This window comes from Arthrobacter sp. 05T45, from assembly GCF_056395875.1.
Window position 1 is genome coordinate 56,581 of record NZ_JBFTKI010000003.1, and the last position, 111,997, is coordinate 168,577.

Below are 111,997 nucleotides of genomic sequence, written 5' to 3' on the forward strand. Positions count from 1 at the left end.
CTTCATCATCAGCACAGGCTTCTTCATCACCCCGGTGGTGATGGGCGGGCCCGGCGACATGATGATCGCCAACCAGATCGACTACTACGCCCGACAGCTCACGGACTTCTCCGGGGCCGCTGCGCTGGCCGTCATCCTGACGGTCATGGTCAGCATCCTCGTGGCCGTCTACCAGCGCGTCCTCAAGGCAGGAGGCCAACATGAAGACAACTAATCCACAGCACCGGCTGCTGGCGCTTCTTTCCATCCCGGCCTTCCTGTTCCTCGTCATTCCGACGGCGATTGTGGTGCCGGTCGCGCTGAACGACAGCCGCTACATCACCTTCCCGCCGGAGGGAATCTCCTTCGCCGCCGTGGCCGGATTCTTCGCCGACCGGGCCTGGACCTCCGCCCTGACGGCCAGCCTGCAGTCGGCGGCGATCGCCGTCGTGATCGGCGTGCTGCTGGGCGCCACCGCGGCGATCGGCCTGCACGGGCGCAAGTTTCCCGGCCAGCCCGCCGTGGTGGGTCTGATCCTCGCGCCGATGATCGTGCCGACCGTGGTGCTGGCGCTGGCGTTCTACCAGTTCTTCATCTCGATCGGCATGGTGGGCAGCATCGTCCCCATCGGCCTTGCGCACGCCGTGATCGCGACCCCCTATGTGTACCTGACCACCCGCGCCAGCCTCGCCGGGCTCAACCCGGCCCTGGTCCGGTCGGCGCAGAGCCTCGGGGCCGGACCGCTCTCCGTCCTGCGGCACGTGTATCTGCCCATCATCCTGCCCGGCCTGATCTCCGGGGCGCTCTTCGCGTTCTCGGTCTCCATCGATGAGACGGTGATGTCCCTGTTCATGCAGTCCCCGGGGGCCACCACGTTGCCGGTGAAGATGTTCACGGATATCCAGTTCAACCTGACCCCGAAGATCGCGGTGTCCTCCGCCCTGCTGGTCAGCGTCGCCACCATCGGGCTGCTGCTCCAGGTCTTGTTTGTCCTCAAGCGCCGCTCTTCAACCCGGATGCTGCCGCTGGCCGTGTCCGCACAAACGTAAGGAAAGTCGATGACCGCATCAGTGATTTCCGCGGGGCCCATTCCCGGCACGGGCAGGGCCGCCCAGGGCGCCATTGAGCTCCGCCAGGTCAGCAAGCACTACGGCGACGTCGTTGCCGTGGACGAACTGGACCTGACGGTCCAGCCGGGGGAGTTCGTGACCCTCCTGGGCCCCAGCGGCTCCGGCAAGACGACCACCATGATGATGGTGGCGGGGTTTGAAGAACACACCGCCGGAGCCATCCTCATTGACGGCAAACCCGTGGACATGCTGCCGCCCCGGGACCGCAATCTCGGTGTCGTGTTTCAGAACTACGCCCTGTTCCCGCACATGAGCGCGCTGGAAAACGTGGAGTTTGCGCTGCGCATGAGGAAGGTGCCGCGCGCGGAACGCCGCCAGCGCGCCGAGGAAGCTCTCGACCGTGTGGGACTGGGCAAGATGGGCGGGCGCAAGCCGCGCCAGCTCTCGGGCGGACAGCAGCAGCGGGTGGCGCTGGCCCGGGCACTGGTCTTCAACCCGGCGGCCCTGCTGCTGGATGAGCCGATGGCAGCCCTGGACAAGCGCCTTCGCGAGCAGATGCAGGAGGAGATCAAGACCCTGCAGAAGGGCCTGGGCATCTCCGTGCTGTTCGTGACACACGACCAGGACGAGGCCATGGCCATGTCGGACCGGATCGTGGTGATGCGGGACGGGCAGATCGTGCAGTCCGGCCCGCCGGAGGAGGTGTACAACCACCCCATGACCGACTGGGTGGCCAGCTTCCTGGGCGACACCAACCTCATCCCGTGCACCATCGTGGAGCGCAACGGCGAGGAAGCCGTGGTGGACCTCGGCGGACTGGGTATGGCAAAGGTCCGGGACCGCGGGGCAAGCGGTGAGAACTACGCCGTCTCCATCCGCCCGGAGCACCTCAAATTCAGGACACGGGCCGCGGCGGGCAACGGATGCGCCGCGACCCTGCTGTCCTCCACGAATCTTGGCGCCACGGTCCGCCACCGCCTCACTGCCGGCGGCCACGACCTCCAGCTCCGTGAGCTGAGCTCCGACAGTGTCGCCCGGATCCGGCCGGATGAGGAGCTGTGGGTGGGCTGGGACGCGGACAAGGCCCAGCTGCTGGTCCTGGAGTCCTGACCGCCGGATGCTGTGACGGCCGGGCCGGTTCCGGCACCCCTCCGCGGGACATGCCCTCCTCGGGCGCCCAGGGATGGACATATGCCCACTATGTCCATCCCTGGGCCGCGCCGGGGGACAAGTCCATTCCTGAGAGAGGGACATGTCCACTGCTGAGCGCCGGCAGGGGGCATGCCCTCGGCCGGACACGTTGACTCTGGCCGGCAGTACTCAGCCGAACTCTTTGATGAAGTCCAGGGCGGTTTGGGCGACCTCAGGCCAGCCGTGATCGATCGTGAGAGAGTGGCCGCGGTCCGGCAGCTCCTTGATTGCCGTGTGCGCCGAATTTCTTTTTTGACGCTTGTAGGACGCATTGGCGATGGCCCACGGCACGGTGTGGTCTTTCTCCCCGGAGATGATCAGCAACGGCCCCCGATCCGGATTCTTCGTGTCGACCTTGGCCTCGGTGAACGGGTTGAGGTTTGCGGTTGCAGCCTGGAACAGAGGCACGCCAGAGGCCGCGACATGAAAGGTGTCAAACAATTGACGGGCTTCGTCCTCGTCCAGGGCATTGGCCCAGCCGAAACGGAATTCGTCAAAAGTCAAAGACACTGCACGCTTTGCGTTGGCGGGATTCGCGATCACAGGCGCTGCTGACTTTAAGGCGGAGGCCGGCAGCGGCAGGACTCCCCGGAACGGTGCGGGATCGATCGCCACCGTGACTGCGGCGGCTCCGGTTCCGGCGATCCTCTGGGCGATGAGTCCGCCGAAGGAATGCCCCACGACAGCGGGCTTGATGGTGAGCTGGCCAATGGCGTCGAGGTAGTGGTCCGTGACTTGCCTGACCATCTTCTTGGCAAAGACCTCCGGGTCGCGTCTGGCCTCATCGACGCTTTCGGGATCATCGGGCCACGTGGGGGCGAGCGTGGTGTAGCCGTTCTCCTCATACAGGGCCCGCCACCGGTCCCAACTGCTGGACAGGAGCCACAGTCCGTGGACGAAGACGACGGGTTTGAGGCCGGAAGCGTTCGCCCGGTCCACCTGCTGTTGCTCGAGGTTCGTCATATCAGCCATGGCGCTCATCCGTTCGCGTGTGCATCGCGGGTCGTCGGTGGGGGACGCGGGGACGTCCTCCCGCAGGCACGAGTATGCCTGCGGGGCATGGCGAAGGCAATGCCTTTGCTGAATACCGGCACGGGCTGCGGGCCACGTGGCACCCGGGGTACGCCTTGCCGGTCAGCGACGCGGAGTGCAGCCATGGTTTGCGGTCCGCCACGCGCACCGGGCCCCAAACCCGTGGCTTGTCAGGACCGGCCCTACAATGGTCTCGATGATGCCAGGACATATAGCAGCTGCTGACGGAAAGAACGTGCTGAGCATCAGTGCGGGCATCATCACATCCGTCTGGCAGCCGGGCACGTTTGTTGATGTCGACGATGCCAGGGACGCGATGCTGGCCGTAGCGCAGATCAGCGGCGGAATACCGATGCCGATGCTCTCCGAAATGACGGACGTGGAGATCAGCGCGGCCGCCAGGTACGAGTTCGCGCAGACAACAGGGGTTCTGGCGATTGCCGTGCTTGGATCGAGCACAGTGGATCGTGTGATCGCGGCGGCCATGAGCCGGCACACCCGCTACCCCCACGAATTCTTCACGTCCCGGGACGAGGCCATGGCCTGGCTGAACAACTTCACCTCCAGCGGCCAGTCCGGTGGATACACGGACGGCATATCCGCCCTGGCGTGACAGTGCCGGCCTGCCCCGGTTAGGCCTTGTCCACCGTAAAAGCCGCCCCGGCCTCCTTGACTTGCTGGTTGGTCGCGGCCCAGCTGGCCAGCAGCCGCAGCGCATCTTCCGACGCGGAGCCGGGCTCGGCGTTGTAGACCAGCAGGGACAGCCCGGCGTCGGCGGAGACGTCCATTGCCTCGTACATCAGGTGGAGATCCCCGACCACCGGGTGGTGCAAGTGCTTGAGCCCGGTGTAGTGCTGGCGCACGTTATGCGCCGCCCACAAGGTGCGGAATTCCTCGCTCCGCGTCGATAGTTCCCCGACCAGGTCGGTCAGCCCGCGGTCGTAGGGGTCCCGGCCGGCCTCGGTGCGCAGGATCGCGACGGTGTCGCTCGCCGCACGGCCCCAGTCCGGGTAGAAGCTGCGCGATCGTGCGTCCAGGAAGATGAACCGGGCATGGTTGGCCGGGCGGGCCGGACCCGCGTACATGTCCGAATACAGGGCATGGCCCAGCGGGTTGGCCGCAAGGATGTCCATGCGTCCGTTCCGCACAAAGGCGGGCGCGTTGGCGATGGCGTTCAGCGTCAGCTGAACGCTGCGCCGGACGGACTCCGCGGGACGGGGACGACGGCGGGTCCGGCTGCCCGGGGCCGCTGCCCGGGCCAGATCGAAGAGGTGGGCCCGTTCGGCGTCGTCGAGTTGCAGGGCCCTGGCCACAGCGTCCAGCACCCCCTCCGAAACGCCGGACAGGTTTCCCCGCTCCAGCCTCGTGTAGTACTCGACGCTGACGCCGGCCAGCATGGCGACTTCCCCGCGGCGGAGTCCGGGGACCCGGCGTTTCGCGCCGTAGATCGGCAATCCCGACTCTTCGGGGGTGATCTTGGCCCGGCGCGAGGCAAGGAACTCGCGGGTCGCCTCTCGATTATCCATGCCATCAACGTTAGGCCTTTGGGCTCTCTGAGGGAGGCCCTGCCAGTACCCCTATCAGCAGGGACTCCCTCACGGCTGCGTTACCGGGTTTGATGGATGGTGTTCCGTTGAACAACCCCCAACGATCAACAAGCAGGAGATTCATTGCCTACCGTCAACGCTTACGCATCACCGTCCGCGACCGAGCCGCTCGCCCTCACCACCATCGAGCGCCGCGACGTTGGACCGCACGATGTCCTGATCGAGATCAAGTACGCCGGGATCTGCCATTCCGATATCCACACTGTCCGCGGCGACTGGGGCCCGCAGACCTATCCGCTGGTTCCCGGCCATGAAATTGCCGGCATTGTCACCGAGGTGGGCACGGCCGTGACCAAGCACGCCGTCGGTGACCGGGTCGGCGTCGGCTGCATGGTCAACTCCTGCGGCGAGTGCGTCAACTGCCAGGCCGGCGAGGAGCAATACTGCCTCGCCGGGAACACCGGCACCTATGGCGCCGTCGACCGTGACGGCACCATCACCCAGGGCGGCTACTCCACCCACGTCGTTGTGACCGAAGATTTCGTGGTCACCATTCCCGAGGGCATCGAGCTCGACGTCGCCGCGCCGCTGCTGTGCGCCGGCATCACCACCTACTCGCCGCTGAACCACTGGGGCGCGGGTCCCGGCAAGAAGGTCGCGATCGTCGGACTCGGCGGACTCGGCCACATGGCGGTCAAGATCGCCCACGCCATGGGCGCCGAGGTCACGGTCCTGTCGCAGTCGCTGAAGAAGCAGGAAGACGGGCTGAAGCTGGGCGCGGACCATTACTACGCCACGAGCGACGAGAACACTTTCACGGACCTTGCCGGCACTTTTGACCTGATCATCAACACGGTCAGTGCCGCGATCGACATCAGCTCCTACCTGCAGCTGCTGACCCTCGACGGCGCACTGGTCAACGTCGGCGCCCCCGCGGAACCGCTCCCGGTGAACGCGTTCGCCCTGATCATGGGCCGCCGTTCCTTCGCCGGCTCGATGATCGGCGGCATCCGGGAAACCCAGGAAATGCTCAACTTCTGCGCCGAGCACGGCCTGGGCGCCGAAATCGAGGTCATCCCGGCCGCGAAGATCAACGACGCCTACGAGCGCGTCCTGGCCTCCGACGTCCGCTACCGCTTCGTGATCGACACCGCGACCCTGAACTAGGACGCAGCAGCGCACGAAGAACCCCGGGAGTGGGCGGACGCGGCCTCCGGTCGCGCCCGCCACCCGACAAAAACACCCTGTGAGGAAATGACAGTGGAAATCCAAGCCAGGAAGCCAAGCGTCAAGGGACCGGCGCAGATGTTCACCGGCGACGTCTGGTTTGACGTCGTCGCGGCCCCGCAGCCCGAACCGTCCCGCATGCGCGTCAACGCGGTGCACTTTGCCCCGTGCGCCCGCACGGCCTGGCACTCGCACGCCGTCGGACAGACCCTGCACGTCACCGAAGGTGTCGGCCTGGTCCAGGCCCGCGGCGGCGAAGTGACCGAAATCCGCCCCGGCGACACGATCTACACGCCGCCGGGCGAATGGCACTGGCACGGGGCCGCGCCGGACCATTTCATGACCCACCTCGCGATGTGGGAAGCGCCAGCAGAGGGCGCGGAGTCCGAGTGGGGTGACCTCGTGACCGACGAGGAATACAACGGTGCCAAGTAGCACGACCGCCAGGCAGTTAGCGCGGCTGCGCTAAAACATCCGGCGCTGCCGGTGCGGGGCCAGCCCGGGGGACTGGCCCCGCACCGGCACGCCGGGCACCGTGTGGGCTATTGCCCGGGGGCCCGGTACGACGGCGTCTTCTTGGCTGCCGCGTCGAGATCCTCTGCTGACATGAGCGGTTTCATGTGCAGGTTCACGGCGCCGGTGGAATTGATCATCAGTGACAGGGCGACGGCGTCGGCCTGGTCGGGGATATCGAAGACTCCGACGACGTCGGTCTCCCCGAAAGCGTAGTAGAAGCTTTCCAGCGAGCCGTCCACCGATTTGAGGGCTTCGACAACGGCATCACGCCGTTTGGTGCCGCCCTCACGCATGAGTCCCTTGATTCCGTCGCCGACGTAGTTCGCTTCGAACAGATATTTGCTCATCGTTTTTCCTATCCTGTGTTCGCCCGGGACATCGGCATCCGAACGTGTGCCCGCTCCCAACGATGGAAGGTCCGAGGCTGGCCCCAGAGTGGGGGTCTGCCCACATGCTAGGCCTTCCACTTCACCCTTACAACGGTTCATTTGCGGCCACAACCGGGCTCCGGGCGGTCCGGCACTACCGCCGGCCGGAGGACAGGAACATAATCGGCGTATCAACCCGTACGGACAATGGAGGCGATCGACGTGTCTGTTTATACGCTCGGAATCTGGCTGGTGCATCCCGGCCGCGAGAACGATTTTGTGCAGGCCTGGCGGGATCTGGCCAGGAAGACGAAGGAAGACTTTCCCAACGCCAAAGCCGTGCTGATGCACGATCGCGACGTCAAGAACAGATTCATCAGCACCGGCCCGTGGGAGTCCCTGGAACAGATTGAACAGTGGCGGGATTCTGCCCTGTTCAAGCAGGGCCTCGAGGCAATGAAGGACATGCTGGAGCATTTCGAGGCGCGCACCCTGGACGAGGCCGCGAGCATCGGGTGGGATGCGACCGATATGTGAATTTACCGGGAACCGGGTCGCCGCCGGCAGCGCGGCGCGCGTTCCCGCCGGCTAAGCGGCCTGCAGCGCCTCGAATACGGCGGCCAACAGGACATCGTTCCGGCCCCAGACGGGGTCGAAGATTTCCACGTACCAGGCATCCGCCAGGACCAGGGCCAAGGTCTCGTTGGTCTCGGCTGCCCAGTCCCTGAGCTGGCCCTCCCCAACGGGCCCCTCGCTGCTGCCGAGCAAGGTCGCGACGTCGTCGTCCTGTACGGTCACCGGGATGGAGACGCTGCTCGCCTCGCCGGGGTCGTGGACGACCGTCACCAGGCCGGTCCGTGCGGACAGGGCCAGGAGTGCCGTCGCCGCCTCCGGGCCGCAGAAGGCCGTCACGTAGGCGCGCTGCGCGAGGCCCCCGGCCTGAACGCCCGGCTGCGATTCCTTGGTGAAGAGCCCGTTGCGGTTTAGCCGGGCGAGCTCTCCGGCGATGGCCGCGGTCTCCTCGTCGAACCCGGGCGCGAAGACTCCCGGCTGGTATTGGCTGTTGCCGTCCAGCCAACGGGCGGTCAGTTCGCCGGCCGCCGGGATCGTGGAGGCCTGCCGCCAGACTTCGCGGTCCGCGAGAAGCCGGCCGAAGCTGTCCCGTTCCGTCGTGAACCTGGCCTCTGACATTTAGGCCTCCTGTGCTGTGGGGTGCGGGGTGGACTGCGCCGTGAGATGTGGGGTGGGGTGCGGGGTGGACTGCGCCGTGAGATGTGGGGTGGGGTGCGTCTGCGGGGCGTGGTGCTGCAGGAGGACGGACAACCGTTCGCAGCTGATCCGCAACGCGTCCAGTTCACGCCGGCTGTAGTCCTCGATGATCGCACGGATCCGCTCGGTGAGGTGCTCGTCGTCGACCTCGAACTCATGGTTCAGCGTGACCACGGAGAGCCCGTCCGCCGGCAGGATCGCCCAGTCGCCGCCGAGCTCCCGGAACGGGGGCTCGAGGTCCAGCTGGTGGAACTGGGCGCGGTGGCTGGCGGTGTCAAAGACGCGCCAGCAGTGGCTTGAACTGAGTGAGCCGTTGGACACCACGGACGTGCGCAGCTCGTGGCCGGCGTCGTCGCCGCTGACGCGCTCGGAGTACACCGTCAGGCCCTCGAGGTAGGGCCAGTGTGAGGCGTCGCGCAGCATGCTGAAGACAAGGTCCGCCGGGGCGTTGATGCCGAGCCGGTGCGTGGTCCGGTGCGTTTGCTGGTGCGTGCTCACTGACAAGTTCACCCCTCCTGTGTCGTGCTGTCACCTTGCAGGTCTTCTATGCAGGCTAGGCCAGTTGCGGCCTGCCGTGAACAATTCCGTCCCGTCGCGTCACGCAGGGCAATCTTCGGTAACACAGGGCGTCCGCAGGCAGCGTCCGCGGACGCCGGATGAACGGGTATTACCGCCTGTATCCCTTGGTTTCACCCGGTTTCACGGCGCTTTGACCGGCTCTCCCGGGCCCCGGATAGTTGCTGGCACCAGCACCATTTCAGTCCACTCTCAAGGGGAGAACATGTCCAGTCTTTCGTTTAAATCAGGCGCCGCGGTCGCGTTGGCGGCCACCACTGTCCTGGGTCTGGCGGCCTGCTCCGATCCCGGCGCCGCCGCTGCCGGCGGCCCGTCGGCAGCGGCGTCGTCGTCCACCGGGGTGAAGCAGTTCAACCTCTCGCCGCAGCAGGACCGCGTCAAGGCCACGGTGGATGCCGCGGCCGCCGCACTCGTCCCGGAAGCCATTAAGAAGGACGGGAAGCTGACCGTGGCGGTGAGCCCGTTTGCTGCGCCGCTGGCCGTTTACGCCACCGACAACAAGACCCCGGTGGGCAACGAGGTGGATATCGCCGTCGCTCTGGCCGAGTCCCTGGGCCTGGAGGCAGACATTGTCCCGACGGCCTGGGCCGACTGGCCGCTCGGCGTCGATTCCGGCAAGTACGAGGCTGTGCTCTCCAATGTCACCGTCACGGAGGAGCGCAAGCTCAAGTTCGACTTCGCCAGCTACCGTGAGGACAAGCTCGGCTTCTACGCCAAGGCGGACAGCAGCGTTACCAAGGTCGAATCGGCCCCGGACGTCGCCGGCAAGCGCGTGATCGTCGGTTCCGGCACCAACCAGGAGGCAATCCTGCTGCGCTGGGATGAGGAGAACAAGAAAAACGGCCTCAAGCCCGTGGAGTTCCAGTATTACGACGACGACTCCGCCTCCCAGCTCGCCATCCAGTCCGGACGGGCGGACCTCACGTTCGGCCCCAACGCCACGGCGGCCTACAAGGCGGCATCCGACGCCAAGACAAAGCTCGTGGGCCTGGTCGACGGCGGCTGGCCGCTGAAGGCCAGCATCGCCGTCACCACCAAGAAGGACAACGGGTTTGCCGCAGCGGCCCAGGCCGGACTGAACCATCTGATCCAGGACGGAAGCTACGCCAAGATCCTGGACCGCTGGGGGTTGTCCGCGGAAGCCGTCGCGAAGTCGGAGCTGAACCCGGCGGGCCTGCCGAAGAAGTAGCCCGCCCTAAATCCAACGCGGGGTCACATCGCGCCCATCCCGGAGAGGATTATGGGCGCGATGTGACCCCGCGTTGGTTGTCTGAACGGTGCCGAAAGCCAACGAATCCCCGCCGGGAACGTCTCCGGCGGGGATTCGTTGTGCCTGCGTGGTGACCCAGCGGAGATCGTCTAGGCCTGTGCCGTGACCGAACCTGAATCGATGCCGGCCTCGACGCTGGCACCTGTGCGCACCGGGGTGGCCAGGCCGAGGTTCTCCCGCAGCGTGCTGCCCGCGTACTCGGTGGGGTACACGCCGCGCTCCTGCAGTTCCGGCACGAGGTGGTTGACGATGTCGTCGAGGCCGGACGGGATGAGCCACGGCGAGATGTTGAAGCCGTCGACGGCACCGGTCCGGGCATACTCGCTGAGCCGGTCCGCGACCTCGGTGTACGAGCCGGTGAAGGTGGAGTCGCCCCGGCTGGTCTTGGCCGAGACGAATTGGCGGATGGACAGGCCCTTCTCCGTGGCCTCGGCCCGCCACTGGTCGGCCAGCTGGCGTGCCTTGGCGCCGTGGAAGCCGCTGCCTCGCGTTTCGGAGGTTTCCTCCACCACGGGGTCGATGTCCGGCAGCGGGCCGTCGGGGTCGTAGCCCTGCAGTTCCCGGCCCCAGAACTGTTCGACGTACGCGATGGCCTGCTGCGGGCCGATCTGCAGACTGCGGACCCAGGCCTTCTTTTCGAGGGCCTCCCGCGGCGTGGCGGCGAGGATGAACTCGCTGGCTGGCATGATCTTCACGTCCTGGGCGCCGCGGCCGGCCCGGAGGGTGCGCTCCACGATGTCGCGGCGGAACTCCAGGGCGTCATCGAGCTGCGGGTGCGCGGAAAAGATGACGTCCGCCTGCCGGGCGGCGAAGTCCCTGCCCTCGGGCGAATCCCCGGCCTGGAACAGCACCGGCCGGTACTGGGCGCTGCGCGGCAACCGCGGGGTGACGTCGACGGTGTAGTGCCGGCCGGTGTGGCGCACCCGCCGGACCGCGCCCTCCGCCGACCACCGCTCGGCGGAGGCTGAGCCCGCGACGGCGCCGTCGTCCCACGCGTCCCAGATCCGCTTGGCGGTTTCCACGAAGGCCTCGGCGTGGGTGTACCGGTCGGCGTGGTCCAGGTAACCGCCGCGCCGGAAGTTGGCGCCGGTCCAGGCGTTGTCCGTGGTGACGATGTTCCAGGCGGCGCGGCCACCGGACAGCAGATCCAGCGTGGAGAGCCGGTGCGCCAGGTCTGCGGGGTCGTTGTACGTGGTGTTCTGGGTTGCGACCAGCCCGATGTTGGTGGTCACCGCGGCCAAGGCGGCGAGGGCGGTCTGCGCGTCGGGACGGCCGGCGACGTCGAGCGCGTGCGGGCGGCCAAGATGCTCGCGCAGCCGCAGGCCTTCGCCGAGGAAGAACGCCGCGAACAGGCCGCGCTCGGCGGTTTGGGCGATGCGCCGGAATGATTCGAAGTCGGTCTGGGAGCCGGACTCGGCCGCCTTCCAGACGGTTCCGGAGTTGACGCCCTGGAAGAACACGCCCAGCTGGAGCTGACCAGAGGGGATGAACCCGGACGCGGTGAATTCAGCGGCGGGGTGGGTGCTGTGGCTCATGGTGGGCTCCTTAGTTTTCCGCGCCGGGGGCGCTGCATGCAGCGGCGTAGCGGCTGGCTGGCCGTGCCAGCCCCAGCTGATCGCGGAATGTGGCGTCCGGGCTGGTGGGGGCGAGGACCCCGCGCCGGCGCAGTTCGGGCAGCACCAGCCGCGTCAGTTCCTCAAGATCCGTGTCCAGCACGGCGGGGTGCAGGCGGACCCCTTCGGCCCAGGCCAGCACCTCGGTGAGCAGATCGGCAAGCCCGGCCGCCGAGCCGATGAACTGTGCGCGCGGGCTCTGCCACGGGGTGTGGCCGTTCAGCCCGGCCAGCCGCTGGGCGGCGGCCTGGCCGCGGGAGTCCAGCACGACGTCGAGCTCGGCGATCAGCGCAGGACCGTTGCCGCCGGCGGCGAGGCCTGCACGCGTCGCCGCGAGCTCGGCGGCCAGGAGCCCGGGCGTCGGGGCCGAGACCAGGAGCGCGTCGGCTGCCCCGGCCGCGACGGCCTCCGCGGTGAGGAGCCCGGCCGGGGCCAGTACGGGCAGCTGGCCCTGCGGCGGCCGCGGAATGATCGACGGACCCTTGACGGAATAGCTGCCGTTCTCGACGTCGATGTAGTGCAGCTTGTCGACGTCGAGGTAGCGCCCGGTGGGGACGTCGCGGATCACGGCGTTGTCCTCCCAGGAGTCCCAGAGCCTGCGGCCGACCTCGATCGCATCGGCGGCCTCGCGGGAGAGCCGGTCCCCGCGCAGGGTGTCGCGTCCGACGGCGGCGGCATCGGCCGCGCTTGATGAAGCGGATACCAGCCAGCCGGCCCGTCCGCCGGAGACGTAGTCGAGGCTGGCGAGCTGGGTGGAGATGTGGAACGGCTCGGTGTAGGCGGTGTCCACTTCCGGAATCAGTGCGAGGGAGCGGGTCACGGGGCCGGCGAACGCGGCGCGCTGCAGGGCGTTGAGCCGGGCCGCGGCGTCCGGGTGCCCGGGGGCCGGCAGGCCGGGGTCGGAAAACGTCGCCGCGTGGAATCCGGCGGACTCGGCGGCGAGCACGGCGCCGCGGAGGTGTTCCGGGCCCAGCACGGACGCGGGTGCTGTGCGGGAAACCCGCCACGCGGCCGGGTGGCTGCCGGCGCCGTCGAGCTCCAGCAGGAGCAGGCCGAGTTCGCGGGGCCCGTTCTTGGCGGGATGGGTGCTCATGATGCGTCCTGTCGTTCGTAGGGGATCTGTTCGCCGGCCTCGATGGCCACCGGCAGGCGGTTCTCGGCCGGCGGCAGCGGGCACGTGGCGAGGTCTGTGTAGGCGCACGGCAGGTTCACCGCCCGGTTGAAGTCGAGCCAGACCGTGCCGTGGGCGCCCGGAGCCGCCACGGTGAGCGAGCGGTTGGCCGCGTAGGTGCTCTTGCCCGAGGTCGCGTCAGTGAAGAGGACAGACAGCGTGCCCGGCGTGTGGCCGTTGAATGCGGTGAGGCTCAGGTCCTTGCCGCGGAGCCGGAAGTGGATTTCCCCCGGGGCCTCGTAGACGTGGTGGATTCCTTCGACCGCCGCGCCCACGGTGGTGGGCCGCGGTTCGGCGAACGGGACGAATATTCCTGAAATGGCATATTCAGGGGTGGGGGCGTAGGCGGGCGTCCCGCGGTAGCCGGTGAGCAGGGGGTTCAGGGGATGCCGCGGCCGCACGACATAGCGGCCGCCGCGCTTGGCGAGCTCGATCACGGTATGGCCGGCGCCGGCATCCTCCACCCGCAGGTTCAGGCCGTCGCGCTCGGGAATCGGGCCGAGGAACACGGTAGCTCCGGTCCCGTCCGCGTTCAGTTCCTGCCCGTCGCGAAGGACGCGTTCGCCTGCCCCCAAAGCCAGGCGGACTGCGCCGTCCTCGACGCTCCACGTGCCCGGGGCGCCGTCCAGCCGGGCGGGTGAGGACTCGAGCCAGTGCAGGTGGGTGACGGCGAGGAAGCCGTGGAGGCTGGCGCGGTGGCGTTCGTGCGCGGCATGCCAGTCCGCCCAGGCGGCTTGGAATTCATTGTCGGGACGGCGGTCGGGACGAATGTCAGGACGGCCGTCGGTGTCAGTGGGCGTGGACATGGGAGCTCCTGTGGTGGGTGTGGTCGGCCGTGTCGCGGGCGGCGGCGTCGGTCTCAGTAGTGCCGGCGGATGCAGGCCGGCCGGCGTACGGGTCGCCGTCGGCCCAGAGCGTGGTGGGCGCTGCGGCGCGGACGGCCGGAATGATTTCCAGGGCGAAGCGCTCGAGGATTTCCAGCTGCCGGGCGAAGGGCAGTGTGGTGGGCAGCGAGATGGACTGCAGGTCGTGGCCGTAGAGCGCGTGGTAGCTGAGGATCTTGTCGATCACCTGCTCCGGGCTGCCCACCAGGGCCGGACCGTCGGCGACGGCGTGGTCCATGTCCCGGTAGGGGGAGTTGTTGCCGGGAACGTTCCGGCCGGTCGTGAAGGCCTCGTAGACCGGGCCGAACTGCCGCTTGGCCTCCTGCGTGGTGTCCGCGATGAACACCCCGCCCGCGCCCGATCCGGAGCCCAGGTACTGGTGCCGTGGATCGTGGCCGTGGCGTGCGTATTCCTCGCGGTAGTGGTCAATGAGCACCTTGTAGTTTTCCCGCGGCTGGATCGCGTTGGCAGTGAACAGCGGATCGCCCCACTGCGCCGCCAGCGCCGCCGAGGCCAGGCTGGTGGCGGAGCCGTGCCAGACCCGCGGCGCCCCGGCGAAGGGCCGCGGCGTCGTGGTGGTGGGCTCCGTCAGTGCGGCGCGGAACCTCCCGGACCACGTGACGTTTTCCTCGGTCCACAGCCGGCGGAGCAGGGCATATTTCTCCGCGAGGAGCTCCCACTGGTCCGCCAGGTCCAGGCCGAACAGCGGGTACTGCAGCACCTCATTGCCCTTGCCGATCACCAGTTCCAGCCGGCCGCGGCTGAGCTGGTCGATCGTGGCGTAGTCCTCGGCGACCCGCACCGGGTCCAGCACGGACAGCACCGTCACGCCGCTTTGCAGCCGGATCCTGGTGGTGACGGCGGCGATGGCGGCGAGCACGGTGGTGGGGGAGGAGGAGATGAACTCACCCGCGTGGCGTTCCCCGACGGAGAAGCTGTCGTAGCCGAGGCCCTCCGCCCGGCGCGCGGTCTCCACCACCTGGTTGAGCCGGTCCGCGGTGGAGACGATCTCGCCGGTGACCGGGTTCTTCAGGTGCGGGATGATGTCGAGGACCTGGAACCTCACTGTGTTTTCCCTGTCTGGGTTTTCCCTGCAGGGCCGGCGCCGAAGTTGCCCTCAGTGACGGTCGTGGACTCGGGAAGGGCTTCCTCGGAGAGTCCCCAGCGGTCCAGGACCTTGGCGTAGGAGCCGTCCTTGATGGCGGAGTTCAGGGCGTCCGTGATGGCCGGGGCCAGGCCGTTGCCCTTGAGCGTGGTGGCCGCGACCAGGGTCTCGGACGGCCAGCCGGCGTTGACCTTGCCCACCACCTTGAGGTCGTCGCGGGTGTTTTCCCGGTACGTGACGGACGGGTAGGGCGCGAGGTTCAGGTCGGTGCGGCCGGAGGACAGCGCCAGGATGGTGTCGGCGTCGGAGGAGTAGTACTGCAGCACCGCGGGCGCCTTGCCCTTGGCCTCGAGCTCTTTGTTCCAGGCGATCAGGATCTTCTCCTGGTTGGTGCCCGAGCCCACCGAGATCTTCAGCCCGGAGATGTCATCGGAGCCCTTGATGTTGTAACCGGAGCTCTTCTTCGCCTCGAAGCCCATGTACGCGGCGCGGTAGCTGGAGAAGTCGAAGAGCTTCACGCGGGCGGCGTTGATGCCCACATTGGAGAACACGGCCTCGAAGTCGCCGGACTGGGTCTTCAACGGCCAGTTCTCCCAGGAGGTCACCTGGACGTCCAGGTCCAGGCCCAGCTTGTCCGCGACCAGCTGGGCCAGGTCCACCTCCACGCCGATCGGGGTCTTGTCGTCCGTGGCGTGGAAGGACAGCGGAATCGCGCCCGCCGTCGTCGCGACGGTCAGCTTGCCGTCCTTGCCGATCAGCGCGGGGACCTTCGCGGCCAGGGATGCGTCCCTCTCGGCCCGGATCCGCTGCTGGTCCGGCGAGGTGTTGTAGACGACGCCGTTGCGCGCCGCCGTCGTCGCCGGCTGCCCGCCGGACGCGGCAGACGCGCCGGGATCCGCGCAGCCACTCAGGGCCACGGTGCCGGACAGGGTGCCGATGAGGACGACGGCGGGAAGCGCCGCACGCGTCCGCCGGGGACCAGTACGGGGGCGGGCGGTGCGGAGGGCGGAGCTGATTGCCATGGGGTTCCTTAGATGTTGAAAGCGGGTTCGATGACTTTGGAGAAGAAACTCCGGGTGCGAACTTCGCGCGGGTTGGTGAAAATTTCCTGGGGTGTGCCTTGCTCCACGATCTGGCCCTGGTCCATGAACACCACCGTGTCGGCGACGTCGCGGGCGAAGCCCATCTCATGCGTGACGATGATCAGCGTGGTGCCGGACTTGGCCAGCCCGCGGATGACGTCCAGGACCTCGTTGACCAGTTCCGGGTCCAGGGCCGACGTGGGCTCGTCGAAGAGCAGGATCTTCGGGTCCAGGGCAAGCGCCCGGGCGATCGCGACGCGCTGCTGCTGGCCGCCGGACAGCTGGCGCGGGTAGGCGCCGGCACGGTCCTTCAGGCCCACGCGGTCCAGCAGTTCCAGCCCGCGGTCGCGGGCCTCGGCCTTGGAGAGCCGGGGTTTTCCGGCCCGCGGCGCGACGATCGGTGCCTCGGTGACGTTTTCCAGCGCGGTCAGGTGCGGGAAGAGGTTGAAGTTCTGGAACACCATGCCGATCTCGGTGCGCTGCTTCAGGATGTCCTTTTCGCGCAACTCGTGGAGCCGGCGCCCGCGGACCTCGTAGCCCACCAGCGTGCCGTCGATCGCGATGAACCCGGCGTCGACCTTTTCGAGGTGGTTGATGGTGCGCAGGAGGGTGGATTTGCCGGATCCGGACGGTCCGACGATCACGGCGACACCCCCGGGCTCGACCGTCAGCGTGATGCCCTTGAGGACTTCCGCGGCGCCGAAGGACTTGCGGACCTTCGTGATCTCGACGAGGCCGCGGGTGGTTACGGCGTCCGTGGCAGCGGCCGCGGACGGGGTCTGGGTGGTCGTACGGAGTGCGGTGCTCATCGGGTGCCACTTTCCTGGTTCGATTCCCGGGCGGCGGGCGTATGGATGGCGAGGAATCTGCGGGCCTTCTGCAGCGGGGTCAGGGGCAGCGTGCGGACCGCGCCCTTGGAGTAGTGCCGCTCGATGTAGTACTGGAAGACGCTCAGGACCGAGGTGATGACGATGTACCAGAGCGTGGCCACGAGCAGCAGCGGCAGGACCTGCTGGGTGCGGTTGTAAATGACCTGGACGGTGTAGAACAGCTCGGAATAGGCCAGGACGTAGACGATCGAGGTGCCCTTGACGAGGCCGATCACCTCGTTGAAGGCGGTGGGCAGGATGGCCCGCATGGCCTGGGGCAGGACGATCCTGGTGGAACGCCGCCAGGCCGGGATGCCCAGGGCGGTTGCGGCCTCGAGCTGGCCCTGGTCCACGGACAGGATGCCGCCGCGGATGATCTCGGCGGAGTAGGCGGCCTGGTTCAGGGTCAGGCCGAGGACTGCCGCGGCGAACTGGCTGATCAGGGTGGTGGTCTGCGCCTCAAAGAAGCGCACGTCCGTGAAGGGGAGCCCCAGGCTGATTTTCTCGTAGAGGTAGCCCAGGTTGTACCAGAGCAGCATCTGCACCAGCAGCGGCGTAGACCGGAAAATCCAGGAGAACGTCCAGGAGACGGAGACCAGCAGGGGCGACGCGGACAGCCGCATCAGCGCCAGGATGAACCCCAGGATGAAGCCGAGCGCCCCGGAGATCGCCGTCAGTTTCAGGGTCTCCAGCAGGCCGTTCACGATCGACTGCGCGGTGAACCACTGCGCCACCACGCCCCACTCCCAGCGCGGGTTGGTGGCCAGCGACCAGGCAATGCCGGCCACGCCCACGGCGACGACGGCGGTGCCCACCCAGCGCCACGGATGGCGGGCCGGGACCAGCCGGTAGTCGGCGTAGTCGGTTGCGGCCTTGCGGCCCACCGAACCGGAGCCGACAGTTCCGGCCGGTGCGCGCTCGCCGGCGGGTACGGGTCCTGCGGGCCGGACCTCCGCGGTCTCGGGTGCGGATTCGATGCCGGCGGACGCCGGCTCCGGGGCGGACTGTGCCACCGGGGTTGCTGTTGAACTCATGCGCCACCTCGCTTCTTCCAGTTGCTGTGGGGGTAGTTGGCTGCCAATCTAGGGCCGTGCGAAAACGCGCGGCAAGGCGGCAGGTTGCATACGTTCACGCAGGTTCGCACGGCGTCACACGACGAATTCTTGCCTCGATTTACGTCGCGTTACGCGGGGTGAACGGCCGTGACCGGCGCCTCGACCGGCTCCATTTCGGGTGCCTAGCATGAGGGCTCCGCACCCGAGCCAGGAGACCGTCATGCCAGTGAATGCCCCATCCGTGGTCCTCATCGGCGGCGGCCCGCGCGCGGCCGGGCTGCTGGAACGCCTCGCCGCCAACCGGCCGGAGCTGCTCGACGGCGCCCTGCAGATCCACGTCGTGGAACCGCACACCCCGGGTGCCGGCAGGATCTGGCGTTACGAGCAGCATCCCGGGCTGATGCTCAACTCCGCGGCGGCGGACGTCACGATGTTCACGGATGCCTCCGTCCAATGCGAGGGACCCGCAGTCGACGGCCCCGGCCTGGCAAAGTGGGCCGCCGGGGTCCTGGACGGGTCCATCGCGGATGTTCCGGAGCTGCCGGCGGAACTCCGGCGCCAGCTGGCCGCCCTCACCGGTGCCAGCTTCCCCACCCGGCAGCTGCAGAGTGTCTACCTGGAATGGTTCTTCCGCCGCTCCGTCGCCGCCCTCGGACCGGACACCACCGTCACCGTGCACCGGGACACGGCGTCCGCCGTCGAGCCGGTGCAGCATGAAGCCGACCAGGGTCCGGAACGCTACCGCGTCCGGCTGGCCGGCGGCGCGGTACTGCACGCCGACGTCGTGATCGCCTCCCTGGGGCACACGGATTCGCTGCCCAATGAGGAGTCTGCGGCGTGGGCCGGTTTTGCCGCCCGGCACGGCGCGTTCCACGCGGCGCCCAGCTACACCACCGACGTCGACTACTCACCCCTCGCCGCCGGCCAGGACGTGATTGTCTCCGGCATGGGCCTGGCCTTCGTGGACCTGCTGGTCCTGCTCATGGAGGGCCGCGGCGGCAGATTCGAGGAGCTGCCAGGCGGCGGCCTGCGCTACGTGCCCTCCGGTGCCGAGCCGCGGCTGTGGGCCGGCTCCCGCCGCGGCGTGCCCTACCACTCCAAGATCACGTCCGCCCTGCGCGGCGACGCAGCGGGCGAGCCGGCGTTCTTCACGGCCGACGCCGTCACGGCGCTGCTGGATGCGCCTGGCGAGGTGGACTTCCGCGCCCAGCTGTGGCCCCTGATCGCCAAGGACGCCGGTTACGCGTACTACCGCGAGCTGTTCACCGGCTACCCGGAACGGGTCCGGATCGGCTGGCGGGAATTCGCCGAACGGTTCGCCGCTGCGGACTGGTACAGCCAAGAGCGCCGGCGGCTCGTCGCCGGGTCCGTCCCGGACGCAGGGCTCCACCTGGACCTCGAACGGCTGGACCATCCCTTCGCCGGCCGCGTTTTCGCCGGCCACGCAGACTTCCAGTCGGCGGTGGCAGCGTACATTGGCCGCGACCTTGAGCTGCGCACCGGGCCGGACCATTCGGAAACCCTGGCCCTGTTCACTTCCTTGCTGAAGTCCTACATGGACCTGGGCCGGCTGGTGCCGTCCGAGCGGCTGAACGCGCGGTCGCAGCGGGAGGTCCAGGGCTGGTGGCACGGCTTCTTCAGCTTCGTGGATTCCGGGCCGCCGCCGCGCAGGCTGCGGGAGATGCTGGCGATCCACCGGGCCGGTCTGCTGCAGTTCATTGGCCCGGGTCTGGAGATCGAGGCCGCGGAGTACTCGGGCCGGTTCGTCGCCCGCTCGGCCCAATCCGGGATCAGCGTGTCAGCGCCGGCCCTGATCGAGGCCCGGCTCCCGGCGCCGTCGGTGGCCCGCTCCGCGAACCCGCTGCTGCGCCAGCTGCACGCCTCCGGGCTCGGCACTGAACAGCAGCTCCTCACTGCCGACGGCACGCACGCGACCGGACGGCTCCTGGTGTCCGCCCACAACGAGCTCATCAGTCCGGTGGGGGAGCGGCGCGAACGGCTGTTCGGCGTCGGGCCCGGTACTTCCGGCTGGGGCGCCGGCGCCTTCGCCCGGCCCGGCACCAACGCCGCGCCGTTTCGCGAAAACGATGCCCTGGCCCGGCGAGTCCTGAACCTGCTGGCGTACCCCAACAACGGCCCGGCCGACAGCGGCCTGGCGAACAACGATCAAACGGACGCCGGCCGGGCGGTGCCGCAGGCCGCCGCCGGCGGAAAGGACCCGTCATGACCCCGTCCCCACTACACACCCCGCCCGTGGACACCCCGCCCGTGGACACCGCCGCGCTGACGGTCCTCAATCTCCCCATGAGCGATCCCAGGGTCCGTCCGCTCCTGGACGAGCTCGCGGTCGAATACGACACCCGCTACGGCAGCCTCTTTGGCCGCGGGGCCGCCGCGGAGGAACTCAACCGTTACCCGGCCGAGGAATTCGCCGCGCCGGGCGGGGCCCTGCTGATTGTGCGCGAGAACGGCGAATCCGTGGCCGGCGGCGCGTTCCGCCGGCACGGCCCGCAGACCGCCGAGTTCAAGCGGATCTGGACGCATTCAGCGCACCGCCGCCGCGGACTGGCCCGGTTTGTCCTTGCCGAGCTGGAGGCGCTGGCCGGCCGTCGCGGCTACCGGAAGGTCTACCTGACAACCGGCCCGCGCCAGCCGGAGGCGAAAAACCTCTACCTGAGCACCGGTTACGAGGCACAGTTCGATCTCTCCGCCGACCCGGAAACCATCGGGCCGCTGGCATTCACCAAGGACCTGCCCGCCGCAAACCCCGCCGCGAACCCCGCCGCGCTGCTTGGTCGGTGTGGGCCGGGAACCGGCGCTTCGGGCTAGAGTTCACACAGGGGGTCTGCCCTAAAACAACGTTTTCACGAGCCGCCGCGGACCCGGCGGAGAAACAGCCGGGAGTCATCAGTGCGGCCTGGATCCAAGCCCACCATCCGCGATGTCGCGCAGACGGCCGGGGTCTCCCTGACCACCGTCTCCTATGTGCTCTCCGGCCGCTCCGGCGGTACCACCCGGATCAGCGAAGCCACCCAGGACCGGGTGCACGCCGCGGTCCGCGAACTTGGCTATGTGGCCAACAGTGCCGCCCGGGGAATGCGCCGGGGCCGGACGGAGCTGGTGGCCGTGGCCGTCCCGGACCTCGAGCAGCCCCGGGACAGGGCCATCGCCACGGTGCTGGCCAGGATCCTGCCGGAGCACGGCTACCAGCCGGTCATCCTGTTGGGCGGGCACTGGCGGCAGTTCATGCTCTCCGGCGGAGCCGACGGCGTGATCCACACCAGCGCGCCGAAGATGGACGATGATTCCGGCGCCATGGCAGAGCCCGCCGGCCGCGGCACGCCCCACGTGTTCATCACGGACGACGCCGGGCCCGGCAGCCTTGCTGTCCAGGGCGGACACGAGGTGGTCCCCGCCGGCACGGACACCCCCGAGATCCTGGCCGGGCGCGCCGTCACTCTGCTGCTGGCACAGTTGCGGGGTTAGGACCCTTAGGCTTTCAGCGCGGCATCCGGTGCTGTGTTCTGCGGTGCCGCGTTCTGCGTTGCGGTTTCCTGGGTTGCGGCCTCCCGGAGGGGACGCCGGGCCAGCCACGCGGCCACGATCGCGCCGGAGACGTTGTGCCACAGGGAGAAGACCGCAGACGGCAGCGCCGCCAGCGCGCCGAAGTGCGCGGTGGCGAGGGTGGCGGCCAGACCGGAATTCTGCATCCCGACCTCGAAGGCGAGGGCCCTGCGCGCCTTGTCATCCAGGCGCCCCAGCTTGCCGGCCAGGTAGCCCAGACCCAGGCCGAAGCCGTTGTGCAGCACCACGGCGAGGAAAACGATGCCGCCCGCGGCGACGATCTTGCTGGCGCTGCCGGCCACGACAATCGCGACGATCAGGGAAATCACGACGGCCGAGGCCCACGGCAGCGCGGGCAGGACCTTGGCCACAAGCTTCTTGAGGAAGAGGCGGGCCAGCAGTCCGGCGATGACCGGCAGGAGGACGGTCTTGACGATGTCCTGGACCATGCCCCCGGCGTCGATGTTCAGGTACGAGCCGGCCAGGAACAGCACCAGCAGCGGCGTCACGATCGGCGCGATCAGGGTGGACACGGAGGCGACGGCCACGGACAGGGCGACGTCGCCCTTGGCGAGGAACGCCATCACGTTGGAGGCGGTGCCCGACGGCGCGCAGCCCACCAGGATCAGGCCCACCGCAAGCTCCGGCTCGAGGTGGAGGCCGACGGCGATCAGCCAGCCGGCCCCCGGCATGATGACGTAGTGCGCCACAATTCCCAGGGCCACGGCCCAGGGCCGCTTGGCCACCGACGCGAAATCGGGCGGCGTCAGCGTCAGGCCCATGCAGAACATGATGATGCCCAGCAGGAAGGGCACGCTGGGGGCGAGGGGTTTGAACGCGCCGGGGAGCAGGAAGCCGGCGAGTCCGGCCACCACCACAAGGACCGGGAAGACCGTCACCGCGATGCGGGCAATCTTTGCCTCGGCGGCGAGGGCGGGATTGGCCGGGACGTCGGCGGCAGTGCCCGCGTCCCGGGCGGTATTCGAAGTTTTAGTTGCCTCAAGCATCCAAGAATGGTGCCACCGGCGTCCACGGGGTGGCCACTTCGTGACCACCTGTCGGACAAATATGTCAGATTTTTATGCCGCCGTGCGGCCGTGCGGGCGGGAATCCGACGGGTAGGGTTCATTGCGTGGGTGAGCCCGAAAAGGCGAACTCCCCACCCCGGCGCGACGCAGCGCCCCACCTTCCCTGATTTCTGCACATTCTTTGACATCTGGAGGCCGTTCGGCCTCCTTGACCACGAACGGAGCCAGCGATGGCCACCAGTATCGACGCGCAGGCCCCGGCCGCCACGCCCGCGCAACTGCAATCGGTCCGAGGCGCCTTGACGTCCCCGCGACGGCTCAAGACCGAGGTTTTGGGCGGCCTCGTGGTGGCACTGGCTCTGATTCCTGAGGCGATCGCCTTCTCGATCATCGCCGGCGTGGACCCGAGGATCGGGCTCTTCGCATCCTTCACGATGGCAGTGACCATCGCCTTCGTCGGCGGCCGTCCGGCGATGATTTCTGCGGCCACCGGCGCCGTCGCCCTGGTGATCGCCCCACTGGTGAAGTCCCACGGACTGGATTACCTTGTGGCGGCGGTGATTCTGGCCGGCATTTTCCAGATCGTGCTGGGCCTCTCCGGCGTGGCGAAACTGATGCGGTTCATCCCCCGCCCGGTCATGGTGGGGTTTGTGAACGCCCTGGCCATCCTGATCTTTCTATCGCAGGTGCCCGAGCTGATCGGAGTGCCCTGGCTGGTCTACCCGCTCACCGCGCTGGGCCTGCTGATCGTCTTCGGCCTGCCCAGGCTCACCAAAGCCGTCCCCGCACCCCTCGTGGCCATTGTGGCCCTGACGCTCATCACGGTGACGGCCGCCGTCGTCGTTCCCACTGTGGGGGACAAGGGTGCACTGCCGGACTCGCTGCCCTCTTTGTCACTGCCCAACGTGCCGAACACGTTCGAAACGTTGCAGGTCATCTTCCCGTTCGCGCTGGCCATGGCCTTCGTGGGCCTGCTCGAATCCCTCATGACCGCGAAGCTCGTGGATGACATCACGGACACGCGTTCAGCCAAGACCCGCGAGGCCTGGGGGCAGGGCGTCGCGAACATTGTCACCGGCTGCTTCGGCGGGATGGGCGGCTGCGCAATGATCGGCCAGACCATGATCAACGTCAAAGCCTCCGGCGCCCGGACCCGGATCTCCACCCTTCTGGCCGGCGTCTTCCTGCTCATCCTCGTGGTGGCACTCGGAGACATTGTGTCCCTCATCCCGATGGCCGCGCTCGTGGCCGTCATGATTTTCGTATCAGTTGCCACCTTTGACTGGCACAGCATCCGGCCCGCCACCCTCAAGGCCCTGCCCAAGAGCGAAACCGCCGTCATGGCGGCGACGGTGGTGGTCACCGTTGCCACGCACAACCTGGCAATCGGCGTCGGCGTGGGCGTACTCGTCGCGATGGTCCTGTTCGCCAGGCGGGTGGCCCACTTCGTCACAGTCGAGCGCACCGTGACGGAACACGACGGCGGCCGGGCCACGTATCGTGTGGACGGCGAGCTGTTCTTCGCCTCCGCGAATGACCTCTACACACAGTTCGAGTACGCACTGGACCCCGAACGCGTCGTCATCGACATGCGCGACTCCCACCTGTGGGACACCTCCACGATCGCCGCTTTGGATGCCATCACGGAGAAGTACCGGCAGCACGGCAAGAGCGTCGACGTCGTGGGCCTGAACCAGGCCAGCGCCCTGATGCGCGAACGCCTGGCCGGCAAGCTCGGCGCGGGGAACTGACCGGGCGGCGCGACCGGTCGGGCCGATATTAGGTCACACGTTTGGGTCTTTTTGTTTGCCTTGGTGCGGCCTAGCGTGGATTTACGGCGCCGCCCGTCCGGGTGGCCGGAGCATGGAGGAAATCCAATGACGACGCACGTAGCCGACTGCAGCGTGAGCAATTGCTCCTTCAATGACCACTCCCACTGCAACGCGGCCGCCATTACCGTCGGCGGCGCCGCAGATCATGCCTCCTGCGCGACCTTCATAGACATCGGGGTGCACGGCGGGCTCCCCAAGGTGCTGGCCGACGTCGGCGCCTGCCAGCGTTCCGAGTGCACCCACAACGACCATCTGATGTGCAAGGCGCCCGAAGTTCATGTGGGTCCGGGCGTCGACAACGCCGACTGCCTCACCTACGCCCACACGTAGCCGCACCCGCCGTCCGCGTCCATCGAACATCCGCCCCGCTGGCGCTGAAATTCCCCACCTTTGGTCGCCGCACCCGGCGTGTCGGGCCGAACCGCCGGTGAGGCCCGGCGTCGCTGGTTCAAAGGTGGGGAGAATCGGTGGTGGCAGAGGGCATCCGCAGATGCAGGCAGGCGCGCGCTAGCCCTGGGTGAGCCGGTACCGTTCGATCTGCTTCAGCCGCCGCAGGAGGCTGTCGCGCCGGGGGTGCGGGACGGCGTCGGCCGGCTCGGCGGTGAGCTCGATGTGTTCGGTGCCGTACTGCCACAGCAGCAGGTCATCGAGCAGCCGGTCCGGCCCGGGGGAGTAGCGGTGGTCCAGGGCCTTGCGGACCTCGGTGATCCGGTTGGCGCTAAGCAGCCCGGCGAGCTGCATGGTCTGGTTGAGGCCGTGGGCGGCCATGAGCTCCGCGGCCCAGCCCCAGTCGTCGTCGACCTTCCGGTCCACGTGCGGCAGCAGGGTCCGCCAGACGTCGCGGATCCGGTTGGGCGTCAGCTGCGCGGCACCCTCACCGTCCATGTCCCAGTAGCCGCGGACCTCCTCGTAGCGTTCGTGCAGGTCCGAGAACGCGCTCTCCACGGTCTCCAGCATGGCGGCCGTCGCGGTGAACTGGCGGTCGAAGTGCGGGGTCCAGGCCCGCGGGTCCTCGGCCTTGAACCGGATGTCGTGCTCGATCTCGCTCCAGGCGTGGGCGAAGACTGTGCGGATCTGGCACTCGAAGAAGTAGCTGCCGTTCGGCGGGACGTCCGGGTTGAAGGCCAGCTGGTAGTCCTTGACGGCCTCGTTCTGGATGGTCCGCAGGATCAGGTGCCGGCTCGAGTAGCCGTATGTGCCGGACTCGATCGAGCCGATGTCCTTTTCCCGGTCCCCCCGGCAGTCAAAGAGCTGGCGCTGGCGCTTGATCAGATTCGCCACCACCGCGTTTTCCGCCGGCAGCTTCGTGATCACACGGATTCCCACCATGTCATTCAGGGTCCGGAACGGGTCCGGGAACTTCAGCACAGGTGGCCCGCCCGGCTCCAGCGGTTCCTCAATGCGGGAAATCTTCTCGCGGAATGATTCAACGGTCTTGGTGCGTCCGGTGACGAACAACGGCGTGACTTCGGTGTCCTTGAGCATGGTCCGCAGCGTGAGCAGGACCTCCCGGGTGACCAGCTTCAGGGCAGGCCGGACCCGCTCGTACAACTCCACGTTCTCCTGCACGGAATCGCGCAGGCTCACGTCCAAACGGTCCCAGTTGCTCGCCATGGATCCAGCTTACGGCGCACCAACGACACCGGCCCGCAGGCTGGCAACGCCGGGCACGCCCGCAGGCAAGGGCAGCGCAGCAGGCATGGGAGGGGTCCGGCATGGGAGGGGCCCGGCCTGCGCTGGGCCGCTTGGTGCCCAAGGTAGGCTCAGCATATGGCTGAAATGCGGCGGCGGACTATGATCGCGGCCGCAGCGGCGGTGACTCTGGGGGCAGTCTCCGCCGCCTGTTCACCGGGCCCCAAGGAGGACGCTGTGAAGAGGCACAAGTACCAATATGGCGAGGACCCCAGCCAGTGGGGTGAGCTCTTCCTCCCGGATGTTGCCGCGCCCAAGGGTGTGGTGGTGGTGATCCATGGCGGGTACTGGCGTTCGCAGTACGGCGCAGAACTGGGGGAGCCCCTTGCCAAGGACCTCGCCGCGCACGGCATGGCGGCCTGGAACCTGGAGTACCGGCGGGCCGGCAACGGCGGAGGCTGGCCCAACACGTTCGCCGACGTCCTGGCCGGCATCGACAAGCTCGGTGAACTGGCCGACGAGCACGGGCTGGGACTGGACCGCGTGGTGGCCCTGGGCCACTCGGCAGGCGGCCACCTCGCCGTCTGGGCGGCGGGACGCCGCCGGCTCGCGGGGCTTGGTGCCCCGGACGCGGACCGCCAGCTGACGCGTCGGGGCGACGACGACGGCGCGGTGCAGCTCACCGGCGTCGTCAGCCAGTCGGGGGTACTTAACCTCGCGGCCGCCGAGCGGCTCAACCTCAGCAACGGCGCCGTCAGCAACTTCCTGGGCGGCTCATCGGAGAAATATCCCAAACGGCATAAATTTGCCGACCCCATGAGTGCGGTACCGCTGGGCGTGCCCGTATATGCCGTTCACGGCACGGAGGACGATACCGTGCCGGTGAGCCAGTCCGAGACCTACGCCGGCGCAGCCAAGGCCGCCGGCGCGCCGGTCCAGCTGCTCAAGGTCCCGGGCGACCACTTCGCGCTCATCGACCCAAAGGCACCCGCATACCGGAAATGCCGTGAACTCGTGCAGCAGCTGCTGGTCTGAAGTCCGCCCGGCGGCCGGGATGGGGGCCCCGGTGTCCCCGATGGCATCCCCTGGCCGGCGAAAGCGAATAGACTGGAGCGCAGGTGCGCCGGGAAGTCTGGTCGGCATAGTTCCGTCGACCCCATTTTGAGGACCCCATGAGCGCCCTGCCCCCTTCGCCGACACCCTCTTCACCAACACCGCCTCCTCCTTCGCCGCCCCGCCTCACCATTTTCGGCCGGGGCAGCTATGCCGAGGCCCTGCGGATCGGCGAGATCCTCCGCAAGGAAACCGTGGGCGGCGCCCTGCTGGTCGCCGCGGCGATGGTGGCCCTTATCTGGGCCAACTCACCGGCCTCGGAGAGTTACTTCGCACTGCGCGACTTCACCATCGGCTACGCGCCCTGGCATCTGGACCTGAGCCTGGGCGCCTGGGCCGCCGACGGACTGCTGGCCATCTTCTTCTTCCTGGTGGGGCTCGAACTCAAGCGCGAGTTTGTCGCCGGCGACCTGCGCGAGCCGAGCAAGTCCGTGGTTCCGGTGGCCGCCGCCGTTGGCGGTGTGGCCGTTCCGGCACTCATCTACGCGGCCATCAACCTCTCCGGTCCCGAAACGCTGCACGGCTGGGCCATTCCCACCGCCACCGACATCGCCTTCGCCGTCGCGGTGCTGGCGCTCATCGGTTCCCACCTGCCCAGTGCGCTGCGGATCTTCCTGCTGACCCTCGCCGTCGTCGACGACCTCCTGGCCATCGCCATCATCGCGATCTTCTACACCAGCGATCTCCACCCCGAGCCGTTCCTGCTGGCCCTGCTCCCGCTGGGCCTCTACACGTTCCTGGCGCACAAATACCGGCGGTTCTTCGGCACGCACGCAGCCGCAGCCTGGGTGATCCTGCTGCCGCTCGGCTTCGCGACGTGGGCCCTCGTGCACGCATCAGGCATCCACGCCACCGTGGCCGGGGTCCTGCTCGGATTTGCCATTCCCGTCAAACGTTCGAAGGCCAGCGGCGGCCCTGAAGCCGGCCCGGGCCTGGCGGAGATTTTCGAACACCGGTTCCGTCCCATCTCGGCCGGGATCGCCGTCCCGGTCTTCGCGTTCTTTTCCGCCGGGGTGGCCATAGGCGGCTGGCTGGGCCTCGGTGCCGCCCTGACGGACCCCGTGGCGGTGGGCATCATCGTGGCGCTGGTTGCCGGAAAGCCGGCGGGCATCCTCGGCACCACATGGCTCATCACCAAAGTCACGCGGGCCCGCCTGGACGGGTCCTTCAAGTGGATTGACGTCTTCGGCGTCGCCATCCTCGCCGGCATCGGATTCACCGTCTCGCTGCTGCTTGCCGAGTTGAGCTTCGGCCAGGGCACTGCGCATGAAGACCACGCGAAGGTAGGGATCCTCGCGGCCTCACTGCTCGCCGCGCTCCTTGCCACCACGGTGCTCCGGACACGCAACCACCAGTACCGGCGTGCGGAGGAGGCGGAACAGGTCGACTCGGACCACGACGGCATCCCGGACGTCTACCAGCAGGACCGCCCCGCAGGCTAGGTTGGCAGGCCAGGCCGACGGGCTATATTTAGGGGTGTGGCGGGAGGGGCCGTCCGGAGGGTCAATGATACCCCAAGGGGTATCATGATTGAGCTGGAATACGCGCGCCGGGCCATCTGGCGCCCGCGAAAGGAACAGGCATGAAGAGCATTTCCGTCAAGGACCTGGCCGCCCTGGGCGATGCCACCGAAATCGTCGATGTCCGCGAGGAAGACGAATACGTCGCCGTCCGCGTTCCCGGCGCCCGGAGCATCCCGCTCTCACGGTTCGTCCAGTCCCTCGCCGAGGTCCCGGCCAGCGGCACCGTCTACGTCATGTGCGCCGCCGGGGGCCGCAGTGCCCAGGCCGCCACCTACCTGGAGGACCAGGGATACGACGCCGTCAACGTAACCGGCGGGATCATGAAGTGGCAGGACGAGGGACACCCCGTCAACCGGGGCTGACCTTCAAGGGCTGACCGCACCGGAGGGACCATGGAAGTCATCGTCATCGAGACCCCGCAGCTCGGGGACCGCAGCTACCTGGTCCACGACGGCTCGGTGGCGCTGGCGATCGACCCGCAGCGCGACACGGACCGCATCGAGGCGGCCGCCCGTGACGCCGGGGTAGCCATCACGCACGTGGCCGAAACGCACATGCACAATGACTACATCACCGGCGGGCTGATCCTGGCCCGCGCCCACGGCGCCAGCTATCTCGTCAACGCCGCGGACGCCGTCGGGTTCGAGCGCACTCCCATCACGGACGGCCAAACGGTCCGCGTGGGCTCGCTTACGGTCAAGGCGGTCGCCACGCCGGGGCACACGCATACCCACCTGTCGTTCATCGTGGACGACGGCGGGAAGCAGGCCGTCTTCTCGGGCGGCAGCCTCCTGTATGGCTCGGTGGGCCGCACGGACCTTGTCGCCGAGGCGGACACGGTTGGCTTGACCCACGACCAGTACGCCTCGGTCCGTCGACTCGCCGCCGAGGCCGGCCCTGACGCGGAGCTGTTCCCGACCCACGGATTCGGCTCGTTCTGCTCCTCCGGACCCGCCAGCGGTGCCCGGTCCTCCACCATCGGTGAGCAGCTTGCCGCCAACCACGCCCTGACGGACCCCGATGAGGACCACTTCGTCCGCCAGCTCATCGCCAACCTCACGGACCACCCCTCCTACTACGCGCACATGAGCCCGGCCAATGTCCGGGGCCCGGGCCCTGCCGAGCTGGCCGTTCCGGCATCGCTCGATGCCGCCGAACTCACCCGGCGCCTGGACGGCGGCGAGTGGGTGGTGGACCTGCGCCGGCGCGTGGCGTTCGCCAACAGCCACCTCAAGGGCAGCGTCAGTTTTGAGTATGGCTCCGGCTCCAGTTTCACCACCTATCTCGGCTGGGTGCTGCCGTGGCGCGAACCGCTCACCCTGGTGGGCTCGCGGGAAGACGTTGAGAACGCCATCCGCGACCTCTCCCGGATCGGCATCGAATCCCCCGACGCCGCGCTCGGTTCCGAGCCGCACGCCCTCGCCCCGCAGGCCGGCCTCGCCTCCTACCCGCGCGTGGGCTGGGACGGCATGCTCGCCGGCCGGGCGCCTGAGGACACTGTCCTGGACGTGCGCCGGGCCGACGAATTCGCTGCCGCCCGCGTGGTGGGCGCGGTCAACGTGCCGCTGCACGAACTGTTGCTGCGCCTCGGCGACATTCCCGCCGGGAAACTTTGGGTGCACTGCGGCTCCGGGTACCGTGCCGGGGTCGCCGCCAGCCTCCTGCAACGGGCAGGCCGGGACGTGGTCCACATCGACGCCAGGTTTGCCCATGCCGCGTCCGTGGGGATCGCGCTGGACACCACCGCGGCCTGAGCGCCGGCAGTGACGCCGGGCAGTGACGCCGGCAGGGCGGAAGCGGGTGGGGGCGCAACACACGGCACCGGAGCGCATTCTCTGGCAGAGTATGGTCATGCTCACAGTTATTGGCGAGGGGCTGGTTGATGTTGTCCAGCGGTCCTCCGGCGTCCAGGCCCATGTTGGCGGCAGCCCCCTCAACGTGGCGGTGGGGCTGGCGCGGCTGGACCATCCGGTCCAGTTCATCGGCCGCTACGGCCGCGATGCGTATGGCGAGGCCCTGGCCGCGCACCTGAAGTCGAGCTCCGTGCTGCTTCCGCTGGGACCCGACGAGCTGCCCACCAGTGTGGCCTCCGCCCTGATCGACGACGCCGGCGCCGCCACGTACACCTTCGACCTCGCCTGGGAGCTTCCCGGCGTCGCGGCGCGCCTGCCGTTCCTGCTTCAGGGAACCACGCTGCTGCACACCGGTTCGATCGCCACCATGCTGGCGCCGGGCGCCGCCGACGTGTTTGCCGCCGTCGAGCGCGCCCACCCGTCCGCCACCATCAGCTTCGACCCCAATTGCCGTCCCAGCATCATCCCGGACGTGGACTACGCCCGCGGGCAGGCCGAAAAGTTTGTGCGCCTCGCCGACGTTGTGAAGGCCTCCGACGAGGACCTCGAATGGCTCTACCCGGGCGTGGACCCGCTGGACTCGGCCCGCCGCTGGCAGGCGTTGGGCGGTTCCGAAGGGCCGGCAATGGTGGTGGTGACCCGCGGCAGCAAGGGCCCCTGGGGCATCAACGCCGCCGGTGAGGCGCAGTTCCCGGCCCCTGAGATCAACGTCGCGGACACAGTCGGCGCCGGGGATTCCTTCATGGCCGCGCTCCTGTCCGGCGTTGTGGATCTGGGCCTGGACGGGGCACAAAACCGCAAGGGCCTGCGCGAACTCTCCGCCGAAAGCCTCGGCGATGTCCTCGCCCATGCCTCCCGGGCAGCGGCGGTCACCGTGTCCCGCGCCGGCGCGAACCCGCCTACGCGCGCGGAACTGGCACGGATGGAAATGGGGGCCCAGCCCCTGCAGTGAGTGAAAGGCAGCCATGACACGGCACGATGTTCCGGTGTTCCCCGTCCGCAGTGAATCCTACGCGGAGGGCCAGACGCTCCCGGCCGCCCAGCGCAGCGGCAAAATGCGCGCCGGCGGCCGGGACGAATCCCCGCAGCTGAGCTGGAGCGGCGCCCCGGCCGGCACCAAGGGCTACGCGGTGACGATGTTCGACCCCGACGCCCCGGGGCGCGGCGGCTTCTGGCACTGGGCCGTGCTGGACGTCCCCGCCGACGTCACCTCGTTGCCGGCAGGAGCGGCCGCCGAGGGCGGCAGGCTCCTTCCCGCGGGCGCCATCCAGTTGAAGAACGACGCCGGATTCCATGGCTACCTGGGCGCCGCACCGCCTCCCGGACACGGGCCGCACCGGTACGTCATCACCGTCCACGCGCTCGACATCGCACCGTCCGGACTCAACGAGCACACCGCTCCGGGCAGCCTGGAGGCGAAGCTGTCGCAGCACACCCTGGGCCGGGGCACGCTGACCGGCATCTTCGAACGTCACTGAGCCCGCCGCCGCCCGCCGAGGCTGTCGCCCCTGTCGCCCCTGTCGCCGAGTTCGCCGGAACCTCCCCAGTTCGCCGTGATTGTCCGGCGAACCCGACGCGGTCCGGCGAACTCGGCGAATGCGGCCGCGAGGGCCTGCCGCCCCGGCGCACGTAGACTGGCACTATGCGGCTGGTAGCAAGTGACATTGACGGAACGATCCTCGGCCATGACGGCAAAATCAGCGACCGGACCGTCCGCGCGTTCCACGCCTGCCGCGACGCCGGGCTGGAACTGGTGTTCGTCACCGGACGGCCGCCGCGCTGGCTCCACCCCCTGCAGGACCAGTTGGGGCATACCGGAACGGTCATCTGCTCCAACGGCGCCGTCGTGTGGGACCTCGAGGCCGACTGCCTGCTCTCGGCGCGGACACTGGACCTCGACGCCATGTTCGAGGCCCGCCGCATCATCAAGCGGCTGCGTCCGTCCGCGCTGTTTGCCGCCGAAACCCTGACCGGCTTCCATCTGGAACCGGGCTTTATCGAAAACGGCTCGAGCGAACTGCTCGCGGAATTCACCCCGGCCCCGCTTCACACCACCCTCACGGAGGCGGACGCCGTGGCGAAGTTCCTGGCCATTGTCCGCGAAGGCACCGCCGACGAGTTCCTCGCCGAGGTGACGCCCGCCGTCGCCCATCTGGCCGCCGCGACGCACTCGGCGCCGAACATGGCCCTCCTCGAGCTGTCCCTGCCAGGCGTGAACAAGGCCGTGGCCCTGGCTGAATATGCGTCGTCCCTCGGCATCGGCGCCGCGGACGTGGTGGCATTCGGGGACATGCCCAACGACATCGAGATGCTTCGCTGGGCCGGGCACGGCTACGCGATGGCCAGCGGCCATCCGGAAGCGATCCGGGCCGCCGGCCGGCAGGCCCCGCACTTCGACGACGACGGCGTCGCCCAGATCCTCGAGTCAAAGCTCGCCGAACTCGGCGTCCGGCTGCCCTAAAACCCCGGTCCCGCACCCGCTCCCCACGCCCGCCCCGGCCCAGGTCCCCGCACCGGTCGCCCGGTTCCCGGCGGACACCGGATTCCCAGTTCGCGGTCAACTGGCGTTCACCTTGGCCTCCTAGGCTGGAAGCTCGCGACGAAACGTTTGACCGAGAATGGGGACATCATGGCCAGGCACCGCATCAACAACACGGACGAACAACCCCTGCACCCGGTGGAACCGGACCGGCACTGGAGGCAGCTGCGCCAGGGCGACCGCGTCAGCGTCCGGCTCGCCCCGGGCCTTGAGACCGGCGGGCTTGTGGACGCCGTGACGGCGGACCACAGCGTCGTCTGGGTCGACCTCGACGGCGGCCGCGGCCGCACGCTGCTGCACTGCAGCGACGGCGTCGAAATCCGCCAGCAGGCTCCTGACACCCCGTCCCACTGAGGCCCACTGAGGCCCGCTGACCCGGCCCGCCAGTACCGGCCCTCAAGCCCCGGTCGAATCCCGGTCCCGGCAGACCAAGGTACGCTTCAGGAGTGACTGACCTGCACCCCTACTTTGCCCCTCGCGGGGATCGCGACGGCGGCCCGGAGGGCGCCGCCACCCCGGCCCCGGGCAGTTCCCGGGCGCCGCTGGCGCTGGCCCACCGGGGCTTCTCACTGGACGGGCTGGAGAACTCGATGGCCGCGTTCCGCGCCGCCGTCGACCTCGGGTTCCGGCATCTGGAGACGGACGTGCACACCACGGCCGACGGCGTGTTGGTGCTCTTCCACGACAAGACCCTGGACCGGATCACGGAGGGCCGAGGCCAAATCGCTGACCTTCCCGCCTCAACCGTGGCCCGGGCCAGGATCGGCGGGACCGAACCGATCCCGCGGTTCGATGAGTTGATCGCTGCCTTCCCGGACGTCCGGCTCAATATCGACGTCAAGGACTGGAACTCCGTGGGCACCCTGGCCTCGGCGATCGAACGCCACGGACTGCACGACCGCGTGCTGGTGGCCAGTTTCTCGGACCGGCGGCGCCGGGCAGTGCTGAAGCAGCTGAGCCGTCCCGCCGCGAGCTCGGCCGGCATCGTGTCCAACGCCGTGTTCGTCCTGCTGGGCCCCGTGCTGCCGACGCCGCTGATGTCCGCCGTGGTGCGCCGGGCACTGCGCGGAGTCCACGCCCTGCAGGTCCCCGTCCGCTACGGCGCCGTGCCTGTGGTGACGCCGGGCTTCATCCGGCGGGCACACCGGCACGGGCTGCAGGTCCACGTCTGGACAATCAACGAGCCCGCGGAAATGCACCGGTTGCTTGACCTTGGCGTCGACGGGATTGTCACGGACCGCGCGGACCTGCTCAAATCGGTCCTCCAGGAGCGCGGGACCTGGTCCTGAAGGGTCGCTCCGCTCAGGCGGAGAGTTCCATCATGAGTGGCGGCAATTCGTCGGTGAGCTCCCGGGCGAGATAGCCCAGGCCGCCCAGCCGGCTGGCAAGGCGGTCTCCGGCCGCAGCATGCAGATGCGTTCCCCAGCAGGCGGCCTGCGCGTTGCCCGTTCCCCTGGCGCGGAGGCCGGTGATGGCGCCGGAGAGGACATCCCCGCTGCCCGAGGTGCCCAGCCCGCTGTGCCCTGTGGTGATCTCCCAGAGGCCGGCCCCGGACGTGGCAGCCCTGCCGGTGCTGCGGGGTTCTGCGATGGCCCCCTGACACGTGACCACGGCCCCGTATTTGTCGGCAACCTCAGGGAGCTGGCGGTGCAGGTCCTCGACCTCCCGCCCGAGCAGGATGCCCGCCTCCGTGACGTTCGGGGTCAGGATCAGCCGGCCGGCCCACGGCGCCAGTTCGGCTTCGAGCTCCGGGACGCTGGCCAGGGCAAAAGCATCCAGGACAATGCACGGCGGGCTGCCCGGGGTGGCCTGAAGGAGTTCGCGCAGCAGCGCCGTGGTCTGGTCCTTGTCGTCCAGGCCCGGCCCCACCAGGACGGCGTCGGCGGTTTCCAGCTCGGCGGCCAGGGACCCGGCGGCGGAACCGACCACGGTCCCGGCCGTCGTTTCCGGCAAGCCAAGGACGCCGGCTTCGGGCAGGGCGATGGCGAGCGGCACCGCCACGGACTCCGCCACGGCCAGGGTCAGCCGGCCAGCGCCCGCGCGGAGGGCGGCGACGCCGGCGAGCAACGCCGCTCCGGGCGTCTTGCGCGCGCCGCCGATCACCAGCACGGAGCCCCGGTCATCCTTTCCGGAGCCGCCGTCGGGGAGCGGCCAGGCCCGCAGCAAAGCAGGGGTGACGGCCTCGGCCTGGGGGCGGCGTTTCGCTTGCCGGGAGTTAGCGGGGGTGGACATCGGCGTCTCCCGAGTGCTGGGTTACCGGGACACCTTCGCTCGTGAGGTGGTCGGCCATATTGAACCCCTCCAGCTGCCATTCCCCCCGGCCGCCGGGCCGGATGAAGCGGCTGACGGAGGCGTTGAGGATGGTGGACGCGGCCGCGATGTCCAGCAGCTGCTCCTCCGAGAGCCCCTCCAGGATGTAGCGGATGAGCAGGATCACGGCATCGTGGCAGACCAACAGGACGCCCCCGCCCGGATGCCTGGTGTCGAGGTCGGCGAGCAGCGAGCGAAGCCGCAGCACGACGTCCGCCCAGGACTCGCCGCCCGGGGGCCGGTAGTAGAACTTGCCGAGCCACCGCCGCCGGCCGGCCTCCTCCGGGAGGCGGGCTTCCACCCCGGCCGAAGTGAGCATGTCCAGGATGCCGAGCTCACGGTCGCGCAACCGCTCATCGATCAGGATAGATGTTTGCCAGCCGCCGGTCTGGACGGCGAGTTCCGCGGTCTGGCGTGCGCGCAGGTAGGGCGAGGACCAGACTGGCGTGCGCCGGCCGTCCGGGTAGTCCGCGAGGAGTCTGCCCAGGGCCAGCGCCTGCTCCCGTCCCGTGTCCGACAATCCGACGTCCGCGTCCCGGGCCGGGACGTCAATGACATGCGCGCCGGCCTGCTGAGCCAGCGTGGCGGCAACGTTGCCCTGGCTTTCACCGTGCCGCACGAGCAGTAACTCGCTCACGCCCGGAACGCCGTGTCCATAGTGGCTCACCGTTCCCCCTATCCGTTGCTTTCCAACGTCGTCCTCTGCCGGGCGGGCCCGGGCTGGAATATGTGTGGCAGAAAGGTTACTCCCGGTGGCGCGGATTTGTCCCCTGCACCGGCGATCGAGCAACACCGGGGCCGCCGGGCTGGCAGGATAGAGCCATGCGCATCCTCATCGCCCCGGACAAGTTCAAGGGTTCCCTCACCGCCGTCGAAGCCGCCGCGGCCATTGCCGAGGGCGCCCTCCGCGTCTACCCCGAGGCCGACGCCATCCAGTTCCCGGTGGCCGACGGCGGCGAAGGAACCCTCGAGGCGGCCGTCGCGGCCGGCTACGAGGAACGGCTCAACGCGGTCGTCGGCCCGATCCTGGCCCCGATCGGTGCCGCGTGGGCCATCCGGGCGGATGCTTTCGGCGGCGCCACCGCGGTGATTGAAACGGCGCAGGCCTCAGGGCTGGCGCACATGGAGCCCACACCGGCCAACGCCCTGCGCGCCCACAGCTACGGCTGCGGCCAGCTGATCGCCGCCGCACTGGACGCCGGTGCCACGGAAATCGTGCTGGGCGTAGGCGGTTCGGCCATGAGCGACGGCGGCAGCGGGGCCCTCCGCGCCCTCGGACTCAAGCCGTTGGACGCCGCCGGCAACGTGGTGCCCCTCGGCGGCGGGTCGCTTGCCGACGTCGCGTCCGTGGACATCAGCGGCCTGGACCCGCGGCTGGCCGGGGTGAAGTTCAGGATCGCCGTCGACGTCCAAAACCCGCTGTTCGGCAGCGACGGCGCGGCACACGTGTTCGGCCCGCAAAAAGGCGCCGACGCCGATGCGGTGGAACTGCTCGACGCCGGCCTGCGCAACTGGGCTTCGGTCCTGCGCCAGAGGACCGGCCGGGACGTCAACGTGCCCGGCGCCGGGGCGGCCGGCGGGTTCCCGGCGTCGTTCCTGGCCTTCAGCACGGCCGCCCTGGAAGGCGGCTTCGAGCTGGTGGCCGGCCTCACCGGGCTGGACGCGAAACTCGCGGTGGCTGATTTGGTCATCACCGGGGAAGGCTCCATGGACAGCCAATCGCTGACAGGCAAGGCGCCGATCGCCCTCGCCGATGCCGCCCAGGCCCTTGGCATTCCGGTGGTCGTGGTGGCCGGCCGGATCCTCGTCACCCCGGAGGACCTTGCCCGTCACGGCGTGGTGGCCGCGGCGCAGCTGCTGGACGTCGCCGGCAGCCCCCAGGACGCAGTAGCAAACGCCGCAAAGTACCTTACCTGGGTCACCAGCCAGGTCCTCGAAGGCGCCTGACGCCCCTGCTGGCCGGCTGCGCCGGCCAGCTTGCCGCCTAGGCGCCGGTCTCGTAGTGCGGTTCGGCCACGGGTTTGGACTCGGGGGAGCCCTTCTCGCGAAGGTAGACCGAGGCGCCTACCAGGACCGCGACGGCGAGGAACTCGCTTTGCCAGTTCTGGAAGGATTCGAACCAGAATCGGCTCGTCGCCAGATAGCCCAGCACCGTCACGGTGGGCTGGCCGTGCGCCTGCTGGTCACTGTTGTAGTCCTCCGCGCCGCCAACCGCGTGCAGGGCGATCGACGCCAGGAACAGCAGGAGGAACATGATCGAAAGCGAGTGTTCGTAGAGCTTGAGGACCCAGCCGCCGCGCCGCACCGGCCACGGCGTGGACTCCTTGAGCTTTGCCTGCCGGGGATCCTCGTCTTGCGGGGCGGTCCGGCCCACCGGCTTGGACTCGGAGGACCCTTTCTGGAACAGGAAGACGGTGAGGATGACGTACATGCCCATCTGCAGGAATTCCGACTCCCAGTTCTCGAAAGTCGCCTCCAGGAAGTTCCCGGTGCCAAGGTACTGCAGGACGGTCACGGCAGGTTCGCCGTGGGCAAGCTGCTCGTCGCTGTAGGTGCTTGCCCCGCTCAGGACCATGCCGCCGAAAAACACGACGAACAGCCCGATGTTGGCCAGAAGCAGTCCATGTTCCTTGACCCACTTGCCCATGGTTCCCGTGCCTGCGGTGTGGCGCTCATGTGAAACGTTTGTCATAGCGACTCCTCTTTGCGGGCCCGTCGACGGATCCAGGCAGGGACAAGTACCAGCAGCAGCACCAGCACGGCGAGCAGCCCGACGCCGGCGATCACGCCCGCCGTCCGGCCTACGGTGACATCGAAGATCAATGAGGTGGTGCCCACGCTCAGCAGCCCCACCCCGGTCAACGAAAACCTGACGATGATGTCCGCGCTGCTCACGAGGGCCTGCTTCAGCCCTTGCCGGAACAGCCGGCGGTGCACGCTCACGGGCAGCAGGATCGTGGCCGTGGTCAGGGCGGCCAGGACGACGTTGGCGAGATACAGGCGGGTCTGGTAGTCATCGAGCGTCTCGAAGCGCGACTGGAACGGCAGCGTCAGGAGGAAGCCGGCGAGAATCTGGACGCCGGTCTGCAGTACGCGCAGTTCCTGCAGCAGTTCGACCCAGTTGCGGTCCATCCGCTCCGCAACGGACTCGTCCCTGCCGTCGTTCTTCGGCACTACTGGGCCAGTCATCGGTACTCCTCGGCAAAATCCTGAAACCAAGGCCGCCACAACATGCGGCCCCACCCTCAACCTAGGCTTGAGAGTTGCCAAAAACAAGTTGGTACTAAGCTTGCTGACGATATTGTGGTTAGGGTAGAAACTGATTACTTCGCTGGGATGGATTCAGCGGGCCCAGGCCCCATGGGACCGATGAACATCCTGGAAACCGACACGTTGTTAGGCGGACTATGAGCGACTCAAGCGAACGGCAGGATCAGCCCAAGCAGCCCGAACAGCCGCGCGATCCGCGCGCCGGCTACCATTCCGGCCCGTTCCCGGAACAGGTCCAGAAGCAGCCCGGCCTCACCGCGCCCATGGAGCCCAAGCCGGACCACGGCGAGGAAAGCTACCGCGGCAGCGGTGCCCTGAGCGGCAAGGCCGCCCTGATTACCGGCGGCGACTCCGGGATCGGCAGGGCGGTGGCAATCGCCTTCGCCCGTGAGGGGGCCGACGTCGCCATCTCCTACCTGCCGGAGGAAGAAGACGACGCGCAGGACACCGCCGAGTGGATCCGAAAGGCCGGCCGCAAGGCCCTGCTGCTCCCCGGCGACGGCCGCAGCGAGGACTTCGCGGCGGACATCGTGAAGGCGACGCTGGCCGAATTCGGGCGCCTCGACGTCCTGGTGCTCAACGCGGCCTACCAGAAGAACCGCGAGAGCTTCGAATCACTGCCCACCGAAGAGTTTGATCGAGTTTTCAAAACCAATCTGTACTCCCTGCTCTGGACGGCCCGTGCCGCGGTCCCGCATCTGGAAGCGGGTGCGTCGATCATCACCACCGCGTCAATCCAGGCCTTCAACCCGTCCCCGGGGCTCATCGACTACGCCATGACCAAGGCGGCCCAGGTGGCTTTCACCAAAGCCCTGGCCCAGGAGCTCGGACCCAAGGGGATCAGGGTCAACGCCGTGGCCCCGGGTCCCATCTGGACACCGCTGATTCCGGCCACCGAATGGCCCGACAAGCTCCCGTCCTTCGGCCAGGACACGCCCCTGCAGCGGGCGGGGCAGCCGGCGGAGCTCGCGGCCGCCTATGTCCTTCTCGCCTCCGACCACGGTTCCTACATTTCCGGAGCCGTGCTTCCGGTCACCGGAGGCAAGGGTCTCTGAACCCGCTCCGGACCCGTCCACTGCCAGCTAGTCCCATTTCCAGCATCAGTTTCCAGCACCAGGAGGAATGACATGACTGAAAACCAGCAGGATCCCAAGACCGTCACCGAGGAAGCGGGCGGCTACGGCACGCCGACCGCCGAGCAGGAGATGGGCGGCGATGGGAAGAAATTTGCCCAGCCCCGCGAGGAGGAGGCCTTCGACGCCGCCGGGCTGAACCAGGACAGCCCCGACGGCGAGACGTATCCGGCCGGCGCGCCGGACCTGAGCCAGTTCGGTGCAGAAGACCAAGACAGTGCAGGAGAACCCGGAGCAGGACGCTTCGGAGGAGCGGAGGAACAAATGAGTTCAGAAAACGCCAGCGCAACCCCCGGCTTCGACCCGGACGCCTCGGAGAATTCCGAGGCGGCAGTGCCGTCGTCGGAAGCGGAGATGGACGGTGCCAACACGGAAGAGCCCGACGCCGGGCGGCCCTTCTCCTCTGAGTCCGGACAGGACGCGGCGGGGCTGCCGGACGGCTCCGGGACGGACCTGCCGGAGAACAAGTCGCCGAAGGACCGCGACGATGACAAGGACGCCTTCGACGCCGGCTAGTCCCGGGCCCGTCGCGCCCCGCCGCCACCGGCGCTGCCGGCCGTGACAGCGAAAAGGCCGGACTCCTGCCCCTGGGCGGAGTCCGGCCTTTCTCGTCGGGCGGGATTGCCCGCTCGCCGCGCGCTTCCGGGCGGCGTTCTTTAGCGGCGCTTCTTGGGGGAGCGCTTGACGGCTGCCTTGACCGCGGCCGTCGAAGCCGCGGCCGGCGTGGGATCTTCGGTTTCCGGTTCGGCCACCGTGCCGCGCACCTTCGCGATCGCCTTCATGCCGTGGTAGATCACCAGGGCGGCGGCCGAGCCGAGCGCAATCCCGGTGAACTTCAAGTCGCCGATGGTCCAGGTGTAGTCGGCAATCCCGACAATAAGGGCGACGGCGGCCGTGGTCAGGTTGATCGAGTTGGAGAAGTTCACCTTGTTCTGGACCCAGATTTTCACGCCCAGCACGCCGATCATGCCGTACAGCATCGTGGCCGCGCCGCCCAGGACGCCGGCGGGGACGGTGGCGATAAGCTCGCCAAACTTCGGCGAGAAGCTCAGGATCACCGCGAAGCCGCCGGCCACCCAGTACGCCGCCGTCGAATACACCTTGGTGGCGGCCATGACGCCGATGTTCTCGGCGTAGGTGGTCGTCCCGGACCCGCCGCCAAGACCGGCAAGTACGGTGGCGGCGCCGTCGGCCAGCAGCGCGCGGCCGGAGACGCCGTCGAGGTTCTGCCCCGTCATGGCGGACACGGATTTCACGTGGCCGATGTTCTCTGCCACCAGCACCAGTACGACCGGCACGAAGAGGCCCACGACGCCCAGGTGGAATTCGGGGGTCTGGAAATGCGGCAGGCCCACCCACCCAGCACTGTCCACCTTGGAGAAGTCCACCTCGCCCCGGATCATCGCAACAAGGTAGCCCACCAGGACACCCACCAGGATGCTCAGCCGGCCCAGCATGCCGCGGAACAGCACGCTGACCACGATGATGACGGCCAGGGTGATGAAGGCGGTGACGGGGGCCTGGTCGAAGTTGGCCTTCGCCGCGGGTGCCAGGTTCAGGCCGATCAGCGCCACGATCGCGCCGGTCACGATCGGCGGCATGACCCGGTTGATCCAGCCGGCGCCGAACTTCTGCACTACGGCGCCGACGACGGCGAGGGTCGCGCCCGCCAGGACCACGCCGCCGAGTGCCCCGGGGACGCCGAACTGCTGCTGGGAAGCCATGATCGGCGCGATGAACGCGAAGCTGGAACCGAGGTAGCTGGGCACCCGTCCCTGCGTGATGACCAGGAACAGGAGCGTGCCAATGCCGGAGAAGAACAGGGTGGTGGCTGGCGGCATGCCCGTGATGATCGGGACCAGGAAGGTGGCACCGAACATGGCCACAACATGCTGCATCCCGATCCCTACCGTCAGGGGCCAGGTGAGCCGCTCATCCGGCCTGACGACCTCACCGGGGCGGACGGACTTGCCGTTGCCGTGGAGCTTCCATTTGGTGCCGAGCATGCTCATGCCGGGAGCCTTTCAGAGAATGTGGGGCGGGCGGGAAGGAATCTTCCCGAGCAACTTTACCGCGCAGCATTTACCGGCCGTCCCGTCGGGCCGGTGTGCCCGAGGTCACAGGGCGCAGCGGGAAGCAGGCGCCGTCCGTTGAAGTTGCAACTATTGACAGCAGGAGACGCCGGCCGCCCAAGAGTGCGCCGGCCCAGCGAAAGGGATGCCCATGACACTCGCCCACGATGAAGCAGTAATCGAGGCAGCCGCCGTCGACGCCATCTTTGCCGAAGCCCGCACGGCGAACGCCTTCACCGGCGACGTTACCGACGAGCAGGCCCGCGCGATTTACGAACTGACGAAGTTCGGCCCCACGGCGTTCAACTCCCAGCCGCTGCGCGTTACGTACGTGCGCTCCGACGAAGCCCGCGCCACGCTTGTTGATGCGCTGGCCGCCGGAAACCGCGCCAAGACGGCATCAGCGCCGCTCGTCGCGGTCCTGAGCTACGACACCGCGTGGCAGGAGCAGTGGGACGCGTTCCTTCCCGGCTACAACGCCCCCAAGGCCATGTATGACGCCGCGCCGGATCTCGCCGCGGCCACGGGCAACAACAACGCCCACCTGCAGGCCGGCTACTTCATCCTCGCGGTCCGCACCCTGGGCCTCGCGGCAGGTCCCATGACCGGTGCCGACTTCGCCAAGATCGACGCCGCGTTCTTCCCCGACGGGAGCCAGAAGAGCTTCCTGGTGGTCAACATCGGCCAGCCCGGGGCAGACGCCTGGGGCGAAGCTAAGCCGAAATTCGCCTACGAGGACGTCGTCCGCACCGTCTAACAACCCCCGGCACCGTTCTCTCCGGCACTGTCCTCCCGCGGAGGTGCCTCCGGCACCATGGGGGACAGGCCGGAGGCACGCGGGATGCGATTCTGCGGTTCAGCGCAAGGCCCACATCCAAGGCCACTTCCCATTTTAGTCCGCGCCGTCGCCGCCGGCACTGTGAGTTTGCGGCGCCTGCCCGGCCCCGGAGGCGCCGCGGCGTGGCACACTTTTCCCATGCGGAACCTGATCGCGGTGGCCTTCGTGGAACCAGTAGCCGAAGGGCTCGAGTTTCCCCGGGATGACTGGCCGCTGCATCTCACCCTGGTCAAGTTCGACGTGGTCAAGGCCGGCGTCGTGAAGTCCGACGTCGTCGAACCCGGCCAGGAAGCCCGCGCCGAACCCGCGCCGGGCACGCCGCCGGCCGCGGGCGATCCGCTCGCCGGCCACATCGCCGCCCTCATGGCGGACCCGGTGGCCGCTGCCCTGGGCTGCCGGATCAGCGTGGGCGGCGAAGCCGGGTTCGGGCGCGCAGGGTCAATCCCGGTCAACCTGATTGAACCCAGCGACGAGCTGCAGGTCCTCCACAACAAGCTGGTCCGGATCGTGGATCAGCTGCCCGGCCGGATCTCCACGCCTGCCTACACCCTGGAGGGGTACCGGCCGCACGTCTCGCACCACGGCGACAAACGGCTCCGGCAGGGCGACACGTTCGCGCTTGACCGAATAGCGCTCGTGGACATGGCGCCCGACGGCGGGCACGCCACGCGCCGGATCCTGAAGTTGTGGACCGCCGGCCAGGCGTAGGCGAGGCGCCAGAACGGCGTCTTTGGGAGGGCCCGGCGTCATATCCGCGACGCCGGCGCTGGATTCCTGCGGGCCGGGTGCCATACTTGGGTCAACTTCGGCAGCTATTCGAGGGTTATTCGAAGACGAAGTGAGTATTTCGGGCAAGTCACAGCGGACCGGGGGGACCACTAAATGATGCTTGACGCCGCGACACTGCGGGTTGCCTTGGCGCTTGTCGACCTCACACTGCTCATGCTTTTCTACTTCATTACGTTCCGGCGCACCCGGTCGCACTACAGCGGCTGGTGGTGCATGGCGCTCCTGCTGTTCCTGGTCGGCAACGCCGCGTACCTGCTGGACGGTACGGCGCAGCAGGGGTGGGCCATCCCTGCCGGCAACGTCCTGCTGGTCGCCGGTGCCGCCAGCATCTGGGCCGGCGGACGATCCCTCCGCGCCCCCTCCCTCCGGCCTTGGCAGCTCGCGGCCGGTCCTGCCGCCACCGCCGTCGCTTCCTTCCTCGACCACCCGGCCACCAACGTCTGGGCGGGAGGCCCGGTGTACCTGGGATTCATGGCCGTGTTGATCGGCCTGGCATCCCGGGAGCTGTTCCTGCTCGAGCGCGACTACTCGCGCGTCCACCGTCCACTCGCCGTGGGCGCCGGCATCCTGGCCGTGTTCTACCTGGGCCGCCTGGTCGCTTTCCTAGCGAACGGACCGGACGGTGCCGTCTTCACGTCGGTGTTCGGCTCCGTCCCCATGACCGTCTTCTCGACGATCACACTCGTGGTTGCTTCCTTCACCATGGCCGAGCTGAGCTACGAACAGCAGACCCAGGATCTCCGGGCACGGGCCACCGTGGACGGCCTCACGGGCCTGCTCAACCGTTCTGCGTTCCTGGACCTCGCCGAAAACGAACTGCGCCGTCTGCGCCGGACCGGCACCACGGCATCGATCATCCTTGCGGACCTGGACCACTTCAAGGCCATCAACGATCAGTTCGGCCACTCGGCCGGGGACTCCGCTCTGCAGGCCTTTGCCAGGGCCTGCTCCGGCACCGTCCGCTCCACCGACCTCGTGGGCCGTTACGGCGGCGAGGAATTCATCCTCCTGCTGCCTGGCGTCACGCCGGACCGGGCACGGGAAATCGCTGCCGACATCAGCGTCCGGCTCCATCAATCCGGCTCCGCAGTCATTCCCCGGCTGCCCACCGTGAGCTACGGCATCGCGTCCACCGGCGCCGGACCGGGCGGCCTCGACGCCGCAGTGATCTCGGCCGACGCGGCCCTCTACCAGGCAAAGACGCTTGGCAGGGACCGCGCCGAGTTGGCCACCGGCGGCTGAACTACGAGATAACCCCGTCCACCAGCGCCTTCGCCTCGGCCTGGACCTGCTTGAGGTGCTCGGCACCCTTGAAGGACTCGGCGTAGATCTTGTAGACGTCTTCCGTGCCGGAGGGCCGGGCCGCGAACCAGGCGTTTTCGGTAACGACCTTGAGGCCGCCAATCGCGGCGCCATTGCCCGGCGCTTCGGTCAGTTTGGCCGTGATCGTTTCGCCGGCCAGTTCGGTCGCGGTGACGTCCGACGGCGAGAGCTTGCCCAGCGCCGCCTTCTGCTCCCGGGTGGCGGCCGCGTCGATCCGGGCGTAGACGGGGTCGCCGAACTGGTCGGTGAGGCCCTTGTACAGCTGCGACGGTGATTTGCCCGTCACCGCCGTGATCTCCGAGGCCAGCAGAGCCAGCAGGATGCCATCCTTGTCGGTGGTCCAGACGCTCCCGTCCATCTTGTTAAAGGAGGCACCGGCGGATTCCTCGCCGCCGAAGGCGCCCTCTCCGGACAGCAGCCCGGGGACGAACCACTTGAAGCCCACGGGCACTTCGACAAGTTTGCGGCCCAGGCTCTCGGCCACGCGGTCGATGATGGATGAGGAAACCAGGGTCTTGCCGATCACGGACTGCGGGTTCCAGCCGGTCCGGTGCCGGTACAGATAATCGATGGCGACGGCGAGGTAGTGGTTCGGGTTCATCAGCCCGCCGTCCGGGGTGACGATCCCGTGGCGGTCGGCATCGGCGTCGTTGCCTGTGGCGACGTCGAACTTGGCGCCGTCGGACATGCGGTTGATCAGGGACGCCATCGCCGACGGCGAGGAGCAATCCATCCGGATCTTCTCGTCCCAGTCCAGCGTCATGAAAGCCCACTGGGGGTCAACGGTGGGGTTGACCACGGTGAGGTTCAGGTGGTGGCGCTCACCGATCTCGCCCCAGTAGTCCACCGACGCTCCGCCCATCGGGTCGGCGCCGATCCGGACGCCCGCCTCGCGGATCGCGTTGAGATCCAGTACGGAGGGGAGGTCGTCGACGTAGCTGCTCAGGAAGTCGAACTTGCCGGTGGTCCCGGCGGCCAGGGCCTCGGCCACCGGAATCCGCTTGACGCCGCGCAGGCCGTTTTCCAGCAGCTCGTTGGCGCGGTTGGCGATCCAGCCGGTGGCGTCGGTGTCCGCGGGGCCGCCGTGCGGAGGGTTGTACTTGAATCCGCCGTCGCCCGGGGGGTTGTGGCTGGGGGTCACCACGATGCCGTCGGCCTGCGGCGCGCCAGGGGCGGCATTGCGGTTGTGCGTCAGGATGGCGTGGCTCAGGGCAGGGGTGGGCGTGTAGCCGTGGCGGGCGTCGATGAGGACGTGCACGCCGTTGGCGGCCAGCACCTCAAGGGCGGAGTTTTGTGCGGGCTCGCTCAGGCCATGGGTGTCCTTGGCCATGTAGAGGGGGCCGGTGATGCCCTGGCCTGCCCGGTATTCCACGATCGCCTGCGTGATGGCGAGGATGTGGGGTTCGTTGAAGGACGCCTTCAGGCTCGATCCCCGATGCCCGGAGGTGCCGAAGGCCACCCGCTGGCCCGGGTCCGAAAGGTCCGGCGAAATGTCGTAGTACGCATCCAAAAGCGCAGTGAGGTCAACAAGGTCTTGGGGTTGGGCAACTGTGCCCGCGCGGCTAGCCATGGCACCAGCATGCCAGACGAGGGCGGGGTGCAACACGGTTTCGCGCCAAACCCGCTCCTGTGACGAAAGAAAACCCGCCAATAGGCCCGGTCCCAAGCCAACCGTGCGGCGGTACTCTGGATCCAGAGACTTCTTGAGGGGACAAGCCATGACTGAACAGCCAAAACAAGGCAAAGACGAGACCCCGGAGGGCTACCAGCCGACCCTGCGCCTCCCGGACCAGCAACCCGACGTTCCGCCGGGGCAGGCACCACCCGCCGGCCAGGACCAGGGACCGTCGGCGACGCAGCAGTTCGCGCAACCCGAATCCCCGCAGCAACCCTACCCGGGCCAGCAGCCCCACACAGGCCAGCAGCCTCACACAGGCCAGCAGCCCGACACGGGCGAGCAGCCCCACGTCGGACAGCAGCCCTACACCGGCCAGGCGGCACCTGACCGCGGCCAGTACTCAAGCCCGTACCCCCCGATCTACGGCCAGCCGGCCGCCCCGTATGGCCAGCCGTCGCCGTATGCCCAGCCGGGCAGCCCCAACGCCTACGGCCAGCCCGCGTACTACGGCGCGCCCCCGTCGCCCAAGAGTCTGAGCATCGCCAGCATGTGCTGCGGCATCGCGGCACTGGTGGGATTCGGATTCTTCCTGCTCCCGCAGCTGGCCGCCGTGATACTGGGGCACCTGGCCCTGCGGCGCGAACCGGCCGGCCGGGGCATGGCGATCGCCGGTCTGGTGATGGGTTACGTGGGCATCGCCGTGACCATCCTGGTCCTGGTCATTTTCGGACTGGTCATCGGCACCGCGCGCAACAGCGGGTACGGAGCCTAGGTCTGCCCTGTGGCGCCGGAGCCGCGCCTGGTCAGGTTGTCAGCGCAGCCACCAGGGGCTTCGCGTTGGCCTCAAGCCAAGCGCGCCGGCGGTTGATCTGGCCGCCCACGCCGTCCTGCCACATCCGCGCCCAGCCGCCGCCCAGGGCGGCGGCGCTGTGCCGCATCCGCTCGTAGCTGAGCGTCGCGGCGTCGATCCCGGCGCCGGGCACCCGGCGTCGTTCATCCTCGCTCCAGCCGTAGGCATCGGCGAAGATGCGCAGCCGGCGGAACGGATTCTGGTCTTCCCAGCCCGGCCACCTATCTGACGGGTCGCGGAGCGGCACCCAGTGCATGGCGGTGTTGAGCGAATCGTGAAGTGCCGTGGCGGGTCCGGCGAGGTCGAAATCCACCAGTCCCGCGGCCAGGCCGCCCCGGACCACCACATTCTGGGGTGTCACGTCCAGGTGGCAGATGAGTCCGGCGGCGTCGGTGGGGTTTGGCCGGACCGGCCGGGGCGGAAACGCGTGGGCCCGCGGCACGAAGCCGGCGGACGCGGTGTGCAGACGCCGCACCATGCGGGCCACGGAGGCCAGCAGGTCTTCGGACTGCACCCAGGATTCCGGCGGCGACCCGGCGCAGTATCCCGGCACGAAGCTCAGGGCGTCCCGGCCCTGCGGGTCGCGGCCGAGGAAGCGGGGGGAGCCTTCAAAGCCGGCGTCGTCCAGCCAGTCTAGGTACTCGGCGACGGCGAGGGATTGCGGCTGGTGCGGGCGGCGGATAGTTCCGCCAACCCGCACCACGCCGTCGGTGACATCGCCTGCCGGCATGACTTCGACGTCGGACGCCTCGCCGGGGGCGGGGGTGTAGACGCGCGAAGCAACCGGAACGCGATGGGCGGTGCTCATCGGGTCAGCGTACGCCGCCCATGAGCTTCTTGATCGCCGGCGAGGCGACCGCCAGGCCCACAGCCAGCAGCATTGCGGTTCCGCCGATGCCGATGAAGTAGGGCAGCTCGTCCTGCGGGTTGTACAGGCCGGACAGGATGCCGGCCAGGGTGGTGCCCAGGGACACCGAGAGGAAGAACAGTGCCACCATCTGGGTGTGGAAGGCCTTGGGCGCCAGCTTGGTGGTCACAGACAGGCCGATGGGGGAAAGGAACAGCTCTGCAAGCGTGAACAGAAGCAGGATTCCAACCAGAGCCAGCAGAGGGGTCTTGCCACCGCCGGCCAGCGGGATGAACGCCAGGAAAGCAAGGCCCATCACGAACAGGCCGATCGAGAACTTCAGGGCCGAACCGGGCTGCTTGCGGCCGAGCCGGGTCCAGAGGGCGGCCATGATGCCGGCGAAGATGATGATGAACACCGGGTTGATGGACTGGACCCAGGCGGCAGGCATTTCCCAGCCGAACAGGTTCCGGTCCAGCTTCTCCTCCGAGTACACGGCGATGAAGGTGAACTGCTGCTGGAACAGGGCCCAGAACGCCGCGGAGGCGATGTACAGCGGGATAAACGCTGCGACCCGTCCGCGCTCGGTGGGGGTGACCTTCTTGCTGCTGAAGATCAGCGCGAAGTACAGCACCGACGCGCCGATTGCGGCGTAGGCCATGGACATGGCCAGGTTTTCGGCGTTCACCGTGCCGGTCACGAGCAGCACGGCGATGATCACGGCGATGCCGGCGAAGACGAGGCCGTAGCGGGTGCGCTGGGCGGCCGGGAGCGGGTTCGGTACCCGGTGTGCTTCTTCGGGCAGCTTCTTGCGGCCCAGCGAGTAGATGACAAGGCCAATGGCCATGCCGACGGCGGCGGCGCCGAAGCCCCAGTGGAAGCCCTGGCTTTCCTGCAGCCAGCCGGTGACCAGCGGGCCGATCAGCGCACCGGCGTTGATGCCCATGTAGAAGATGGAGAACCCGGCGTCGCGGCGTTCGTCCTTCTCCCCATACAGGCTGCCGACGAGGGCGGTGGCATTGGCCTTCAGGCCGCCGGAGCCGACGCCCACCAGCACCAGTCCGGCGATCAGGCCGGGTATGCCGGGCACGAGTGCCAGCCCGATGTGGCCGGCCATGATCAGGACGGCCGCGCCGAACAGCACCCGCTCGGACCCGAAGAGCCGGTCCGCGAGCCAGGCGCCGAGGATTGTGGAGAGGTAGACGCCGCCGCCGTAGGCGCCGACGAGGCCGGCCGCCAAAGCTTGTGGAATCTCAAGGCCACCCTGGGCAGCCGTGAAGTACATGTAGTAAAGGAGGATCCCCTGCATTCCGTAGAAGGAGAAGCGCTCCCACATCTCTACGGAGAAAAGGCTGGCCAGCATCTTTGGGTGGCCAAAAAACGAGGTGTCGCCCGGTGTCTTGGTGGGGGGACGTAACGAGGGATCGCCCGGCGTTATAGCGGGGGGATTGGATAAATGAGTTGTGCTCATTTACTTAATGGTGACATTGTGACGCGCGATTGTCACATTCGAGCAGGCTCGAGGCAAGCAACCCGGATGGTGTTTTGCCTCTCTTTCGCCTCTCTTTCCGCCGGTTTCGCGGGGCGTTCCGGGCTGGGCGGCTGTGTCCTAGACGGGCTCGTCGGCGGGCTCCTGGGCGGGCTCGCCGGCGTCGAACATAATGATCTGCCGGATGGCGAGGCCGTCCGCCAGCTGGTCCATGGCCCGGTTGATATCGGCCAGGGCGATGCGGTCCGAGATCAGCTCCTCGACGGGCAGTTTCCCGTCCCGCCACAACTGGGCGTATCTCGGGATGTCCCGCGACGGGACGGCGGAGCCCAGGTAGCTGCCCACGATCGTCCGGGCTTCGGCGGTGACGGTCAGCGGCGCCAGCTGGGCGCGGGCCTCGGGGGAGGGCAGTCCCGCCGTGACGGTGGTGCCGCCGGGGGAGGTGGCGGCGAACGCGGTCTCGAACGCGCGGGGATTTCCCGCGCACTCGATCACGAACCTGGCTTTGACCCCGGCGTCGAGGACCTGCTGCGGGGTGTATGTCTCGTGGGCGCCGAGGCGGCGGGCGTGATCGAGTTTCTGCTCCAGCGTGTCCACAGCGACAATCCGCGAGATTCCTTGCGAGACGGCGGTGATGAGCGCCGCCATGCCCACCCCTCCGAGGCCGACGATCATGATGCTGTCCTGCGGGCGGGGCCGGGCCGCGTTGAGCACCGCGCCGCCGCCGGTCAGCACGGCGCAGCCCAGCACCGCCGCAATGTCCGCGGGGATGTCGTCGTCCACCGGCACGGCGGAAGCGCGGTCCACGACGGCGTGGGTGGCGAAGCCTGAGACGCCCAGGTGGTGGTGGACGGGCTCGCCGTCGCGGCTCAGGAGCCGGGATCCGTGCAGCAGGGTCCCGTCGTTGTTGCTCTTGGACCCTGCCGTGCAGGGCAGCCGGCCGTCCTCGGCGCAGTTCGCGCAGTTCTCGCAGCGGGGCAGGAAGGACATGACCACGCGCTGGCCGGGCTGCAGGTCCGTGACGCCGGAACCGACCGTCACGATGCGGCCCGCGGCCTCGTGGCCCAGCAGCATGGGAACGGGCCGGACCCGGTTGCCGTCGACGACGCTCAGGTCCGAGTGGCAGATTCCGGCGGCCTCCATCCGGACAAGGATCTCGGTGGGCCCGGGAGCCGCCAGTTCCAGCTCGGAGATGCTGATCGGCCTGGACTCCGCGAAGGGGCGGGGGCGGCCGATTTCCTCAAGTACTGCACCGGTGATCTTCATCGATCCTCTTTCGCGGCCTGGTCGGGTTTGAGTGAACGATAGCCGCCTGCCGCCGCCAGCGTCCATTTGGGGGCTGGGGGGCGACGGCGGCCGCGGGCTTGGGGTGGCTGGGGGCGGGCGGTTTCGCGTAGGGCAGCCAGCCACCGCCGCGGGCAAGAAAACCTCAAGGTGACTTCGCCAAAGTGTGAACCATGGCTGGTTGGGGAAAGCTCTGCCGTCCCCCGGACGCGGCAGAGCCGGCAGTGATGACAGTGCCCTCCTCAACAACGGCCTCTATCCTGCGGCTGTTGCCCCGGTGGCACTGGGCCCCGGAACCGCCGGGAAGGTCTGCGACGTCGGTCCACGACCGGCGGTTTCACCGGTTGCTGATCGGCCTGTCGGTATGCGTGCTGATGATCGCGGGCATGGTGCCGGCGCAGGCCGCAAAGGCCATCACCACTCTTCACGTCTTTCTCGCGGTCGGTCAATCGAACATGTCGGGGCGGGGCGTTCCCGTCCTCGGCCTGGCAGACACGGCGGCAGACCCGCGTATCTTCCAGTACGGAGCGAAAACCCGCACGTTCCGTTCGGCCTCCGTCCCGCTTGACATGCTCGACACCCCCAGCGGCATTTCTCCGGCGACGACGATGGCCCGGGAGTATTTGAAGACCCAGCCCGCCGACGTCGGAGTCCTCATCATCCCCGCGGCACACGGCGACACCGCATTCACGGCAGCGCCGGGGACATTGACCTGGTCAGTCGGGGCGGCTTCCGCGCCGGGCTATGACCTGCCCGCGCTGGCGGTCAAGCAGACGTTGAGCGGTATTGCGGCGGCGAAGGCGGCCGGGTACGCGGTGGACCTCAAAGGGATCCTGTGGCACCAGGGCGAGAGTAACTCCGCCACAACCACCGCCATATACAGTGCGAGCCTGGACCGACTCATTGCCTTCTTCCGTAGTCGGCTGTCCGCGCCGAAGCTGCCCTTTGTCGTGGGACGCATGTCGCCGGAAAGCATAGCGAGTGTGCCTGGCCGGGCCAACGTGGACAAGAGCCACTACCAAACCCCAGACCGCGTGGCCTATACAGGATTCGCGCCATCGATGGCCTGCGCCCTGAACCCGGGGGACTCCACCCACTTCTCGCGGACGGGGGTCGAATACCTGGGGCGGGCATTTCTTGCCGCGTATTGGCAGGCGATCGCGAACACCCAGGCGTCGCCCATCGCCACACCGGCCCTCAGCGTGCCCAACTGTGCGGGCCGGGCCATCGCCATCGACCCAACACGATTCCTGGACACCAGGATTTGGCCGGGCCGGTTGGCAGCGGGCAAGTCGGTAACTTTCCGCGTCGCCGGCGTCCGCGGCGTACCGGCGAATGCGTCCGCGGTCGCCGTGAACCTGACGGTGACCTCGGCGACGTCGTCCGGCGTCATCACCGCCTATGCCTCCGGGACATCCAAACCGGGCACCTCGAACTTGAACTATGTTGCGGGGCAGACTGTTTCCAACCTCGCCATGGTCCCGCTTGGCACCGACGGCCGGCTGACCCTGACCAACACCTCGTCCGGGACCGTGCATCTGATCGCCGATGTGTCTGCGTACTTCCATGACGGCACACCGACAGCGCCGGGCGTTTTCAGTGCAGTCAAGCCCACCCGGCTGCTGGACACGGGTTCCTCCTCCGGGGCCGTCGCCGGCGGACGGACGGTGTCCTTCAAAGCCGGCGGCACGACGGGTATCCCGGCCAATGCCTCGGCGGTGGTCCTGAGAATCACGGCATTCGGGACGAAGTCGCTCGGCTACCTGACCGCCTACGCCACGGGGTCCCCGATGCCGAGCACTTCCAATTTGAATTACTCCGCGGGACAGACCGTGTCCAACGTTGTTGTGGTTCCCGTCGGGACCGACGGGAAAGTGACGGTGGCAAATACGTCGTCCGGATCGGCACAGATGATCGCAGACGTCACCGGGTACTTCCTACCCGGAAAACCTACACAGGTAGGCGCCCTGCGAGCCTGGAGCCCCATGCGGTTCCTGGACACGCGGGTCACCTCCGGCCCCGTCGCGGCGGGCGGCTCAGTCACTATCCACGTGCGCGGCGTCAAGGGGATACCCACCACCGTGGCCGCCGTAGTAGTCAACCTGACCGTCACCGAGTCAAAGTCCATCGGATACCTCACTGCGTTCGCCTCGGGCTCGACCACTCCGAACGCCTCGAACCTCTCCTACCAGCGTGGTCAGGCGGTTGCTAACCTCGCAGTGGTCCCGGTGGGGCCGGACGGCAAAGTCAAGATCACGAATACCTCGAGCGGCTCGGTGCAGATCATCGCCGACGTTGCGGGCTACTTCCGCGGGTAGGGCTGCGGTCCGTCTAGGGCGATGTGGCCGGTTTCCTTTGCCTCACCGGGGGACATGCCCAATCTTGGTGCCCGGGCGTGGACAAGATGGCATTATGTCCACCCGCCCCGGCCACGGGCGGACATGTCCGTGATGAGCACTGGACATGTCCATAGCGCGGCGTCAGGGGCGGGCGGGTCCATTGCGCGGCGTGCGGAATGGGCATGTCCCGACTGGTGGAGGACGGACATGTCCGGTGCCCGATGTGAGTTCCGGACATGTCCCCTGCGCGGCGTCAGGTGTGGGCATGCCCACGGGTGAGTGCCGGGTCCACGGCTAGAAGCCCAATTGGGCGGCCACCTGCAGCAGGAGCCCCTCGGAGCCCATCGGCCCGATCACCTGGATGCCCATCGGCAGGCCGGAACCAGGGGCGCCGCCGGTCCAGTGCACCGGGATGCTGATGGCCGGCAGCCCGCAAACGTTGACCATGGATGACCATGGAGCGTACTCGCACTGTTTGCGGTAGTCGCCGTCGGCGTCGCCCGCCCATTCCGCGGCCGGCCAGTAGCCTCCGCCGTGGGTCGCGCCCGTGAACCAGCCCACCGGACGGGGTGTCTGCGCCAGGGCCGGCGTCACTATGAGGTCCCATTGGGCGTACTGGACAATCGTGTCCTGCTGGAACTGCCGGAGGAACCCGAGGGATTCGTTGAGTTTGGCTGCACTGCGCTGCTGTGCCCGCCGGCGGAAAGTCCTGGTGAGCGGCGTCAGGAGCGCCTCGCGCTGCGGCGAGATGCGCGCGCTGCCAATGCCGGCCGTCCAGGCTGTGGTGAAAGCATCCGGGTAGCGGTTGTCGTAGCGAATCGCGGCTTCCATCGTCTCGTGCCCCGCCGCCTCCAGCCGCGAGATGCCGTCCGCGAGTGCGTCGAGCGCCTCACTGTCCGGGATGAAGGGAAACTTCGCTTGCCACGGGCTGTCGAGACTTATGCCGATCCTCAGCGGTCGGGGCTCCCTGGCGGTCAGTTCGAGGTAGCCGGCGTGCGTCCGGCTGCCCATGCCCGGACCGCCCGCACCCTGTTCGCCCGCACCCTGATTGTCCGGGCCCGGCACCAGAGCATCCAGCAGCAGCGCGGCGTCGGCGGCGGAGCGGGCGAGCGGTCCGGCAACCACGAGCTGCGCGGGATCGCCTGAGCTTTCCCCGGCCGGCAGAAGCCCACGTCCGGGCTTCAACCCGACCAGTCCGCATGCCGCGGCCGGGATCCGCACGGAGCCTCCGCCGTCGGACCCTGGGGCGAACGGCAACAGCCCCGCGGCCACCGCGGCAGCGCTGCCGCCCGAGGAGCCGCCCGAACTGCGGCTGAGTGCATACGGATTGCGCGACGGCGGGGCGATCCGGTTCTCGCTGTAGGCGGTCAGGCCGAACTCCGGGACCTGTGTCTTGCCCAGCGAGAGGACCCCGGCGGCCTTGAGCGCGGCGGGAACTGCGCCGTCGGCCAAGGCCGGCTTGCGTTCCAGGGCCGCGCTTCCATGCGTGGTGACGACCCCTGCCACATCCGTCAGGTCCTTGAAGGCGACCGGCATTCCATGCAGCAGGGGCAAGGCGCCGCCGTTCCGGCTCCGGAGGGCGTAGCGCCGGTCAGCTGCCGTGGCGTCTTTCCGCGCCTGTTCCGCGGTGACCGTGATGAAGGCACCGAGGTGCGGATTCTCGGCTTCGATCCGGTCCAGGAAATGATCGGCGGCGGCCCTGGCGGACAGCTCGCCGGAACGGAGCGCATCGCGGAGCTCGACGGCGGAGAGTTCGTGGATTTCAGCCAAGGAGGCAGGACTCCGGCCGTACGTGGGGCCGCGCGGGCCGGCTGCCCGGGGGACATGCCCCTTCCTGGGACCGGCGGAAGGACACGTTGGCATCATGCCCAGCGCGCGCGGCCAGGGGAGGGCATGTCCCGTGGCGGGGGCCGCGGACCGGCCGCTCCGCGGGGTGTTCGGCAGCCATGAGGTCTCCTTTGCGGTCCCCAGAAGCGTAACGTGCCGCCAGCGGGGGTGCGGTGCCAGCGGCGGGGGATACGCTGGGATCGGAGCTTGAATTCTGCGGAAAGGGTCAACATGAGCGACTTCCAGAGCGTAAGCGTGTCTGGCATCCCCGATGGTGCCAAGATCGTGGACGTCCGCGAGGACTATGAGTGGGCTGCGGGCCACGCCGAGGGTGCCCTGCACATTCCCATGGACCAGTTGCCGGCCCGGATCGAGGAGCTGGACCCGGACGAGGACGTCTACGTCATCTGCCGCACCGGCGGCCGCTCCTTCCGGGCCACCCAGTGGCTGGTCGGAATGGGATATTCCGCGGTGAATGTGGCCGGCGGCATGGACCAGTGGGTTGAGACCGGCATGCCGCTGGTGTCCGACAACGGCCTCAAACCGGTTGTCCTGTAACTGAAGAAGGAAGAACTGATGCCCGCACCGACGCTCACCTACACATTCCTCGGACCCGAGGGCACCTTCACCGAAGCGGCCCTGATGCAGGTCCCGGACGCGGCGGAGGCCATCCGCATTCCGTCCTCGAATGTGAACACGGCGCTGGACAAGGTGCGGGACGGCTCCGCCGATGCGGCCATGGTGCCGATCGAAAACTCGGTCGAGGGCGGGGTCACCGCCACCCTCGACGCCATCGCCACCGGCCAGGAACTCCGGATCCGCCGGGAGGCTCTGGTGCCCATCAGTTTCGTCCTGGTGGCCAGGCCCGGCGTGGCGCTCGGGGACATCCGGCGCGTCTCCACCCACGGCCACGCCTGGGCCCAGTGCAGGCTCTGGGTGGACGCCAATATTCCCAATGCGGAATACATTCCCGGTTCTTCCACCGCCGCTGCCGCCATGGGTTTGCTGGATGGCGACGGCGCCCACCACGACGCCGCGATCTGCGCCCCGATCGTGGCCACCGAGCAGCCGGGCCTGAAGGTGCTGGCGGAAAACATCGGCGACAACCCCGGAGCCGTCACCCGGTTCGTGCTGGTGGGCCGCCCGGGCGAACTGCCGGCCCCCACCGGAGCCGACAAGACCACTGTCGTGGTGCCGCTGCCCGAGGACCGGCCGGGTGCGCTGATGGAGATCCTGGACCAGTTCGCCACCCGCGGCGTAAACCTGAGCCGGATCGAATCCCGGCCCACCGGGCAGTACCTGGGCCACTATTTCTTCAGCATTGACGCCGACGGCCATGTCGCCGACGCCCGGGTGGCCGACGCGCTCGCAGGTCTTCACCGGATCAGCCCGGCCACCCGCTTCCTCGGGTCCTACCAGCGTGCCGACGGCCACCGGACCAGCGTCGCGCCGCACACCTCCGACCAGGCATTCCGCGCCGCGCATGCGTGGGTGAAAGACATACTGGGCGGCGCATCTGCTGTGCCGGAATATACCCCGGGGGCTTCGCCCAGAGCGTAGGCAAATGCCATATGGCGCACTTCCACGCCCTCCCAACTGTGCGTATGCTTGCCTGATCCATATTGGGGAATTCCCCTACGGGAGGGAGCGGGTCATGTCAGGCACCAGCACAGAAAATGACGGCCAGGGAATGATTGTCAATCCCAAGCCCACAGCTGAAAATCAGGACTGGGACGGCGACGACGCCGACCGCGCGGACCGCCTGCGCTTCGAAGAGGAGCAGGCAATGATCCGTGAGCAGTCCGAAGCCCGGGCCGCCAAGGCTGCGGCCGAGGCGAAGAAGGCGGCAGAGGCCAAGAAGGCCGCCAGCGCCTAGTCCCTCGCTCCTGGCGCGCTCCAGCCGCCGTCGGCCTAGCGGCCTTTGGCGCCGTCCTTTACCCTCACCAGCAGGGATCCCGGGTCCACCTCGACGGTGACCATCGTGGCCTCGCCGGAAGGATCGCCGTCGACCTGGGTGGGCATAGGTTCCGGGCACCGGATGGTGATCTTGCCGCACCGGTAATACGTCATGACCGGCAGGTCCTTCTTGTGCTTCAGGACGATCTTTGTGTACATGGCCAGCCAGCCGATCGCACTGCGCGGGCTCATCACCACCACGTCCAGCATCCCGTCATCGATCATGGCCTGCGGGATGAAGTCGATTCCCCCGGGGATCAGGCCGCAGTTCGCGAACAGGACGCTGCGGATCTTCCGGGCCTGCTCAGGCTGGCCATCCAGCGCGATGGAGACCTTCTTGCGGCGCCCCAGAAGGTGCCTGGCCCCGGCTTCCGTGTACGCCAGCCAGCCCACCGCCCTCTTCAGGCCGTCAAGGGTGTCGCTGACTACTTCGGCGTCCATGCCGATGCCCGCAATCACCAGGAACGTGTGTTGCGCTGACTCCCCGGTGAGGGAATTTTCCAGGGTGAGCCGCGCCGTATCGATGAACCGCTGGTGCCCGAACAGGGCGGCCTGCACGTTGCCGGCGAGGTCGTTGACCTCCAGATGCACATTGCGGGCCAAGAGGTTTGCGGTGCCCAGCGGGATCACGCCCATGGCGGTGTGCGTCCCGGCGAGGACCTCCGCCACCACACGCACGGTACCGTCGCCGCCGCCGGCCAGGACGACGTCGGCCCCGTAGGCCACCGCAGCCCGCGCCTGCGAGAAGCCGGGATCCTCTGCGGTGGTTTCAAAGACGCGGGGCGCCGGCCAGCCGGCCGCCGCGCACGCTGCCTCAATCAGGCCCCGGGCCTCGGCAGACTTGGCTTTGATGGGGTTCAGGACCACGGCCACCTTCTGGCGGCCCGGGCCCGGGCTGTGGGTTTCCTCCCACACGGCACGGCGGGTGTGCTTGGCCTTCAGCCGGCGCACCCCCCACCAGCTGGAGACGGCAAAGACCAGGGCCCCAGCGATGACGAGGTAGAGCAGCCAGTCGCGCATTGTGATCCAACAGTATCCCGCCAGCGCATGCAGGCCGGCTTGCCGGGCAACCGTGACCGGATTGGATACTCTTGTCTGGTGATCGACGTAAAAGACCTCAGCGAAAATCCGGACAAGTTCCGTGCCAGCCAGCGCGCCCGAGGCGCCGACGAATCCGCGGTGGACGCGATCATCGCAGGGGACTCGGCCCGGCGGGCAGCCCTGATCCGGTTCGAGAACCTGCGGGCCGAGCAGAATGCGTACGGCAAGAAGGTCGCGCAGGCCAAGGGCGAGGAAAAGCAGACCCTCCTCGCCGAGGTCAAGGCTCTGGCGGCCTCCGTCAAGGCGGCATCGGCCGAGGCCGATCTCGTCCAGGCCGCCCAGGACGAACTCCTCCGGACCATCCCGAACCTGATCGAGGACGGCGTCCCGGCCGGCGGTGAGGACGACTACATTGTGGTCAAGACGGTGGGCACGCCGCGCGAATTCCCCGACTTCGAGCCGAAGGACCACCTCGAGATCGGTGAGCTGATCGGGGCCATCGATATGGAACGCGGGGCGAAGGTTTCCGGTTCACGCTTCTACTTCCTGCGCGGCGTCGGCGCCCGGCTGGAAATGGCGCTGCTCCAGATGGCCATGGAACAGGCGATCGACGCCGGGTTCGTCCCCATGATCACGCCCACCCTGGTCCGCCCGGAAACCATGCAGGGCACCGGCTTTGACGTCAAGCACGACGCCGAGATCTACCGTCTCGCCGAGGACGACCTGTACCTTGTGGGCACCTCGGAGGTGGCCCTCGCCGGCTACCACGCCGACGAGATCCTGGACCTTTCGGCCGGCCCCATCCGCTATGCGGGCCAGAGCTCGTGCTACCGGCGCGAGGCGGGCTCGCACGGCAAGGACACCCGCGGCATCATCCGGGTCCACCAGTTCAACAAGGTGGAGATGTTCATCTACACCACGGTTGAGGACGCTGCCGCCGAGCACGCCCGCCTGCTGGCATGGGAAGAGGAGATGCTGGCCAAGTGCGAGCTCCCGTACCGCGTCATTGACACCGCCGCCGGCGATCTGGGCAATTCCGCGGCCCGGAAGTTTGACTGTGAGGCCTGGGTCCCCACCCAGGGCGCATACCGGGAGCTGACCTCGACGTCGAACTGCACCACGTTCCAGGCGCGCCGGCTGAACATCCGGGAACGGGTTCTGAACGAGGACGGCGCGCCCAAGGGCACGCGGGCAGTCGCCACGCTCAACGGCACCCTGGCCACCACCCGCTGGATCGTCGCCATCCTGGAGCACCACCAGAACCCCGACGGCTCCGTCAACGTCCCCGCCGCCCTGCAGAAGTACCTCGGCGGCATGACGGTCTTCCCCGTCCTCTAACCCCGATCCGACCCCAGCCAGGCCTCCGATGGCCGCCGGGTAAACGCCCACAACGGGGACATTCCGTGGGTGTTTACCGCAAGTTCACGCCTCGCTGTGGCGTGTGTCCTAGCGGCAGTCGGGGGTCTCTGCTCTACTTGTGAGATGACAACAATGACTGAATCCTCAGTCGCCGGCAACGATGACCGGCGCACCACACACCAGAACACGACAGACCAGAACACGACAGACCAGAACACGGCGGCCCCGGCCAGCGCGGCCCGGGTGGGAAACTCCCGGAACCGGGCCGGCGACAAGATGCTGATCGCCCTGGACGTCGATGGCACCCTCGTGGACCACGACGGGCACATGTCGGTTCCCGTCCGCGAGGCCGCCCAGGCCGTGGTGGCCGCAGGCCACCACGTCATGATCGCGACCGGCCGCTCGCTCAACGCCACATTGCCCGTCATCGAACACATCGGGATCGAGAACGGTTACGCCGTGTGCTCCAACGGCGGTGTGATCCTGCGCGTCGACTCCGGCCTGCCCGAGGGCTACGAAATCCTCCACAAGGCAACGTTTGACCCCGGGCCGGTCCTTCGCGCGCTGCGCAAGCGGCTGCCCTCGGCCAAGTACGCGCTCGAGGACGGGGACGGCAACTTCCTGTCCACGGAACGCTTCCAGGACGCCAGCTTCGGCGTCGAAGCGGTCGGCGTCGACTTCCAGACCATGCTGGAGGCAACCGCCGTGCGCGTGGTGGTCTTCAGCTCGGAGAATACGCCCGAAGAATTCAACACCGCGATCCGCCACATCGGGCTCGCCGGCGTCACGTATTCGGTGGGCTGGACGGCGTGGCTGGACATCGCCGCTGCCGGTGTCACGAAGGCCAGCGCACTGGAACAGCTCCGCGACCGGCTCAGCATCGAAACGCACCGCACTGTCGCCGTCGGCGACGGCCGCAATGACATCGAGATGCTGACCTGGGCGCGCCGCGGCGTGGCCATGGGCCAGGCCCCCGTTGAGGTGATTGCCGCCGCTGACGAAGTGACGAAATCGGTCTACGACGACGGCGCCGCGCACGTGCTTCGCAGCCTCCTCTAAGGCCTCAAAGGCGCGGCAGGGTCGGGCGGTTCCGGGGAGGGGCCGGGACGGCTAGCGGACGTCGAGGATGAGGCCCAGGAGCCGCGCCGCAGCGGGCCGGGCCGCGTGTTCTTCATTCCACTGGGACCGGGCCACGGCCTTGCTCACGGCCTGGGTGGTGATCCCGAGTTCCTCTGCGACCGCCTTCTGCTGACCCCGCACCCCCGGGGTGAGTAAGTCCAGTACGCGCCATTCCGCGTGGCTGCGGTCGTGCACAATGTGGCCCAGGAGGCGCAGCACGGCTTCCGCCTCTGCGGCAAGATCGGCCAGCGGACCCTCCACGGCCACCCGGACGCGGTCCTTGTGGTTCCGGAGGCGATCCACCGCGCGCCGGGCATAGATCAGCCCGTGCCCGGAGGCGTCCTTGATCTGGTTCGGCAGGGGTTCATTGACCGGGCCCACGCCAATGCCCACGTACCAGCTGCCGCTGCGCAGGGCGATCATGGCCGCTTCCACCGTCTGATGCGGACAGTCCAGGATCCCTTGGACCTCATCCTCGACGGAACGGTCGAAATCAAGGCGCGCCGGAATGTGCCGCAGGTCCTTGAGGAGCTGCGGCACGCGGTCGCCGTCGCGCCGGCTGTCGGTTTGATTGATGGTCAGCGTGAACATTCTGATGACACACTACCTGCTGGCACTTGCGGGGCAAGTTGTTGGCGGGCGTGCTGTGCCGGGGCCGTAACAGAGGCGGTTACCGGGAAGCGAGGCCGGAAAGCTGGCCGGAGGGCAGGTGGATCCAGCCTTCGGTCAGGGCCGCCGCGGCGTGCCCGGGCCCGGGCCGCAGCGTCGCGCCGACGGCGACGGCCCGCGCGGACAGGGAGGCGATGAGGGCATCGAACATGTCATCGGACGCCGCAAGATCGGCCCGGTACTCCGCCAGGTCCAGCCACGGCGCCTTCACGGCCAGGTCCGCCACCGCTGAGGACAGCATTTCCGCCTCCGGCGCCCCGCGCCCCTTGTAGCCGCGGGCATGGATCCCCCAGAGCTTCAGCGACGCCGCCGGGTACACCTCGGCAAGCCGGCCGCTGCCGTCCCTGGCCTGCGGACCGTACTCCCTTGCGATCTTCGCCTGAATCACCGCGCAACGCATCGCCGGGTGGGCCAGCCGGTCCGCGGAGACGCTGAGCGGGATCATGCCGGTGTTGCCGGTGACGAAACGGTCGGTGTCGCGGTAGGCGAGCAGCCGGCGGCCCTCGATCCCGTCATGGTCCAGCACCGGATGGGGTTCGAAGCTCAGGTGCCCGGCGATGAAGGGAAGAAACGCGTCCGGCCAGCCGAGGGGGGAATCGATCCCCGTCATGGCGCTGGTGCCGAAGAGGCGGAGGATCTCCTCGTCGCCCACGTCCAACGACAGATGCGCCAGGCGCGCCGCGCCGCCATCCCATTCGATGACTGCCGCCGCCGTCTTCTTTGCGGCGGCAGCGAGGTCGACGCCGAGAGTCCGCATCACCGCGCCCCAGCCAATTGACTGAACGCCAATCGAAAAACGCCCAACAAAAACGCGGGGTCACCTACCGCCCGTTCCGGAACCCCGGATGGGCGGTACGTGACCCCGCGCTGGAGTGCAGGAACGGTCAGTGGCCGGCTGCCGGAACGTAACGCTTGATGGAGGCTGCCAGTTCGGCTTCGGCGGCGGCACGGTCGCCCCAGCCCTCGGCCTTGACCCACTTGCCCGGCTCCAGGTCCTTGTAACGGGTAAAGAAGTGCTCGATTTCCTTGATCAGGAACTCGCTGACATCGCTGATCTCTTTGATGTGGTCGAACCGGGCATCGGTCGGGACGCACAGGACCTTGGCGTCGCCGCCGCCGTCGTCGGTCATGTTGAACACGCCGATCGGGCGGGACTCGACGATCACGCCGGGGTAGAGGTCGAAGTCCTGCAGGAGCACCAGCGCGTCCAGCGGATCCCCATCCTCACCCAGGGTGTTCTCGAAGAAACCGTAGTGGGTGGGGTACTGCATCGACGTGAACAGGACGCGGTCCAGGCGGACGCGGCCGGTCTCGTGGTCGACTTCGTACTTGACGCGCGATCCCTTGGGGATCTCGATGGTCACGTCATGCTTCATGGAATGCTCCTTGACGAATTCAGGGGGTGCGCGGCACGTGCATAAGGGCTGTCGGTGCCGCCGACTACTATTGAGGATATAGCGAGAGGCGCTGGTTTCAGGAACTAGTGGGGACATTTCAGGACTAAGGACCAGCAGCAGCATGAAACCGAGAACCAGCCGCGAGGGTACCCAGCCGGCGCCCGGCAGCGGTCGCAGGATGCCCGCGCTGCTGCTCCAGACCCTCCTCGTGGTGGCCGTGGCAGTGCCGGCCGGCATCGCCATCGCCCCGGCGTTCCTCGGCCATGACAGGTCCTCCGACGCCTCGCAGACAGCACCGCCCTGGCAGCAGATCCCCGCCACACTGAGCCCTCCCGGCAACAGTTCGGGGGCAATCGGGCCCCTCAGCGCTTCCGCGCCGGTTCCGGCCGGGGCCGCCCTCGCCGCGCAGCTGAACCAGACCCTTAAGCCCGACGGCGCCGGCACCTTCACCGGCATCGTCCAGGACGCCGCCACGGGGCAGGTCCTCTTCGACCAGGCTGCCGACGAGGCCCGCGTTCCGGCGTCGAACATGAAGCTCCTCACAGCCGGCGCGGCCCTGCGCGTCTTGGGCCCCGACCGCCGCTTCAGCACCCGGGTGCTGGCGGGGCCGACCCCCGGCTCGGTGGTCCTGACCGGCGGGGGCGATGTCCTCCTGGGCGCCGGGGAATCGGCCCCGGGCGCCGTTCTGGGCCGCGCCGGGCTGACCACGCTCGCGAAGGCCACTATCGATGCCCTCAAAGCCGGCGGCGTCACCGGCACGGTGACCGTCCTGCTGGATGACTCCCTCTTCAGCGGCCCCTCGCTCAGCCAGGCGTGGAGCCCAGAGGACGTCGCCGCCGGGGAGATGGCCCCGCTGTACCCGCTGGCGCTGAACTCCGCGAGGTTCGATCCCGCCAAGACCACCGGACCGCGCCCGCAGGACGCCGCCATGACCGCCGCCGAGGTGTTCGCCGCCCGGCTCACGGCGGCCGCGGCGGCCGGGGGGCTGTCCGTTGCCCCCGGCGTCGCCCGGGGCCGGACCGGTGACGCGCCGGAGGGCGGGCACGCCAAAGTCCTGGCCGAGGTCCAGTCCGCCACGGTGGGGCAGCAGGTGGACATGATGCTGCAGACCTCGGACAACTACCTCGCCGAGGTGATGGGACGGATGACCGCCCTCGGCGTCGGCCGGCCCGGCAGCAGCGACGACGCCATTGCCGCCGTGCTGCAGCAGGTCAAGGACATGGGCGTTCCCACTGACTCGCTCCGGGCCGCGGACGTCTCCGGCCTTGCCCTGGCCAACCGGGTCTCGGCCCGGCAGCTCACGGACGTGGTCCGGGCCATGACCTCGGGCACAGACCCCCGGCTGCGCGCCGCCCTGAGCGGGTTCCCGGTCGCCGGGCTCACCGGCACCCTGGGGGACCGCTACACGGATGCGGCCTCGGCCGCGGGCGCCGGGCTGGTCCGCGCCAAGACGGGCACACTGAACACGGTCATTGCGCTTAGCGGTTCCGTGGTCGACGCCGACGGCCGGCTCCTGGTCTTTTCCTTCGTCGGCAACGGGCTGACCCCCGGCGCCGCGAACAAGGCCGCACTGGACCGCTCCGCCGCCGTCCTCGCCGGCTGCGGCTGCCGCTGACGGCGCCGGCCGGCCGGGACCCCGCGCCGGTCTGGCCCTTCGGCCCGGGGTCACGGAGCCCCGGCCGGTTCGCCGGTCAGCGAAAATTAAGGCGCATTGTCGGGGCCCTGTGATCTGATGGACCCCATGGAGTCCTCTGCAAGCGAGACATCAAGCGAGACATCACCCAAGACGCCGAGTGCGGCATCGGTCCAGGTCCCGGATCTCATCAACTGGGAGCTCGCCGCGTCCACGGCAGCCCGGCTGACGCCGGCAGGCCCCGTCCTGGGCAGCGCCGAGATCGGCGCCGCCGTCGAAAATCTGCGGCTCATGGCGGACATTTCCGTGCCGCACGTCCACCACATCACCGGACTGGACGCCGCCCGGGACCTGCGCGACTCCGAGGTCCTCGTCGTGGACCGGGCCTCATGGGCCAAGGCCAACACGCAGAGCTTCGCCGTCATGCTCAAGCCCGCCATGGGAAAGCTGCTGGAGGGCCGTGGTTCCCTCAGCCCCGGAGCTGCCGGGGTCAGCGCGGCCATCACCGGCAGCCAGCTCGGCGCCATCCTGGCCTTCCTTTCGAGCAAAGTCCTGGGCCAGTACGATCCCTTCTCCGCGCTGGCCGAAAACTCCACGGCCCCCGCTTCCGGACGGCTGCTGCTCGTAGCGCCGAACATCATCTCCGTGGAACGCGAACTGAAAGTCGAACCCGCGGACTTCCGGCTCTGGGTCTGCCTCCACGAACAGACCCACCGGGTGCAGTTCGCCGCCGCACCGTGGCTGCGGCACCACATGCTCCAGGAGATCGAAAACCTCAGCGGACTGTTGCTGGGCAATGTCGATTCCCTGATGGAACGGGCCTCGGCGGCCGCGAAATCGCTGAAGGACCGCGCGGCACCCGGCGCCGCGCCCGGACGGGGCGCCATCCTGGACCTGCTCCAGAACCCGGAGGAAAAGGCGGCCCTGTCCCGCCTGACTGCGCTCATGAGCCTGCTCGAGGGTCACGCCAATGTGGTCATGGACGCCGTGGACGCCAGCATCGTTCCCTCGGTGAAGACCATCCGGCAACGTTTCAACGACCGAGGCCAGGACCGCGGCATGATCGAGAAATTCATCCGCAACCTGCTCGGCCTCGACGCCAAGATGCGCCAGTACAGTGACGGCGCCAAGTTCGTCCGGGAAGTGGTGGCCGCCGCCGGCATGGCAGGCTTCAACAAAGTCTGGGAGTCCGCGGACCACCTCCCCAGCGAACCCGAGATCCACGACTCCAGGCTCTGGCTCGACCGGATGGGCCTCTAGCCGCCATGACTGCCCCCGACGGCGCCGGCTCTACCTCGATTTCCAGCGGACGACGCCGGCCCGGCCGCCTCGCGCCGGTGGTCGGCACGGCACGAAAAATGCTGCAGGACGCCCTCGCCGCGGCCGGCTACCCGGACCGCGTCCTGGTAGCCTGCAGCGGCGGACCGGACTCGCTGGCTCTCGCCGCCGTCGCCGCCTATTTCGGGCGCCGGGGCCACGTGGACGGCCATCTTGTCTCTGTCGGCGCCGTCGTCGTGGACCACCAGCTGCAGCCGGGCTCGGCCGGGGTCGCGGCCACCACGGCCCGCACCCTCGAGGAGCTCGGGCTCTCTCCCGTGACGATCCGGACTGTCGACGTCGCCTCCAGCGGCGCGGGCCCAGAGGCCGCCGCCCGGGACGCCCGCCATGCTGCCCTTGAGGCCGCCGCGGACGAGGCAGGTGCAACCGCCATCCTGCTCGGCCACACCCTCGATGACCAGGCCGAACAAGTGCTCCTGGGCCTGGCGCGCGGGTCGGGCACCCGGTCCCTCGCCGGGATGCGGCCGGCCCGCGGCCGGCTGCTGCGCCCGTTCCTGGGCCTGCGGCGCGCGGACACCCTGGAGATCTGCCGGGTGGAGGACCTCGAGCCCTGGCACGACCCGTCCAACACCGATCCCGTATACGCGCGTTCCCGGACACGGGTTGAGGTGCTGCCCCTGCTGGAGGACAAGCTTGGCCCCGGCGTTGCCGAATCGCTCGCCCGCACGGCCGCGATCCTGCAGCTCGACGCCGATTACCTGGAGGACGTGGCGAACGACACTTTCGAGCGGCTGCGCCAGCAGACAGGGGAGGAGATCAGCCTTCCGGAGGCCGGGCTGAGGGACCTGGCCCCGGCCGTGAGGTTCCGGGTGATCGCCAAGGCCGCCGCCGCCGTCGGCGGTCAGCAGCCCAGCTACCAGCGGCTGCTCGCGGCGGAAGCGCTCCTGCGCCGGCAGGGATCGGCCGGCCCGGTGGAGCTTCCCGGCGCGGTCAGCGTCTACCGGCTCTCGCTCGCGCAGCTCCTTGCGGCGGAGCCGTCCGCCGCCGGTGTTCCCCGCGAAGCCGCCCGCTGTGGGAAGCTTGTATTCCGGCCTCAACAGCCGCCCCGAAATTAGTCGCACCCCGCATCTACACAGGAGCCATTGGTGGATTCAAACGACGTCCAGGCAGACCTCAAACACGTTCTCTACACCAAGGAACAGATCCAGCAACGGATCACCGAACTCGCGGCGCAGATCGACAAGGACTACGAGGGCCGCGACCTCCTGATCGTCGGCGTGCTCAAGGGCGCCGTCATGGTCATGGCTGATCTGGCCCGTGCGCTGCACACCCACGTCTCCATGGACTGGATGGCCGTGTCCTCGTACGGCTCGGGCACGCAGTCCTCAGGCGTCGTCCGCATCCTGAAGGACCTCGACACCGACCTCATGGGCAAAGACGTCCTGATCGTCGAGGACATCATCGATTCCGGCCTCACGCTGTCCTGGCTCAAGACGAACCTGGAATCCCGCGGCACGGCGTCGGTGGAAATCTGCACCGCCTTCCGCAAGCCGACGGCCGCCAAGGTCAAGATCGACGTCAAGTACGTCGGCTATGACATCCCCAACGAGTTCGTGGTGGGCTATGGCCTGGACTACGCCGAGAAGTACCGCAACCTGGACTTCGTCGGCACCCTGGCTCCGCACGTCTACGAGTAAATCGTTCACGCGAAGGCAACCCCGCCCGGGCCCCGGGTGGCCGGAGGCCCGGCCCCGCTACGCCCACAGGGAACTTTTGCCCTTTGCCGTGCGTGAGGTAGTGCGACGGTGTATAGCTAGAAGCTGACGCAGCACCACACGCGCGCAGACCGGTCGCCGTGCAGCACTACCAGGAGGGACGGGGCCAGCCCCGAACAGATGAAAGCTAAGAGTTTCTTCAAGGGCCCCGGCATCTGGATTGTCGTCGTGGTGGCCATGCTGCTGCTGGCATTTGCCACGCTTGCGCCGGGCGGCGCCAGCCGGATTGACACCGACAAGGGCCTTGAGCTGCTGACAGCCGGCGGCAAGGTTGAACAGGCCAAGATTTTTGACGCCGAGAACCGGGTGGACCTGGTCCTGAAGGACAACCTTCAGGTCGACGGGCAGGACAAGGGCAAGAACGTCCAGTTCTACTTCGTCAACGCCCGCGCCCAGGACGTCGTCAAGGCCGTCACGGACTCCAAACCGTCCGGCGGCTTCACCGACCAGCCGATCGAAAACAACTGGTTCTCCGGGCTCTTCTCCCTGCTGGTGCCCGTGCTGTTGCTCGGCGTCCTGTTCTGGTTCCTGCTCTCCCGGATGCAGGGCGGCGGGTCCAAGGTGATGCAGTTCGGCAAGTCCAAGGCCAAGCTCGTCAACAAGGACATGCCCCAGGTGACCTTCAGCGATGTCGCCGGCGCCGATGAGGCCGTCGAGGAACTCGAGGAGATCAAGGAATTCCTGCAGGAACCTGCCAAGTTCCAGGCCGTTGGCGCCAAAATCCCCAAGGGCGTGCTGCTCTACGGCCCTCCGGGCACCGGCAAAACCCTCCTGGCCCGCGCGGTTGCCGGCGAGGCCGGCGTACCCTTCTTCTCCATCTCAGGCTCCGACTTCGTGGAAATGTTCGTCGGCGTGGGTGCCTCCCGTGTCCGCGACCTCTTCGAGCAGGCCAAGTCCAACGCGCCGGCGATCATCTTCGTCGATGAGATCGACGCCGTCGGCCGGCACCGCGGCGCCGGAATCGGCGGCGGCAACGACGAGCGCGAGCAGACCCTGAACCAGCTGCTGGTGGAAATGGACGGCTTCGACGTCAAGACCAACGTCATCCTGATTGCCGCCACGAACCGCCCCGACGTCCTGGACCCCGCCCTTCTGCGCCCGGGCCGCTTCGACCGGCAGATCGGTGTTGAGGCCCCCGATCTGATCGGCCGCGACCAGATCCTGCAGGTGCACGCCAAGGGCAAGCCGATGGCTGCCGGCGTCGACCTCAAGGCTGTTGCCAAGAAGACCCCCGGCTACACGGGCGCGGACCTGGCCAACGTCCTGAACGAGGCCGCCCTGCTGACGGCCCGGTCCAACGCCAACCTGATCGATGACCGCGCCCTGGACGAGGCGATCGACCGCGTCATGGCCGGCCCGCAGAAGCGCAGCCGGGTCATGAAGGAACACGAACGCAAAGTCACCGCGTACCACGAAGGCGGCCACGCCCTCGTCGCGGCTGCCCTGCGGAACTCCGCCCCGGTCACCAAGATCACCATCCTGCCCCGCGGCCGTGCCCTCGGCTACACCATGGTGGTCCCGGAAAACGACAAGTACTCCATCACCCGCAACGAACTGCTCGATCAGATGGCCTACGCCATGGGCGGCCGCGTCGCCGAGGAACTCGTCTTCCATGATCCGTCCACGGGCGCGTCGAATGACATCGAGAAGGCCACCGGGATCGCCCGGAAGATGGTCACCGAGTTTGGCATGAGCGAACGGGTCGGGTCCGTGCGCCTCGGCCAGGGCGGCGGCGAGCCGTTCCTGGGCCGCGACGCCGGCCACGAGCGCAACTACTCGGACCAGATCGCCTACATCGTCGACGAGGAAGTGCGCCGCCTGATCGACGGTGCCCATGATGAGGCCTACGCCATCCTGACCGAAAACCGGGATGTCCTGGACGAGCTGGCGCTGGAACTGCTCGAACGCGAAACACTGAACCAGGCCGAAATCGCGCAAATTTTCACCAACATCCGCAAGCGCGACTTCCGCGACGTCTGGCTCTCCAAGGAGACCCGCACGCTTCAGACCGCCGGCCCCGTGGAGTCACGCCGCGAAAAGGCGGAGCGTGAAGCCCAGGAGGAAGCCACCCACGCCCGGCTCGAAGAGCCCTTGGATGCCCAGCCCCCGCATGCCCAGGGCGTCGGCGGGCAGGAGTCCTTCCAGGGCGGTGCAACAGATATCGGGACTGATGGTCATCCCGGCTAGGCTTCTTCTGTGACTTCTAACTTCGACGACGACGTTCCCGCCCCCGCCGCTGCTTCGACGGGGGACGGAGGAGCCCCGCATTCAAAGTCCAAAGTGGACCGCCCCAGGATCGAAGCGGCAGTACGGGAAATCCTGCTGGCGATCGGTGAGGACCCGGACCGCGGCGGCCTCCTTGACACCCCGAAGCGGGTGGCCAAGGCCTACGTGGAAATGTTCGCCGGCCTGCACCACGACCCCGCCGAGATCCTGGCCACCACCTTCGACCTCGAGCACGAGGAACTCGTGCTGGTCAAGGACATTCCGTTCTATTCCACCTGCGAGCACCACCTGGTGCCGTTCCACGGGGTGGCGCATGTGGGCTACATCCCGTCCCACGACGGCAAGGTCACGGGCCTGAGCAAGCTGGCGCGCGTGGTGGACATGTTTGCCAAGCGCCCGCAGGTCCAGGAACGCCTGACCACCCAGATCGTCGAGGCCCTCGTCACGCACCTCAATCCGCGTGGCGCGATCGTCGTCGTCGAATGTGAACACCTGTGCATGTCCATGCGGGGAATCCGCAAGCCCGGCGCCAAGACCGTCACCAGCGCAGTGCGCGGGCAACTCCATGACCCGGCCACCCGTGCCGAAGCCATGAGCCTCATACTCGGAAGGTAAGAACACAGACCATGGACTCCCTAGCTGCAGCCCCGGGCACCGGCCCCGCCACTTCGCCCCTGCCCATCCTGCGCAAACCGCGCCCGGCGGCGAAGTTCCAGGACCTGCCCACGGACCGGACACTGGTGATGGGAATCCTCAACGTCACCCCTGATTCCTTCAGCGACGGCGGAGCACACGCGACGGCGGACACAGCGATCGCGGCCGGGCTGCGGATGTTCTACGCCGGGGCGGACATCATCGACGTCGGCGGCGAGTCCACGCGCCCGGGTGCCACGGCAGTCGGCGCTGACGAGGAACAGCGCCGGGTCCTGCCGGTCATCGAGGCCCTGGTCAAGGCCGGCGCCCTGGTCAGCATCGACACCACCCACGCCGCGACGGCTGCCGCGGCCCTGAAGGCCGGCGCCGCGATCATCAACGACGTCTCGGGCCTGACCATGGAACCGGAAATGGCCGAACTCGCCGCCCGCACCAAGGTCCCCTACATCCTCACGCACCGCCGCGGCGACGCCAGCACCATGAACTCCCTGACCGACTACCGTGACGTCGCCGGGGAAGTCGTGACCGAGCTCGCCGGCGTCCGCGACAAGCTGTACGCCGCCGGGGTCGCGCCGGAACAGATCATTGTGGACCCGGGACTGGGCTTCGCCAAGAACGAGGGCCAGAACTGGGAGCTCCTGCAGCACCTGGATGTCCTGCAGGCCATGGGCCACAAGGTCCTCGTCGCCGGCTCACGCAAACGCTTCCTCGGCAGCCTCCTGACCGTGGCCGGCAAGGCCGCCCAGCCGGTTGAACGCGACGCCGCCACCGCCGCCATGACCGCCATCAGCGCCTTCCGCGGCGCCTGGGCTGTGCGCGTGCACGACGTCGGCGCGAGCCTGGACGCCGTCAAGGTCGCCGCCCGCATGATTCCCCCGGCACCAGCCGGTTCCGCCCACGCCGGCACCAACTGATCCGGCCGGCACCATGGATCAGATCACGCTGAGCGGCGTCACCGCCGTCGGCCATCACGGTGTGTTCGATTTCGAGCGCCGCGACGGGCAGCCCTTCGTCGTCGACGCGGTGCTGCACCTGGACTTCAGCAAAGCGGCCGCATCCGACGACGTCCTGGACACCGCGCATTACGGCGAGGTGGCCAACTGCATCCGGGACTGGATCACGGGTGAGCCGCTGAACCTGATCGAGGCCCTCGCGGTGCGGATTGCCGAGGACGTCCTGCAGAAATTCGCCGTCGACGCCGTGGACATCACCGTGCACAAGCCCAAGGCCCCGATCGAAGTCGACTTTGGCGACGTCGCCGTCAGCGTGCACCGGAGGCGGACGTGAGCCCGCTCTACACCCGTGCCGTGATCGCGCTCGGCAGCAACCTGGGGGAGCGCAGCGACACCCTGTCCGCCGCCGTCGCGGACCTCGTCGACCCGCCGGAAGTGCGCCTGCTGGCCATCTCGCCGATCGTCCAGACCAAGGCCGTGGGAGGGCCGCCGGACCAGCCTGACTTCCTGAACATGGTGATTGCCGTCGAGACGTCGCTGCCGCCGCGCGGACTGCTCGAGCACTGCCACGCCGTGGAGCAGAAGCATTTGCGCGTGCGCGAGGTCCGGTGGGGGCCGCGGACCCTGGACGTGGACATCATCACGTACGGGGATGTGGTCAGCTCCGATCCCGAGCTCACCCTGCCTCATCCCCGGGCCGCGGAACGGGCGTTCGTGCTCTATCCGTGGTCGCTGATCGATCCCGCGGCGGAGCTCAACGGCGAACGCGTGGGCGACCTCGCGTCGAAAGCCGCCGATTTCGCCGACCTTGCCACCTTTGACGGCTTCCAGAACCCCGCCGCAGCGGATGTCACTGCCACGGAGATCACCGGCGTGTCCGGTGCGGCGGAGCGGCCGTGAAGCTGACCAGCCCCCTGCTCCTGCTGGCCATTTGCGTGGTCCTGGCCGTGGCCGGCTGGTTCGCCACCATGCTCTCCGGCCGCTACGGCCTGGCCACCCCGGTGCTGCCGCTGACGGGCCTGGTGACCATGGGCGTGATCGTGGCCCTCACGCTGGTGCTGGGCATCCGCGTGCTCCGGTGGCGCAACGGCAAGAAGAAGAAAATCCTCAACCCCATCCTGGCTGCCTGGACCCTGGTCCTCGCGCAGGCCTGCGCCTACACCGGGTCGGTCCTGCTGGGCTGGCACGCGGGAATCGTGGTGGAGCAACTGCGGCTGTGGAACCTGCGCAGCAACCAGGAGATCACCTGGCAGGCCCTGGCCATGGCTGGCGGCGGGCTGATCATGGTGATCGTCGGGCTCGTCGTCGAGCGGTTCTGCCGGATTCCCCCCGAGGACGGCGACGCCGAATCCCGGCCCGGTGTGCAGGGAAAGCGCAGCAAGCCCTCGGCGGAAGGCGAATATGCCTACCGAAGCGATTGATCCTCCGGGCATCGACTGGCTCCGGGTCTCCCCGAAGTACGTCACGGTGCGCCTCGCGGGATGGGCGCTGGGAACCCTGGTCGCGGTGGCCCTGCTGTCGCTTCCCCTAATCGTGGTGCTGACCGGCGGGTGGACCTGGCTGCCGGTCTGGCTGGCCGTCGCCCTGCCCGCGGTAGCGCTGCTGCTGGCCCTGTGGCGGCTCGCGCTGATTCCCCGGCAGGTGCGCTCGATCGGCTACGCCGAGCGTGATGATGACCTCCTGATCCGGCGCGGCATTTTCTTCCAGCGCACGCTCGTGGTTCCATACGGGCGGATGCAGTACGTCGACATCGCGGTGGGCCCGGTCGAACGCCAGCTGGGCCTGTGCACTCTGAAACTGCACACCGCGGCCGCCGCGACCAGCGCCGAGATTCCCGGGCTGCCCGCGAGCGAAGGCGCCCGGCTCCGCGAACAACTGTCCGCCCGCGGCGAAGCCCGGCTGGCCGGGCTGTGACGGGAAGGCCGTGACGGGATGGCGCTGACACCGGAGGATGCCGGGCGCGCCGCCGACGGAACCGCCGTCGGATCCGGTATCGAAGGAACTGCCGACGCCGGCTGGCTGCGCGTGCACCCCGCGTCGCCCTTTGTCCGCGGCTGGGTGGCGCTGGCTGCACTGCTGTTCTTTTTTGGACGCGACAGTTTCGAACGGTTCCTGCAGGGCGGCCCGCTTTTTGACGAGCGGCTGGCCGGACGGGCGCCCTGGCTGCTGCTCGGCGGCGGCGCCCTGATTCTGCTGACCGTTCTCGGCTACGTCCTGAGCTGGTACTTCACCCGCTACCAGGTGGCCGGCGGCTACGTGCGCGTCAACACCGGTTTCCTGTTCAAGCAGCAGCGGCAGGCCAGGCTGGACCGGGTGCAGGCGATCGACGTCGTGCAACCCCTGCTGGCACGGATCTTCGGACTGGCTGAATTGCGGTTCGAAGTCGCCGACGCCGGCCAGTCCGCGGTGCGCCTGGCGTACCTGCGCGCGGACGAGGCCCGGCAGCTCCGCGCGACAATCCTGGCCCGAGCCTCCGGTGCCGCGGGCGGGAAGCCGGCGCGGGAGCCGGGAGACCCGGAGTCCGGAGAGCCGGCGGCCGCCGCCGTGGAAGCCCCCGAACAGGCCGTGCTCACCGTGCCGCCGCCGCGCCTGGTGGGCTCGCTGCTCCTGAGCGAACAAAGTGTCGTGATCCTGGCTGGCGGCATTGCCTCGGTGATGCTCTCCGCCGTCACGGAAAACCGGAACTTCACGGTCTTCCTGATCCCAGCCGCAATCGGGCTCATCGCCTCCTACTGGTCCTCGTTCAACAAGGGCTACAACTTCACCGCCGCCATTTCCCCGGACGGCATCCGGCTGCGCTACGGCCTGCTGGACACGCAGGCGCAGACCGTTCCGCCGGGCAGGATCCAGGCGCTGAAGGTCAGCCAGCCGCCGCTGTGGCGGATGTTCGGCTGGTACCGGATCCAGGTCAACGTGGCCGGCTACGGCCTGGCCGGCAGCGCCGGCGAAGGCTCGGCCCGGACCACGCTGCTTCCGGTGGGATATCTCGGCGACGTCATGGACATCCTCTCCCTGGTGCTCCCGGATCCCGGGACCCAGGACCCGGTGGGGCTGTTCACCGCGGGGATCACCGGCCTCGCGGACCCTGCCGGGACCCCCGGCAGCCCAGCAGGGAAGGCCGCCGACGGCGGCTTCGTCACCAGCCCGCGCCGGGCCCGGTTCCTGGCGCCGCTGGGCTGGCGCCGCAACGGCTTCGCGGCAACGGAGACCGCCCTGCTCCTGAGGTCGGGCCGCTGGTGGCGGAACTTCGTGGTGGTGCCGCACCAGCGCACCCAGTCCATGGCGCTCCAGCAGGGCCCGCTCGCCCGGCGGTTCCGGGTGGCCGACCTGGTCCTGCACACCACGGCGGGTCCGGTGGCCCCGCGGCTCATACAGGCCGGCCTCGACGAAGCCCGGGCCCTGTTCGATGCCCAGTCGGCCCGTGCCCGTGCCGCGCGCAAGCACCAGAAGAGCGAACACTGGCTGGAGCCGGCGGCCCAGCCGGCTGCACCACCCGCAGAAGACCACCAGGAAGGCCCGCATCATGGCTAAACCAGGACGCCTCGGCGTCGGAATCATTGGCGCGGGGAAGGTCGGAGCCGTCCTGGGGGCGGCGCTGCGTGGAGCCGAGCACGCCGTCATCGGGGCGTCGGCCGTTTCGGACGCCAGCAAAGAACGCGTCGAAACGCTCCTGCCCGGCGTCCCGATCCTGGACGTGCAGGACATCGTGGAACGGGCCGAACTGGTCCTGCTCGCCGTCCCGGACGATGCACTGGGCCCGCTGGTGAACGGACTGGCCAAGCTCGGCGCCTGGCAGCCCGGCCAGCTCGTGGCGCACACCTCCGGGCGCTTCGGCGTCGGGATCCTGCATCCGGTCCGCGCCGCCGGTGCCGTGCCGCTCGCGCTGCACCCGGCCATGACGTTCACGGGCATGAGCCTGGACCTCACCAGGCTCCTGGACTGCACCTTCGGCGTCACGGCCGACGCCGCGATGCTGCCGATCGCCCAGGCACTCGTCGTCGAAATGGGCGCCGAGCCCGTCGCGATCGCCGAGGCCGACCGCGTCCTCTACCACGCTGCCCTCGCGCACGGCTCCAACCACCTGGTCACGCTCGTGGCGCAGGCCTCGCAGCTGCTCCGCGACGTCGGCGTCGAGGCCCCGGACCGGATGCTGGGCCCGCTGCTGCGCGCCACCCTCGAGAACGCCCTCGCCTCCGGCGAGACGGCCCTGACCGGGCCCGTGGCCCGCGGCGACACCGGCACGGTGGCCGCGCACGCCGGCGCCCTCCGCGAGTACGACGGCGGCGCCGCCGGCGATATTCTTGAGGCGTACCTGGCCATGGCCCGGGCGACAGCCCGCCGGGCAGGAAGCCGCGGACTGCTGAAGCCGGAACAACTCGACGGCATCGAACAGGCGCTCGGCGGCCCCGGCCAGAACGGGACGCCCGCCCCGGAAGGACCCTGACATGGCAATCCAACTCGTCACCACTGCTGCCCAGCTCCGCGCCGCAAGCGCCCGGCTGCTGGCACAGAAAGGCGGCACGTCCCAGGGCCTTGTGCCCACCATGGGCGCCCTGCACGAGGGACATGCCCAGCTGGCCCGGACGGCCGTCGCCCAGAACGACGTCGTGGCGGCCACCATCTTCGTCAACCCGCTTCAGTTTGGCGAGGCCGCGGACCTCGAACGCTACCCCCGGACGCTCGACGCCGACCTCGCGCTGCTCGACGCCGAAGGGGTGGACCTGGCGTTCGCGCCGGGTGTTGAGGAGGTCTACCCCGGCGGGGCACCCCTCGTGCGGATCACGGCGGGACCCCTGGGCGAAAAATGGGAAGGCGCGTCCCGGCCAGGGCACTTCGACGGCGCGCTGACCGTCGTCGCGAAACTGCTCCACTACGGCATCCCTGGGGCCGGCCTGCCCGGTGGCGGCCAGCCCGCGTACCGCGCCTATTTCGGCCAGAAGGACGCGCAGCAGCTGGCCCTGGTCCAGCGCATGGTGGCTGACCTGAATTTTCCCGTGGAGATCGTGCCGGTGCCCATTGTGCGCTCGGCCGACGGCTTGGCGCTGTCCAGCCGCAACCGCTTCCTCTCCGAAGACCAGCGCGAGGCGGCCCTGGTGCTCTCCCGCGCACTGCGGCTCATCGAGGAGCGCGCCAACGCCCATGAGCCGCTGGACATCGAATCGGCGCAGGCCCTCGTCCGGTCCCAGCCGCTCGTGGAGCTGGACTATTTCGAGGTAGTGGATCCGCGCACCCTCGAGCCCCTCGCGGAGAACTGCCGGGACACCCCGTTCCGCGGCGAGGGGCTGGCGATTATCGCCGCCACGGTCGGCCCCGTCCGCCTCATCGACAACGTGCCCCTGAATTCCTAGCCCCCCAGCCCCACCACAAGCAACGCGGGGCCAGTTACGGCCCATGCCGCCGCCCGTCATGGGCCGTAACTGACCCCGCGTTGCTTTCGCGGTGACGGGAATGCCCCCGGGCCCTAGACTGTTGGAACCTGCAGCAGCGCCGACGCTCGCCGGACCCACACCAAACTCCCTGAGGGAATTCCCATGTCAACAGACGTCTCTTCCAACGCCTCTGGCGATCCCGCACCGGGCGCTGCCCCCGCCGTCGCCGCGCAGAACGTGCCGGCGGCGCCGGCAGCATCCACCGTGCCGGCAAAGATGCCCCGGGAGTCCGTGGCCATCATCGCCACGCTGCTGGTGGCCACCTTCGTCGTGATCCTCAACGAGACCATCATGAACGTGGCCCTGCAACGGCTGATGGTGGACCTGAACATCGATGCGCCCACCGTGCAATGGCTGTCCACCGGTTTCATGCTCACCATGGCCGTTGTGATTCCCACCACCGGATTCATCCTGCAGCGGCTGACCACCCGTGCCGTGTTCATGCTGGCCATGGGACTGTTCTCCGGCGGCACCCTGCTGGCCGCCCTCGCGCCGGGCTTCGAAGTCCTGCTGCTGGCCCGCATCGTCCAGGCCGGCGGCACCGCCATCATGCTGCCGCTCCTGATGACCACCATCCTCACGCTCGTGCCGCTGGAGCGCCGCGGCGCCGTCATGGGCAACGTCAGCATCGCCATTTCCGTTGCGCCGGCACTGGGCCCGACAGTTTCCGGCCTGATCCTCCAGCATTTTTCCTGGCGGTTCATGTTCGTCTTCGTACTGCCGATCGCCCTCGCCGCGCTGGCCATCGGTGCCAGGTACCTGACCAACATCGGTGAGACCGAGAAAACCCGGCTCGATGCCCTCTCCGTGGTGCTCACGGTCCCCGCCTTCGGCGGCCTGGTGTATGGCCTGAGCCAGATCGGCGGCGGCCAGGCCGGCTCCCGCACCCCCGCCGTGGTGGCACTGGCCGTTGGCGTGCTGGCCCTGGCAGCGTTCGTTCTGCGCCAGCTGAAGCTGCAGAAGACCGGCGGCCCCCTGCTGGACCTGCGCGCCTTCACCTTCCGGATGTTCACCGTATCGGTGCTGCTGCTGGTCGTGGCCATGATCGCGCTCTTCGGCGCGGTGATCCTGCTGCCGCTGTACCTGCAGGAGATCCGCGGCCTGACGTCCCTCGAGACCGGCCTGGTGCTGCTGCCCGGCGGCCTCGCCATGGGCCTGCTGGGGCCCTTCATCGGCCGCGTATTCGACAGGGTCGGGCCCCTGCCGCTGACAGTGACGGGCTCGATCATGATGGTGCTGTCCCTCTGGCAGTTCTCCATGCTGGACGCCACGTCGCCGCTGGGGTGGATCATCGCCCTGCACGTGGCACTGAGCCTGGGCCTGGCGCTGCTGTTCACCCCCGCCTTCACGACCGGGTTGAACCCACTGCCGCCGCACCTGTACTCCCACGGCTCGGCCATCATGAGCACGCTGCAGCAGGTGGCCGGCGCCGCCGGCACGGCGCTGCTGGTCTCGATCTACGCTTTCGTGGCCGTTGCCTCGGGCATGGTCGCCGGCATGCATGCGGCATTCCTGACGGCGGCCGTCATAGCCGTCGCCGCCGTCGTGCTGTCCACCATGATGCGCAAAACCGAAGGCGCGGCACACCCGGCCGCCCACTAGCTGCAATTAACAAACAACGCGGGGTCACTTAGCGCCGGTCTGGACCTCCGGAATGTGCGCTAAGTGACCCCGCGTTGGTTGTAGGGCGTTGCGTGTTGCGGGTCAGCCTGCGTAAAACGCGCTGAGCTCGGCGATCAGCTTGTCCGGCGCCTTGTTGACACCGTCATGGCCCATGCCCGGCAGGATCGTATAGCTGGAGCCGGAGAGCACATCGTGGATCTGGGCGCAGGCCACCCCGAAATAGGCCGGGCTCTTCTCGCCCACGATGATCAGCGTTTCCAGCGGCAGTTCCAGGAAGGGTTCGGCCGGCATGTCCGCGGCGATGATCGCCTTGATCTCGCGGACGCCGGTCTGCATGAGGTCGCGCAGCTGCTTGCCGATCGGGGTGCCCGCCGAAAGCTTGTTCGCCAGCGTCAGCATGGACAGCGGCATCCGGGACAGGGCGCTGCCGGTCTCCAGGCCCTTGAGCAGGACGGCGAGGGCGCGGTCGTCGTCGCCGGCTGCGGTCGCCCGCTCGTATTCGGGCGTCCAGTCCGCCGTGACGCTGTGATTGACGGACACGGCGGGGTCGTACACGGCCAGCCGTTCCACCGGCAGGGTGCGGGCCGCGTGCAGGGCCACTGCCCCGCCGAAGCTGTGGCCGAAGACGTCCGTGCTGGCGGTGTGCTTCATGACGGCGTCGAGGTCGTGGATGTCCACGTCGAGGGTGTAATCCTCAGGCTGCGGGGAGGACGAGCCGCGGCCGCGACGGTTGAAGGTGTGCACCGGCCGCCCCAGTGACGCGCTGAGTTTCTGCGCGAAACGGGTGTAGTCGGCGGCCGTCACCATCGAGGCCGGCACGACGACGATGCCCGAACCCGCCGAGGCGAGCTCGGCGCCCGTGCTCAAAAGCTCGATCGTTCCGCCGTTGGGGGTTCTGATGTTCTCGCGGGTCATGCTCCGAGCCTAGCCGAGGCCACGCCCCAGTGCAGTAAGCCGCGGTGCACTATGGCGCCAGTCAAGTAGGGCGCAGTCCACTATGACCGCAGTCCAGTATGACCGCAGTTCAGTTGTGGTCCCGTCGCAGCGGCGCTGCATGATCGCGCCGGCGCTAGTTGCCCAGCCGGCCGCCGGAGACCTCGAGGTAGCAGGCGCCGCAGAGCGACTCGTACCAGACGTCCTGGCCATCGATCGCAACCTGGTTCCCGTCGAACACCACGTGGTCCCCGATCCGGCGCGTGTTGAAGATGGCCTTCCGTCCGCAGCGGCAGATGGTCTTGAGCTCTTCGAGGGTGTGCGCGATCTCCAGCAGGCGCAGGGAACCGGGGAACGCGCGGGTCCGGAAGTCGGTGCGGATGCCGTAGGCGAGGACGGGGACGTTGTCCAGGACCGCGATGCGGAAGAGGTCGTCCACCTGCTCCGGTTCCAGGAACTGGGCCTCGTCCACCAGCAGGCAGGCCACCGGCGGGGTGTCCACGTGCTGCAGCAGGGCGTCGGGATCGTCGCCGTGGGCCTGGGCGGTGAACAGGTCGCGGGCCGACGCGCCGGCGGGGATCAGGAAGTCCACCGAACGGGTCATGCCCAGGCGGGACACGACGTCGGAGTCGCCCTTGGTGTCCACGTCCGGCTTGGCCAGCAGGACCCGCTGGCCGCGTTCCTCATAGTTGAAGGCCGCCTGCAGAAGCCCCGTAGATTTGCCGGAGTTCATGGCGCCGTAGCGGAAGTAGAGCTTGGCCAAGGGGGTCCTTTCGAAAGGGTCGCCCCCGATTCTAGCGGTCGGTCGCGTCGCAGCCCTCAGCGGCCGGGCCCACTGCGCCGCCACCGGGCCGGCACGCCCGCGGCTGCAAGGCTGCCGGCCAGGCTGACGGGCGGCGGGGTCGCTGCCCCGGGCCCGCCGTGGAGGAACCGGGCCGTGCGGAGGGCCAGCCGGCTTCCCGGCCGGATGGGGCCTTCGTGGAGCTGCCCTGGGACCACGGCGAAGCTGACCGCGGGGACGGCGTCGGCAAGCTGGTGGCTCGTGTCGGCGAAGTAGCCGGGGCTCCAGCCGCCGCTGAGCATGAGGGTGGGGGTGGTGATGGCGGCAAAATCCTCGAGTTCGGCGTCGGCATCCAGTACCGCGCGCATCTCGGCGACGGCCGTGGGCAGCAGTTGCCGCATTTCGGCGCCGAGCCTGGTCCGGGCCGAGAGGATGCTGAGCATGCGCAGCGCGCCCAAGGGCAGCATGGACACCGGGCCGGCCGTCTCCAGGCCTTGCACCAAATGCGCCCAGGCGTGGTCGAGTTCGCCGGCAGCCACGGACCTTTCCAGTTCGGGCCGCCAGCGCTGGGTGAGGTTCCCGGAGAGGCTCACGGCGGCGTCGTAAGTCACCATCCTGCGGATCGGCAGGCGCCGGGCGGCCTCGAGGGCCACGAACCCGCCATAGCTGTGGGCCACGACGTCGCTGGCGCCGGTCTCGCGGAGCACGGTTGCCAGGTCGGCCACCTCGGTGGCGGCGGAATAGTCGGCTGGCTGGTGCGAGGAACCTGCGCGTCCGCGGCGGTTGTAGCAGTGCACCGGCTGGTCCAGCAGCCGGCAAAGTTTTCGGGCAAAGGACCGGTAGAGCGCATCGGTGATCAGGGTCCCGTGCACGACGACGACGCCGGATCCTTCGCCGCGGGACGCCACGGCGGCGTCGGACGCGGCTGTTCTGCCCGGTGCGTGCCCCGCCGGGCGGATGGTGTGCAGCTCAAGGTGTCCCTTGCCGTCGTCGGTCCTCACTGTCCATGTCTCCACAACTTCGAGTCTATTCCCGCACCCCGTCCGCCTGGCTGCCGCCAGGGCAGAACCGGGCCGGGACCTTCCCGGACGCAAATCGACGGTAAACTTGGGGATTGTGACTTCCCAAAACACCCCCACCCCGAACAACGCCGCCGAGCCGCATGATGCCAGCGAACAGACCCGCATCCGCATGGAGAAGCGCGCGAAGCTGATCGAACGCGGCGTCGAGGCATATCCGGTGGGTGTCGAACGCACGCACTCGCTCACGGAAATCCGGGAGAAATACGCCTACCTGCAGGCCGATGAAACAACTGGCGACGCCGTTGGCGTGACCGGCCGCATCGTCTTCATCCGCAACACGGGCAAACTCTGCTTCGCCACCCTCCAGGAGGGCGGCCTGGACGGGAAGGCCGTGCGGCTGCAGGTCATGCTGAGCCTGGCCAACATCGGTGAGGAGGCGCTCGCGGAGTGGAAGTCTCTCGTGGACCTCGGCGATCACGTCTTCATCAAGGGCGAGGTCATTTCCTCACGCCGCGGCGAACTCTCCGTCATGGCGGATTCCTGGACCATGGCCTCGAAGGCGCTGCGCCCGCTGCCCGTGCTGCACGCCGGGCTGAACGAAGAAACGCGTGTCCGCCAGCGCTACGTGGACCTCATTGTCCGAGACGAAGCCCGCGAGATGGTGTACACCCGCGCCGCGATCACCCGCTCCATCCGCGAAACCCTGCACCGCCAGGGCTACGTTGAGGTGGAAACCCCCATGCTGCAGCTGGTTCACGGCGGCGCCACGGCCCGTCCCTTCGAGACGCACATGAACGCCTTCGACCAGAAGATGACGCTGCGCATCGCTACCGAGCTCTACCTCAAGCGCACGGTGGTCGGCGGGATCGACCGCGTCTACGACATGGGCCGGGTCTTCCGCAACGAGGGCGTGGACTCCACGCACAGCCCCGAGTTCACCACCCTGGAGTCCTACGAGGCGTGGGCGGACCAGTTCGTCATGGCGGACCGGATCAAGGAGATCATCCTGGACGCCGCCGACGCCGCCGGTGTGGGCCGCGTGCTGCAGACCGAAGCCGGGGAGATCAACCTCGACGGCGAATGGACCTGGCTGGCGGTCTACCCGGGACTGTCCGACTTCGTGGGCCAGGAAGTAACCCCCGACACCCCGGTTGCCGAGCTGCTGGAGCTGGCTGCCAAGCACGAGGTCAAGGTCGACGCCGCCTGGGAAGCCGAGAAGCTCGTCGTCGAACTCTTCGGTGAACTGGTGGAGCCGACGTTGCTCAACCCCACGTTCGTCTACGACTATCCGCCGTCCGCGCAGCCGCTGGCCCGCCAGCACCGCGAAGACGGCCGCCTGATCGAGGCCTGGGACCTCATCATCGGCGGCATGGAGCGGGGCACGGCGTTCTCCGAACTGATCGACCCGGTCATCCAGCGCGAACGCCTCACCGAACAGTCCCGCCGTTCCGCCGCGGGTGACGTGGAGGCAATGCAGCTGGACGAAGACTTCCTCCGTGCGCTCGAGTATGGCGCGCCGCCCATGGGCGGGATCGGCCTCGGCATCGACCGGCTCGTGATGCTCTTCACCGGAGCCGGCATCCGCGAAACGATCCTCTTCCCCCTGTTGAAGCCCGAAGGACACTGAGCATGGACTATATCGCCGTATTGCTGCCCCCCATCGTGGTGGGCCTGCTTTTCTGGTTTGCCATGAAATCCATATTCAATGCCGACAAATCAGAGCGGCAGGCAGAAGCCCGCGCCCATGCCGAGGCCGAAACTAGGGCCAAAGGACCGGAATCCGGGACCCTGGGAAGCTAATTACCCGAAAGAAGTAATAGTTCCCTATTGCCGCCTTAGGTTTTCCTTTGGACAGAGTTTTGCGCTTTGACTCCCTGCTGTAACGCGGAGGATACTTATTCCAGATACATCCTGCTTTTCTAAACGCTCGATCTTTGGAAAGAGAGTCCTTTATGGCACAGAAAGTAAAAATCATCCTCGTTGATGATCTGGATGGGGGATCCGCGGACGAAACTGTCCGGTTTGGCCTTGACGGCGTCAGCTACGAAATTGACCTGTCGTCAAGCAATGCATCAGAACTGCGCTCCGCGGTGGACCGATTTGTGACGCACGCGCGCAAAACGTCAAGCGGACGCGCCACGCGCACGAAAATTTCCAGCGGACGGAATCAGGACTCTGCCCAGATCCGCCAGTGGGCACGGGACAACGGCTATGCGGTAAACAGCCGCGGACGCATCCAGGCTGAAATTCAGGAAGCCTACCAAAAGGCTAATTCCTAGCAGGGCCCGGCGTCAGGCCGCAGTGCCGGGCCCGGCATGTGGGCGCAGTATCAAGCCGCAATCACGTTTCATGCCGTCGTAATCGAGCGTCTGTCAAATGCCAATGCCCCCGTTATCTGACGGGGGCATTGCCATGCCGGCGTCGGTGCGCCCGTCCGGCAGATCGGCCCGCCCGTCCGGCGATGAACAGGCTCCGCCGCCCATGTTCCTCCCCTGCAGCATTTCCAGGCATATGTCCCGCACGAAGTGAACCATTTGCCGACGGTGGCCGCTATGGGGCCAGGCTTAGCGGCCATCTTCGTCAATTCGGGCACCTTTGCCATGCCGACGGCGCCCTTCCGGCGGTGCGCCCGTCCACCCGGCTGGCCCGCTTAGCGGCCGGTTGCGCCCGTCCGGAAGGGCCGAATGCGCCCTTCCGGATCGGCAGGTTGCGCCCGTCCGGTGGGGTTCCGGGCGGTTCTTGCCCCTTGTCCGGGACCCGGTCCTGGCGCGGTTGCGCAACCCTCCGGTTTCCCCTGTGGCGAACAAGCCCCAAATCTGGAACCCGGCCACGTAGCATCAAAGTACGTCGTAGCTAGGAGTGTGGCGAAATGTTTGAGCGATTTACGGACCGTGCCCGTCGCGTAGTTGTGCTTGCCCAAGAAGAGGCACGCATGCTGAACCACAATTACATTGGTACCGAACACATCCTCTTGGGTCTGATCCATGAGGGTGAAGGTGTTGCCGCCAAAGCCCTTGAATCCTTGAGCATTTCGCTCGACGGTGTCCGCGAGCAGGTCCAGGAGATCATCGGCCAGGGCCAGCAGGCGCCCTCCGGCCACATCCCCTTTACCCCCCGCGCCAAGAAGGTCCTGGAGCTCTCGCTGCGCGAGGCGCTGCAGCTGGGCCATAACTACATTGGTACCGAGCACATCCTCCTCGGCCTTATCCGGGAGGGCGAAGGCGTTGCCGCCCAGGTGCTCGTCAAGCTCGGCGCAGACCTGAACCGGGTCCGCTCGCAGGTCATCCAGCTGCTCTCGGGTTACCAGGGCAAGGAAGCCACGGGCGCCGGTGTCGGCCCCGGGCAGGCTGAGGGGACCCCGGCCGGGTCCGTTGTCCTGGACCAGTTCGGCCGCAACCTGACCCAGGCGGCGCGCGAGAACAAACTGGACCCCGTGATCGGCCGCGAGCAGGAAATGGAACGCGTCATGCAGGTCCTTTCCCGCCGCACCAAGAACAACCCCGTGCTGATCGGTGAGCCCGGCGTCGGCAAGACCGCCGTCGTCGAGGGCCTGGCTCAGGCGATCGTCCGCGGGGACGTCCCGGAGACCATCAAGGACAAGCAGCTTTACACGCTGGACCTCGGGTCCCTCGTGGCCGGCTCCCGCTACCGCGGCGACTTCGAAGAGCGCCTGAAGAAGGTCCTCAAGGAGATCCGCACCCGCGGCGACATCATCCTGTTCATCGATGAGATCCACACCCTGGTGGGCGCCGGTGCCGCCGAAGGCGCCATCGATGCGGCCTCGATCCTGAAGCCCATGCTGGCCCGCGGCGAGCTCCAGACCATCGGTGCCACCACGCTGGACGAATACCGCAAGCACATCGAGAAGGATGCCGCGCTGGAGCGCCGCTTCCAGCCGATCCAGGTCAAGGAACCCTCCGTCGCGCACGCGATCGAGATCCTCAAGGGCCTCCGCGACCGGTATGAGGCACACCACCGGGTCACCATCACCGACGGCGCCCTCGCCTCGGCGGCGGCCCTTTCCGAGCGCTACATCTCGGACCGCTTCCTGCCGGACAAGGCGATTGACCTGATCGACGAGGCCGGTGCGCGGTTGCGTATCCGCCGCATGACTGCTCCGCCGGAGCTCAAGATCATGGACGAGAAGATCGCCGCCATGAAGCTGGAGAAGGAATCCGCGATCGACGCGCAGGACTTCGAAGGCGCCGCGTCGCTGCGCGACAAGGAGCAGAAGCTCATTGCCGAGCGCGCCGAAAAGGAACGCCAGTGGAAGACCGGCGGCATGGACGACATCTCCGAAGTTGATGAAGACCTCATCGCTGAAGTGCTGGCGAACTCCACCGGCATCCCGGTCTTCAAGCTGACCGAGGAAGAGTCCTCGCGCCTGCTGAAGATGGAAGACGAGCTCCACAAGCGCGTGGTCGGCCAGAACGAGGCCATCAAGGCCCTGTCCCAGGCGATCCGGCGCACCCGTGCAGGCCTCAAGGACCCCAAGCGGCCGGGCGGCTCGTTCATCTTCGCCGGCCCCACCGGCGTCGGCAAGACCGAACTGGCCAAGGCCCTCGCCGAGTTCCTGTTCGGCGAGGAAGACGCCCTGATCACCCTGGACATGTCCGAGTACTCGGAGAAGCACACGGTGTCGCGGCTCTTCGGTGCCCCTCCGGGCTACGTGGGCTACGAGGAAGGCGGCCAGCTGACCGAGAAGGTCCGCCGTCGTCCGTTCTCCGTGGTCCTGTTCGATGAAGTGGAGAAGGCGCACGCCGATCTCTTCAACTCGCTCCTGCAGATCCTGGAAGACGGCCGCCTGACCGACTCCCAGGGCCGCGTGGTGGACTTCAAGAACACCGTGATCATCATGACCACGAACCTCGGCACCCGGGACATCTCCAAGAGCGTTGCCACTGGCTTCCAGTCCGGCACGGACACGCAGACCGGCTACAACCGGATGCGGGCCCGGGTCACGGAGGAGCTCAAGCAGCACTTCCGCCCCGAGTTCCTGAACCGTGTTGACGATGTTGTGGTCTTCCCGCAGCTGACCCAGGACGAGATCATCGAGATCGTGGACATGTTCGTCGCCCGCCTGGAGAAGCGCCTCAAGGACAAGGACATGGGCATCGAGCTCACGTCCGCGGCCAAGGTGCTCCTGGCGACCCGCGGCTACGACCCCGCCATGGGTGCCAGGCCGCTGCGCCGCACCATCCAGCGCGAGATCGAGGACCAGCTCTCCGAGAAGATCCTCTTCGGCGAACTGCACGCCGGCGACATCGTGGTGGTGGACGTCGAAGGCGAAGGCGACGACGCGAAGTTCACCTTCGCCGGCAACGCCAAGCCGCGCATCCCGGAGATCGCTCCGAGCGTCTAAGCACCAGCAACATCGGCCCCGCTGCCCCGAAAGGGGCGGCGGGGCCTTTGCGTTGCCCGCCGTCGTGAACCATTTGCCAGAGATGGCCGCTATGGGACCTGGCTTAGCGGCCATCTTCGGCGAACGGTGGGCGGTGTCCGTGCTAAAGCGCCAGGGCCCGTTCCGCATGATTCGGGAGCCCTATCTGAAAGCAATGTTTCACTCTTAGTGAACGTTTTGTGATCGATGCCACATTCGGTGTTGAATCGGTGCATGGCTGCTAAGGACTCAGAGACCCTGAGCGAACAACCCGAGACCCCCTTCCACGATCTGGACCACTACCTCGCGATCCCCAGAGTGAGCGGTTTGACGCTGAGCCCGGACGGCACCCGGCTGGTGACCACAGTGGCGACCCTCGGCGCGAAGGGCACCGAATACTGCACCGCGCTGTGGGAGGTGGATCCGGGCGGGGCCAAACAGGCCCGCCGGATTACGCGCAGCGCCAAGGGGGAGGCCGGTGCGGTGTTTGCCGCCAACGGCGACCTGTACTTCACCTCGGCCCGTCCCGATCCGGAGAGCCCCGAGGCAGACCCGGTGAACGCCCTATGGATGCTGCCGTCCGACGGCGGCGAAGCCCGGGTGGCCTTGTCCCGGGCCGGCGGAATCGGCGGGGTCCACGCCGCCAAGGACGCCGACACCGTGGTGGTCGCGGCCTCGGTCCTGGCAGGCTCCACGGACGAGGACAATGACGAGGAACGCCGGAAAGCGCGCAAGGACAACAAGGTCGCGGCCATCCTGCACAGCGGCTACCCAGTCCGCTACTGGGACGCGGACCTGGGCCCGGCGCAGCCGCGGCTGTTCGCCGTCGAACCCGGAGACCCGTTGGAGGCCGGAAAGCCGGCCACCGTCGACGCCGCGCCGCCGCTGAAGCTGCGCAACCTGACGCCCGACGCCGGCACGCGGCTCAGGGACGCCGAATCGGTGCTCAGTCCGGACGGCACGACGATTTACAGCAGCTTCGCCAAGCCCCTCGCCAACGCCGATTCACGTTCCGTGCTGGTCGCCATCGACGTCGCCACAGGCACCCGCACGGTCTTGCTGGACACGGAAGGCCTGAGCTACTTCCCGGGCCCGGTCAGCCCGGACGGCCGGAGCCTGGTGGTGGTCAGCGAAAGCGACACCACGCCGCTGGCGGCCCCGCGGGTCAAGCTGTCCCTCCTCGACATCGCCGGCCCGGCGGCCGGGGACGTCGCCCTGACGCCGCTCGCCCATGACTGGGACCGCTGGGCCCGCCCCGCAGCATGGCTGCCGGACGGATCGGCCCTGCTGGTCACCGCCGACGAGGACGGCGCATCGCCGGTATTCCGGATCGGTGTGGCCGGAGGCCCGGGCGGGACGGCCCCGGTGCTACGCCTGACGGCCGACGCCGCGGCGTACACCGACGTCGTCGTCGCACCGGACGGACGCAGCGCCTACGCCCTGCGCAGCTCCTACGAATTCCCCGCCGAACCTGTGCGGATCGACCTCGCCTCCGGTGACGTCGTCCGCCTGCCCGCGCCCGCGGAACGCCCGCACTTCAAGGGCACGCTGGAGCGCGTGGAGACGACGGCGGCCGACGGCGCCCGTGTGCCCGCGTACCTGGCCCTGCCCGAGGGCGCGTCCGCCGCGGCCCCGGCCCCGCTGCTGCTCTGGATCCATGGCGGCCCGCTGGGATCCTGGAACGCCTGGACGTGGCGCTGGAACCCGTGGCTGCTGGTGGCGCGCGGCTACGCGGTGCTGCTCCCGGACCCTGCCCTTTCCACCGGCTACGGTCAGGACCACATCCAGCGCGGCTGGGGGGAATGGGGCAAGGCTCCGTTCACCGACCTGATGGCCATCACCGACGCCGTCGTGCAGCGCTCCGACATCGACCAGACGCGCACGGCCGCCATGGGCGGCTCGTTCGGCGGGTACATGGCCAACTGGGTGGCCGGGCAGACGGACCGCTTCAAGGCAATCGTCACGCACGCCAGCCTCTGGGCCCTGGACCAGTTCGGCCCCACCACCGACGCCGCGCAGTACTGGCTCAAGGAGATGACGGCAGAGATGGCGCTGGAGAACTCCCCGCACCTGCACGTGGAGAACATCCGCACTCCCATGTTGGTCATCCATGGCGACAAGGACTACCGCGTGCCGATCGGCGAGGGACTCCGGCTCTGGTACGAGCTGCTCGCCAAGTCGCAGCTGGCGGCGGACGGAAACGGCGAAACGGACCACCGTTTCCTGTATTTCCCGGACGAGAACCACTGGATCCTGCAGCCGCAGCACGCCAAGGTCTGGTACGGCGTCGTGGAGCACTTCCTGGCCAGGAACCTGCTGGACAAGGACGTTCCCGTCCCCGACGAACTAGGTCTCTGACGGCCCGGGGCCGTGCCGGCAGGGAGCCGGCCGCGCCCGGGGCACCCGTAAGATTGGGCTGTGACTGAGACCGTGACTGAGACCGCCACTGAGACGATCCGCATCCGCCCCGCCCGCACCGACGACGTTGGCGCCATCAAGACCCTCGTGGCGCCGCTGGCTGACCAGCGGATCCTCATGGCCAAGGAAACCGTGGCCTATTACGAAAGCCTGCAGGAGTTCCGGATCGCAGAATCCGAAGACGGCGAGGTGATCGGCTGCGGGGCGCTGCACGTCATGTGGGAGGACCTCGCCGAGGTCCGCACCCTCGCGGCCTCGGACGCGTGGCGAGGCAAGGGCGTGGGCCACGCGCTGGTGGAGCGCCTGCTGGAGGATGCCCGCGCGCTGGGAGTCTCCCGGGTCTTCTGCCTGACGTTCGAAGTGGAGTTCTTCAAGAAGCACGGCTTTGAAGTCATGGCTGACCAGACCGCCGTCGACCCCGTGGTGTATTCCGAGCTCCTGCGCTCGCACGACGAAGGCGTGGCCGAGTTCCTGGACCTGGCGCGGGTTAAACCGAACACGCTGGGCAACACCAGGATGATCAAGGAGCTGTAGCCCCCGCCGGGTTGCGGCTGCGCCCGGGCCAGCGACGGCTGCGCCCCGGCCGGCGAGGGCGGCCCCGGTCGGCGAAGGCGGCGTCCCGGCCGGCGAAGACGGCGCCGGCGTCGGGGGCGCCGGCGTCGGCGGCCGCCAGGAACTCGACGTCCACGCAGGGCTTCCCTTCAATAAATTTGATGGATAAACTGATGCCGGCCCAGGGGGTGGGCCGCCATACTTCCGGAGGCAAAAAATTGCACAAAGCCGTGATTTTTCCCGATCTCTCCGCAATCCACAGGTCAATCGCCAGTGCTCCGGCAGGGCCGCCGGACCAGCCGCTGGAAGCGCTGCCGCCCGAGCCCGCCAACCACTCCTCGCCCGGCGCCGGCGTGACGGGGCAGACCGCCGGGGCGGTATCTGCCGCGTCAGGACCGCCGGCCGCGTCCCGCGCCCGCAAGGGCCGGCTCGCCGCACCGCCGTTCTCATGGCTGGGCGTCGATGCCTGGCCGCATTCTCCGGCGTGGGCCGACCAACAAGCCTGAAGCGCGTGGGTTCGGAACGCACGGCCACAACCCCGCCGCCCCGTGATTCGCAGCCCGCAAGGGAGCCCGGGCCGGGGGAACGGGGAGCCTACCGCCGGCCGTGCCCCGGTAGTAGGGTCTAAGCAAGCAGCCAGGACACCATCCAGGGAGCACCGCCATGAAGAAACTCATCAATGATCCCAAAGCCGTGGTCGACGAGTCAGTGGAAGGGTTCGGGCTTGCTCACGCCGACCTCGTGACCGTCTTCCCGGACCCGAAATACATCGTGCGCAAGGACGCTCCCGTCGCAGGGAAAGTCGGGCTCGTCTCCGGCGGCGGCAGCGGACACGAGCCGCTGCACGGCGGGTACGTGGGCTTGGGCATGCTCGACGCCGCCGTCCCGGGCGCCGTGTTCACCTCTCCCACTCCGGACCAGATCCTGCCGGCCACGCTGGCCGTAAGCTCCGGCGCCGGCGTCGTGCACATCGTGAAGAACTACACCGGTGACGTCCTGAACTTCGAAACCGCCGCCGAACTCGCGCAGGCCGAAGGCGTCGAGATCCGCACCGTGCTCGTCAACGACGACGTCGCCGTGGAGGATTCGCTGTACACGGCCGGGCGCCGGGGCGTTGGCGGCACCGTCCTGGTCGAGAAAATCGCCGGTGCGGCCGCCGAGCGCGGTGACAACCTGGACGCCGTCGCCGCGATCGGTGACCGCGTCAACCAGAACGTGCGCAGCATGGGCGTGGCGCTGTCCGCCTGCACCGTTCCGCATGCCGGGGTGCCCAGTTTTGAGCTCGAGGAAAACGAGATCGAGATCGGCATCGGCATCCACGGCGAACCGGGACGGCACCGCATCCCGATGGAAAACGCCGACGGCATCACCGACCGGCTCCTGGATCCGGTGGTCAGCGACCTCGGCCTTGCTTCCGGGGACCAGGTGCTCCTGTTCGTCAACGGCATGGGCGGCACCCCGCAAAGTGAGCTGTACATCGTCTACCGCAGGGCCGCGCAGAAACTGGCCGAGCAGGGCGTCACCGTGGCCCGCTCCCTGGTGGGCAACTTCATCACCTCCCTCGAAATGCAGGGCTGCTCCATCACTGTCCTGCGCCTCGATGACGAGATGACAACGCTCTGGGACGCTCCAGTGCACACTCCGGCCCTTCGCTGGGGCGTCTGACCGTGGGCTTGGACGTCGGCTGGGCGGTGCGGTGGCTGACGCTTTCGGCGCAGGCCATGGCGGAACACCGGGTGGAACTGATCGAGCTGGACCGGCCCATCGGGGACTCGGACCACGGCGAGAACATGGACCGCGGCTTCAGGGCCGTGATGGACAAACTTGCCGAGGCGCCGCCGGAAACCCCGGCCGCGGCGCTGAAACTGACGGCCATGACGCTGATGTCCAAGGTTGGCGGGGCGGCCGGCCCGCTTTACGGCACGGCGTTCCTGCGGGCCGCCACGGCCCTGGGTGAGAGCTCCGACGTCGACGCCGCCACCCTCGCCGCCGCGCTGCAGGCCGCCCGCGACGGGATCGTCGCCCGCGGCAAGGCCGAATCCGGCGACAAGACCATGGTGGACGCCTGGACTCCCGCGATCGAGGCGGCCGCCGCAGCGGCTGGCGACGGCGACGGGGACGTCAGAAAGGTGCTGCTTGCCGCGGCGGAAGCCGCCGAAGCCGGCGCCGTGTCCACGGATCCGATGCTCGCCCGCAAGGGCCGGGCCAGCTACCTGGGGGAGCGCAGCATCGGCCACCGCGACCCCGGAGCGGTCTCCAGCGCGCTGATTCTGCGCGCCGCGGCCGGAGCGGCCGAATGACAGTCCGGCTTGTGGTCGTCTCGCACAGCTCCAAGATCGCGGACGGCGCCGTCGAACTCGCCGCGCAGATGGCTCCCGACGTCCTGATCCTCCCCGCCGGCGGCACCGACGACGGCCGCATCGGCACGAGCCTGGACAAGGTCATGGCGGCCCTGGAGCAGGCTGCCGGTGACGGTGTGGTGGTGCTCGCCGACCTCGGCTCCGCGGTGATGACGGCCGAGTCCGCTGCGGAGTTTGCAGCCGATCCAGGCTCGGTGCTGATTGCTGACGCGCCCATCGTCGAAGGACTCGTCGCGGCCGCGGTGGCTGCCCAGGCAGGGGCCGAAGCGGCAGCGGTGAAGGACGCGGCCGAGGCCGTCTACCGGCCCCCCGCCCATCCCGCGGAGGCGGGGCATGTGCACCAGCAGCCGCCGGACGCCACCGGGGACTTTGTGCTCGTCAACCAGACCGGCATGCATGCCCGGCCGGCAGCGAAGATCGCCGGAGGCCTGTCCGCCATGGACGCCGAGGTGACCGTGAACGGCGCCGATGGCGCCTCCATGACCGAGCTCATGATGCTTGCCGCCGGCAAGGGAACCGTCCTGCACGTGGAGGCCAGCGGCCCGGACGCCGCCAAGGCTGTCGACTACCTTGAACGCCTGGTCGGCTCGGGGTTCGGAGAACCGTAAGCGCTAGGGTGCCTGGCGGAGGCCGGCCGCGTCGAGCACCACGCTGGCGGTGATGAAGGTTCCGCACTGCTCACCAAACGGGTGTGCCGCCCGGGGCGTGAACGCCGCGGTCCTGGCCGGCAGCGGGTTCCCGGCGGTGTCCGTGCCCGTGGCCGTCACCTCGATCCGGCTGGCGCTCAGCGTCTCCATCATCAGCATTCCGGTCAGGGTGCCGTCGGGCGAAGAAGTGGCCGAGCAGACGCCGTCGCCGCCGTAGGGGCCCGGCTCGCAGCCTTGGTCCACGGCCGTGCTCCCGGGAACCAGTTCGAGGTCCGCCTCCTTGCAGCGGCCGTCCTGGCACGCGGCCAGATGGATGGTCCGCACTGACGGGGCGTACTCCCGGTCCACCGTGAGCGACACAACGGGCGCCTGGGCGATCGCCGGGCAGGCGGCCTCCGGCCGGCACGCGACAGCCACGACTGCGGTGAGGACCAGCACGGCCGCGGCCGCCAGCTTGCGCATGCTCCAGCGTAGATCCTCAGCCCGGGAGCCGGAAGCCGCCCTGGTGCAGTTCGGCAAGGCCGTCGCCCAGCAGGCCGGCCAGCGCCCGTTCCAGCTGCTCGGGGGCCGCGTTGAGCCGGTGCAGGGCCGCGAGCGGGATGTTGATGCCCTGCGGTTCGAAGCCCAGGTCCGCGGGGGCCTGGTGGAACAGCACCGGCGCCACTGGCTCCTCGGCTGCCCGCAGGACGGCCATCACGGCGCCGCGCACCTGCCGGTCCGTGCCGTGCCACGCCTGCCCCTTGGGCGTGTACGTTGGCGCCGGCTCGCCTGCCGCCAGCCAGGCGCAGGACTCCCGGACAGGGCACTGGCCGCACTTGGGGGCCCGCGCAGTGCAGACCAGCGCGCCGAGTTCCATGACGGCGGCGTTCCAGCGCACCGAGGCGCCGGGGCGGTCCGGGAGCAGTGACGCCGCCAGCCGCATTTCGGCAGCGGTCAGGGCCTGTGCCGGCAGGGCAGAGCCGGAGACCAGCCGCGCGTGGACCCGGCGGATGTTGGTGTCCACCACCGTTTCGCGGCGTCCATAGGCGAACGCGGCGACGGCCGCGGCCGTGTAGCTGCCCACACCGGGGAGATCCAGGAGCTCGGTGTAGGTGCCGGGGACGGCCCCGCCGTGGCTGTCCCTGATGGCGGCGGCGGCGGCATGCAGACGCAGGGCGCGCCGGGGATACCCCAGCCGGCCCCAGGCCCGGACGGCCTCCCCGGCGGGTTCGCCGGCTAGATCTGCCGGTTCCGGCCAGCGGCGCAGCCACTCCTCCCAGACCGGCAGGACCCGGACCACCGGCGTCTGCTGGAGCATCACTTCGCTGACCAGCACACCCCAGGGCGAGCAGTCCGCGGCCCGCCACGGCAGATCCCTGGCGTTGGACGCGAACCAGTCATCCAGGGCCGCATGGAGCGCTGGGAGATTGTCGGCACGGCCGGGCGCCCCGGCGGGCAGGGGGTCCCGCGGTGCCGCGGCGGATACGGGGGGCGTGGGGGTTAGAGTTTCGATCCATTCAGCGTAATAGATCGGGGTAACGGATCGGGACGGCGTCAGGTCCCGCGGCGTGGTCGGGCGCCATAGCCCGCGTGGTTCTCTAGGCTAGAAGAATGGTCAGGCAAGGCACTTCAGGTACGGGCGGTTCGCGGCCGAAAGGTTCGGCCCCGGGGCAAGCCGGGCGCAAATCCGGACGGCCCCCGCTGCGCCGGGTGTACCGCCGCCGCCGGCTGTTTGCAGGGGTGGTCCTGCTGCTCGTCATCGCCGTGGCCTTCGGCGGCTTTGTGGCGGTTTCGAATGCCATGGGCGGGGGCCCGTCTGCCGGCGCCCAGCCGTCCGGGGCAGCACCGTCGCCGGCGGCCAGCCCGGCTGGCTCCGCGTCGGGGAGCCCGACGGCGTCCGGGGAGGCTTCCGCCTCACCCACGGCCACATCGGGGGAGGGCTGCGAGCAGAATCTGATCACCGTTACGGCCGCCACCGACAAACAGGCTTACGCCGCCGGTGAGAAGCCGCTGCTGAGCCTCACGGTGACCAACAACAACAAGGTCCCGTGCGAGGTCAACATCGGGACGTCGCAGATGGAGTACATGATCACCAGCGGCTCGGACCGGATCTTCTCCTCCAAGGACTGCCAGGCGGAGAGCGCGGACCTGATGAAGACCATTGCTCCGGGCAAGAGCGAGACGGCGAACTTCCCGTGGCAGCGCAACCGCACGGTGCAGGGCTGCGAGCCCGTCGAGGCCACGCCCGGTGCCGGCGGCGCCTACTACGTCTTCACCGCGCGGCTGGCGAACAAGAACAGCCCCAAGGCCGTGTTCCAGCTCAGCTGACCCGCATAACTCCTGTTACCCCCCGGTGGGCTTGTGGAGGGGGTTAGAGGAAGCGGTCCAGCAGGCTGGCCTCGGCCATGCGGCTCAGGCCCTCCCTGACGGTCCTGGCACGCTGGTCACCGATCCCGTCGACGGTCATGAGGTCATCGATTGTTGCCGCCATCAGGAACTGCAGGCCGCCGAAGTGGTCGACGAGCCGGTCGGCGACGGCCTTCGGCACGGCCTTGAGCCCGGAGAGCAGGCGGTAGCCGCGCGGCTGCACGACGGCGTCGAGGTTGGCCTCGCCGCCGGCGAAGCCGACGATCCCGGCGATCTTGCCCAGGTCGATCAGCTCGGTTGGGCCCAGGCTGACGAGGGCCTTGACCGCTTTGTCGATGTCCTCCGCTGTTGCGGCCGGCCCGGAGTAGTCGCGGATGATGACGTCGCTGCCCGGGCCGCGGCCGACGGTGAGCTCGTCCAGCTGCAGCGAGAGCAGGCGGCCGTCCTCGCCCAGTTCCAGGACGTACTGGGAGATTTCCTCGGAGATCCTGCGCACCATTTCCTGGCGCTGCAGGGTGACCGCGACGTCACGGACCGTCACCATGGCCTCGATTTCCAGGGCCGAGAGCGAGCTGGTGACCTGGTCCAGGCGCGAGCGGTAGCGTTCCAGGGTTGCCAGGGCCTGGTTGGCGCGGGCCAGGACCTTTTCGGAGCCCTCCAGGACGTGGCGCAGCCCGTGCACGTACAGCGCGATGATCTGCATTGACTGGCTGACCGAAATGACCGGGACGCCCGTCTGGATGGCCACGCGTTCCGCGGTCCGGTGCCTGGTGCCCGATTCCTGCGTTTCGATGCTCGAATCCGGGACGAGCTGGACCGCCGCGCGCAGGATGTTGCTGGCATCCTTGTCGCAGACGATGGCGCCGTCCATCTTCGCCAGTTCCCGCAGCCGGGTGGGGGAGAAGTCGATGCCGATCTCGAAGCCGCCCGAACAGATGGACTCGATGGTCCTGTCGATGCCCAGCACGATCAGCGCGCCGGTCCGGCCGCGGAGGATGCGTTCCAGGCCGTCGCGGAGGGCTGTGCCCGGTGCCACCCTGGCCAGGGTCGCCTTGAGCGCATCTTCAGGGCTCCGAGCCATAGATTTCCCTTCAAAGGTGCAGGGACGAGCCTGCAAGTGCGCCGGATTCCAGGGTCTCCCGGCAGGATCAAAGTACTCAGTTCCCCGCTCTCCCCATGATAGGGGTAAAGCAAGGCCACTTCCGCACAGGCAAGCCTTAAAGTGGTCCATTGCGGCGTGCCGCCGCGGGCCTCCTGAAGGGCTGCCCCGGGCGCCGTCCGTGACGGCATTTTGGCGCCGCAAGGCCGCAGCTTCGTGCCCGGGCCTCGCGCAGCTTCATGCGCGGTCCGGACGCAGCTTCGACCGTGGTCCGCGGCCTGCGATAAACTTGGATCCTTGGGTGTACCGCGGGCTCTCCGCGCCGTGACCCGTCCACTGCCGCAGCGAAAGTAGCATCGTGTCTCAAGAAGTCCTCAGCCCCGCCCGAGTCCAGGAGATTCACAAGCAGGCGGCCCGGCGCCGGACTTTCGCGGTCATTTCGCACCCCGACGCCGGCAAATCCACCCTGACGGAGGCCCTGGCGCTGCACGCAAAGGTGATCGGCACGGCCGGCGCCTCCAGCGGAAAGGCCAACCGCAAGGAGACGGTCTCGGACTGGATGCAGATGGAAAAGGACCGCGGCATCTCCATCAGCTCTGCCGCTCTGCAGTTCGCCTACCGGGACACCGTGATCAACCTCCTGGACACCCCGGGCCACGCCGACTTCTCCGAGGACACCTACCGCGTGCTCGCGGCCGTGGACTGTGCCGTCATGCTGGTCGACGCCGCGAAGGGCCTGGAAACCCAGACCATGAAGCTCTTCGAGGTCTGCAAGCAGCGCAACCTGCCCATCATCACAGTCATCAACAAGTGGGACCGGCCCGGCCTGGACGCCCTGGCGCTGATGGACGAGATCACCGAGCGCACCGGCCTGCAGCCGATGCCGCTGACCTGGGCCGTTGGCATCTCCGGCGACTTCCGCGGCGTCTGGGACCTGCGCAACGACCGCTTCGCGCAGTTCAAGCGCAACAACGCCGGCGCCAACATCGCCCTCACCGAATACTTCACCCCCGACGAGGCCGCCGCCAGCCAGGGCGACGACTGGTCCAACGCCGTGGACGAGGCCGGGCTGGTCATCGAATCCAACCTGGCGTTCGACGTCGCGGCCTTCCACGCCGGCAAGGCGACGCCGATCCTGTTCAGCTCGGCCGCGCTGAACTTCGGCGTCAAGGAAATCCTCGACGCCCTCGTCGACTTCGCCCCGCCCGCTGCCCCGCGGCCCGACGTCGACGGCGACCCCCGCCCCGTGGATGCCCCGTTCGCCGGGTTCGTCTTCAAGGTCCAGGCCGGCATGAACAAGGCCCACCGCGACCACGTTGCCTTCATCCGTGTCTGCTCCGGCATGTTCGAGCGCGGCATGGTGGTCACCCAGACCCGGACGGGGAAATCCTTCGCCACCAAGTACGCCCAGCAGGTTTTCGGCCGCGAACGCGAGGTGATCGACGAGGCCTTCCCGGGCGATGTGGTGGGGCTCGTGAACGCCTCCTCCCTCCGGGTGGGGGACAGCCTGTTCCTGGACCAGCCCGTGGAGTTCCCGGCGATCCCGCTGTTCGCCCCGGAACACTTCCAGGTGGCGCGCTCCAAGGACCCGAGCCGGTTCAAGCAGTTCCGCCGCGGCATCGAACAACTCGAGCACGAGGGCGTCATCCAGGTGCTCCGCTCCGACATCCGCGGTGACCAGGCGCCCGTTCTTGCCGCCGTCGGCCCCATGCAGTTCGAAGTGGTCGAGGACCGCATGGCGCACGACTTCAGCGCCCCGATGCGGCTGGAGCGGCTCCCGTATTCCATGGCCCGGATCTCGACCGCAGACGCCATGCCGGCACTGGCCAACGTCCCCGGCGCCGAAGTCCTGTTGCGCTCCGACGGGGAATACCTGGCCCTGTTCAACGACGTCTGGGCCCTGCGCCGGATCGAAAAGAACCACCCTGACCTCACCCTGGTGCCGATCGGGACCCACAACCCCGCAAAATAGCCCAAGACGGCGGACCGAAAGACTCCAGGGAAGTCTTCCGGAATCCGGTTTCCGCGTTATGATAAGTAAGCTTGCTTATGGTGCGGGTGCCGGGATTTGTCCCGGCTTTGGACTGATCCGCCCGCTTCCAGCGGCGGCCCCATTAGAGGGACCACGTAGACCTTTGACAACCATGGACCCCGGTTTCCTGCTCAGCGGGCGCTACCGGATCGAAGAACTCATTGGCAGGGGCAGCCAATCGAGCGTGTACCGTGCCACGGACGAGGTCCTGGGGCGTGAAGTGGCAGTCAAACTCTTCCGCGACGGGACAGTGGACGAAGAGCGGACCCGCAGGCAGGCCGATGAAGTGCGGATCCTGGCGGGGATGGCCCACCACGCCCTCGTGACACTGTTCGACGCCGGCACCGACCTCAGTGACCCGACCCGCCGGCTCAGTTATCTGGTGATGGAACTCGTCCGCGGCCCCGACCTGCGCCGCCGCTCGGCCGAGGGTCCGCTGTCGGCGGCCCACATGGCGCTGATCGGACACGATCTCGCCGACGGTCTTGCGCACATCCACCACCACGGCATCATCCACCGGGATGTCAAGCCGGCCAACATCCTGCTCGTGGACTACAGCGTCGAGGACCGGCGCGCCCGCGCCAAACTCAGCGACTTCGGCGTGGCCATCACCATCCGCGAAGGCCACCACGGCGACCCCGATGACAGCTCCGGCACCCCGGCCTACCTCAGCCCTGAACAGGCTGCCGGCGAACCGGCAGGCCCCGCCAGCGACATCTATTCGCTGGGGCTGGTCCTGCTGGAAGGCCTGACCGGGAAAATGGCCTATCCCGGCGCGCCGGTGCAGTCCGCCCTGGCCCGGCTGCTCCACGACCCGGACGTCCCCGAAGACATCGCGCCCATGTGGGCGGCCCTGCTGACCTCCATGCTGGACAGGGATCCGGCCGCCCGCCCGCCGGCCCGGGAAGTGTCCCTGGCCCTGCGCCAGGAAGTCATCAACGGCACAGGACGCCGCCGCCGGGACCCGGCCGCGCTGTTGACCGACGAAGAAGGGCGCATGCAGGCGGTCGAGCGGTACCGGATCCTGGACACACCCGCGGACGGCGCCTTTGACCGGATCGCGGCGCTGGCCGCACGCATGTTCTCGGTGCCCGTGGCGATTGTCAGTGTTGTGGACCATGACCGCATCTGGTTCAAGTCCCACCACGGCACGGATGTCACGGAAATCGGCCGGGACCCCGGATTGTGCGCCTCCGCCGTCCTGCAGGGCGATGCCTGGATTGTCCGGGACGCCGTCAACGATCCCCGGACGCTGGCCAACCCCCTCGTGGCAGGCGAGTTCGGCCTGCAGTTCTATGCCGGGGTGCCGCTGCGTACTCCGGACGGCTACAACCTGGGCACCTTCTGCATCCTGGACCGTGAGCCCCGCGAGTTCAGCGATGAGGACACTGCCGCGCTGGAGGACCTGGCGGCGCTCGTGATGCACGACCTGGAGCTGCGGCTCCACAGCCGGCGGGCGCTCGCCGGGTAACCTGCGGTCCGCCCGACGGGCTTGGCCTACCGCCGGCCGGCGTGCAGGGCCAGTTCGAGTTCGAAGCGCGCCGTTGGGTCCTCGAGGGCGTCGCCAAAGAGCTCGCGCAGCTGGGCCGCCCGGTAGCCCACGGTCTGCGGGTGGATCCCGAGCTCGGCGGCCACGGGCGCCCGCTGGCCCCAGTGGCGCAACCAGGAGAGCAGGGTTTCGGCGAGCCGGTCGCGCTGTGCGGGCCGGAGCCCTTCCAGCGGCGCGAGCCGGCGGTTGGCGAGTTCGGTGATCGCCGAGGGTTCTGCACCGAGAATCACTTGCGCCAAGTGCTCGTCGGCCCAGATCGGGGGGTCATCCGGTCCCTCCCGCGGAGGCAGTGCTGCGGCGGCCAGCACGGCCAGCCGCAGCGAATCCGGAACCCTCTCCCAGCCCCCGGCCGGTCCCACGGAAGCGCCGCGCCCCTTCAGGGCACGGTCCAGGTCGTCCCGGGCGGAGCGCGACATCCGCGCCGGCACCAGGGCGACAACATCGGTCTCGCGCTCAATCACAAGGGTGCCCGGGCCCAGGCGCAGCCGCAGCCCGGCCGCGCGGTCCAGCGGCAGCGTCACCACCGCCATGCGCTGGGGCAGGGACCAGTCCGCCATCGCCGCCGTCTGGCGCAGGGCCGCCTCGTCGGCCTGGCCGAGCAGGAGCAGGTCCAGCAGTTCGGTGCGCCGCCGGTCCACTGCTCCGGCCCGTTCGGACTGCTCAAAGGCGTAGGCCTCGGCGCTGACCGCTGACAGCTCATCGATGTACGCGAGGATCGATTCGCCCAGATCCACCACGACGCCCTGGCCCAGATGATGTTCCACTGAGACTTTGGACATCTCCCGGAACGTCACGCGGGCGCCCATCCGGTAGGCGCTCAGGAGCGCGTCCATGCTCCGCCCCTGCCGGAACTCGCCGCTGCCCAGCCCGGCCACCAGCTCCCGGCTTTCCTCGGACAGCGCCGGCAGCCGGGTCCCGGGCAGTTGCAGGAAGCGGTCCAGTGCCGCGGCCACGCCCCTGCGCAGCCCCCTGCCAAAGCGCCCCTCGATCGGCCTGGCGTACGCCGGGACGAGCTGCGGGACGGCTTCGATGATGGCCTCTACAATGCCGGGCATCCGCGGCCGCAGCATGTCGCTGACCTCCCGCGGCAGGGCCAGCCAGGGAGGATCGTAGGCGGGGGTGGGGCCGGCAGGCTCCCGGGCAGGGGATGTGTTCATGAAAAGTCCGATGAGTTGTTGCGGCGGGATAGTTTTCTTGAGTCGATCGTATGCCTTGGGTGAAGAAGTATGGCGCAATCTGACATAAGCTTGATGAATGATCCGGCTCCGTAAGCTGGCGCGCGCCGCATCTCTACTGACCACCCCACTAGCTCCAGAAGACATTCTGTCGCTGTTCAATCCTGTGTTTTCCGCCCGCCAATTGCGCGGCGTAGTCACCAGGGTGGTTCCAGAAACGGCCGATTCCGCCACCATTTTCTTCCGTCCCGGCCGCGGCTGGCAAGCACATCTTGCCGGCCAGTGGGCCCGTATTGGCGTCGAGCTCGACGGTGTCCGCCACTGGCGGTCCTACTCGCTCAGCGCCCCCGCCGGACAGGACCCGGCAATCACCGTGACCGACATGGGCGCCGTCTCCGGGGCCCTCGTGCGCGGCACCAAGCCCGGCGACGTCCTGTTCCTGGCGCCCCCGCAGGGCGATTTCGTCCTGCCCGAGCATCCGCGGCCGCTGCTCATGCTCACGGCCGGCAGCGGGATCACCCCGGTGATGTCGATGATCCGCACACTCGTTCCGCACCGCCCGGATTCGGACGTCGTCCTGATCCACACCGCCCGCACCGCCGCGGACACCATCTTCCGTGAAGAACTCGCCGAGCTCGCCGACCAGTTCCCCAACCTGCGCGTCACGCACTGGTTCACCGGTGAGAGCGGACGGCTGGACTTCACCTCGGCCGCCGACCTGGACCGGCTCTGCCCGGACTGGCGCCAGCGCGCCGCCTACGCATGCGGTCCGGAAGGGTTCCTCAACGACGCCGAGGCGCTGTGGGAGGCCGAAGCGGAGGACGCCCAGCAGGCCGCGGCCAGCTCGGGCACCCTGACCATCGAACGCTTCAGCACCAGCCTCGCCGGCGGCGCCGGGCACGACGGCGGCCTGGTCACCTTCGAGGCCTCCGACCGTGAAGTCGAGGCCGATGGCGACACCCCGCTGCTCGATGTCGGCGAGGACGCCGGCATCCTCATGCCCAGCGGCTGCCGGATGGGTATCTGCCACAGCTGCCTCATCCCGCTGCGGGCCGGCCACGTCCGTGACCTGCGCACCAACGAAGTGCACGGCGAGCCCGGCCAACTAATCCAGACGTGCGTGTCGGCAGCCGCCGGCCCCGTTAACCTCGACCTCTGAGGAGTATCACCGCATGACGATTGTTTCCAACAAACCGGACCTTTCCGACGCCGACACCCCCGCCACCAGCGGTTCAGCCGACACAGCGAAGGTCGTCACGGTCGCGAAGACGCGGCCCGGCGCCCTCGCCGAGACCGGCAGCCCGCTGCTGCGTCCGCCCGCGGCCGCCCACCTCTCCGACGAGCAGGTGGCGGAGCTGGGGCGCGAACTCGACGCCATCAAGGATGACATCCTCGCCAAGCGCGGGTCCGCCGATGCCGCCTACATCCGCCGCATGATCAAGATCCAGCGCGGCCTGGAGCTCTCCGGCCGTGCCCTGCTCCTTGTCAGCAAGAAGAAGCCCGCCTGGTTCGCCGGCACCGCGCTGCTGAGCTTCGCCAAGATCCTGGAAAACATGGAACTTGGGCACAACATCCTGCACGGGCAGTGGGACTGGATGCGGGACCCGGACATCCACTCCACCACCTGGGAATGGGACTTCGTCACCCCCGCGCGCTCCTGGCAGCACACCCACAACGATCTCCACCACCGCTGGACAAATGTGGTCGGCAAGGACAACGACATCGGATACAACCTGCTGCGGATGGATCCGGACCAGAAATGGACGCCCTTCAACCTGGGCAACCCGCTGTACAACGCGCTGCTGGCACCGGTCTTCGAGTGGGGCATCGCGATCTACGACCTCGAACTGGTGGACTACAAAGAGGGCCGGAAGTCCAAGGAAGCCCTGACCAAGGACCTGAAGGCCCTCGGCCGCAAGGCACTGACGCAGTTCACCAAGGACTACGCCGCCACTCCCGCCGTCGCCATGCTGACCGGTTCCGGCAAGCAGGCCCTCTACGGCACGCTGACCGCCAACGCCGTCCGCAACGTGTGGGCGCACGCAGTGATCTTCTGCGGCCACTTCCCCGAAGGCACCGACACCTTCACCGAGGAAATGGTGGAGGGCGAGACCCGCGGTGACTGGTATGTGCGGCAGATGATCGGCTCGGCCAACATCTCCGGCTCCAAGTTCATGCACCTCATGACCGGCAACCTCTCGCACCAGATTGAGCACCACCTGTTCCCGGACCTGCCCTCGAACCGCTACGCGGAGGTGCAGCCGAAGGTGCAGGAGATCTGCAAGCGCTACGGACTGCCGTACACCACGGGTCCGCTGCTGAAGCAGGTCGGCTCCACGTGGGCGAAGATCTTCAAGCTGGCCCTGCCGCCCAAGAAGGCCTAGCAAATCCAGGCCGGCTCAGCCGGAGCGAAATCATGAGAGGGGCGTCTGCCATCGCGGCAGGCGCCCCTCTTCGTTGTGACGGGGCGGGGTCAGGATTTGCCCGCCGCGCCGAGGACGTGGGCCAGCCGCGGATTGCCGGGAAGCACCGAAAAGCCGAAGCGCTCGACGCCCTGCACGCTCAGGCCTGCCGCGGCGATCATGGCTGCGGTGTCACGGTTCGGGTGGCATCCGCCTGCCATCCGGCCCCACAGCGGTGTGAGCAGGTCTTCGGCGGCCCCCAGCAGGCGGTGCGCTGAGCGGACATGTTCGTAGAACAGCAGCAGGCCGCCGGGGCGCAGGACCCGGACCACCTCCGCCAGGGCGAGGGACGGGTCCGCCACGCTGCACAGCACCAAACTGGAGACGACGACGTCGGCCGAGGCATCCGCCGCCGGCAGCGCTTCCGCCACGCCGTCCCTCACCGTGACGGGCACAGGCGCCTTGCCGGCGGCGGCGAGGGCCAGCGCACGGAGCGTGGGGTCCGGTTCGAGGGCCAGCACGCCGGACACCGTGGAAGGGTAGAACGGGAAGGTGGCCCCGTAGCCCGCCCCGATTTCGATGACGAAGCCGTGCGCCGGCGCGACGAGCCGGCGGCGGTGCTCTGCTGCGCCGCGGGCGTCCATCCGAGGACCCACCCGGGCATACGATCTCCCGAATGATGACTCACGGCGGGTGATTTCCGGCATGGGGGCCTCCACCAGCTCAGCTGACCGCGGCCAGGTTGAGCTTGAGCCTGCGCAGCAACTGGGCGTTCAGGGCAACCACAATGGTCGACGCCGACATCATCACGGCGCCCGCGGCGGGGGACAGGACAATTCCGGCGAAGGCGAGGACACCGGCAGCCAGCGGCACCGAGATGATGTTGTATCCGGTGGCCCACACGAGGTTTTGCCACATCTTCCGGTAGCTCGCCCTGGAAAGATCGAGCATTGACAGCACAGCCCGCGGATCGTTGCCGGCCAGGACCACGCCGGCAGATTCCACGGCCACGTCCGTGCCGCCGCCAATCGCGATCCCCACCTCCGCCCGTGCCAGCGCGGGGGAGTCGTTGACGCCGTCGCCCACCATGGCCACCTTCAGCCCGCGGCCTTGGAGCTCCGCCACTTTCTTGTCCTTGTCGGCGGGGAGGACCTCGGCGAACACTTCGTCGATGCCGAGCTCGGCGGCGACGGCGTGCGCAACCTGCCGGGCGTCGCCGGTGACCATGGCCACCTTGATGCCGCGTGCCTGCAGGGCCCGGACGGCCTGGCGGGACTCGGACCGTACAGCGTCCTCGAGGCTGACAGCACCCAGGACCCTGCCGCCGTCCACGACATGGAGCACCGCTGCGCCGCGCTCCAGCCAGGCGCCGGTCGTGGCGGCCAACTCCGGCGGCTCCTGCAGACCCAGCTCCCGGAGCAGGGCCGGACCGCCCACCTGGACCGTGCGGCCGTCGACCGTGGCGCGGACCCCGCGGCCGGTCAGCGACGTGAACCCGTCCGCCGTCGGAAGCTTCAGTCCCCGTTCCCGGGCGGCGGCAACGATTGAGCGGGCAAGGGGATGTTCGCTGTCAGCCTCCACGGCGGCCGCGAGTGCCAGCACCGTATCCTGCGCGGCGTCTTGGCCGGTTGTGCCCGCGTCTGCGGCGGCGACTTCCTTGAGTTCCGGTTCGCCCCTGGTCAGGGTTCCGGTCTTGTCGAACAGCACGACATCGACTGTCCGCATGCGCTCCAGGGCCATCCGGTTCTTGATCAGGACGCCCGCCCGGGCGGCGCGCTCGGTGGAAATGGCGATGACGAGCGGGATGGCAAGGCCGAGGGCGTGGGGGCAGGCGATTACCAGGACCGTCACGGTGCGGGTGACCGCGTCTCCTATGCTGCCCATCAGGGTCCAGAAGATGAACGTCAGGACGCCGGTGCCGGCTGCGAAGTAGAAGAGGAAGGCCGCAGCCCGGTCGGCCAGGGCCTGGGCCCGGGAGGAGGACGCCTGCGCCTCGGCCACGAGGCGCCGGATCCCGGCGAGGGCCGTGTCCTCGCCGATGGCCGACACCCGGACCCGCACGGAGTTGTCAGTGGCGATGGTTCCGGCCACCACGGGATCCCCCGGGGCCCGCAGGACGGTTTTTGATTCGCCCGTGATCATGGATTCGTCGAATTCGGCCTGCCCGCCGCTGACGGTGCCGTCGGCCGGCATCCGGCCGCCGGGGCGGACCAGGATGGTGTCCCCGGCGCGGAGTTCGGCGAGGCTGACGGTCTCCGTGCCGGCGGCCGTGACGCGTTCCGCTTCGTCGGGCAGCAGCGCCGCCAGGGCATCCAGCGCACCCTGCGCCGAGCCGAGGGCGCGCATCTCGATCCAGTGGCCCAGCAGCATGATGGGGACCAGCAGCGCCAGCTCCCACCAGAAGTCGAGATCGAAACCGCCGATGCCGAGGCTGGTCACCCACGAGGCGATAAAGGCGACGCTGATGGCCATGGCAATCAGCAGCATCATCCCCGGTTTTCGCGTCTTCAGTTCATTGAGTCCGCCCTTGAGGAACGGACGGCCGCCGTAGAGGTAGATCGCCGTGCCGAACACCGGCGGGATCCACGCTGAGCCGGGGAAGGCGGGAGGAGCGTAGCCCAGGAGTTCCGCGAACATGGGGCTGAAGAAGACCACCGGCACGGCCAGGGCCAGTGACAGCCAGAACCTGTCCCTGAACATCGCGACGCTGTGCCCGGCATGCTGGCCGTGGCTGTGTACCGTGTGCTCATCCGCGGCGGAGCCCACGGCATGGTTGCCGTGCGGCGTCCCGCCCGGGCTGTGGTTCCTGAGGCCCTGGTCCGCGCCGGGGCTGCTGTGCCGGTGTTCCATGGTGTGTGCTCCTGACGGATGCTCAGTCATCTGCGGCTACGCCAAACATACCCCCGGGGGGTATCTTTGGCAAGAGGGCATTTCCAGCCTCAGCGGACCTCGATAACGCCCATCGTCCCGAGGTCCCAGACCACCAGACCACCCGGCATTTGCGGCGTCAGCTGATCAGCAGTCCCAGGGCCTCGGCCAGGTGGCCGACCTCGCGGACCGAGAAGCCCGCCGGAACCGGTCCGTGCCCGTTGGGGCTGGCCGGTACCACGGCATGGGTGAAGCCGAGCCGGTGCGCCTCCTGGATGCGCTGGTTGATGCCGGGCACCGGGCGGACTTCGCCCGCCAGGCCCACCTCGCCGAAGGCTATGAGCCGCTGGGGGAGCGGCTTCCTGGCCTTGGCCGAGGCCACAGCCAGGGCCACGGCGAGGTCCGTGGCGGGTTCGCTGAGCTTGACCCCGCCGACCGTTGCCACGTATGAGTCGTCCTTGTTCAGCAGGCAGCCGGCGCGCTGCTGCAGGACGGCCAGCAGCATCGCGACGCGCGAGCTGTCGAGCCCGCTGGTGGCGCGGCGGGGCTGGGAGCTGGCGCTCTCGGCGAGCAGCGCCTGCACCTCGGCCAGCAGCGGCCGGCGGCCCTCCAGCGTGACCGTGATGCAGGTTCCCGAAACGGGCTCCTTGGTCCGGGAGACGAACAGCCCACTGGGATCGGCGAGGCCCTCGATGCCGTCCTCGTTCAGATCGAAGCAGCCGACGTCGTCGGTGGGTCCGTAGCGGTTCTTGACCGCGCGCAGCAGCCGCAGCCGCGAGTGCCGTTCGCCTTCGAACTGGCAGACGACGTCCACGAGGTGTTCCAGCAGCCGGGGCCCGGCGATGGAGCCGTCCTTGGTCACGTGCCCGACCAGCAGCGTGGTCATGTTGCGGCGCTTGGCCGCGGCGATCAGGGACGCCGCCACCTCGCGCACCTGGGACACGCCGCCGGCGCTGCCCTCGACGTCGGCGCTGCTGAGGGTCTGCACTGAGTCCACCACCAGCAGGCGCGGCTCCAGCTTCTCCACCTGCCCCAGGGCCTGCCCCAGGTCAGTTTCGGCGGACAGGTACAGGGATTCGGCGACGGCGTCGATCCGGTCCGCGCGGAGCTTGACCTGGGCCGCGGATTCCTCACCGGTGATGTAGAGGACGTCCTGCGCCGTGCGGGCGAACTTGGCCGCAACGTCCAGCAGCAGCGTCGACTTGCCCACCCCGGGCTCGCCCGCCAGCAGGATCACGGCGCCTGGCACCAGCCCGCCGCCGAGCACACGGTCGAGTTCATCCACGCCGGTGGGCAGGAAAGCGGCGGTAGTGGCGTCGACGTCGGCGATCCGGCGGGCCGGTTCCAGGACCGTCGTGGCCGCCGTCGTCCGGGCGACGGCGGTGCCGGTCTCCTCCACGCTGCCCCACGCCTGGCACTCGCCGCAGCGGCCCACCCACTTGGCCGTCGTCCAGCCGCATTCGGCGCATTTATAGCCGGGCGCCTTCGGCCCCCGGGAAGTCTTCGTAGCCATTGGTCCACACTATCGGGGGCCAGCGACAACAAGTGCGCCGGCGGGGGGCCAGCGACAACAAGCGCGCCGTGCGCCAGCTGCAGCAGCTACAGCGGGGGCAGGATGTCCCGGGCTTCCTTGGAATCCAGCCCCGCGGCCTCGAGCAGGTCCACCATGAGCGGGCGGAACAGCATGACCACCGTTTCGCCCTCCAGCCGCTGGACGTCCAGTATCCGCGGATGCAGCCGGACGGCGATCTCGCGCAGCTCCGAGCGTGCTGTCCGCAGGTGGGCGCGGCGGGCGCCGTCGTGTACTTCCGCCAGACCGAGCGAGAGTTCGTCGACGGCGGCGGCCGTCTCCTGCAGGACCTCGGCGATGTTCTGGGTGGCCTCGTCCGAGAGCGCCGCATGGTTGATGGCGCTGGTCAGGCGGCGCGCAAAGACCCGGCTGTTGCGCAGCGCAAGATCGATGTAGTCCAGCGACTGCTCCATCTGGTCCAGCTCGTCCCGGTGCCGCCGGTAGGCTGGGGCCAGGGTTGCCACTTCGCCGGAGGCACGCAGCGACTGGCGCATGGCGTCGACGAGCGGCTGGCAGTTCCGGCCCCGGATGAGGGCATGCCAGGCCTGGGTGGAATCGCTGTAGCTCAGCGCCGAGGCGCATTCCCGCAGCACCTCGGCGAGCTCGTGCAGGAGCTTCTTGACGTCGCTGCGGGGTTCACGCCGCGGATCCTTGGGAACGAGGACGGTCATCAGCAGCGCGAACACTCCGCCCACCACGGCGTCGATGCTGCGGGTGAACGGGCCCCCGATCGGTGCGGGCAGGAGCACCACGAGGACCGACTGCAGGCCCAGTTGCGTCGTGAAAATCGTCCCGCTGTCCAGGAACCTGGCCAGCAGGATGGAGAAAAGGAGCACGACGGCGGCCTGCCAGATTCCGGAGCCCAGCCAGTGCAGCAGCAGGTCTCCGACCACGATTCCGAGCGTGCAGCCCAAGCCCACCTCGATGACGCGGCGCAGTCTGGGGTCGCGGGAAAAACCGAGCGCAATAAGGGATGACGTGGCCGCAAACAACGGCCCGCTGTGACCCAGGACGTATTCTGCGAAAGCGTAAGCGCCCACGGCGCAAGTGGTCATCTGGATGGCCGGGCCCAGGGAGTTCCGGCTCCGGACAAAGCCGGTGCGGACCCGGCCGCGCAGGAATCGTGCGCTTGCGGAGAGTCCAGTCGCGGAGGCCATGCCCTCCAGTCTATTTGCTGCGCCGGGACGGCCGGCGCGGCAGGACACGGCACGGGCCGCGGGCACTGTGTGGCTGATACGACTGTGACGCACAGAACACAATGGCGGCCCGGCATATGTAAGCCAATAGTCCCGCGTCGTTCACCGGCCGTTCACTTTGGTCCGCAATTCTCTTCACCTGGGCCACTTACGGTCGGTAAAGGTACAAACCCGTACGCATCCCTGCGGGCCTTCTCCGGGCCCGGCACTCACAGCCCTGGAAGGGGTACAACTCAGTGAAGGCTCTCCGCTTCGGCCGCAACGCGGCTATCGCTGTAATCGCCGTCGGCGCACTTGCGCTGACCGCCTGCGGTTCGGACAACGCAACCAATACGGCCCAGACCGCGGCGCCGTCCGCCTCGGGTCCCGCGGTCACCGGCACCCTGACCGGCATCGGTTCTTCCGCCCAGGGCGCAGCCATGGATGTCTGGAAGACCAACTTCGCTACCGCGAACCAGGGCGCAACTGTGCAGTACTCCCCGGACGGTTCCGGCGCCGGACGCAAGGCGATCCTCGACGGCTCGGCCCAGTTCGCCGGCTCCGATGCCTACCTCAAGGATGACGAACTCGCCAGCTCCAAGGAAAAGTGTGGTCCCGACGGAGCCATTGACATTCCGGTCTACATTTCCCCGATCGCCGTCGCCTTCAACGTCCCTGGCATCACGGACCTGAAGCTCGACGCCGCCACCGTCGCAAAGATCTTCCGCGGCGAGGTCGCCAACTGGAATGACCCCGCCATCGCGGCCATGAACCCGGGCGTCCAGCTGCCGGACCTCAAGGTCACACCGGTGAACCGCTCCGATGACTCGGGCACCACCACCAACTTCACCGACTACCTGTCCGCCGTAGCCCCCTCCGTGTGGACCGACAAGGCAGCCGGCGTCTGGCCCGCCAGCCTGAAGGGCGAGAACGCCAAGGGCACCTCCGGCGTCGTCAAGACTGTCACCGACACCCCCGGCGCCGTGACCTACGCCGACGACTCCGCTGTCAGCGGCAAGCTCGGCACCGCGCAGATCAAGGTCGGCGACTCCTTCACGAAGATCTCCGCCGAGGCAGCTTCCAAGGCAGTCGACCAGGGCAAGCCGGTCGAGGGCCGCAACGCCAACGACCTCGCCATCAAGCTGGACCGCACCACCACGGTCGCGGGTGCCTACCCGATCGTCCTGGTGTCCTACCACATCGTCTGCACCAGCTACGACACGCAGGCCACCGCTGACCTGGTCAAGGCCTTCGTCAAGTACGCCGCCTCCGACGCGGGCCAGCAGGCCGCCGCCGACGCCGCCAAGTCGGCGCCGCTGTCCAAGACCCTTCAGGACAAGGCAATGGCTGCCGTCGACTCCGTCAAGGCCAAGGCCTAGGGATACGCTGCGCCGCGAGGCGAAGTGGAAAAAGGCATAGTGGAAACACAGGCCTGATCGAGGTTCCCTGCATCATGGCGGCCGTCACCGGCGGCCGCCATGGAGCAGGGAACTGACGCGTTTGTTCCATACATCAAGATTTGCCGGGCACCGGCCGCGGAGGCCTCCGCACCCGGCGCCCGGATCCCATCCAAACCGAAGGACCGTGAAGTGACCACCACCTCCCTGACCAAGTCCCGGGGCGCAGGCCACGCCGGTGACAAAGTCTTTTCCGCAGCCACCTTGGCAGCAGGGTGTTTGATCCTCGTCGTGCTCTTCGGCGTGGCACTGTTTCTGGTGATCCAGGCGCTCCCCGCCCTCGTGGCTCCGGCGGACAAGATCCAGGGCGGCGAAGGATTCTTCACCTACATCTGGCCGCTCGTCATCGGCACCCTCATCGCCTCGGTGATCGCTCTCGTGATCGCGACGCCGATCGCGATCGGCGTCGCGCTGTTCATTTCGCACTTCGCGCCGCGCAAGCTCGCCTCCGGCCTGGGTTACGTGATTGACCTCCTCGCCGCCATCCCGTCCGTGGTCTACGGCGCCTGGGGCGTCGCGTTCCTGGCCAAGGAAATCTCGCCGTCGTACAACTGGCTGGCCGAGAACATGGGCTGGCTGCCGATCTTCCAGGGCCCCGCCTCCGCCACCGGCAAGACCATCCTGACGGCCGGCATCGTGCTCGCCGTCATGGTCCTGCCGATCATCACCTCCCTGACCCGCGAAATCTTCCTGCAGACCCCCAAGCTGCACGAAGAGGCCGCGCTGGCGCTCGGGGCCACCCGCTGGGAGATGATCCGGATGACCGTGCTGCCGTTCGGCCGGCCGGGAATCATCAGCGCCGTGATGCTGGGACTGGGCCGGGCCCTCGGCGAGACCATGGCCGTCGCGCTGGTGCTGTCCTCCGGAGCCCTGACCGCCAGCCTGATCCAGACCGGCAACCAGACCATCGCCGCCGAAATCGCCCTGAACTTCCCCGAGGCCAGCGGGCTCAAGGTCAGCACGCTGATCGCCGCGGGCCTGGTGCTGTTCGTCATTACCCTCGGAGTGAACATGATTGCCCGGGGAATCATCAGCCGGCACAAAGAATTCTCGGGAGCCAACTAAATGACCTCCACCCTGACTCCGGTACGCAAGCGCTCGGCGCTGACCAGGGGCCAACTGCCCAAGGCCGCGCCGTACATCGTCCTGGCCGTTGCCTTGATCCTCGGCGCCGCGATCCTCGCGCTGATCGGCTTCAATGCCTTCGGCTGGGGAATCGTCTCCGCCGTCCTCTTCGCCGCCGGCCTGGTGGGCTGGAGCCTTATTGTGGAAGGCGCCCGCAAAGCCAAGGACAAGCTGGCCACCTGCCTGGTTGTGGGGGCCTTCCTGGTTGCCCTGCTGCCCCTGTTCTCGGTGATCTGGACCGTGTTGATCAATGGGCTACCCGGGCTCCTGGATCCCGGTTTCCTCACCACCTCCATGAACGGTGTCACCGGCGCCTTTGACAACAAGACGGTCGAGGAAGGTGCCCCCCTGCTGGGCGGCATCTACCACGCGCTCATGGGCACCTTGCTGATCACGGTGCTCGCCACCCTCATCTCGGTCCCCGTGGGCCTGCTGACCGCGATCTACCTCGTGGAATACGGCGAGGACCGCGCACTGGCCCGGGCCATCACCTTCTTCGTGGACGTCATGACCGGCATCCCCTCGATTGTCGCCGGTCTGTTCGCCGCCGCCGCGTTCTTCGCGGTGGTCGGCCCGGGCACCAAGACCGGCGCCGTCGCCGCCGTCGCACTGTCGGTGCTGATGATCCCGGTGGTGGTCCGCTCCAGCGAGGAAATGCTCAAGATCGTGCCCAACGAACTCCGCGAGGCCGCCTACGCCCTCGGCGTCCGCAAGTGGCGGACCATCCTCAAGGTGGTTCTCCCGACGGCGATCTCCGGCATCGCGTCCGGCATCACCCTGGCGATCGCCCGCGTGATCGGCGAAACCGCGCCAATTCTGGTCACCGCCGGATTCGCGACCACCATCAACACCAACGTGTTCAGCGGCTGGATGGCCTCGCTGCCGACCTTCATCTACACCCAGATCCTGAACCCCACCTCGCCGTCCAACCCGGATCCGTCCTCCCAACGGGCCTGGGGGGCGGCCCTGGTGCTCATCATCCTGGTGATGCTGCTCAACCTCGGCGCCCGCCTGATTGCCCGCATCTTCGCCCCCAAGACAGGCCGCTAGGCCATCCGCGCCCGCCGCCCCTACCTCCAGCAAGTGAAGGAACACCA

The 111,997-nt window shown here is 68.4% G+C and carries 109 protein-coding genes (2 of these 109 running past the window's edge); 69 read left to right on the forward strand and 40 right to left on the reverse strand.

Annotation, left to right across the window (positions count from 1 at the left end):
- The 3 genes in view from AC1DGD_RS04795 to AC1DGD_RS04805 are tightly spaced (at most 9 nt apart) and all read left to right on the forward strand, a layout consistent with a single transcriptional unit that may run on beyond the window.
- Nucleotides 1-214 carry the final stretch of an ABC transporter permease gene (locus AC1DGD_RS04795; protein WP_476856077.1) on the forward strand. 674 nt of this gene lie to the left of the window's left edge, so only the last 214 of its 888 coding nucleotides appear in the window; its start codon lies beyond the left edge, outside the window; the stop codon is at nt 212-214.
- Nucleotides 201-1,028, forward strand: a complete 828-nt coding sequence (locus AC1DGD_RS04800) for an ABC transporter permease (RefSeq protein WP_026539571.1) — start codon at nt 201-203, stop codon at nt 1,026-1,028. Before AC1DGD_RS04795 ends, AC1DGD_RS04800 begins: the two co-directional genes overlap by 14 nt.
- 9 nt (nt 1,029-1,037) lie before the next feature.
- A complete protein-coding gene (locus AC1DGD_RS04805; protein WP_476849962.1) occupies nt 1,038-2,159 on the forward strand; it encodes an ABC transporter ATP-binding protein in 1,122 nt (373 codons plus the stop codon).
- 210 nt (nt 2,160-2,369) lie between these two features.
- On the opposite strand, the gene AC1DGD_RS04810 is transcribed toward AC1DGD_RS04805, so the two are convergent.
- Nucleotides 2,370-3,212: an alpha/beta hydrolase gene (locus AC1DGD_RS04810; protein WP_476849961.1), complete on the reverse strand. Its 843-nt coding sequence runs from the start codon at nt 3,210-3,212 to the stop codon at nt 2,370-2,372.
- 256 nt (nt 3,213-3,468) lie between these two features.
- Between AC1DGD_RS04810 and AC1DGD_RS04815 the strand changes: the two genes are divergently transcribed.
- Nucleotides 3,469-3,885 carry a DUF7793 family protein gene (locus tag AC1DGD_RS04815; protein WP_476849960.1) on the forward strand — a complete coding sequence of 139 codons (417 nt, stop codon included), beginning with the start codon at nt 3,469-3,471 and terminating at the stop codon, nt 3,883-3,885.
- Between the two features lie 19 nt (nt 3,886-3,904).
- Here AC1DGD_RS04815 and AC1DGD_RS04820 read toward each other — a convergent pair whose 3' ends face one another.
- Nucleotides 3,905-4,798, reverse strand: coding sequence for a helix-turn-helix transcriptional regulator (locus AC1DGD_RS04820; protein WP_476849959.1), 894 nt, complete (start codon nt 4,796-4,798; stop codon nt 3,905-3,907).
- A gap of 144 nt (nt 4,799-4,942) precedes the next feature.
- Between AC1DGD_RS04820 and AC1DGD_RS04825 the strand changes: the two genes are divergently transcribed.
- Entirely contained in the window at nt 4,943-5,986 is a 1,044-nt protein-coding gene (locus tag AC1DGD_RS04825) for an NAD(P)-dependent alcohol dehydrogenase (RefSeq protein WP_476849958.1), read from the forward strand.
- Between the two features lie 87 nt (nt 5,987-6,073).
- Nucleotides 6,074-6,481, forward strand: coding sequence for a (R)-mandelonitrile lyase (locus AC1DGD_RS04830; protein ID WP_476856078.1), 408 nt, complete (start codon nt 6,074-6,076; stop codon nt 6,479-6,481).
- A gap of 107 nt (nt 6,482-6,588) precedes the next feature.
- Here the strand turns inward: AC1DGD_RS04830 and AC1DGD_RS04835 are convergent, their stop codons facing one another.
- Nucleotides 6,589-6,909: a GYD domain-containing protein gene (locus AC1DGD_RS04835; RefSeq protein WP_028275942.1), complete on the reverse strand. Its 321-nt coding sequence runs from the start codon at nt 6,907-6,909 to the stop codon at nt 6,589-6,591.
- A 228-nt stretch (nt 6,910-7,137) separates the two neighbouring features.
- On the opposite strand from AC1DGD_RS04835, the gene AC1DGD_RS04840 reads away from it, so the two are divergent.
- The gene (locus AC1DGD_RS04840) at nt 7,138-7,467 is read left to right on the forward strand and encodes an antibiotic biosynthesis monooxygenase family protein (RefSeq protein WP_028275943.1); all 330 of its coding nucleotides are present in this window, start codon (nt 7,138-7,140) and stop codon (nt 7,465-7,467) included.
- Nucleotides 7,468-7,518: 51 nt separating this feature from the next.
- Here AC1DGD_RS04840 and AC1DGD_RS04845 read toward each other — a convergent pair whose 3' ends face one another.
- The gene (locus AC1DGD_RS04845) at nt 7,519-8,121 is read right to left on the reverse strand and encodes a DUF6919 domain-containing protein (RefSeq protein WP_476856079.1); all 603 of its coding nucleotides are present in this window, start codon (nt 8,119-8,121) and stop codon (nt 7,519-7,521) included.
- A complete protein-coding gene (locus AC1DGD_RS04850) occupies nt 8,122-8,697 on the reverse strand; it encodes an SRPBCC family protein (protein ID WP_476856080.1) in 576 nt (191 codons plus the stop codon).
- Nucleotides 8,698-8,980: 283 nt separating this feature from the next.
- On the opposite strand from AC1DGD_RS04850, the gene AC1DGD_RS04855 reads away from it, so the two are divergent.
- Complete coding sequence (locus AC1DGD_RS04855; protein ID WP_476856081.1) at nt 8,981-9,964, forward strand: ABC transporter substrate-binding protein; 984 nt, start codon at nt 8,981-8,983, stop codon at nt 9,962-9,964.
- A gap of 170 nt (nt 9,965-10,134) precedes the next feature.
- Here the strand turns inward: AC1DGD_RS04855 and AC1DGD_RS04860 are convergent, their stop codons facing one another.
- The 7 genes from AC1DGD_RS04860 to AC1DGD_RS04890 are packed head-to-tail and all read right to left on the reverse strand — an operon-like array spanning nt 10,135 to nt 17,803.
- A complete protein-coding gene (locus AC1DGD_RS04860) occupies nt 10,135-11,580 on the reverse strand; it encodes an NtaA/DmoA family FMN-dependent monooxygenase (RefSeq protein ID WP_476856082.1) in 1,446 nt (481 codons plus the stop codon).
- A 10-nt stretch (nt 11,581-11,590) separates the two neighbouring features.
- On the reverse strand, nt 11,591-12,751 hold the full coding sequence (locus tag AC1DGD_RS04865) for an LLM class flavin-dependent oxidoreductase (protein WP_476856083.1): 1,161 nt from the start codon (nt 12,749-12,751) through the stop codon (nt 11,591-11,593).
- On the reverse strand, nt 12,748-13,635 hold the full coding sequence (locus tag AC1DGD_RS04870; protein ID WP_476856084.1) for a DUF1684 domain-containing protein: 888 nt from the start codon (nt 13,633-13,635) through the stop codon (nt 12,748-12,750). Before AC1DGD_RS04870 ends, AC1DGD_RS04865 begins: the two co-directional genes overlap by 4 nt.
- Nucleotides 13,619-14,779, reverse strand: a complete 1,161-nt coding sequence (locus AC1DGD_RS04875) for an LLM class flavin-dependent oxidoreductase (RefSeq protein WP_476856085.1) — start codon at nt 14,777-14,779, stop codon at nt 13,619-13,621. Before AC1DGD_RS04875 ends, AC1DGD_RS04870 begins: the two co-directional genes overlap by 17 nt.
- Nucleotides 14,776-15,840 carry an ABC transporter substrate-binding protein gene (locus tag AC1DGD_RS04880; protein ID WP_476856086.1) on the reverse strand — a complete coding sequence of 355 codons (1,065 nt, stop codon included), beginning with the start codon at nt 15,838-15,840 and terminating at the stop codon, nt 14,776-14,778. The genes AC1DGD_RS04875 and AC1DGD_RS04880 overlap by 4 nt, the downstream gene beginning before the upstream one ends.
- An 8-nt stretch (nt 15,841-15,848) precedes the next feature.
- On the reverse strand, nt 15,849-16,709 hold the full coding sequence (locus AC1DGD_RS04885; RefSeq protein ID WP_476849947.1) for an amino acid ABC transporter ATP-binding protein: 861 nt from the start codon (nt 16,707-16,709) through the stop codon (nt 15,849-15,851).
- Nucleotides 16,706-17,803 (reverse strand): amino acid ABC transporter permease, encoded by a 1,098-nt coding sequence (locus AC1DGD_RS04890; RefSeq protein ID WP_476856087.1) that lies wholly within the window; start codon nt 17,801-17,803, stop codon nt 16,706-16,708. Before AC1DGD_RS04890 ends, AC1DGD_RS04885 begins: the two co-directional genes overlap by 4 nt.
- A 241-nt stretch (nt 17,804-18,044) precedes the next feature.
- Between AC1DGD_RS04890 and AC1DGD_RS04895 the strand changes: the two genes are divergently transcribed.
- The 3 genes from AC1DGD_RS04895 (at nt 18,045) to AC1DGD_RS04905 (ending at nt 21,310) form a co-directional block, all read left to right on the forward strand.
- On the forward strand, nt 18,045-20,051 hold the full coding sequence (locus AC1DGD_RS04895) for an FAD/NAD(P)-binding protein (protein WP_476856088.1): 2,007 nt from the start codon (nt 18,045-18,047) through the stop codon (nt 20,049-20,051).
- Entirely contained in the window at nt 20,048-20,653 is a 606-nt protein-coding gene (locus AC1DGD_RS04900; RefSeq protein WP_476856089.1) for a GNAT family N-acetyltransferase, read from the forward strand. The genes AC1DGD_RS04895 and AC1DGD_RS04900 overlap by 4 nt, the downstream gene beginning before the upstream one ends.
- Nucleotides 20,654-20,734: 81 nt before the next feature.
- A complete protein-coding gene (locus tag AC1DGD_RS04905; RefSeq protein ID WP_476856090.1) occupies nt 20,735-21,310 on the forward strand; it encodes a LacI family DNA-binding transcriptional regulator in 576 nt (191 codons plus the stop codon).
- Between the two features lie 5 nt (nt 21,311-21,315).
- On the opposite strand, the gene AC1DGD_RS04910 is transcribed toward AC1DGD_RS04905, so the two are convergent.
- Nucleotides 21,316-22,395, reverse strand: coding sequence for a bile acid:sodium symporter family protein (locus AC1DGD_RS04910; RefSeq protein WP_476856091.1), 1,080 nt, complete (start codon nt 22,393-22,395; stop codon nt 21,316-21,318).
- A 251-nt stretch (nt 22,396-22,646) separates the two neighbouring features.
- On the opposite strand from AC1DGD_RS04910, the gene AC1DGD_RS04915 reads away from it, so the two are divergent.
- Nucleotides 22,647-24,167 carry a SulP family inorganic anion transporter gene (locus AC1DGD_RS04915; protein WP_476856092.1) on the forward strand — a complete coding sequence of 507 codons (1,521 nt, stop codon included), beginning with the start codon at nt 22,647-22,649 and terminating at the stop codon, nt 24,165-24,167.
- A gap of 126 nt (nt 24,168-24,293) precedes the next feature.
- Nucleotides 24,294-24,578: a DUF1540 domain-containing protein gene (locus AC1DGD_RS04920; RefSeq protein WP_028275954.1), complete on the forward strand. Its 285-nt coding sequence runs from the start codon at nt 24,294-24,296 to the stop codon at nt 24,576-24,578.
- A 177-nt stretch (nt 24,579-24,755) separates the two neighbouring features.
- Here AC1DGD_RS04920 and AC1DGD_RS04925 read toward each other — a convergent pair whose 3' ends face one another.
- Entirely contained in the window at nt 24,756-25,862 is a 1,107-nt protein-coding gene (locus tag AC1DGD_RS04925) for a GTP pyrophosphokinase (protein WP_223914734.1), read from the reverse strand.
- Between the two features lie 255 nt (nt 25,863-26,117).
- Here AC1DGD_RS04925 and AC1DGD_RS04930 point away from each other — a divergent pair, with 255 nt between their 5' ends.
- The 9 genes from AC1DGD_RS04930 to AC1DGD_RS04970 all read left to right on the forward strand — a co-directional run bounded on the left by AC1DGD_RS04930 (nt 26,118) and on the right by AC1DGD_RS04970 (nt 34,197).
- Entirely contained in the window at nt 26,118-26,915 is a 798-nt protein-coding gene (locus tag AC1DGD_RS04930) for an alpha/beta hydrolase (RefSeq protein ID WP_223914733.1), read from the forward strand.
- 137 nt (nt 26,916-27,052) lie between these two features.
- A complete protein-coding gene (nhaA, locus tag AC1DGD_RS04935; RefSeq protein ID WP_476856093.1) occupies nt 27,053-28,435 on the forward strand; it encodes a Na+/H+ antiporter NhaA in 1,383 nt (460 codons plus the stop codon).
- Between the two features lie 140 nt (nt 28,436-28,575).
- On the forward strand, nt 28,576-28,878 hold the full coding sequence (locus AC1DGD_RS04940; protein WP_028275958.1) for a rhodanese-like domain-containing protein: 303 nt from the start codon (nt 28,576-28,578) through the stop codon (nt 28,876-28,878).
- 30 nt (nt 28,879-28,908) lie between these two features.
- Entirely contained in the window at nt 28,909-30,270 is a 1,362-nt protein-coding gene (locus AC1DGD_RS04945; protein WP_476856094.1) for an MBL fold metallo-hydrolase, read from the forward strand.
- Between the two features lie 97 nt (nt 30,271-30,367).
- Nucleotides 30,368-31,321, forward strand: a complete 954-nt coding sequence (locus tag AC1DGD_RS04950) for a carbohydrate kinase family protein (protein ID WP_476856095.1) — start codon at nt 30,368-30,370, stop codon at nt 31,319-31,321.
- 13 nt (nt 31,322-31,334) lie between these two features.
- A complete protein-coding gene (locus tag AC1DGD_RS04955; RefSeq protein WP_476856096.1) occupies nt 31,335-31,847 on the forward strand; it encodes a YbhB/YbcL family Raf kinase inhibitor-like protein in 513 nt (170 codons plus the stop codon).
- Between the two features lie 164 nt (nt 31,848-32,011).
- Nucleotides 32,012-32,830, forward strand: coding sequence for an HAD family hydrolase (locus AC1DGD_RS04960; protein ID WP_476856097.1), 819 nt, complete (start codon nt 32,012-32,014; stop codon nt 32,828-32,830).
- Between the two features lie 168 nt (nt 32,831-32,998).
- Nucleotides 32,999-33,262: a hypothetical protein gene (locus AC1DGD_RS04965; RefSeq protein WP_476849936.1), complete on the forward strand. Its 264-nt coding sequence runs from the start codon at nt 32,999-33,001 to the stop codon at nt 33,260-33,262.
- Nucleotides 33,263-33,354: 92 nt separating this feature from the next.
- Nucleotides 33,355-34,197: a glycerophosphodiester phosphodiesterase family protein gene (locus AC1DGD_RS04970; protein ID WP_476856098.1), complete on the forward strand. Its 843-nt coding sequence runs from the start codon at nt 33,355-33,357 to the stop codon at nt 34,195-34,197.
- A gap of 13 nt (nt 34,198-34,210) precedes the next feature.
- Here AC1DGD_RS04970 and AC1DGD_RS04975 read toward each other — a convergent pair whose 3' ends face one another.
- Both AC1DGD_RS04975 and AC1DGD_RS04980 read right to left on the reverse strand, forming a co-directional pair.
- Nucleotides 34,211-35,140, reverse strand: coding sequence for an NAD(P)H-hydrate dehydratase (locus AC1DGD_RS04975; protein WP_476849934.1), 930 nt, complete (start codon nt 35,138-35,140; stop codon nt 34,211-34,213).
- Nucleotides 35,124-35,855 (reverse strand): histidine phosphatase family protein, encoded by a 732-nt coding sequence (locus AC1DGD_RS04980; RefSeq protein ID WP_476849933.1) that lies wholly within the window; start codon nt 35,853-35,855, stop codon nt 35,124-35,126. Before AC1DGD_RS04980 ends, AC1DGD_RS04975 begins: the two co-directional genes overlap by 17 nt.
- Nucleotides 35,856-36,040: 185 nt before the next feature.
- Between AC1DGD_RS04980 and AC1DGD_RS04985 the strand changes: the two genes are divergently transcribed.
- Entirely contained in the window at nt 36,041-37,165 is a 1,125-nt protein-coding gene (locus AC1DGD_RS04985; protein WP_028275966.1) for a glycerate kinase, read from the forward strand.
- A gap of 37 nt (nt 37,166-37,202) precedes the next feature.
- On the opposite strand, the gene AC1DGD_RS04990 is transcribed toward AC1DGD_RS04985, so the two are convergent.
- Nucleotides 37,203-37,910, reverse strand: coding sequence for a DUF6766 family protein (locus tag AC1DGD_RS04990; RefSeq protein WP_476849932.1), 708 nt, complete (start codon nt 37,908-37,910; stop codon nt 37,203-37,205).
- A complete protein-coding gene (locus tag AC1DGD_RS04995) occupies nt 37,907-38,407 on the reverse strand; it encodes a DUF6328 family protein (protein WP_028275968.1) in 501 nt (166 codons plus the stop codon). The genes AC1DGD_RS04990 and AC1DGD_RS04995 overlap by 4 nt, the downstream gene beginning before the upstream one ends.
- 218 nt (nt 38,408-38,625) lie before the next feature.
- On the opposite strand from AC1DGD_RS04995, the gene AC1DGD_RS05000 reads away from it, so the two are divergent.
- Nucleotides 38,626-39,543, forward strand: coding sequence for an SDR family oxidoreductase (locus AC1DGD_RS05000; RefSeq protein ID WP_476856099.1), 918 nt, complete (start codon nt 38,626-38,628; stop codon nt 39,541-39,543).
- Between the two features lie 72 nt (nt 39,544-39,615).
- The gene (locus tag AC1DGD_RS05005) at nt 39,616-40,137 is read left to right on the forward strand and encodes a hypothetical protein (RefSeq protein ID WP_028275970.1); all 522 of its coding nucleotides are present in this window, start codon (nt 39,616-39,618) and stop codon (nt 40,135-40,137) included.
- A 140-nt stretch (nt 40,138-40,277) separates the two neighbouring features.
- Here AC1DGD_RS05005 and AC1DGD_RS05010 read toward each other — a convergent pair whose 3' ends face one another.
- Nucleotides 40,278-41,633, reverse strand: coding sequence for a uracil-xanthine permease family protein (locus tag AC1DGD_RS05010; RefSeq protein ID WP_476856100.1), 1,356 nt, complete (start codon nt 41,631-41,633; stop codon nt 40,278-40,280).
- Between the two features lie 211 nt (nt 41,634-41,844).
- Here AC1DGD_RS05010 and AC1DGD_RS05015 point away from each other — a divergent pair, with 211 nt between their 5' ends.
- The 3 genes from AC1DGD_RS05015 to AC1DGD_RS05025 all read left to right on the forward strand — a co-directional run bounded on the left by AC1DGD_RS05015 (nt 41,845) and on the right by AC1DGD_RS05025 (nt 44,562).
- The gene (locus AC1DGD_RS05015) at nt 41,845-42,450 is read left to right on the forward strand and encodes a malonic semialdehyde reductase (protein ID WP_476849928.1); all 606 of its coding nucleotides are present in this window, start codon (nt 41,845-41,847) and stop codon (nt 42,448-42,450) included.
- 219 nt (nt 42,451-42,669) lie between these two features.
- Entirely contained in the window at nt 42,670-43,239 is a 570-nt protein-coding gene (locus AC1DGD_RS05020; protein WP_476856101.1) for a hypothetical protein, read from the forward strand.
- 174 nt (nt 43,240-43,413) lie between these two features.
- Complete coding sequence (locus AC1DGD_RS05025) at nt 43,414-44,562, forward strand: GGDEF domain-containing protein (RefSeq protein ID WP_476849926.1); 1,149 nt, start codon at nt 43,414-43,416, stop codon at nt 44,560-44,562.
- A gap of 1 nt (nt 44,563) precedes the next feature.
- Here AC1DGD_RS05025 and pgm read toward each other — a convergent pair whose 3' ends face one another.
- A complete protein-coding gene (gene pgm, locus AC1DGD_RS05030) occupies nt 44,564-46,213 on the reverse strand; it encodes a phosphoglucomutase (alpha-D-glucose-1,6-bisphosphate-dependent) (RefSeq protein ID WP_476849925.1) in 1,650 nt (549 codons plus the stop codon).
- Nucleotides 46,214-46,361: 148 nt separating this feature from the next.
- On the opposite strand from pgm, the gene AC1DGD_RS05035 reads away from it, so the two are divergent.
- The gene (locus tag AC1DGD_RS05035; protein WP_476856102.1) at nt 46,362-47,033 is read left to right on the forward strand and encodes a DUF4190 domain-containing protein; all 672 of its coding nucleotides are present in this window, start codon (nt 46,362-46,364) and stop codon (nt 47,031-47,033) included.
- A 31-nt stretch (nt 47,034-47,064) separates the two neighbouring features.
- Here AC1DGD_RS05035 and AC1DGD_RS05040 read toward each other — a convergent pair whose 3' ends face one another.
- The 3 genes from AC1DGD_RS05040 to AC1DGD_RS05050 all read right to left on the reverse strand — a co-directional run bounded on the left by AC1DGD_RS05040 (nt 47,065) and on the right by AC1DGD_RS05050 (nt 50,713).
- Nucleotides 47,065-47,919, reverse strand: coding sequence for a phosphotransferase (locus AC1DGD_RS05040; protein WP_476856103.1), 855 nt, complete (start codon nt 47,917-47,919; stop codon nt 47,065-47,067).
- A gap of 4 nt (nt 47,920-47,923) precedes the next feature.
- Entirely contained in the window at nt 47,924-49,429 is a 1,506-nt protein-coding gene (locus AC1DGD_RS05045; protein WP_218670209.1) for a peptide MFS transporter, read from the reverse strand.
- A gap of 138 nt (nt 49,430-49,567) precedes the next feature.
- Nucleotides 49,568-50,713: an alcohol dehydrogenase catalytic domain-containing protein gene (locus AC1DGD_RS05050; protein ID WP_476856104.1), complete on the reverse strand. Its 1,146-nt coding sequence runs from the start codon at nt 50,711-50,713 to the stop codon at nt 49,568-49,570.
- A gap of 404 nt (nt 50,714-51,117) precedes the next feature.
- Here AC1DGD_RS05050 and AC1DGD_RS05055 point away from each other — a divergent pair, with 404 nt between their 5' ends.
- Nucleotides 51,118-53,049, forward strand: a complete 1,932-nt coding sequence (locus AC1DGD_RS05055; RefSeq protein ID WP_476856105.1) for a sialate O-acetylesterase — start codon at nt 51,118-51,120, stop codon at nt 53,047-53,049.
- Between the two features lie 315 nt (nt 53,050-53,364).
- Here AC1DGD_RS05055 and AC1DGD_RS05060 read toward each other — a convergent pair whose 3' ends face one another.
- Nucleotides 53,365-54,840 carry an amidase gene (locus AC1DGD_RS05060; RefSeq protein ID WP_476856106.1) on the reverse strand — a complete coding sequence of 492 codons (1,476 nt, stop codon included), beginning with the start codon at nt 54,838-54,840 and terminating at the stop codon, nt 53,365-53,367.
- 288 nt (nt 54,841-55,128) lie between these two features.
- On the opposite strand from AC1DGD_RS05060, the gene AC1DGD_RS05065 reads away from it, so the two are divergent.
- From AC1DGD_RS05065 to AC1DGD_RS05075, 3 genes are all read left to right on the forward strand, one after another.
- Nucleotides 55,129-55,455 carry a rhodanese-like domain-containing protein gene (locus AC1DGD_RS05065; protein ID WP_223914713.1) on the forward strand — a complete coding sequence of 109 codons (327 nt, stop codon included), beginning with the start codon at nt 55,129-55,131 and terminating at the stop codon, nt 55,453-55,455.
- An 18-nt stretch (nt 55,456-55,473) separates the two neighbouring features.
- Nucleotides 55,474-56,457: a prephenate dehydratase gene (gene pheA / locus AC1DGD_RS05070; protein ID WP_476856107.1), complete on the forward strand. Its 984-nt coding sequence runs from the start codon at nt 55,474-55,476 to the stop codon at nt 56,455-56,457.
- Nucleotides 56,458-56,551: 94 nt separating this feature from the next.
- Complete coding sequence (locus AC1DGD_RS05075; protein WP_018774949.1) at nt 56,552-56,773, forward strand: hypothetical protein; 222 nt, start codon at nt 56,552-56,554, stop codon at nt 56,771-56,773.
- 35 nt (nt 56,774-56,808) lie between these two features.
- Here the strand turns inward: AC1DGD_RS05075 and AC1DGD_RS05080 are convergent, their stop codons facing one another.
- Nucleotides 56,809-57,873: a diacylglycerol/lipid kinase family protein gene (locus AC1DGD_RS05080; RefSeq protein WP_230008895.1), complete on the reverse strand. Its 1,065-nt coding sequence runs from the start codon at nt 57,871-57,873 to the stop codon at nt 56,809-56,811.
- A gap of 78 nt (nt 57,874-57,951) precedes the next feature.
- Here AC1DGD_RS05080 and serS point away from each other — a divergent pair, with 78 nt between their 5' ends.
- Nucleotides 57,952-59,232, forward strand: coding sequence for a serine--tRNA ligase (gene serS, locus AC1DGD_RS05085; protein WP_230008894.1), 1,281 nt, complete (start codon nt 57,952-57,954; stop codon nt 59,230-59,232).
- Between the two features lie 144 nt (nt 59,233-59,376).
- Nucleotides 59,377-60,312: an HAD family hydrolase gene (locus tag AC1DGD_RS05090; protein ID WP_476849918.1), complete on the forward strand. Its 936-nt coding sequence runs from the start codon at nt 59,377-59,379 to the stop codon at nt 60,310-60,312.
- A 51-nt stretch (nt 60,313-60,363) separates the two neighbouring features.
- On the opposite strand, the gene AC1DGD_RS05095 is transcribed toward AC1DGD_RS05090, so the two are convergent.
- From AC1DGD_RS05095 to AC1DGD_RS05105, 3 genes are all read right to left on the reverse strand, one after another.
- Entirely contained in the window at nt 60,364-60,963 is a 600-nt protein-coding gene (locus tag AC1DGD_RS05095; RefSeq protein ID WP_223915353.1) for a hypothetical protein, read from the reverse strand.
- Between the two features lie 79 nt (nt 60,964-61,042).
- Nucleotides 61,043-61,798, reverse strand: a complete 756-nt coding sequence (locus AC1DGD_RS05100; RefSeq protein ID WP_476856108.1) for a DUF429 domain-containing protein — start codon at nt 61,796-61,798, stop codon at nt 61,043-61,045.
- A gap of 127 nt (nt 61,799-61,925) precedes the next feature.
- Nucleotides 61,926-62,417, reverse strand: a complete 492-nt coding sequence (locus tag AC1DGD_RS05105) for an inorganic diphosphatase (RefSeq protein ID WP_018774943.1) — start codon at nt 62,415-62,417, stop codon at nt 61,926-61,928.
- A gap of 142 nt (nt 62,418-62,559) precedes the next feature.
- Between AC1DGD_RS05105 and dacB the strand changes: the two genes are divergently transcribed.
- The 15 genes from dacB to AC1DGD_RS05180 all read left to right on the forward strand — a co-directional run bounded on the left by dacB (nt 62,560) and on the right by AC1DGD_RS05180 (nt 77,988).
- Nucleotides 62,560-64,053 carry a D-alanyl-D-alanine carboxypeptidase/D-alanyl-D-alanine endopeptidase gene (gene dacB, locus AC1DGD_RS05110; RefSeq protein ID WP_476856109.1) on the forward strand — a complete coding sequence of 498 codons (1,494 nt, stop codon included), beginning with the start codon at nt 62,560-62,562 and terminating at the stop codon, nt 64,051-64,053.
- A 117-nt stretch (nt 64,054-64,170) separates the two neighbouring features.
- On the forward strand, nt 64,171-65,331 hold the full coding sequence (locus AC1DGD_RS05115; protein ID WP_476856110.1) for a zinc-dependent metalloprotease: 1,161 nt from the start codon (nt 64,171-64,173) through the stop codon (nt 65,329-65,331).
- 98 nt (nt 65,332-65,429) lie between these two features.
- The gene (gene tilS / locus AC1DGD_RS05120) at nt 65,430-66,464 is read left to right on the forward strand and encodes a tRNA lysidine(34) synthetase TilS (protein ID WP_476856230.1); all 1,035 of its coding nucleotides are present in this window, start codon (nt 65,430-65,432) and stop codon (nt 66,462-66,464) included.
- A 30-nt stretch (nt 66,465-66,494) separates the two neighbouring features.
- On the forward strand, nt 66,495-67,046 hold the full coding sequence (gene hpt / locus AC1DGD_RS05125) for a hypoxanthine phosphoribosyltransferase (RefSeq protein ID WP_018774939.1): 552 nt from the start codon (nt 66,495-66,497) through the stop codon (nt 67,044-67,046).
- 198 nt (nt 67,047-67,244) lie between these two features.
- Nucleotides 67,245-69,311 (forward strand): ATP-dependent zinc metalloprotease FtsH, encoded by a 2,067-nt coding sequence (ftsH, locus tag AC1DGD_RS05130; protein ID WP_223914706.1) that lies wholly within the window; start codon nt 67,245-67,247, stop codon nt 69,309-69,311.
- A gap of 9 nt (nt 69,312-69,320) precedes the next feature.
- Nucleotides 69,321-69,965, forward strand: coding sequence for a GTP cyclohydrolase I FolE (folE, locus tag AC1DGD_RS05135; protein WP_476856111.1), 645 nt, complete (start codon nt 69,321-69,323; stop codon nt 69,963-69,965).
- A gap of 11 nt (nt 69,966-69,976) precedes the next feature.
- The gene (gene folP, locus AC1DGD_RS05140; RefSeq protein ID WP_476856112.1) at nt 69,977-70,918 is read left to right on the forward strand and encodes a dihydropteroate synthase; all 942 of its coding nucleotides are present in this window, start codon (nt 69,977-69,979) and stop codon (nt 70,916-70,918) included.
- 13 nt (nt 70,919-70,931) lie between these two features.
- Nucleotides 70,932-71,291, forward strand: coding sequence for a dihydroneopterin aldolase (gene folB, locus AC1DGD_RS05145; protein WP_476856113.1), 360 nt, complete (start codon nt 70,932-70,934; stop codon nt 71,289-71,291).
- Complete coding sequence (gene folK / locus AC1DGD_RS05150) at nt 71,288-71,857, forward strand: 2-amino-4-hydroxy-6-hydroxymethyldihydropteridine diphosphokinase (RefSeq protein ID WP_476856114.1); 570 nt, start codon at nt 71,288-71,290, stop codon at nt 71,855-71,857. The genes folB and folK overlap by 4 nt, the downstream gene beginning before the upstream one ends.
- Nucleotides 71,854-72,378, forward strand: a complete 525-nt coding sequence (locus tag AC1DGD_RS05155) for a DUF3180 domain-containing protein (RefSeq protein ID WP_223914701.1) — start codon at nt 71,854-71,856, stop codon at nt 72,376-72,378. Before folK ends, AC1DGD_RS05155 begins: the two co-directional genes overlap by 4 nt.
- A complete protein-coding gene (locus AC1DGD_RS05160) occupies nt 72,359-72,871 on the forward strand; it encodes a PH domain-containing protein (protein WP_476856115.1) in 513 nt (170 codons plus the stop codon). The genes AC1DGD_RS05155 and AC1DGD_RS05160 overlap by 20 nt, the downstream gene beginning before the upstream one ends.
- 18 nt (nt 72,872-72,889) lie before the next feature.
- Nucleotides 72,890-74,488, forward strand: coding sequence for a PH domain-containing protein (locus AC1DGD_RS05165; RefSeq protein WP_476856116.1), 1,599 nt, complete (start codon nt 72,890-72,892; stop codon nt 74,486-74,488).
- Nucleotides 74,481-75,401, forward strand: a complete 921-nt coding sequence (locus tag AC1DGD_RS05170; protein WP_476856117.1) for a Rossmann-like and DUF2520 domain-containing protein — start codon at nt 74,481-74,483, stop codon at nt 75,399-75,401. The genes AC1DGD_RS05165 and AC1DGD_RS05170 overlap by 8 nt, the downstream gene beginning before the upstream one ends.
- Before the next feature lies 1 nt (nt 75,402).
- The gene (panC, locus tag AC1DGD_RS05175; protein WP_476856118.1) at nt 75,403-76,305 is read left to right on the forward strand and encodes a pantoate--beta-alanine ligase; all 903 of its coding nucleotides are present in this window, start codon (nt 75,403-75,405) and stop codon (nt 76,303-76,305) included.
- A 183-nt stretch (nt 76,306-76,488) separates the two neighbouring features.
- The gene (locus AC1DGD_RS05180) at nt 76,489-77,988 is read left to right on the forward strand and encodes an MDR family MFS transporter (RefSeq protein ID WP_476856119.1); all 1,500 of its coding nucleotides are present in this window, start codon (nt 76,489-76,491) and stop codon (nt 77,986-77,988) included.
- Nucleotides 77,989-78,090: 102 nt separating this feature from the next.
- Here the strand turns inward: AC1DGD_RS05180 and AC1DGD_RS05185 are convergent, their stop codons facing one another.
- The 3 genes from AC1DGD_RS05185 to AC1DGD_RS05195 all read right to left on the reverse strand — a co-directional run bounded on the left by AC1DGD_RS05185 (nt 78,091) and on the right by AC1DGD_RS05195 (nt 80,739).
- Nucleotides 78,091-78,924: an alpha/beta fold hydrolase gene (locus AC1DGD_RS05185; RefSeq protein WP_028276921.1), complete on the reverse strand. Its 834-nt coding sequence runs from the start codon at nt 78,922-78,924 to the stop codon at nt 78,091-78,093.
- A gap of 154 nt (nt 78,925-79,078) precedes the next feature.
- Nucleotides 79,079-79,705 (reverse strand): thymidine kinase, encoded by a 627-nt coding sequence (locus tag AC1DGD_RS05190; protein ID WP_028276920.1) that lies wholly within the window; start codon nt 79,703-79,705, stop codon nt 79,079-79,081.
- A 56-nt stretch (nt 79,706-79,761) separates the two neighbouring features.
- Nucleotides 79,762-80,739 (reverse strand): alpha/beta fold hydrolase, encoded by a 978-nt coding sequence (locus AC1DGD_RS05195; protein WP_459383604.1) that lies wholly within the window; start codon nt 80,737-80,739, stop codon nt 79,762-79,764.
- Nucleotides 80,740-80,839: 100 nt separating this feature from the next.
- Here AC1DGD_RS05195 and lysS point away from each other — a divergent pair, with 100 nt between their 5' ends.
- The 6 genes from lysS (at nt 80,840) to AC1DGD_RS05225 (ending at nt 89,077) form a co-directional block, all read left to right on the forward strand.
- Nucleotides 80,840-82,372: a lysine--tRNA ligase gene (lysS, locus tag AC1DGD_RS05200; RefSeq protein ID WP_223914694.1), complete on the forward strand. Its 1,533-nt coding sequence runs from the start codon at nt 80,840-80,842 to the stop codon at nt 82,370-82,372.
- A 2-nt stretch (nt 82,373-82,374) separates the two neighbouring features.
- Nucleotides 82,375-82,545: a hypothetical protein gene (locus AC1DGD_RS05205; protein WP_223914693.1), complete on the forward strand. Its 171-nt coding sequence runs from the start codon at nt 82,375-82,377 to the stop codon at nt 82,543-82,545.
- Between the two features lie 152 nt (nt 82,546-82,697).
- Nucleotides 82,698-83,024, forward strand: a complete 327-nt coding sequence (locus tag AC1DGD_RS05210) for a histone-like nucleoid-structuring protein Lsr2 (RefSeq protein WP_028276918.1) — start codon at nt 82,698-82,700, stop codon at nt 83,022-83,024.
- 590 nt (nt 83,025-83,614) lie between these two features.
- A complete protein-coding gene (locus AC1DGD_RS05215; RefSeq protein ID WP_476856120.1) occupies nt 83,615-86,107 on the forward strand; it encodes an ATP-dependent Clp protease ATP-binding subunit in 2,493 nt (830 codons plus the stop codon).
- Between the two features lie 252 nt (nt 86,108-86,359).
- Nucleotides 86,360-88,483, forward strand: a complete 2,124-nt coding sequence (locus AC1DGD_RS05220; RefSeq protein ID WP_476856121.1) for a S9 family peptidase — start codon at nt 86,360-86,362, stop codon at nt 88,481-88,483.
- A 60-nt stretch (nt 88,484-88,543) separates the two neighbouring features.
- Nucleotides 88,544-89,077 carry an amino-acid N-acetyltransferase gene (locus AC1DGD_RS05225; RefSeq protein WP_476856122.1) on the forward strand — a complete coding sequence of 178 codons (534 nt, stop codon included), beginning with the start codon at nt 88,544-88,546 and terminating at the stop codon, nt 89,075-89,077.
- Here AC1DGD_RS05225 and AC1DGD_RS05230 read toward each other — a convergent pair.
- On the reverse strand, nt 89,064-89,231 hold the full coding sequence (locus tag AC1DGD_RS05230) for a hypothetical protein (RefSeq protein ID WP_476856123.1): 168 nt from the start codon (nt 89,229-89,231) through the stop codon (nt 89,064-89,066). The genes AC1DGD_RS05225 and AC1DGD_RS05230 overlap by 14 nt on opposite strands.
- A 94-nt stretch (nt 89,232-89,325) precedes the next feature.
- Between AC1DGD_RS05230 and AC1DGD_RS05235 the strand changes: the two genes are divergently transcribed.
- From AC1DGD_RS05235 to dhaM, 4 genes are all read left to right on the forward strand, one after another.
- On the forward strand, nt 89,326-89,601 hold the full coding sequence (locus AC1DGD_RS05235; protein WP_476856124.1) for a hypothetical protein: 276 nt from the start codon (nt 89,326-89,328) through the stop codon (nt 89,599-89,601).
- A 157-nt stretch (nt 89,602-89,758) separates the two neighbouring features.
- Nucleotides 89,759-90,760 (forward strand): dihydroxyacetone kinase subunit DhaK, encoded by a 1,002-nt coding sequence (gene dhaK, locus AC1DGD_RS05240; RefSeq protein WP_476849901.1) that lies wholly within the window; start codon nt 89,759-89,761, stop codon nt 90,758-90,760.
- 2 nt (nt 90,761-90,762) lie between these two features.
- Complete coding sequence (dhaL, locus tag AC1DGD_RS05245) at nt 90,763-91,395, forward strand: dihydroxyacetone kinase subunit DhaL (RefSeq protein WP_223914688.1); 633 nt, start codon at nt 90,763-90,765, stop codon at nt 91,393-91,395.
- Complete coding sequence (gene dhaM / locus AC1DGD_RS05250; RefSeq protein ID WP_476849900.1) at nt 91,392-92,063, forward strand: dihydroxyacetone kinase phosphoryl donor subunit DhaM; 672 nt, start codon at nt 91,392-91,394, stop codon at nt 92,061-92,063. Before dhaL ends, dhaM begins: the two co-directional genes overlap by 4 nt.
- A gap of 3 nt (nt 92,064-92,066) precedes the next feature.
- Here the strand turns inward: dhaM and AC1DGD_RS05255 are convergent, their stop codons facing one another.
- On the reverse strand, nt 92,067-92,564 hold the full coding sequence (locus AC1DGD_RS05255) for a hypothetical protein (RefSeq protein WP_476849899.1): 498 nt from the start codon (nt 92,562-92,564) through the stop codon (nt 92,067-92,069).
- A 16-nt stretch (nt 92,565-92,580) separates the two neighbouring features.
- Complete coding sequence (locus AC1DGD_RS05260) at nt 92,581-93,417, reverse strand: HhH-GPD family protein (RefSeq protein ID WP_476856125.1); 837 nt, start codon at nt 93,415-93,417, stop codon at nt 92,581-92,583.
- A 275-nt stretch (nt 93,418-93,692) separates the two neighbouring features.
- Between AC1DGD_RS05260 and AC1DGD_RS05265 the strand changes: the two genes are divergently transcribed.
- Nucleotides 93,693-94,409, forward strand: a complete 717-nt coding sequence (locus AC1DGD_RS05265) for a hypothetical protein (protein WP_476856126.1) — start codon at nt 93,693-93,695, stop codon at nt 94,407-94,409.
- A 43-nt stretch (nt 94,410-94,452) separates the two neighbouring features.
- On the opposite strand, the gene disA is transcribed toward AC1DGD_RS05265, so the two are convergent.
- Nucleotides 94,453-95,529 carry a DNA integrity scanning diadenylate cyclase DisA gene (gene disA, locus AC1DGD_RS05270; protein ID WP_018774911.1) on the reverse strand — a complete coding sequence of 359 codons (1,077 nt, stop codon included), beginning with the start codon at nt 95,527-95,529 and terminating at the stop codon, nt 94,453-94,455.
- Between the two features lie 376 nt (nt 95,530-95,905).
- Between disA and AC1DGD_RS05275 the strand changes: the two genes are divergently transcribed.
- Both AC1DGD_RS05275 and AC1DGD_RS05280 read left to right on the forward strand, forming a co-directional pair.
- Nucleotides 95,906-97,519, forward strand: a complete 1,614-nt coding sequence (locus tag AC1DGD_RS05275; protein WP_028276909.1) for a peptide chain release factor 3 — start codon at nt 95,906-95,908, stop codon at nt 97,517-97,519.
- A 172-nt stretch (nt 97,520-97,691) separates the two neighbouring features.
- Nucleotides 97,692-99,050: a protein kinase domain-containing protein gene (locus AC1DGD_RS05280; protein WP_476856127.1), complete on the forward strand. Its 1,359-nt coding sequence runs from the start codon at nt 97,692-97,694 to the stop codon at nt 99,048-99,050.
- Nucleotides 99,051-99,076: 26 nt separating this feature from the next.
- Here AC1DGD_RS05280 and AC1DGD_RS05285 read toward each other — a convergent pair whose 3' ends face one another.
- On the reverse strand, nt 99,077-100,285 hold the full coding sequence (locus tag AC1DGD_RS05285) for a PucR family transcriptional regulator (protein WP_476849894.1): 1,209 nt from the start codon (nt 100,283-100,285) through the stop codon (nt 99,077-99,079).
- A 97-nt stretch (nt 100,286-100,382) separates the two neighbouring features.
- Here AC1DGD_RS05285 and AC1DGD_RS05290 point away from each other — a divergent pair, with 97 nt between their 5' ends.
- Both AC1DGD_RS05290 and AC1DGD_RS05295 read left to right on the forward strand, forming a co-directional pair.
- Complete coding sequence (locus AC1DGD_RS05290; RefSeq protein WP_028276907.1) at nt 100,383-101,462, forward strand: ferredoxin reductase; 1,080 nt, start codon at nt 100,383-100,385, stop codon at nt 101,460-101,462.
- 13 nt (nt 101,463-101,475) lie between these two features.
- Entirely contained in the window at nt 101,476-102,687 is a 1,212-nt protein-coding gene (locus AC1DGD_RS05295) for a fatty acid desaturase family protein (protein WP_243178328.1), read from the forward strand.
- Nucleotides 102,688-102,776: 89 nt separating this feature from the next.
- Here AC1DGD_RS05295 and AC1DGD_RS05300 read toward each other — a convergent pair whose 3' ends face one another.
- From AC1DGD_RS05300 to AC1DGD_RS05315, 4 genes are all read right to left on the reverse strand, one after another.
- A complete protein-coding gene (locus AC1DGD_RS05300; RefSeq protein WP_476856128.1) occupies nt 102,777-103,349 on the reverse strand; it encodes a class I SAM-dependent methyltransferase in 573 nt (190 codons plus the stop codon).
- Between the two features lie 79 nt (nt 103,350-103,428).
- Entirely contained in the window at nt 103,429-105,555 is a 2,127-nt protein-coding gene (locus AC1DGD_RS05305; protein WP_476856129.1) for a copper-translocating P-type ATPase, read from the reverse strand.
- Between the two features lie 157 nt (nt 105,556-105,712).
- Complete coding sequence (gene radA / locus AC1DGD_RS05310; protein ID WP_223914678.1) at nt 105,713-107,086, reverse strand: DNA repair protein RadA; 1,374 nt, start codon at nt 107,084-107,086, stop codon at nt 105,713-105,715.
- Nucleotides 107,087-107,172: 86 nt separating this feature from the next.
- Entirely contained in the window at nt 107,173-108,300 is a 1,128-nt protein-coding gene (locus tag AC1DGD_RS05315; protein ID WP_230007454.1) for an FUSC family protein, read from the reverse strand.
- Nucleotides 108,301-108,575: 275 nt separating this feature from the next.
- On the opposite strand from AC1DGD_RS05315, the gene pstS reads away from it, so the two are divergent.
- The 4 genes from pstS to pstB all read left to right on the forward strand — a co-directional run.
- Nucleotides 108,576-109,697, forward strand: a complete 1,122-nt coding sequence (pstS, locus tag AC1DGD_RS05320; protein ID WP_476849890.1) for a phosphate ABC transporter substrate-binding protein PstS — start codon at nt 108,576-108,578, stop codon at nt 109,695-109,697.
- 210 nt (nt 109,698-109,907) lie between these two features.
- Nucleotides 109,908-110,840 carry a phosphate ABC transporter permease subunit PstC gene (gene pstC, locus AC1DGD_RS05325; RefSeq protein ID WP_223914675.1) on the forward strand — a complete coding sequence of 311 codons (933 nt, stop codon included), beginning with the start codon at nt 109,908-109,910 and terminating at the stop codon, nt 110,838-110,840.
- Nucleotides 110,841-111,950: a phosphate ABC transporter permease PstA gene (gene pstA, locus AC1DGD_RS05330; RefSeq protein ID WP_476856130.1), complete on the forward strand. Its 1,110-nt coding sequence runs from the start codon at nt 110,841-110,843 to the stop codon at nt 111,948-111,950. It begins immediately after the preceding gene.
- Between the two features lie 46 nt (nt 111,951-111,996).
- Nucleotide 111,997, forward strand: a 1-nt sliver of a protein-coding gene (gene pstB, locus AC1DGD_RS05335) for a phosphate ABC transporter ATP-binding protein PstB (RefSeq protein WP_018774898.1). 779 nt of this gene lie beyond the right edge of the window; only 1 of the gene's 780 nt is visible here; only part of the start codon is in view: it crosses the right edge, with 1 base visible at nt 111,997; the stop codon falls past the right edge of the window.

Bases quoted from the DNA above. Each gene is read 5' to 3' on its own strand.
- pgm (WP_476849925.1), bottom strand. From the start codon at position 46,213: ATGGCTAGCCGCGCGGGCACAGTTGCCCAACCCCAAGACCTTGTTGAC.
- AC1DGD_RS05285 (WP_476849894.1), bottom strand. From the start codon at position 100,285: ATGAACACATCCCCTGCCCGGGAGCCTGCCGGCCCCACCCCCGCCTAC.
- AC1DGD_RS04960 (WP_476856097.1), top strand. From the start codon at position 32,012: ATGCGGCTGGTAGCAAGTGACATTGACGGAACGATCCTCGGCCATGAC.
- ftsH (WP_223914706.1), top strand. From the start codon at position 67,245: ATGAAAGCTAAGAGTTTCTTCAAGGGCCCCGGCATCTGGATTGTCGTC.
- AC1DGD_RS05115 (WP_476856110.1), top strand. From the start codon at position 64,171: ATGGACCCCATGGAGTCCTCTGCAAGCGAGACATCAAGCGAGACATCA.
- AC1DGD_RS05045 (WP_218670209.1), bottom strand. From the start codon at position 49,429: ATGAGCACAACTCATTTATCCAATCCCCCCGCTATAACGCCGGGCGAT.
- AC1DGD_RS04895 (WP_476856088.1), top strand. From the start codon at position 18,045: ATGCCAGTGAATGCCCCATCCGTGGTCCTCATCGGCGGCGGCCCGCGC.
- AC1DGD_RS04805 (WP_476849962.1), top strand. From the start codon at position 1,038: ATGACCGCATCAGTGATTTCCGCGGGGCCCATTCCCGGCACGGGCAGG.
- AC1DGD_RS05165 (WP_476856116.1), top strand. From the start codon at position 72,890: ATGGCGCTGACACCGGAGGATGCCGGGCGCGCCGCCGACGGAACCGCC.
- AC1DGD_RS05210 (WP_028276918.1), top strand. From the start codon at position 82,698: ATGGCACAGAAAGTAAAAATCATCCTCGTTGATGATCTGGATGGGGGA.
- AC1DGD_RS05080 (WP_230008895.1), bottom strand. From the start codon at position 57,873: ATGCGCGACTGGCTGCTCTACCTCGTCATCGCTGGGGCCCTGGTCTTT.
- disA (WP_018774911.1), bottom strand. From the start codon at position 95,529: ATGGCTCGGAGCCCTGAAGATGCGCTCAAGGCGACCCTGGCCAGGGTG.
- AC1DGD_RS05180 (WP_476856119.1), top strand. From the start codon at position 76,489: ATGTCAACAGACGTCTCTTCCAACGCCTCTGGCGATCCCGCACCGGGC.
- AC1DGD_RS05090 (WP_476849918.1), top strand. From the start codon at position 59,377: ATGACAACAATGACTGAATCCTCAGTCGCCGGCAACGATGACCGGCGC.
- AC1DGD_RS04890 (WP_476856087.1), bottom strand. From the start codon at position 17,803: ATGAGTTCAACAGCAACCCCGGTGGCACAGTCCGCCCCGGAGCCGGCG.
- AC1DGD_RS05010 (WP_476856100.1), bottom strand. From the start codon at position 41,633: ATGAGCATGCTCGGCACCAAATGGAAGCTCCACGGCAACGGCAAGTCC.
- AC1DGD_RS04925 (WP_223914734.1), bottom strand. From the start codon at position 25,862: ATGGCGAGCAACTGGGACCGTTTGGACGTGAGCCTGCGCGATTCCGTG.
- AC1DGD_RS04830 (WP_476856078.1), top strand. From the start codon at position 6,074: ATGACAGTGGAAATCCAAGCCAGGAAGCCAAGCGTCAAGGGACCGGCG.
- AC1DGD_RS05215 (WP_476856120.1), top strand. From the start codon at position 83,615: ATGTTTGAGCGATTTACGGACCGTGCCCGTCGCGTAGTTGTGCTTGCC.
- nhaA (WP_476856093.1), top strand. From the start codon at position 27,053: ATGAGCGCCCTGCCCCCTTCGCCGACACCCTCTTCACCAACACCGCCT.
- AC1DGD_RS05255 (WP_476849899.1), bottom strand. From the start codon at position 92,564: ATGCGCAAGCTGGCGGCCGCGGCCGTGCTGGTCCTCACCGCAGTCGTG.
- AC1DGD_RS04965 (WP_476849936.1), top strand. From the start codon at position 32,999: ATGGCCAGGCACCGCATCAACAACACGGACGAACAACCCCTGCACCCG.
- dacB (WP_476856109.1), top strand. From the start codon at position 62,560: ATGAAACCGAGAACCAGCCGCGAGGGTACCCAGCCGGCGCCCGGCAGC.
- AC1DGD_RS05265 (WP_476856126.1), top strand. From the start codon at position 93,693: ATGGTCAGGCAAGGCACTTCAGGTACGGGCGGTTCGCGGCCGAAAGGT.
- AC1DGD_RS05065 (WP_223914713.1), top strand. From the start codon at position 55,129: ATGAGCGACTTCCAGAGCGTAAGCGTGTCTGGCATCCCCGATGGTGCC.
- AC1DGD_RS04940 (WP_028275958.1), top strand. From the start codon at position 28,576: ATGAAGAGCATTTCCGTCAAGGACCTGGCCGCCCTGGGCGATGCCACC.
- AC1DGD_RS05160 (WP_476856115.1), top strand. From the start codon at position 72,359: ATGCCTACCGAAGCGATTGATCCTCCGGGCATCGACTGGCTCCGGGTC.
- AC1DGD_RS04820 (WP_476849959.1), bottom strand. From the start codon at position 4,798: ATGGATAATCGAGAGGCGACCCGCGAGTTCCTTGCCTCGCGCCGGGCC.
- AC1DGD_RS04855 (WP_476856081.1), top strand. From the start codon at position 8,981: ATGTCCAGTCTTTCGTTTAAATCAGGCGCCGCGGTCGCGTTGGCGGCC.
- folB (WP_476856113.1), top strand. From the start codon at position 70,932: ATGGATCAGATCACGCTGAGCGGCGTCACCGCCGTCGGCCATCACGGT.
- radA (WP_223914678.1), bottom strand. From the start codon at position 107,086: ATGGCTACGAAGACTTCCCGGGGGCCGAAGGCGCCCGGCTATAAATGC.
- AC1DGD_RS05055 (WP_476856105.1), top strand. From the start codon at position 51,118: ATGGTGCCGGCGCAGGCCGCAAAGGCCATCACCACTCTTCACGTCTTT.
- pstA (WP_476856130.1), top strand. From the start codon at position 110,841: ATGACCTCCACCCTGACTCCGGTACGCAAGCGCTCGGCGCTGACCAGG.
- AC1DGD_RS05000 (WP_476856099.1), top strand. From the start codon at position 38,626: ATGAGCGACTCAAGCGAACGGCAGGATCAGCCCAAGCAGCCCGAACAG.
- AC1DGD_RS05025 (WP_476849926.1), top strand. From the start codon at position 43,414: ATGATGCTTGACGCCGCGACACTGCGGGTTGCCTTGGCGCTTGTCGAC.
- folP (WP_476856112.1), top strand. From the start codon at position 69,977: ATGGACTCCCTAGCTGCAGCCCCGGGCACCGGCCCCGCCACTTCGCCC.
- AC1DGD_RS04995 (WP_028275968.1), bottom strand. From the start codon at position 38,407: ATGACTGGCCCAGTAGTGCCGAAGAACGACGGCAGGGACGAGTCCGTT.
- AC1DGD_RS04920 (WP_028275954.1), top strand. From the start codon at position 24,294: ATGACGACGCACGTAGCCGACTGCAGCGTGAGCAATTGCTCCTTCAAT.
- AC1DGD_RS04985 (WP_028275966.1), top strand. From the start codon at position 36,041: ATGCGCATCCTCATCGCCCCGGACAAGTTCAAGGGTTCCCTCACCGCC.
- AC1DGD_RS04950 (WP_476856095.1), top strand. From the start codon at position 30,368: ATGCTCACAGTTATTGGCGAGGGGCTGGTTGATGTTGTCCAGCGGTCC.
- AC1DGD_RS04870 (WP_476856084.1), bottom strand. From the start codon at position 13,635: ATGTCCACGCCCACTGACACCGACGGCCGTCCTGACATTCGTCCCGAC.
- AC1DGD_RS05280 (WP_476856127.1), top strand. From the start codon at position 97,692: ATGGACCCCGGTTTCCTGCTCAGCGGGCGCTACCGGATCGAAGAACTC.
- AC1DGD_RS04880 (WP_476856086.1), bottom strand. From the start codon at position 15,840: ATGGCAATCAGCTCCGCCCTCCGCACCGCCCGCCCCCGTACTGGTCCC.
- AC1DGD_RS04915 (WP_476856092.1), top strand. From the start codon at position 22,647: ATGGCCACCAGTATCGACGCGCAGGCCCCGGCCGCCACGCCCGCGCAA.
- AC1DGD_RS04845 (WP_476856079.1), bottom strand. From the start codon at position 8,121: ATGTCAGAGGCCAGGTTCACGACGGAACGGGACAGCTTCGGCCGGCTT.
- AC1DGD_RS05300 (WP_476856128.1), bottom strand. From the start codon at position 103,349: ATGGACGCCCGCGGCGCAGCAGAGCACCGCCGCCGGCTCGTCGCGCCG.
- AC1DGD_RS04810 (WP_476849961.1), bottom strand. From the start codon at position 3,212: ATGGCTGATATGACGAACCTCGAGCAACAGCAGGTGGACCGGGCGAAC.
- AC1DGD_RS05305 (WP_476856129.1), bottom strand. From the start codon at position 105,555: ATGGAACACCGGCACAGCAGCCCCGGCGCGGACCAGGGCCTCAGGAAC.
- AC1DGD_RS05315 (WP_230007454.1), bottom strand. From the start codon at position 108,300: ATGGCCTCCGCGACTGGACTCTCCGCAAGCGCACGATTCCTGCGCGGC.
- AC1DGD_RS05040 (WP_476856103.1), bottom strand. From the start codon at position 47,919: ATGAGCACCGCCCATCGCGTTCCGGTTGCTTCGCGCGTCTACACCCCC.
- AC1DGD_RS05170 (WP_476856117.1), top strand. From the start codon at position 74,481: ATGGCTAAACCAGGACGCCTCGGCGTCGGAATCATTGGCGCGGGGAAG.
- dhaM (WP_476849900.1), top strand. From the start codon at position 91,392: ATGACAGTCCGGCTTGTGGTCGTCTCGCACAGCTCCAAGATCGCGGAC.
- AC1DGD_RS05035 (WP_476856102.1), top strand. From the start codon at position 46,362: ATGACTGAACAGCCAAAACAAGGCAAAGACGAGACCCCGGAGGGCTAC.
- AC1DGD_RS04955 (WP_476856096.1), top strand. From the start codon at position 31,335: ATGACACGGCACGATGTTCCGGTGTTCCCCGTCCGCAGTGAATCCTAC.
- panC (WP_476856118.1), top strand. From the start codon at position 75,403: ATGGCAATCCAACTCGTCACCACTGCTGCCCAGCTCCGCGCCGCAAGC.
- pheA (WP_476856107.1), top strand. From the start codon at position 55,474: ATGCCCGCACCGACGCTCACCTACACATTCCTCGGACCCGAGGGCACC.
- AC1DGD_RS05185 (WP_028276921.1), bottom strand. From the start codon at position 78,924: ATGACCCGCGAGAACATCAGAACCCCCAACGGCGGAACGATCGAGCTT.
- AC1DGD_RS05050 (WP_476856104.1), bottom strand. From the start codon at position 50,713: ATGAAGATCACCGGTGCAGTACTTGAGGAAATCGGCCGCCCCCGCCCC.
- AC1DGD_RS05095 (WP_223915353.1), bottom strand. From the start codon at position 60,963: ATGTTCACGCTGACCATCAATCAAACCGACAGCCGGCGCGACGGCGAC.
- AC1DGD_RS05290 (WP_028276907.1), top strand. From the start codon at position 100,383: ATGATCCGGCTCCGTAAGCTGGCGCGCGCCGCATCTCTACTGACCACC.
- AC1DGD_RS05205 (WP_223914693.1), top strand. From the start codon at position 82,375: ATGGACTATATCGCCGTATTGCTGCCCCCCATCGTGGTGGGCCTGCTT.
- AC1DGD_RS05100 (WP_476856108.1), bottom strand. From the start codon at position 61,798: ATGCGGACTCTCGGCGTCGACCTCGCTGCCGCCGCAAAGAAGACGGCG.
- AC1DGD_RS04860 (WP_476856082.1), bottom strand. From the start codon at position 11,580: ATGAGCCACAGCACCCACCCCGCCGCTGAATTCACCGCGTCCGGGTTC.
- AC1DGD_RS05295 (WP_243178328.1), top strand. From the start codon at position 101,476: ATGACGATTGTTTCCAACAAACCGGACCTTTCCGACGCCGACACCCCC.
- AC1DGD_RS04865 (WP_476856083.1), bottom strand. From the start codon at position 12,751: ATGAGCACCCATCCCGCCAAGAACGGGCCCCGCGAACTCGGCCTGCTC.
- AC1DGD_RS04815 (WP_476849960.1), top strand. From the start codon at position 3,469: ATGATGCCAGGACATATAGCAGCTGCTGACGGAAAGAACGTGCTGAGC.
- AC1DGD_RS04900 (WP_476856089.1), top strand. From the start codon at position 20,048: ATGACCCCGTCCCCACTACACACCCCGCCCGTGGACACCCCGCCCGTG.
- AC1DGD_RS04800 (WP_026539571.1), top strand. From the start codon at position 201: ATGAAGACAACTAATCCACAGCACCGGCTGCTGGCGCTTCTTTCCATC.
- tilS (WP_476856230.1), top strand. From the start codon at position 65,430: ATGCTGCAGGACGCCCTCGCCGCGGCCGGCTACCCGGACCGCGTCCTG.
- AC1DGD_RS05105 (WP_018774943.1), bottom strand. From the start codon at position 62,417: ATGAAGCATGACGTGACCATCGAGATCCCCAAGGGATCGCGCGTCAAG.
- AC1DGD_RS04835 (WP_028275942.1), bottom strand. From the start codon at position 6,909: ATGAGCAAATATCTGTTCGAAGCGAACTACGTCGGCGACGGAATCAAG.
- AC1DGD_RS05005 (WP_028275970.1), top strand. From the start codon at position 39,616: ATGACTGAAAACCAGCAGGATCCCAAGACCGTCACCGAGGAAGCGGGC.
- AC1DGD_RS05220 (WP_476856121.1), top strand. From the start codon at position 86,360: ATGGCTGCTAAGGACTCAGAGACCCTGAGCGAACAACCCGAGACCCCC.
- AC1DGD_RS04990 (WP_476849932.1), bottom strand. From the start codon at position 37,910: ATGACAAACGTTTCACATGAGCGCCACACCGCAGGCACGGGAACCATG.
- AC1DGD_RS04910 (WP_476856091.1), bottom strand. From the start codon at position 22,395: ATGCTTGAGGCAACTAAAACTTCGAATACCGCCCGGGACGCGGGCACT.
- AC1DGD_RS04945 (WP_476856094.1), top strand. From the start codon at position 28,909: ATGGAAGTCATCGTCATCGAGACCCCGCAGCTCGGGGACCGCAGCTAC.
- dhaK (WP_476849901.1), top strand. From the start codon at position 89,759: ATGAAGAAACTCATCAATGATCCCAAAGCCGTGGTCGACGAGTCAGTG.
- AC1DGD_RS05075 (WP_018774949.1), top strand. From the start codon at position 56,552: ATGTCAGGCACCAGCACAGAAAATGACGGCCAGGGAATGATTGTCAAT.
- AC1DGD_RS04885 (WP_476849947.1), bottom strand. From the start codon at position 16,709: ATGAGCACCGCACTCCGTACGACCACCCAGACCCCGTCCGCGGCCGCT.
- AC1DGD_RS05015 (WP_476849928.1), top strand. From the start codon at position 41,845: ATGACACTCGCCCACGATGAAGCAGTAATCGAGGCAGCCGCCGTCGAC.
- AC1DGD_RS05020 (WP_476856101.1), top strand. From the start codon at position 42,670: ATGCGGAACCTGATCGCGGTGGCCTTCGTGGAACCAGTAGCCGAAGGG.
- AC1DGD_RS04840 (WP_028275943.1), top strand. From the start codon at position 7,138: ATGGAGGCGATCGACGTGTCTGTTTATACGCTCGGAATCTGGCTGGTG.
- AC1DGD_RS04975 (WP_476849934.1), bottom strand. From the start codon at position 35,140: ATGTCCACCCCCGCTAACTCCCGGCAAGCGAAACGCCGCCCCCAGGCC.